The organism is Bradyrhizobium sp. USDA 4473 (genome assembly GCF_054063335.1).
Genome location: NZ_JBSSGE010000001.1, coordinates 3,997,595 through 4,112,312, shown reverse-complemented (window position 1 = coordinate 4,112,312; position 114,718 = coordinate 3,997,595). Strand labels below are relative to the sequence as shown.

Here is a 114,718-nt window from a genome sequence, read left to right as displayed (position 1 = left end):
GAGCCCGTAAGTCTGGCCGTGGAAGGTCAGGACGCCCTTGCCGGCGGAGCCGCCGAACACCCAGCCGCCCTTGAAGATGACGAGCGTCACCGCGCCCTCGTCGGCCAGCGCAGCGGACGATCCGGTGAGCAGCGCCAGCGCGAACAGCACGGCGCGGGCAGCGGATGACAATCTCATGGGGAGTTCTCCAGATCGAATCGCGGCAATCCGACCGGGCGGCGGCACGTCGAAATGCCTGCAAAACACGCGGGATTGCGCTTGTTCATGTTCGCGCGGAGTCTATCATCGCCCTTATAGTCGCGCGACCATTGGCGCATATGCGGCCACCGCTTTGCGCCATCGCTGAGGAGTTTGCGCAACAGGGACCCGCACCGATGCACAATTTTACCCCAGTTTCCGGCCTTGCCGGCGGCGCGCTGATCGGGCTTGCCGCGGCGCTCCTGATGCTGCTGACCGGACGAATCGCGGGGGTTACCGGCATCGCCGGCGGCCTGCTCCAGCCCGATACCAGCGATCGGGGCTGGCGCATCGCATTCATCGCCGGGCTGATCGCGGCACCGCTGGTCGCGGCCCTGTTCGGCGCGCCGCTGCCGCGGCCGGCGATGAACGGAAGCCTCGCAGTGATCGCGATCGCGGGCCTCCTGGTCGGGTTCGGCACCCGCATGGGCAACGGCTGCACCTCGGGCCACGGCGTCTGCGGCTTCGCGCGGCTGTCCGGCCGCTCGATCGCGGCGACGTTCATCTTCATGACGGCGGCGATCGCAACCGTTGCGATCACAAGACATGTGATAGGAGGCTAGCCATGCCGGTTCTCGCAAGCTTCGCGTGCGGCCTGATCTTCGGCGCGGGCCTTCTGATCTCCGGCATGACCGATCCGCAGAAGGTGCTCGGCTTCCTCGACCTGTTCGGCGCCTGGGATGCGACGCTCGTCTTCGTGATGGCGGGCGCGGTTGCGGTGGCCGCCACAGGCTTTGCGATCGCGCGGCAGCGCACCGCGCCCGCCTTGTCAGCGCGCTTCGTCTGGCCCGACCGCAACGACATCGATGCGCCGCTGGTCGGCGGTGCCGTGCTGTTCGGCATCGGCTGGGGCCTCGCCGGCATCTGCCCCGGGCCGGCACTTGTCAATCTCGCCGGGCTGTCGCTGCCGATCGTGGTGTTCGTCGTCGCGATGCTGGCCGGCATGTTCGGCAACGAGGTCTGGCGCCGGCGGGCGGCCGCGCCGCACATCATCGAAACCTCTCCCCTTCCATCTCGCGCAGACGGGTGACCTCATGACAGAGATCAAGCACTTCCCTCCTCCGCCCGGCGTCCAGGCGCCGCCGCTCTCGTTCGGCGCCCGCGTCGGCGATTTGCTGTTCATATCCGGCATTCCCGGCTTCGACGCCAACCGCGAGCTGCCCGACAGCTTCGAGGCGCAGTTCGCCAATGTCGTCACCAATTTCAAGCGCGTGCTGACCGAGGCGGGCGCGACGACGCGCGATCTCGTCAAGGTCAACGTGCTGCTGACCCGCGCCAGCGACGTCGCCGCGATGAACGCACTCTATGCCGGCGCATTCGGCCCCGCGCCGTATCCCGCGCGCACCACCTGCGTGGTGGTGGCGCTACCCAATCCGAAGATGCTGATCGAGATCGAGGGCGTGGCGCACGTGAAGGGGTAGCCACCTCACCCGTCATTCCGTCGCTCGCGAAGCGAGAACCCGGAATCCATCATGCCGCAGGGCCTGTGGAGCAATGGATTCCGGGCTCTCGCTTCGCGCGCCCCGGAATGACGACGGAGAGTATCGGGCGCCTGCGTTCGCCAGGACGACGATGTGGAGAAAACGTGCGTGAAACTCCAAATCGCACGGCGCTGCCTCAGCCAGCCGCTAGAACAACGACCCCTGCCCGTCATCCTCACGCACAGCCGCCTTCCTTGGCGCGGCCTTCTTCGCTGCCGGTGCGTCCTCCGCCGCGATCTCTTCCGCGGTCATCGGCAGCAGCAATTGCGCGTCGTCGTTGGCAACCGCGTTGACCCGCATCGTGACCTGGTGCCAAGCGAATTCGCCGACGTCAGGTCCCTTCAGCATCGGCATCACGTCGTCGACATCGTTGGGCAGGCAGTCGAGCCAGCGCGCGAACTGCTCGGGGCGGATCGTGACCGGGACGCGGTGATGCAGCTGCGCGAGGTCGGCGCTCGCCGGCGCGGTGACGATCGCGACCGTGTCCTGCTCCTCTCCGTTCGGCCCCATCCAGATCTCGGCAAGGGCTGCGAAGGCCGTCGGATGGCCGTCGCGGCGATGGATGAAGAACGGCCGCTTGCGGCCGCCGGCATCGTGCCACTCGTAATAGCCATCGGCCGGGATCAGCGCGCGGCGCCGCTTGATCGCATTCTTGAAGGCGGGCTTCTCCCGCACGGTCTCGGAGCGGGCGTTGATCAACAGCGAGAAGGTTCTGGGGTCCTTGACCCAGGACGGGATCAGGCCCCAGCGCATCAATTGAAAATGCCGGCCGCCATTCTGCAGCAGCACCACCGGGATCGGCTGGGTCGGCGCAATATTATACCGTGGCGGAAAATTCGGCTGCTCGATATAGCCGAACATCTCCCGCAAGGCCGCCGGCGGCGAGGTTATGACAAAGCGTCCGCACATATTCCGTCCAGAGTGGTATCCGTTTATTCTGCCTTAACTTGGAGCGTTAAAGACTGCGATCAATGACCTCAACGGCCGCCATAGCGGGCTCTTCCCCGCGACCGACGTACCCCGACGAGGCGCGGGCGGCGCAATTGCGCGCTGCCAACATCAATCCCCGCACCGGGCTTGCGACCGACTACCTCAATCACTTCAACGAAGCCATCATGCTTCTGGAGATGGTGCCGGACCTGCCGGAATGCGCCGACGATTTCCTGGAATGGCAGCCGCTGTCCTATGCCGAGCATTTCACCGCGTCCAATTTCAAGGCGCGTGACCTCGCGATCGAGGCCTATGAGATGGCGAACGCCGGTATCCGGGCGGAATTCGACCAGCTCACCGACAGCATGACCAGGATCCTGACCGAGGTCGGTGCCGCGATGCGGCAGTTGCAGCAGGACAAGAGCCGGGTCGCGCTCGCCGAGCAGGCCATCGTCTGGGTCAAGCCGCTGGTGATGCAGACCGCCGGCGTCATCAACGGCGCCGCAGAGGCCGATGTCGATCGGATCATGGCGGGCGCCTGAGATATCGGGCTATATGCCTCCACGTTTCCGGATCATGCTCAAAACCGGTTGTTGCCTTGACCTCTTCCGAACCTCCGATCCGCCCGCAGCTCGCCGTATCCGGCGTGATCTTCCGTGACGGCAAGGTGCTGCTGGTGCGCCGCGCCCGCTCGCCCGGCAAGGGCTTCTATTCGCTGCCCGGCGGCCGGGTCGAGTTCGGCGAGACGCTGCACACCGCGCTGCACCGGGAGATCGACGAGGAGACCGGTCTTAGGGTCGAGATCCTGGGGCTTGCCGGCTGGCGCGAGGTGCTGCCGACCGGCCCCGGCACCGGGCATTATTTGATCATGACCTTCGCAGCGCGCTGGGCCTCCCGCGAGCCCGTACTGAACGACGAGCATGACGATTTCAAATGGCTGGCCCCGGAGCAGATCGGCGACCTCAAGGTGACCGGCAGCCTCCACGAGGTCATTGCGACCGCCCGGCGGCTGGTTTGATGGCCTTTTCGGGCGCTTTGGAGCGCCCTGCCGCCTTGCCTCGGGCGCATTGAGGGGGCATACCACGGCCATTCCGGAACCCCTGATGATCAGAGCCTTTCTCGCCGTTGTGATCCTGATGTCGGCATGCCTTGCGACGCCCGCCCGGGCGCAGGACGCGGCTGCGCCGTTCGACGGCGACCTGCAGCGGCTGGCCGAGATCCTCGGCGCCCTGCACTATCTGCGCAGCATCTGCAACGCCAATGAGGGCGCCAAATGGCGCAACGAGATGCAGGCGCTGATCGACGCGGAGACCCCGTCCGGCGACCGCCGCGCCCGGATGATCGCCGGCTTCAACCGCGGCTATAACGGCTTCCAGCAGACCTACCGGACCTGCACGCCCGCCGCCACGGTAGCGATCCGCCGCTACATCGAGGAAGGCTCGAAGATCTCGCGCGACCTGACGGCCCGTTATGCCAACTGACCGCGCGATCTTCTTCGACCTCGACGGCACCCTGACCGACCCGAAGCCCGGCATCACCGGTTCGATCCAGTATGCGCTGGAAAAGCTCGGCCGCCCGGTTCCGTCGCAGGATGAATTGACCTGGTGCATCGGGCCGCCGCTCCGTGCGAGCTTTGTGATGCTGCTCGGCGGCGAAGAGCTCGCCGACCGCGCGGTCGAGCTCTACCGCGAGCGGTTCGGCGATGTCGGGCTGTTCGAGAACGCGGTCTATCCTGACATCGCCGAGGTGCTGGCGGAGTTGCGCGGACGGCCCGGCCGCATGTTCGTGGCAACCTCGAAGCCGCACGTGTTCGCGACCCGGATCGTCGCCCATTTCGGGCTCAACCTCTATTTCGACCACGTGTTCGGTTCGGAGTTCGATGGAACCCGGGTCAACAAGGTCGACCTGCTCGCCTACGCGCTGAAACAGACCGGGGCCGATCCGGCCAAGGCCGTGATGATCGGCGACCGCAGCCACGACGTGATCGGGGCGAATCGCAACGGCATCCGCGCCGTCGGCGTCACCTATGGCTACGGCACGGCCGAGGAGCTGACCGCGGCCGGCGCCAGCCACCTCTGCGCCTCGCCACGCGCGCTGCTGGACCATATCCACAGCTCATTCGGCTGAGGGCGGCGGGAATGGCCGGAATTCCCCTTTAAATGCCGTAACGCCCGTTAACCTTTTCGAAAGAAGTGGCCTTGGCGGTACCCGCATGCGTGATACACCTCACGGGTCGCAGTGGTTCGGTCCTCGGACCGCGCGCATTCATTTTGCAGAGTTTCATGCGCCATCCAGCGTCCTTCCCCCATCATCAAGACGACCCGCGTCCCGACCACGAGCAGAAGCAGGCAGCACTGGGCTATTTGAACGAGGCCTGGGCGGAAGCGCGTCACGATGGCGTCGATGGCGACTGCCTCGCGCAGGCGAGCCTGTTTGCGGCGCTGGCCGAGCTCGTCACGACCTATGGCGAGGACGCGGTGGCAAAATTCGCCGAAGGCCTCCCCGCACGGGTGCGCAACGGCGAATTCTCGCTGGCATTGGCCCGGCAGTAAAACCCGCTACGGTTTGAGCGTCTCCAGGAACCGGACCGGCTCGCCGGTGGACGGCGTGGTCACCTCGCCCTGCCACATCACCCGCTTGCCGCGCACGAAGGTGCCGACCGGCCAGCCCTGCACCCGCACGCCGTCATAGGGCGTCCAGGCCGCGCGCGAGGCGATCCATTTGTTGGTGATGGTCTCGCTACGCTTGAGATCGACGATGGTGAAGTCGGCATCGTAGCCCGCCGCGATGCGGCCCTTGCAGGCGATGTTGTAGAGGCGCGCCGGACCCGCGCTGGTGAGGTCGACGAACCGGGCCAGCGACAGCCGCCCGGCGTTGACGTGATCGAGCATCAGCGGCACCAGCGTCTGCACGCCGGTCATGCCCGACGGGGAGGCCGGATAGGTCTTCTGCTTCTCCTCCAGCGTATGCGGCGCGTGATCCGAGCCGAGCACGTCGATGATGCCCTGCTCGATGCCGTACCAGATGCCGGCGCGATGGTCGGCCGAGCGCACCGGCGGGTTCATCTGGGCCAGCGTGCCCAGCCGCTCATAGCACTCGGGCGCGGCCATGGTGAGATGATGCGGCGTCGCCTCGCAGGAGGCGACATCCTTGTGGTCGCGCAGATACAGGATCTCTTCCTTGGTCGAGATATGCAGCACATGAATGCGCTTGCCGGTCTCGCGCGCAAGATTGACCAGCCGCTCGGTCGCCATCAGCGCTGCGGTCTCGTCGCGCCACACCGGATGCGAGCGCGGATCGCCCTCGATCCGCAGCGGCTTGCGCTCGTTGAGGCGGTATTCGTCCTCGGCGTGGAACGCGGCGCGGCGCTTGATCACCTGGAAGATCCGCCGCAGGCTCTCGTCGTCCTCGACCAGAAGCGCGCCGGTGGAGGAGCCGATGAACACCTTGACGCCGGCGCAGCCCAGCGCGCGCTCGAACTCCGGCAGGTCCTGCACGTTCTCGCGGGTGCCGCCGATGAAGAACGCGAAATCGCAATGCATGCGATGATGCGCGCGCTTGATCTTGTCGGTGAACGCCGCCTCGGTGACGGTCAGCGGATTGGTGTTCGGCATCTCGAACACGGCGGTGACCCCACCCATCACGGCGCTGCGCGAGCCGGTCTCGAGATCTTCCTTCTGCGTCAGCCCGGGCTCGCGGAAATGCACCTGGGTGTCCATCACGCCGGGCAGGATGTGCAGGCCTTTGCAGTCGATCACCTCGCCGGCCGAGGCCTGGCCGAGCGAGCCGATCGCGGCGATACGGCCACCCGCGATACCGACATCGCGGACGCCCTCGCCGTCCTGATTGACCACGGTGCCGGATTTTAGAATGGTGTCAAAATGCTGATTCATCGGTCCTCGGCGCCCGCTTTCGGATGTCGCGCGGGCCTTGTTCGGCGCACTCTAGCGCCTTAGCTTGGCAGGGGATATCCGCAGCCTGCGCGTTTCCCAAGGAACTTGGAAAAAGAGCCAATTTTGCGAATGAAAGCAGCGTTTCTTCCAGATCGGGGCGTGATCAAGGTCTCTGGCGAGGACGCCCGCAACTTCCTCAACGGCCTCATTACGACCGACGTCGAACAGTTGCGGCCGGGTCAGGCCCGGTTCGGCGCGCTGCTGACGCCGCAGGGCAAGATCATCGTCGATTTCCTGATCACCGAGATACCCGCAGGCCATGGCGGAGGCTTCCTGATCGACGCACCGCGTGCGCTCGCCAAGGGGCTCGCCGACAAGCTCGGCTTCTACAAGCTGCGCGCCAAGGTCGTGGTCGAGAACCTCTCCGACAGCCTCGGCGTGCTGGCCGCCTGGGATGGCGAGCCGGCGGCGGCCCCCGATCTTGCCTTCGCCGATCCGCGCAACCCAGCGCTCGGCTGGCGCATCCTGATCCCGGAAGAGTTGAAGCAGAAACTCGCCGATCTGATCGGCGCCGAGCTCGTCGATTCAAGCCTCTATGAGGCGCATCGGATCGCGAGCGGCGTGCCGCGCGGCGGGCTCGACTTCATGTATGGCGACGCCTTCCCGCACGAGACCAACATGGACCGACTCAACGGCGTCGATTTCGACAAGGGCTGCTATGTCGGCCAGGAGGTGGTGTCGCGCATGCAGCACCGCGGCACGGCGCGCACCCGCACGGTGAAGATCATTCTCGATGGCCCCTCGCCCGAAGCCGGCGCAACGATCCTGGCCGGCGACAAGCAGGTCGGCACCATCGGCTCGACCGCGGGCGATAAAGGCCTCGCGCTGGTGCGCATCGATCGCGTCGCCGATGCGCTCGACGCCGGCCTGGCGCTGACCGCGGGCGGCCTGTCGCTCCACCTCGCCGACCCCAGCGTTGTCCGCATCACACCCAAGCAGACCGTCGCATGAGCCGTACCGCGCAACTGCATCCCGACGGCAAGACGCGATGTCCGTGGCCGGGCGACGATGCGTTCTACGTCGCCTATCACGACAATGAATGGGGCGTGCCGGAATATGACGACCGCGCGCTCTATGAAAAGCTGATCCTCGACGGTTTCCAGGCCGGCCTGTCCTGGATCACGATCCTGCGCAAGCGCGACAATTTCCGCAAAGCCTTCGACGATTTCCAGCCCGAGAAGATCGCGCGCTACACCGACAAGAAGGTGCATGCGCTGATGAACGACGCCGGCATCGTCCGCAACCGCGCCAAGATCGAAGGCACGATCGCGAGCGCCAAGTCGTATCTCGAGATCATGGAGAAGGGCCCCGGCTTCTCGAAATTTCTGTGGGACTTCGTCGACGGCAAGCCGAAGGTCAACCAGTTCAAGACCACCGCGAGCGTGCCGGCCTCGACGCCGATCTCGGTCAAGGTCTCCAAGGAGCTCGGCGCGCGCGGCTTCAAATTCGTCGGCCCGACCATCGTCTACGCCTTCATGCAGGCGACCGGCATGGTCAACGATCATCTCGTCACCTGCTTCTGCCACGCGGCTTGCAGCGGCAAGCTCCGCAGCCCGCGGCTCAAGAAGACATGACGGCACGCAGATCGACGGAGGCCAGCCGCGCCTGGCAACGGATGTTGTCCGGACGCCGGCTCGACCTGCTCGATCCGTCGCCACTCGATATCGAGATCGTCGACATCGCGCACGGACTGGCGCGGGTCGCGCGCTGGAATGGGCAGACCTCGGGCGCCCACATCTTCTCGGTGGCGCAGCACACGCTGCTGGTCGAAGCCGTGATGCGCCAGCAGATGCCGCGCGTCGACGTCAGCCATCGTCTCGCCGCACTGCTGCATGACGCACCGGAATATGTCATCGGCGACATGATCTCGCCGTTCAAGGCGGTGCTCGCCGGCGAATACAAGGCGGTCGAAAAGCGGCTGCTGTCGGCGATCCATATCCGCTTCGGCCTGCCTGCGGTGCTGGCGGACGAGATCACCCAGCAGATCAAGGCCGCCGACCGCGGCGCGGCCTATCTCGAGGCGACGCATCTAGCGGGATTTTCGCAAGCCGAGGCCAAGCGGTTGTTCGGCCGCGATCCGGAGTTGCCCGAAGCGACCGAGCGGGACTATCTGACGCCATGGACAGCAGCGCGGGCCGAAAAGCAGTTCCTCGAACGCTTCAAGGCCTTACACGCGCCTTAGGCAGCACAGCAAGACCTGCCGCGGTTGCGCCGCAAAACGAACAATCCGGCATCACGCCGTCTGCCTTTGCCCGTCCGCAAGCAGTCGTTATAATCACGGCACCCGACGCCTAAGGACCAACATGCTTCACGTCTGCTCGCTTGCCGCGCTCTCCGACACGGTTCGTGCCACCGGCGCCAGCCATGTGCTGACCGTGATGGCCAATGTCGATCAGGTACAGCGGCCGCCCTCCGTGCTTCCGGCCAATCACCTGAAGGTGTCGATGGACGACATCGTCGAACAGATGGACGGCTTCGTCGCGCCGAACGAGACGCATATCGAACGGGTGCTGAGCTTCGTGCGCGGCTGGGATCGCCGTGCGCCGCTGGTTGTGCATTGCTACGCCGGCATCAGCCGCTCGACCGCAAGCGCATTCGCCACCGTCTGCGCGCTCAATCCGCACCGCGACGAAATGTCGATCGCCCGGCTGATCCGCGAGGCTTCGCCGATCGCAGCGCCCAATCGCCTGATCGTCGGCCTCGCCGACAAGGCGTTGGGCCGCGAGGGCCGCATGCTGCGCGCGCTCGATGCGATGGGTCCCGGCAGCATGAGTGTGGAAGGTCGGCCCTTCCATATCGACCTGGACTAGCGCGGCCTGTCACGCAGGGTCGCTTGAACTTCCGGTCCTCCCAAGTGCACTACTAGGTTGCGACGGGCCGCTGGCTGGCCAAAAGTCCGGCGCGTCCTGCCGGAGGCCCGATGTTCGATTCGCCGTTCGATTTCCTCACGCTCGTCATTGCCATCGTGGCGATCATCTTCGCGCGCAAGGCGCTGGGCCAGATCGCGGTCATGCAGCGCCGGCTGGATGCACTCGAGGCCGCGGGCGGTGCTGCCGCGCGAACCGCGATGCCGCCGCCGCTGGCGCCGCTCGAGGCGTTCGAGCAGACGCTTCCCGCAGCGCCTCCGATCGTACCGCCGCCGCTTCCCGAGGCTGCTGCGAGCGAGCCGGAAGCACAGCCGGCCGTGGGCGCAGCGCCGCCGCCGCTATTAGAACCGCCGTCCCCGCCATCGCCTGCGCCCGGCTTCGAGGAGACGCTCGGCACCCGCTGGGTGGTGTGGATCGGCGGCCTGACGCTCGCGCTCGGCGGCTTCTTCATGGTGCGCTATTCGATCGAGGCCGGGCTGCTCGGCCCCGGCGTGCGCACGATGCTCGGCGGATTGTTCGCGCTGGTGCTGCTCGGCGCCGGTGAATGGACCCGGCGCCAGGAGAGCATCTCCAGCATCGAAGCGCTGCCGATCGCCAACATTCCGGCGATCCTCACCGCGGCCGGCACCGCCGTGGCCTTCGCCACGGTCTACGCCGCCTACGCGCTCTATGATTTCCTCGCACCGGCCACCGCCTTCATCCTGCTCGGCATGGTCGCGCTCGGCACGCTCGCGGCGGCGCTGCTGCATGGGCCTGCGCTGGCCGGACTCGGAATCGTCGGCGCGTTCGTGACCCCGATCCTGGTCTCCTCCGACAAGCCGGACTTCTGGTCGCTCTATGTCTACCTCGCCATCGTCACCGCGGCATCGTTCGGCCTCGCCCGCATCAGGCTGTGGCGCTGGCTTGCGGTGACGACGATCGCCTTTGCGCTGCTGTGGACCTTGCCGTGCCTGCAATGCGGGCCGGAGATGATCGGACCGCATGTTTTCCACGTCATCGCGGGCTTCGTGCTGGCGGCGCTGCTGGTGGTCTGCGGCTTCATGTTCGGCCCCGATGGCGACGGCGAGGAGATAGAGCCGATCTCGTCCGGCTCGCTCGCGGCCTATCTGTTCGGCGCTGTTCTGATCGTGCTCAACAGCGCCCACGCCGACACCGCGATGATCGGCTTTGCGCTGCTGACGGCAGGCAGCCTGTGCGTCGCCTGGCGCGCGCCTGCGGCTGCCGGTACGATCGCTGCCGCATCGGCCTTCGTCTTCATCGTGTTCGGCGAATGGGCCGTCCGCCGCAATGTCGACATGCTGGTGCTGCCGGGCGGCGCGATCCCGGGCATCGGCCCATCTGCGACCGACGGCTCGGTCTCGCTGCACCTCGTCACGGCGGCGCTGTTCGCAGCTGCCTTTGGCATCGCGGGCTTCCTCGCACAGTTCCGTTTTGCCACCACGAAGATCGCCGTGACCTGGGCCGCGGCGGCGGTGTTCACGCCGATCGCGCTCTTGGTCGCGCTCTATGCGCGGATCGCGCATCTCGACCGTTCGATCCCGTTCGCGGTCCTCGCCGTGCTGCTGGCTGCGGCCTACGCCGCCGCGACCGAGGCGCTGACCCGGCGCGGCGAGCGGCCGGAACAGTCGCCATCGATCGCATTGTCGGCGACCGGCGCCCTCGCGGCGCTGGCGCTGGCGCTGACCTTTGCGCTCGACAAGGGCTGGCTCACCATCGCACTCGCGCTGGTGTCGATGGGCACGGCCTGGCTGTCGGTGCAACGCCCGATCCCGTTCCTGCGCTGGCTGGCTGCAATCCTGGCCGGCATCGTCGTGCTGCGCATCGGCTATGAGCCGCGGATCGCGGGCGACGCCGTCGGCACCACGCCGATCTTCAACTGGCTGTTGTGGGGCTATGGCGTGCCGGCGCTGTCGTTTTGGGTGGGAGGCCATTTCCTGCGCCGCAACGGCGACGACGTCCCGCTGCGCATGGTCGAGTCCGCCGCGATCCTGTTCACGGTGCTGCTCGCCTTCATGGAGATCCGCCACGCGGTCAATCGCGGCGATGTCTATTACGCGAGCGCCGGGTTGACCGAGGTCGCACTGCAAGTGGGCGTGACGCTCGCGATGGCGATCGGACTGGAGCGGCTGCGGCTGCGCAGCGGCAGCATCGTGCACAATGTCGCCGCGGTCCTGCTCACCGCCTTCGCCGGGCTCGCCAGCCTGTTCGGCTTGCTCGGGCTGGAGAACCCGATGCTGTGGTGGCAGGACGTCGGCGGCAGCTTCATCAATCTGCTGCTGCTCGGCTATGCGCTGCCGGCCGTGCTGGCGTTGCTGTTGTCCTACGCGGTGGCGGGACATCGTCCCGCGGCCTATGCCAACACGATCGCTGCCGGCGCGCTGGTGCTTGCGCTCGCTTACGTCACGTTCGAAATCCGCAGGCTCTATCACGGACCGGTGCTGACGCGCGGCGAGACCACGGGTGCAGAGCAATACACCTATTCGATCGCCTGGCTGATGTTCGGCGTCGCGCTGCTCGGCATCGGCATCGTCGTCAACTCGCAGCGCGCGCGGCTCGCATCCGCTGCGGTGATCGGGCTGACGATCCTGAAAGCCTTCCTGGTCGACATGTCGACACTCACCGGTGTCTACCGGGCGCTGTCGTTCATGTGCCTCGGCGTCGTACTGGTGGCGATCGGCTGGCTGTATCAGCGGATCCTGTTCCGCAGGCGCGCGGCGCCGCCTGCGCCGCAGACCGGAGGATCGAACTCGCTATCCTGATCGGCAAACGCCTCAGTCGACTGACTCGGCGACCAGGCGAATCCTGAATACCGGCTTGCGGCTCTCGTCGAGCAGCTCCATGTGCCATTCGCTGTCTTGCTTCATGTTGCGCGAAATGCTGCCAAGGAAATTGCCGCAGACCTTGGTCATCTCGGCCCAGGCCACGTCACGGCTTTCGAACTCCGTCGCGTGGTCGGACGCACCAGCGTAATCGCCATCACTGATACGGAAAAAATATTGCGCCATATGACTGCTCAAATCGGTGTCCCCACCATCCCGCGTCTCGACGGACGCTAGGTATTGAGTAGCGATCAACGCGTGGAGGCCGCCATCCGTATGACTACGGCTCGGCAGCTATTCCCGCTAGCGCGCAGATGAGAAATTAGTCGGTGGAGCGGCGCAATTCCGGCGCGCTCTCGGCCTTGGCCGGCTCGGCCTTGATCGGCTCAAGCTTCGCGCTGCCGACCTGCGGCGTCTCAACGCGCGACACTTCGGTCTGCGAGGCATCCGCGGATCGGGTGCGCGGGTGCAGCGAGCGCGGACGCGCCGCCGCGCGCGCCATCAGCATCTGCTGGCCGCCCTGATGGTGGAAATCGCAATAGGCGAAGCCCATGCCGGAGACCGAGCCGCGGAAGGTGCGGTCATCCTGCTTGTCGAGATTGAAGCACGGTTCGAACGGGATGCCCTTGAGCGACGCGCAAACGCTCTGACCGCGGATTTGCAGCGTATTGCCGGGCAGGCGCACGTGGCGGATCGGACCGGAGCCGGAGAACTGGATCGAGCCTGCCGCGCCGAGATCATCGAGGATACGGCCGGCGCCGCGGGTGCCATCGAAACAGGTGAAGGCGAACACCTTGCCCGCGACGAACTTGCGGGCCTCATCTGCGTTCATCATGCCCGCGAATGCCGGCACGACCATCGCTCCGGCCGTGACGGCCCCCAACACCAAACGCGCAAGCATGAGCTACTCCACTAACGAGCGCGGGCACCCGCTCCTTGTGAGCATGATCCCCGCACCCGACGCTTCTCGACGTCTGCGCGAGGAATCCCGGCCCCCCGGGATCATGCTGCAAGCCTCTTTACCCGCTGCTTACCATACCAACCGTGGCAACATTGGAGCAGCTTGGTTGGTAAAGTCTGAACGTCCTCAGACTATTTTTACCACGATGCGGCCGCGGACCTCGCCGCCGAGGATTTTCGCGCCGTAGGGCACGACTTCGTCCAAAACGATTTCGTGAGTGATATCAGCCAGTTTTGCCTTGTCCAGATCGCTGGCGAGGCGACGCCAGGCGGTCCGGCGAAGCTCGATCGGGCACATCACGGAATCGATGCCGAGAAGGCACACGCCGCGCAAAATGAACGGCGCGACCGACGACGGCAGGTCCATACCGGCCGCCAGGCCACAGGCCGCGATGGCGCCACCGTATTTCGTCATCGACAGCAGGTTGGCGAGCGTGGTCGAGCCAACGCTGTCGACGCCACCGGCCCAGCGCTCCTTGGCGAGCGCCTTCGGGGCACCCGACAGTTCGGCGCGGTCGATCACTTCAGTGGCGCCGAGCCCCTTGAGGTAGTCCGCCTCCGACATCCGCCCGGTCGACGCGATTACGTGATAGCCGAGCTTCGACAGCACGGCGATTGCGACCGAGCCGACGCCGCCGGCGGCACCAGTGACCACCACCGGGCCGCTCCTCGGGGTCAGGCCGTGCTTCTCCAGCGCCAGCACCGAGAGCATCGCGGTATAGCCCGCGGTGCCGACCGCCATCGCGTCCCGCGCCGAGATGCCGTCGGGCAGCCGCACCAGCCAGTCGCCCTTGACGCGGGCCTTCTCGGCATAGGCGCCGAGATGGGTCTCGCCCATGCCCCAGCCATTGCAGACGACCTTATCGCCCGCATTCCAGTCGGGATGGCTGGACTGCTCGACCGTGCCGGCGAAATCGATGCCGGCGATCATCGGAAACCAGCGCACCACCGGCGCCTTGCCGGTCAGCGCCAGGCCGTCCTTGTAGTTCAGCGTCGACCATTCGACGCGGACGGTGACGTCGCCGTCCATCAATTCCGCGTCGTCGAATTGGGTGAGCGTGGCGGTGGTACCCTTGTCCGCCTTGTCGATCCTGATTGCCTTGAACGTTGCCACGATGCGCACTCCCCGTAATCTTGGTTTCGTAGGAGTGTTTAACCCATCAGGCAGGCTGCGCAACCGGGCGGGCGACCGGCGCCTCGACGATCGGCAGGTTGATCAGCGCCGAGAGCACGCCGAACAGCACCGACAGCCACCAGATCGGCGTGTAGGAACCGAACTGCTCGAACACCACGCCGCCGAGCCAGACCCCGAGGAAACCTCCGACCTGATGGCTGACAAAGGCGAAGCCATAGAGGGTGGAGAACCAGCGGGTGCCGAACATCAGCGCGACTAGCGCCGAGGTCGGCGGCACGCTCGACAGCCACAGCAGCCCCGACACCGCGCCGAAGGCAATCGCCGAGAACGGCGTGACCGGGAACGTGATGAAGGCAACCGTCGCCAGCGCGCGCGTGAAGTAGATCACCGACAGCAGATAGCGCTTCGGAAAGTAGTTCTGCAGCCAGCCGACGCTGAGCGAGCCGATGATGTTGAACAGGCCGATCGCCGCGACCACCCAGCCGCCTGTCGTCGCCGCAATGCCGCGGTCGGCCAGATAGGCCGGCAGGTGAATGGTGATGAAGGCAAGCTGGAAGCCGCAGGTGAAGAAGCCGAGCACCAGGAGCACGTAGGAGCGATGGCCGAACGCCTCCGCGAGCGCGGTCTTGAACGATTGCTGATCGGCCGGCGCGGCCTCTTTCGTCTCCGCCGGCGGCGTCGCGAGCGCCAGCGAGAGCGGCAGGATCAACAGCATCAGCGTGCTGAACACGACGAGCGCAGTCTGCCAGCCGAAATTGTCGATCAGGGCAACGCCGAACGGCGCGAACAGGAACTGGCCGAACGAGCCCGCCGCGGTGCCGGCGCCAAGCGCGAAGCCGCGCTTCTCGGGCGGCAGCAGCTTGCTGAACGCCGCCAGCACGAGGTTGAACGACGAGCCCGACAGGCCGAAACCGATCAGCACGCCGGCGCTGATGTCGAGCGACAACGAGGTGGTGGAGTAACGCATCAGCAAGAGGCCGGCGGCGTACAGCAAGGCGCCGACGATCATGACGCGCAGCAGGCCGAAGCGGTCGGCAATCGCGCCCGCGATCGGCTGGCCGAGCCCCCACAGCAGGTTCTGCAGCGCGATGGCGAGGCCGAACACGTCGCGGCCCCAGGCGAATTCGCGGCCCATCGGCTGTACGAAGAAGCCGAGGCTGGAGCGCGGGCCGAAACTCAGCAGGGCGATCGCACAGCCGCAGACGATGATCACGAGCGGCGTGCGCCAGCTGCCGGACGTCGGTCGGATATCCCCGGTGGTCACGGCCATGTTGTCTTCCCCCGCGGCTGGCGGGGGAACCGCCCCCGCGAAACGTTACGGGGAGTTAATGCAGCTGCATGAAAACCCCAAGAGGGGCAGGACAAAAACAGGAGAAAAATATTCGCTCGCAGGGCTGCATTGCAGAATCCGAGAGGATGACGGGCGTCATTCCGGGGCACATCGCCCCCGGAGTTGGCGCCCTATCGCTTGGCGCTGGCCTGCTCGGCCGAGCTCTGGGCAGCCTCGGCGAGTTGCGCCGAGATCTTGGCGGTCTCGGCTGCGCTGCCCCAGCTCGGGGCGTCGCTGCCGTCGCCCCAGGCGCGCGGGCGATAGAAGGTGTGGACGCCGAACTTGTACATCTTTTTCATCTCGCTGACCCACGACGGCCGCACCCAATAGGCGTGGTAGTGGGTCGAGCGATCGACTTCCGGCAGCCACAATTTGCCGTCGAGCATCGCCTTCGCGATCTTCCTGGCGCGGTCCCACATGTCGGGCTCGCGGACGACGTCGGGGATGTTGTCGCAGGCGAAGGTGAACTGGCAGGCGTAGTGCCGGTTCTTGTTCTGGTAGACCACGCCGCACACCGTCTCCGGGTATTTGCCGGAGAAAGCGCGGTTCAGCACCACCTGGGCGACCGCGATCTGGCCGCGCACCGCCTCGCCGCGCGCTTCGAAATAGACCGCCTCGGCGAGACACTTCTCCGACTTGGCGCGCGACTTGTCGTCGAACAGGCCGAGCCGTTCCGCCGGCGTCTTGCTGTGCTGGTCGTCGGCGTTGACCTCGCCCTTCGGCGCGATGCTCTCGCCCATTTCGCCGGCCCTCACCGGACCGTCGGCATCGACAGGCAGCGAGGCCATCACCTTCATGTCGGGGTCGGGCTGCACTGCGGGCGCGACGACGACCGGCGCCTCGCCGGGCTGCCAGCGTTCGAGATTTTCGGGCGTGCCGAGCGACGAGCCGAAGAACAGGCTCGCGGTCTTGAAGGCGAACGGATCGCGCTCGTGCGCTGCATCGGCGGGCGCCGGTGCGGGCGTTGCCGGCGCAGGCTTCAGATCGTCGAGCGGGTTGGCCTCGAGCGACATCGACACGTCGTATTGCTGCGGCGACGGCTTGGCATATTGCGGCAGCGGCGGCGCACGCAGCGCCTCCTGCAATTCCGGATCGAGCGGCGCGTTGTCGGCAGATCCGCTGCCACCGATTGCGGTTGCGGTCTTCATGCCCTTGACCGACGCATTCGAGGTCGCGGGATCCTCGTTCGCCGGCGCGGTGTTCGCGGGCTGCGCGGGATCAAGCTGGTCGGGGCGCCTGACGACGAGACGATCGCCCTTCAGGGTGCGGTCGACCTTGGGAAAATCCGATGCCGCGTAGCGCGGCGGCGGTGATGCGATCGGATTGCGCGTCACCGCGCCGGTGATGTCGCTGTTTGAACTGTCGAGCCTTGCGAGCAGGATCTGCGGATCCTGCGGCGCCGAGGTTCCGATCGGACGGCCGATACTGTAGGTCGCGACCTGGATCGAGCCGACGGCGGAGGCGAAGACGCGCTTCTGCCAGCGCTCGGCGACGCCGGGCTGCCGGGCCAGGAGCGAGGCAATATCCTGATATCCGATCTCGGTCGGCATCAGTGCGAAGATGCCAAGACCGAGACCGAAGAGCGCGAGACGTGCGCCCCTCGGCTGGTTACGCGACACAAACATCGTACGCTCACGCAACGCTTACTGAGTGCAATCGAACGCGGTCCATCCGCGCAATTCGACCTTTCCCGTTGCTAACTTGTTTAGGTTGCCGCGGAGTTAATCGGCGTTGCCCGGGCGCTACACTCAAGCGATCGCAGCGTCTTCGCGCGCCGCATCGCGCGCCTTGGTAAATGCGCGGCGCATGAAAGTCGTAAATGTCAGGTCAACGGAGATGGTGAAGAGATCCTTACCTAGCCAGGTCCATCGTCATTGCGAGGAAGCGACGAAGCAATCCATGCTTCGACGCATGTGGCGAGATGGATTGCTTCGCTCCGCTCGCAACGACGATGTCTTCCGGCAGCGCTCAAACGAAAAATGCCCGGGACGAGCCCGGGCATCACGTCGCTTCTGACTATGCCGGCCTCAGCGCTTACGCCTGGCTCGAGATCTCCTTGCCGAGCGCGGCCTGCGCTGCGGCGAGACGCGCGATCGGCACGCGATAGGGCGAGCACGAGACGTAGTCGAGCCCGACCTCGTGGCAGAACGCGACCGAGGCGGGATCGCCGCCATGCTCGCCGCAGATGCCGACCTTGAGGCTCGGCCGCGTCTTGCGGCCGCGCGTCACGCCGATCTTGACGAGCTCGCCGACGCCGTCGCGATCGACCGAGATGAACGGATCGATCTCCAGGATGCCCTTGGCGACATAAGTGCCGAGGAAGCTCGCGGCGTCGTCGCGGCTGATGCCGTAGGTGGTCTGCGTCAGGTCGTTGGTGCCGAACGAGAAGAACTCGGCGGTCTCCGCCACCTCGCCGGCCATCAGGCAGGCGCGCGGCAGCTCGATCATGGTGCCGACCTGATAGGTCAGCTTGGCGCCGGTTTCCTTGATCACCGCGTTGGCGGTCGCATCGATCCGCGCCTTGACCAGATCGAACTCGGCCTTGGTCGCGATCAGCGGCACCATCACCTCGAGCCCGACCGGCTTGCCGGTGCGCTTGCCGGCTTCGACGGCGGCCTCGAAGATCGCGCGCGCCTGCATCTCGGCGATCTCCGGATAGGCGATCGCGAGACGGCAGCCGCGGAAGCCGAGCATCGGGTTGAACTCGGACAGTTCGCGGGCACGGTCGGCGAGGCGGCGCGGATCGGTGTTCATGGCGCGCGCCACTTCCTCGATCTCGGCCTGGGTGTGCGGCAGGAATTCATGGAGGGGAGGATCCAAAAGCCGGATCGTGACGGGCAAGCCCTTCATGATCTCGAACAGCTCGACGAAGTCGGCGCGCTGCATCGGCAAGAGCTTCGACAGCGCGGCACGGCGCGACTGCTCGTCCTCGGAGAGGATCATCTCGCGCACGGTGCGGATGCGGGTCTCCTCGAAGAACATGTGCTCGGTGCGGCAGAGGCCGATGCCCTCGGCGCCGAACTTCACCGCGGTGCGCGCGTCATCGGGCGTGTCGCCGTTGACGCGGACGCCGAGCTTGCGGACCTCGTCGGCCCAGCCCATCAGCGTGCCGAACTCGCCGGACAGTTCCGGCTCGATCATCGGCATGCGGCCGGCCAGCACCTGCCCGACCGAGCCGTCGATGGTGATGACGTCGCCGGTCTTGAAGGTGCGCGAACCGACGCTCATGGTGCCGCGGCCGTAATCGACGCGGATGGTGCCGCAGCCGGAGACGCAGGGCTTGCCCATGCCGCGCGCGACCACCGCGGCGTGCGAGGTCATGCCGCCGCGGGTGGTGAGGATGCCTTCCGCGGCGTGCATGCCGTGGATGTCTTCCGGGCTGGTCTCGATGCGGACCAGGATCACCTTGCGTCCGTCGGCCTGCAGCTTGGCCGCTTCGTCCGAGGAGAACACGATCTCGCCCGAGGCCGCACCGGGCGATGCCGGCAGGCCGGTCGCGATCACGTCGCGCTTGGCGGCGGGATCGATGGTCGGGTGCAGCAGCTGGTCGAGCGAGGCCGGATCGATCCGCGTCACGGCGTCGTTGCGCGAGATCAGCCCCTCATTGGCGAGCTCGACGGCGATCCGCAGCGCCGCCTTGGCGGTGCGCTTGCCGCCGCGGGTCTGCAGCATCCACAGCTTGCCCTGTTCGACCGTGAACTCCATGTCCTGCATGTCGCGGTAGTGCTTCTCGAGCAGCGTGTAGATCCGAGTCAGCTCCTTGAAGGCAGCCGGCATCGCGGCTTCCATCGACAGCTTGTCGGAGCCGCTCTCCTGGCGCGCCTCCTCGGTGATGTCCTGCGGCGTGCGGATGCCGGCAACGACGTCCTCGCCCTGCGCGTTGATCAGGAACTCGCCATACAGTTTGCTCTCGCCGGTCGAGGGGTTGCGGGTGAACGCAACGCCGGTCGCCGAGGTCTCGCCCATGTTGCCGAACACCATCGCCTGCACGTTGACGGCGGTGCCCCAGGATTCCGGGATGTCGTGCAGCTTGCGATAGGTCACCGCGCGCGCGTTCATCCAGGATGAGAACACCGCGCCGATCGCACCCCACAGCTGGTCGTGCGGATCCTGCGGGAACTCGTGCCCGGTCTCCTTGGCGACGGCTTCCTTGTACTTGCCGACCAGCTCCACCCAGTCGTCGCCGGTCAGGTCGGTGTCGAGCGAGTAGCCCTGGCCGTCCTTGAAGGTGTCGAGGATGTCCTCGAAATGATGATGCTCGAAGCCGAGCACCACGTCCGAATACATCGTGATGAAGCGGCGATAGCTGTCATAGGCGAAGCGGCGGTCGCCGGAGAGCTCGGCGAGCGCTTCGACCGTGCGGTCGTTGAGGCCGAGATTGAGCACGGTGTCCATCATGCCCGGCATCGAGGCGCGCGCGCCCGAGCGCACCGACACCAGCAGCGGGTTCTTGGCGTCGCCGAAGGTCTTGCCGGTCAGCTTGCCGACATAGTCGAGCGCCTTCTCAACCTGCGCCTTCAATTCCTTCGGATACGTCTTGTCGTGCTCGTAGAAATAGGTGCAGACCGAGGTCGGAATCGTGAAGCCGGGAGGCACCGGAAGGCCGAGATTGGCCATTTCCGCGAGGTTGGCGCCCTTGCCGCCGAGCAGATCGCGCAGCGTCGCCTGGCCCTCGGCCTTGCCGTCGCCGAACGTATAGACCCACTTGCCGGCCTTGATCGCAACCGGGGCCGCCTTCTTCGGAGCGGCTGCCGCCTTCGCCGGCGCCTTGCTGGTGGGTTTTGCAGCCGGTTTGGCGGCGGCTTTCGGCGCCGCCTTCGGGACGCTCGTCGTCAGCGCCTTGCGCGCCGGAGCAGCCTTGCGCGCGGCGGCGGAGGGCTTTGATTTCGCTGCTGTTTTGCCAGCAGCTTTTGCAGCAGGTTTCTTGGACTTCGCGACGGCTTTGGCCATGTCAGACAACAATCCGGAAGGAGGGGTCGAAGATGCGCGCCTTACACCATTTTGGGGGGTTCCGCGCAAGCCGCGAAACCCCGCTTTCCCGCTACAGGTGGAGCCAGCGCAGCAGGCCCATTCCGACGAGCCCGACGAAGATCAGATAGATCGCGACGATGTAGTTGAGGAGCCGCGGCATGATCAGGATCAGGACGCCTGCAACCAGAGCCACGATGGCAGGCAGATGCCCAGCGGTGATGGTCATTGAAGTTTTCTCCGGCGGTTTTTGGAGGAGCGAATCGAGCGGCAGTTTATCCGCTGAGGGGGTTCCCACATCAAGACGCCTGCACGGCCCGGGAGTTCCCGCACCTCACGAAAATTGCTCCAAATTGCCGCGTATATGACAGCAGTTTTTCCGGAACATCACCGTCGCCGATGCATTGGCCCGCTGTGCGCATCGGCGAAGGCCGGCGCGCGCTATAAAGAATGGAGCGAGCCATGCGAAACAGAATACTTGCCGTTGCAGCGGTTGCTGCTGCGATCACGGTGCCGGCTGTTGCCGCACAGGCCCAGACCGTTGGCGTCGTCCGCGGTGGCCCGCCGGTTGCAGTCGAGGATGACGAGGGCATTGCGGTCGAGCAGCGTCCGGCATTCCGCGAATACATCGTGCGCGAGCGCGTGCCGAACTACACCATTCCGGATCGCGTCGTGGTCGGCACCATCCTGCCGGATGCCGGCGTGACCACGTATGACGTGCCGCAGCGGTTCGGCGCGACGCCCTTCCGCTACACCGTCGTGAACGGTGAGACCGTGCTGGTCGAGCCGCGTTCGCGACGGATCGTTCAGGTGGTCGACTAGGGCAAATCCAGTACGATCGCCTGAACGAACAGTCCGGGCGCCGCGCAAGCGGATCTGCGCGCAGATCGACCGGACCAGAAAGCCCCGCCTGGCCTCCCCTCCAGGCGGGGCTCTTCTGTTTTGTCGGCACGAATTGTGCTGGCCTATGACTTCAGAATCGAGAGCAGCGTCGAGGTCGACTTGTAGCTCTTGATCGCGGCGTCCTGGAAATCCTGCGTCCAGTTGGTGGCCTGGCGCTCCTCCGCGCTCATCGAGGAATATTGCTTGAGGATGCCGAGTGAGAACTGGCGCGGATCGCCGGCGGTCTGGCTCTGCTTCAGCGCATCGAGCACCGCAAGCCGCGTCCGCGTGTTGAGCTCCTGCTTGGCCGCGAAAATTTCCTCGCCTGAGAACTTCTTGTCCTGGTTCAGCGAGATTGCCGACAGCGAGCGGTTGTCGAGCGAAGACAGATCGGCGAGCTGTCCCGTCTTGCGCCTGGAATCGTACACCAGTTCCTTGCCGCTCTTCGCCGCCTCGCTCTTCTGCCGATCGAGGAAGGCGCGCACGTCGCTTGCCACGCTGGAGAAGTCGCGCGTGCTCCCCGTCGCGGGAGTCGTGGCTCCCGCCAACGCAGCCGCGATCGGATCGCCGGTCATTCCCGTCGGCGCCGTGTTTGGATCCTGCTGCGTCGCCTGAACACCTTTCAGCACCGCGGCGCGTTGGCTGGCCCAGGTCGCGGTGGCCTTTTCCTCGTCGCTGGCGCCGTCGAGATAGTCGAGCGCCGCCTTGTAGCTGACGCTATAGTCGCCGGTCAGCCGCGTGGTCGCGAGCGACGGCGCCAAGGCCTTGTCGAAGCGCTGCTTCAGCTCGGCTGCGGCAACCGCCTGCTCGTCCGGCGTGAACTTGCCGCCATTGTTGGTCGAGATCGCGAACAGCGCGCGACGATCCAGTGTCGAGAGATCGATCGTGGTCTTGCCATCGACGATCGGCGCCTTGACGCCGGCCACCGTGTAGAGTCGGTCGAGCGTCGTGCGCGCATCGTTCGTCACCGTCGCGAAGTCGGGCAGCGACGTCTTGGCGAGCTGCGCACGGGCGGCGTCAGACAGCGTGAGGTTGGTTGCGGCGTTCGACGCCGGAGACGCCGACAGATCGCCGGCGGTGCCGTCGCCCGACAAGGTCGCCGCCAGCGAGGGCGTCGCGGCCGCCCGCGCATAGGCCGAACCATATTGGGCGTAGGGATTGGGCGTGGTGCCGATCGAGGTCATCGGGGCGATCCCTGCATTGGCGCGAGGGCGATTTCTTAAGAAATCGTTGATCCGGCAGGACCTTCGCAGGGCATGGTTAACAAATTGCAAATTGTGTCCAAGTATTTCCAACGTCGCGCATCGCTGCGGCGGAGGCCTATCTGTCGACGACCCAGGCGTGGCGGCGCTGCGTGAAGACCGACTGCGACGGCGCGGGAAAATCCGGGTCCGCGAAGGCGCCGACCGCAACGCCGATCAGGTCCGGCGCACGGCCGGGCTCCCAATAGACCGACGATCCGCAATTCGGGCAGAAATGAAACACTGGAGACCCGCTGCCGCCGATGCGGCTGTATTCCCGCGCCTCGCCCTGCGGCGCGACGTCCGCGCGAGGAAAGAACGCGGCGACACCATAGGTGCTGCCGGTTCGCTTCTGACACTCCAGACAATGGCACAGCGATACCCTGGTCGGCTCGCCATGACAGATGACGCGAAGCCGCCCGCAAGCGCATGTCGCGAGCCGCGCCATCATCGCCTCCCCTTGCTGGCGACCAGCCGGTGAATGACCTTGCCGGACGAGGCGCTGACGACCTCCGCATCGAGCAGCAATTCGGCGCTCGTCAGCTCCGTCCGCACCAGCGCGGTATCGAACGCCGCGTACAGCCGGCCATGCGCATCGCGCGCATCGTCGCCGCTGGTGACGCGCCAGCTCAGATAAAACACGCCGCCGGGCTTCACGAGTTCGAACATGCGCCGGACCGACGGCGCGATCAGCGCGGGATCGAGATGCATGATCACGGTCTCGCACAGCACATTGTCGAAGCTGTTGGAGGCTATGCCGGATAGCGCGGGCAGTTCGGCGCTAGTAAAGCGCAGCGCCTGATAGCGGGCGCGAGCCTCCGCGAGCAGCCCCTCGGAGGCATCAAAACCTTCGGCCGGGAAGCCATTGGCGTTGAGCCAGGCGACCTCGCGGCCGCTGCCGCAGCCGATATCGGCGGTCGCGCCGCCCTTGATGAAGAAACGCGCGACGATCTCTTGCAGATCGCGAGGGGCCGGCTGCTCGTGCCAGTCCTGCGCAAACACCGCCGCTTCCTTGTCGTAAGCGGCGAGCGTTGCGTGGTCCATCGGTCAGCCTTCGATCCTGGAGAAATCCGCCACCGCACGGGTTGCGGCGCGAATCTCGTTGAGCAGCTTCAGGCGGTTTTCACGCACTTTCGTGTCCTCGTCGTTGACCTTGACCTTGTCGAAGAACGCATCGACCGCGGGACGCAACTTCGCCATAGCGCTCATCGCGGCGGCAAAGTCTTCCTTCGCGACAGCGGCGGAGGCCTCGGCCTTCACCTGATCGATCGCCGCAGCCAGAGCCTTCTCTTCGTCGAGCTTGTAGAGCGCGGCGTCAGGCGCGCCGTCAAACGCACGCTTGTCCTTCTTCTCCTCGATGCTGAGGATATTGCTGGCGCGTTTTGTGCCCGCGAGCAGGTTCTTGCCGTCGTCGCTGTCGAGGAATTTGCCGAGCGCCTCGACGCGGCGAACGACGAGCAAGAGATCGTCCTGGCCGCCGAGCGAGAACACGGCGTCGACGAGATCGTGACGCGCGCCCTGATCGCGAAGCTGAACCTTCAGGCGATCGGCGAAGAAGGCGAGCAGATCGTTCGGCAACGTTTCGGCATCGGCCTTGGCCGACAGTCCGAGCAACGCGGATTTGGCCGCCTTCAGGATCGGCAGGCGCAACGTGTTCTCGACGATCAGCCTGATCGCGCCCAGTGCCGCTCGGCGCAGCGCGAACGGGTCCTTCGATCCCGTCGGCTTCTCATTGATCAACCAGAATCCCGCGAGCGTATCGAGCTTGTCAGCCAGCGCCACCGCGACACTGACCGGATCGGTCGGCACGCGATCGGTCGGCCCCTGCGGCTTCCAATGTTCCTCGCTGGCCGCGGCGACGGATGCATCCTCGCCCTGCGCCAGCGCGTAGTATTTCCCCATAAGGCCCTGCAACTCGGGGAATTCGCCGACCACTTCGGTCAGCAAATCCGCCTTGGCGAGGCGCGCGGCGCGTTTGGTCTTCTCGACATCGGCGCCGACCAGCGACGCGATCTCGGCGGCGAGCTTCTCGATGCGCTTGACGCGCGCAGCCTGGGTGCCAAGCTTCTCGTGGAACACGATCTGCTCGAACTTCGGCAGCCGGTCTTCCAGCTTGGTCTTGAGATCGGTCTCGTAGAAGAATTTCGCGTCGCTCAGCCGCGGACGGATCACGCGCTCATTGCCGGCGACGATGGTCTTGCCGCCGTCGGGCGCCTCGATGTTCGCGGTCAACACGAACTTGTTGGTCAATTTCCCCGTCTTGGGATCCCGGACGACGAAGCACTTCTGGTTGTTGCGGATGGTGGCGCGGATCACTTCATCCGGGATCGACAAGAATTCCTTCTCGAACGATCCCATCATCACGACAGGCCATTCGACGAGGCCCGAGACCTCGTCGACCAGGACCTGGTCCTCGACCAGTTCGAGGCCCTGCGCGAACGCCAGCTCCTTGGCGTCCGCGACGATGATGTCCTTGCGCGCCTGCGGATCGAGGATGACTTTCGCGGCCTTCAGCTTGGCCTCGTAATCCTCGAAGCGGCGAACGGAAATCGCGCCCGGCGCCATGAAGCGGTGGCCATAGGTGGTCTGCCCGGCTTCGATGCCGTCGATCGAGAATTTCACGACATCGGGCTCCTCGGTCTCAAGACCAAAGGTCGCGATGATCGAGTGCAGCGGCCGGACCCAGGACAGCGAGCCTGATTTCGCCGAGCGTTCGCCCCAGCGCATCGACTTCGGCCACGGGAAGGTGCGGATGATCACCGGCAGGATTTCGGCGATGACGTCGATCGCGGCGCGGCCGGGCTTTTCGATCAGCGCGATGTAAAAATCGCCCTTTGCATCCTTCTGGACCTTCGCTTCATCCAGCGAGGCGAGACCGGTCGCCTTCAGGAAGCCCTGCACCGCCGCATCGGGGGCGCCGATCTTCGGGCCGCGACGTTCGGTCTTCAGGTCGGGCTGGCGCGCCGGAATGCCGTGCACGGTCAGTGCAAGGCGGCGCGGCGTCGCGAAGGCTTTTGCACCCTCATAGACGAGGCCCTCGGCGACGAGCCTGTCGGTCACCATGCGGCGCAGATCGTCCGCCGCCTTCGCCTGCATGCGCGCGGGGATTTCTTCGGAGAACAGTTCGAGGAGAAGATCGGGCATCAGACCGCCCTGCCCGTTTCAGTGTGGATCCAAGCCTCGCCGCAGGCTTTCGCCAGATCGCGCACGCGCCCGATATAGCTCTGCCGCTCCGTCACCGAGATGACGCCGCGAGCGTCGAGCAGGTTGAAGACGTGGCTCGCCTTGATGCACTGGTCGTAGGCCGGCAAGGCCATCAGATGTTCTTTCATGTTGCTGCCGTCGCGCCAGCCGGCGGCGAGATATTTGCGGCAGGCCTCTTCCGCCATTTTGAACTGCTCGAACAGCATCGCGGTGTCGGCAACTTCGAAATTGTGCCGCGAATATTCCTGCTCGGCCTGCAGGAAGACGTCGCCATAGGTCACCTTCTCGGCGCCCTCGCGCCCGTTGAAGTTGAGGTCGTAGACGCGGTCGACGCCCTGCACATACATCGCGAGCCGCTCGAGCCCGTAGGTGAGCTCGCCCGCGACCGGCGCGCATTCAACGCCGGCGACCTGCTGGAAGTAGGTGAACTGCGAGACCTCCATGCCGTCGCACCAGCATTCCCAGCCCAGGCCCCAGGCGCCCAGCGTCGGGCTCTCCCAATCGTCCTCGACGAAGCGGATGTCGTGGATGGCCGAATCGATCCCGATCGCGGCCAGCGACTTCAGGTACAATTCCTGAAGGTTCGGCGGCGACGGCTTCATGATCACCTGGAACTGGTAGTAGTGCTGGAGCCGGTTGGGGTTTTCGCCATAGCGGCCGTCCTTCGGCCGCCGCGAGGGCTGCACATAGGCCGCGTTCCACGGCTTGGGCCCCAGCGCGCGCAGCGTAGTCGCGGGATGGAAGGTGCCGGCGCCCATTTCCATGTCGTAGGGCTGCAGGATGACGCAACCCTGCTCGGCCCAGAACCGCTGGAGAGCCAGGATGAAGCCCTGGAACGAACGTTCCGGGCGCATGTGGTCAGGCAGGGCATCCATCGTTGGAATCGATCTCGCGAGGGGGTGTGAAAACGCGCGGGACCGTATCGGCGGCGGCCAATGGAATCAAGGCGATGGGGGTGACGTTTGTCATTCCGGGGCGCCTCGAAGAGGCGAACCCGGAATGATAGGAGTGGCTAGCCCGGGCGATAGGCCCCGGTCACGGGGTCACGGCGCAGGGTCTTGATTTCGCTGGCACGGGTGGCCTCGGACACGCGGGACAATCGCGCCTCTTCCAGTTCCTGGTTGATCCGGACGGCCGTCTTGTATGCCCAGCGGACCACGGCCAGGCCACCCAGGACGCCTGCGAATGCAATCAGCGGCGGCATCGGTCGATCCTTGTCGTTCACGTCGGTCAGGCCCCCAATGGCAGGCATTCTCGCCCAACCGAGGCTGCGCCGCAATCGCGGTTCTGGGGCTAAATGGCGCGCTCACATCCCCGTGTTCAGAGCCCGAATCTGGCCCAAATCGCCCGTGTTTCCAGCGCCGAGATCAGATCGTCCGGCAAGCCGGCCAAGCCGTCGAGCGCGGCCAGCGATCCCGCCCCCGGCGCTCTGCGGCCGAGCAGGCCGGACAGCACGCCGCTGGCGGGCGCGATCACCGGGGTCAGCACCTTCTCGCCATAGCGGGCCCGCAAGACGGAGCGGAGATCGCCGATGCTGTCTGCAAGCCCGAGACCGATCGCGGTCTCGCCCGCCCAGTATTCACCGGTGAACAACACGTCGTCGGCGGCCTTCAGGCGGCTGCCGCGGCTCTGCTTCACCAGGTTGATGAAGGTCGCATGGATCTCGCGCTGGATCGTCTTCAGCCGGGCGACGTCGTCGGGGTTTTCGGGAAGGAACGGATCGAGCATCGCCTTGTGGCTGCCGGCCGTGTACAGCCGCCGCTCGACGCCGATCTTCTTGATCGCCTCCTGGAAGCCGAAGCTGCCGCCGACCACGCCGATCGAGCCGAGGATCGAGGACGGGTCGCAATAAATCTCATCGCCCGCGCAGGCGATCATGTAGCCGCCGGAGGCTGCAACATCCTCGGCGAACACCAGCACCGGCAGCTTCTTCTCGGCCGCCAGTTGCCGGATGCGCAGATAGATCTGGCGCGACTGCACCGGCGAGCCGCCCGGCGAATTGATCACCAGCGCCACCGCCTTGGCATTACGCGTGCCAAAGGCGCGCTCCAGCATCTTGGCAACGCCCGAGAGCGTCATGCCGGGCCGCAGCGGCGTCACCGCGCCGATCACACCCGACAGCCGCACGACGGGCACCACCGCCGTGCCGCGCCGGAAACGTGCCGGCAACATTCCCTGCACGCGTTCGAGCAGTCCCGAGCGTCCTCCGGAATGTGCTCCAGAATGGCCTTGGCGATCACTTATTTGTTCACTCATGCCGTTACCTCGAATTAACCACTTTTTATCACGCCACTGTCATTGGATTCCGTGGAACGCGTTTTGCATTTTGCCATTGGGGAAGCAACGCGCGGGCGGAGAGGAAATCATGAAGATCTATCTGCTGATTATGCTGATCGGTACGTTGCTGATGGCGATTCGCTTCACCTCGACGCCGGAACGCCAGTCGGAAACGGCTTCGCAGTGATTTAGTGCCAGTCACGCGGGCAGCTCGCCTGTCCGCTAGCGCCGCGCCAGCGGCAATTCTCCCTTTCCAGCCAAGATCTCCTGCACCCATTTATTGGGCACCCCTGACTCTTCATTGAGCAGCAGCGCGGCATGCAGTCGCGTCGGCGCCCGGCCGCCTTTGGTCGCCCGCACCAGGATTCGGATCGCAGGCCGCGCCGCCTCGCCGTGAACGGGCAGGATCTCGAGACTGCCGAAGCCGCGCTCCAGCGCAGCCAGCACTTCGGCGATCCCGTCGGCACGCCAGATCAGCGCAAGCTGCCCGTTCGACTTGAGGATCCGCCGCGCCGCGTGGACCCAGCTGGCCAGCGTGGTCGCGGTCGCGACATGGGCGCGCTGGCGTACACCGTCGGGCGAGGCGCGGTGCCTGTCGGCATCATTGAACGGCGGGTTCATCAGCACAACGTCGGCACTGTCGGGCGCAAGGCCCGCCGCATCGAAGGCTGCGGCACCGGCCTCGACATCGAGCACGATCACGTCGGCCTTGATCGCGTTGGCGGCGGCGTTATTCCGCGCCAGCTCGGCCAATCCAGGATCGATCTCGACCAGGACCAGATCGATCCCCCTCACCCGCCGCGCCACCGCGAGCCCGGCCGCACCGACCCCGGCGCCGAGATCGACGACGCGCTCACCCGAGCGCGCCGGTGTCGCCGCGGCCAGCAGGATCGCGTCATGGCCGGCGCGGTGGCCGCTGCGGGGCTGGCGCAGCCGCAATTGCCCGCCGAGAAAACCGTCCTCGGTGACATCTGCGGTCGAATTACTCATCGGCCCGCAATTCATGACCAAGGCCGGCGTCGGTCAGGAGCTGGCGGGCCTCGTGGTTGTCGTCCTCATGCACCAGGATCCGCCGCGGCAGCACGCCGAGCGAGCCCTCGATGATGCTCATGTTCTGGTCCAGAACCAAATGATGGATGTTAGCGCTGTCGAGCAGCGCTCCGATGGCGGAGACCAGCACCACGTCATTGGTCCGTACCAATTCCCGCAAAATACGCTCTCCTGTCGCCCCGGCAGTGCAGCGAATGCCTCACATGTCAACAACTTCGTGGCCTTGCCGCAAACCTTCGCAGTTTCTATTGTTATCACTGAGCATAATGCGTATTCGGCAAAATTGGAGACCAGCGTGGCGGTTATTGTACCCTTCGAAAGCCCGTCCAATGCTTCGATCGACGGGCTGGTGGGACTTGTCGCCGCCGACATGGAGCGCGTCAACGCGACGATCATTTCGCGGACCGGCTCCGAAGTCACCATGATCCCCGAGGTCGCCAACCATCTGATCTCCTCCGGGGGAAAACGGCTGCGCCCGATCCTGACGCTGGCGATGGCCCAGCTCGCCGACTACAGCGGCGACGGCCATATCAAGCTCGCCGCCGCGGTCGAGTTCATGCACACCGCGACCCTGCTGCACGACGACGTGGTCGACGAGAGCGAGCTGCGCCGCGGCAAATTGTCCGCGCGGATGCTGTGGGGCAACGAGGCCAGCGTGCTGGTCGGCGACTTCCTGCTCGGCCAGGCCTTCCGGATGATGGTCGAGGTCGGCTCGCTGCGCGCGCTCGACATCCTCTCCGCGGCCGCCGCCACCATCGCCGAGGGCGAGGTGATGCAGCTCGCCGCCGCCAAGAACACCGCGACCACCGAGGACGAATATCTCGCCGTGATCCGCGGCAAGACCGCGGAGCTGTTCGCCGCCGCCTGCGAGGTCGGTCCCGTGATCGCCAACCGGCCGAAGGCCGAGCAGACCGCCTGCCGCTCGGTCGGCATGAATCTCGGCATCGCCTTCCAGCTCGTCGACGACGTGCTCGACTATGGCGGCAAATCCGCCAAGCTCGGCAAGAATGTCGGCGACGATTTCCGCGAAGGCAAGATCACGCTGCCGGTGGTGCTCGCCTTCCGCAGGGGCAACGACACCGAGCGCCAATTCTGGATCCGCGCGCTCGAGCGCGGCGAGATCGGATCGGCCGACCTCGACCACGCGATCGGACTGATGACCAAGCACCGCGCGCTGGAAGACACCATCAGCCGCGCCCAGCATTACGGCGCGATGGCCGTCGACGCGCTGGCGCTGTTCCCGTCGTCACCGATGAAGACGGCGCTGGAACAGGTGGTCGCGTTCTGCCTGGCAAGATCGCACTAAACTCGCCACACCAACTGTGTCGTCCCTGCGAAAGCAGGGACCCATACTCCGCAGCGGGTGTGGTGAACGCGACTCGTCGTTCCAGCATCGCGCAACAACCACGCTTGGTGGTTATGGGTCCCCTGAGTTCACAAACGAAGTGCAACACTTCCTTGAGGAGGTGTTGCGATGGGGCGGAGTTACGAGCAGCTATCCCTGGACGAGCGATGCGAGATTGCCCGGCTTTCAGCCAATGGCAGCTCGGTGCGGCAAATCGCGGCAGCTCTGGATCGCTCGCCATCAACGATCTCTCGGGAGCTGAACCGCAATTCTGGCGCCCAGGTCGGCTACAAACCCAGCTATGCCCAGCAACAGATGCGAGCGCGGCGCTGGACGGGCGTACGCCTCGAACGGGAGCCCGGCCTGCGCCGCGCGGTCTTGGAGCGCCTTGGTCGGGGCTGGTCGCCCGAGCAGGTCGCGGGCCGGCTGGCCCGCGAACACGGCCGCAAGGTGATCTCCCACGAGACCATCTACCGCTTCATATACGCCCAGATCCGACGCACCTCGGACTTCAGCTGGCGGCGTTATCTGCCACGCGGCAAGAGCAAACGCGGCTACCGCGGCAAGAAGGGCGGCAGTCCCGCAAGCTTCATAGAAGGCCGTGTTTCCTTGAACAAACGGCCTATCGAGGCCGCCGATCGCAATGCCCCCGGTCATTGGGAAGCCGACCTGATGATGTTCTCCAAATACGGTCAGGCGATCCTGACCGTGCACGAGCGCACCTCGCGCCTGCTGCTCGGCATCCGCATCGCCAGCAAGCTCGCGCGCGGTATCGCCCGTCATCTCGTCCGCTTGTTTGCTGCCTTGCCGGAAGGCCTGTGCCAGACCGTTACCTTCGACAATGGGACCGAGTTCGCCTGTCACCTGGAGCTGCACCGCCTCGCGATCGAGACCTTCTTCTGCGATCCGCACGCGCCCTGGCAGAAGGGCGGCATCGAGAATGCGATCGGTCGGATGCGCCGCTTCATTCCACGCAAAACCGATCTCGCGACCTTCCCGACGCGCCGCCTCCGCCAGTCGATCAACGCCTACAACAACACCCCGCGCAAATGCCTTGACTTCCAAACCCCTCTCGAGGCCTTCTCTCAAGTGTTGCACTTCGAGTGTGAATCCACCTCCCTGCTTTCGCAGGGACGACACTGAGTATGTCGTACGGCATCGGGCGACTCTGAGCTGACGTCTCCCGCCCCCGCTCAAGCCGCGTCGCCCTGCGCCCGCGAGGCGGGCACGGATCAGCGCGCCACGCTCGCCAGCACGCGGTCGACCATCTCGGGCGCAAGGCCGAGATAGTTTCGCGGCGAGGTCAGGTGCTCGATCGTCGCGCGGTCGATGCGCGAGGAAATCCGCGGATCGGCCGCGAGCGCGTCCGCAAGCGAGATGTGCTGCTCGTTGGCGCGACGGCAGGCGTCGTAGACGACGTCGTGCGCGTCCTGGCGCCCGAGCTGCGGCGCGAGACCCATCATCACCGCTTCCGCCACGATCAGGCCGCGGCTGATGTCGAGATTGGTCGCCATCCGCGCCTCGTCGACGATCAGGCCGCCGAGCGCGAACTTGGCCTGATGCAGGGCGCCGGCGGTCAGCACGAAGCTCTCCGGGATCGCCATCCATTCGGCGTGCCAGGGTCCGGTCGCCCGCTCGAAATCCTGGATCGTCGCGTCGAGCATCAGGCCGGCGTGCTGGCGCACGCCCTTGGCGGCCGCCAGCATCAGCTCCGACGAGATCGGATTGCGTTTCTGCGGCATGGTGGAGGACGCGCCGCGGCCCTTCACGAACGGCTCATAGAGTTCGGCGAATTCGGTCGAGGCCATGATCATGATGTCGAGCGCGATCTTGCCGAGCGAGCCGGTCACCAGCGCAAAGAAGTTCACGACTTCGGCGAGCCCGTCGCGCGCCACATGCCAGGTAGACACCGGCACGCCGAGGCCGAGCTCTTCGCAGAGCGCCTGCTGAACCTCGAGACCTTTGTCGCCCAGCGACGCCAGCGTGCCGGCGGCACCGGCGAACTGGCCGACCAGCACGCGTGGCTTCAATTGCGCGAGCCGTTCGGCGTGGCGATCGAACATCGCAAGCCAGATCGCGCATTTGTAGCCGAAGGTGACCGGCAGCGCTTGTTGCAGATGGGTGCGGCCGGCCATCGGCGTATCGCGATGCCGCTTCGAGAGATCCGCGAGGATCTTGCGCAGCTCCGAGATGTCCTGCTCGATGATCTCAAGGCCGGCGCGGACCTGCAGGATCACGGCGCTGTCCATGATGTCCTGCGTGGTCGCGCCCCAATGCACATAGCGGCCGGCTTCGCCGCATTGCTTTGCCATCTGATGCACCAGTGGCAGGATCGGGTAGCCGACGATGTCGGTTTCCTGGCGCAGCAGATCGAAATCGAGCGCCGCGACGTCGGTCCGCCTTGCGATCTCATCGGCTGCATCCGAAGGAATGACGCCGCAGCGCGCCTCCGCCCTGGCGAGCGCGATCTCGACCTCGGCGTAGCGGGAGATCAGCGAATAGTCCGAGAAGATCTCGCGCATGACCGGCGTGCCGAAGGCGTCACGAAACAGAATCGAGTCGAGAACCGTCGTGGCGGTCGGAACGGTGGCGCGCATGGAAACCTCCCAAGATGACGGCCGGCATTTTTTATGTCCGGACATAATCCTTTTATTTCATGTCAGGCGCTATCTGGATCAGACGGGCAACATCGTCGAAATATCCGCGACCGTGCACCCGGCCGACCGCTTCACCTTTTCGATGCGGCTGCGCCGCGACCGCTCTGCGTGAGCGCGGCGGCCCCTCCTCCACAGGCACCCAGCCGTAGGATGGATAGAGCGAAGCGAAACCCATCAACCCGTATCCGCGGCACGATGATGGGTATCGCTGCGCTCCACCCATCCGATTCGCCTCTCCCCCGTCATTCCGGGGCGCCGCAAAGCGGCGAACCCGGAATCCATTGCTCCACTTGCTCCGCGGCCTAATGGATTCCGGTCTCTCGCTTCGCGAGCCCCGGAATGACGAGCAAGGGGGACGCGCATCAAACGAGGTAGGAAACGCCTACTCCTCCACCGGCACCCAGATCTCCAGCCCGCCATTGCCGGTGTTCTTGTCGAATTTCTCGTCGTAGCGCTCGAAGTTCGGCGCGTCTGCGACCTTCATGCCGGATTGCGGCAGCCACCTGTTCCAGATCGTGTTGACGGTGCGGCGGATGGTCGAGATGTGGTCCGCATGGGTGAACACCACATATTTCTGCGCCGGAATCCGGACGCACGCGAACTCGCGCGGCAGGTCGGAGAAATCGGCGACCTCGACACCGGCGATGTAGTCGAAATTGCCGGCGTCATCGCCATTGCAGCAGACCCCGTAGACGACCCGGCCGACCTGACGCGGAATATGCGCGCATTGCTGGTGGAAACCATGCCACTGGTTCGGAATGCCGGCCGTGCTGTCATTGGCGTGGTTGTAGCGCTCGCCGACACCGGCAACGAGAAACGCCTTACCGGTCGCGATGCGTGGCGGATCGATGTGGTCGAGAGCGGTCGAGATCATGGTGATCGGCTCCTGCAGCTTGAGCTTGGTCAGGCACGTGGTCGCGCGCACGGCTTCGGGCGTGACGCCGAAATGGTCGCGGAACGCGCGGGTGAACGCTTCGTGGGAGCCGTAATCCGCATCCAGCGCCAGCGTGAGGATATCGGGCGCACCGGCCGCGAGCTCGCGCGCGGCCTCGCTGAGACGGCGCGCCCGCACGTAGCGCATCACCGAGAACCCGGTCGCCTCCGCGAACGCCCGCACCAGATGGAAGCGCGAGACGCCGGCAACGGCCGCGATGTCGTCGAGCGTCAGCGACCTGCGGAGGTGACTTTCGATGTACCAGAGCGCCTTCTGGGCTGGATTCATGGACGACAGCTTTCCTGCAAAGCGCGGGCATCATGCATGGTTGCGGCCTGCGGCGCTTGACAATCCTTGCTGCACAGCCGCGAAACCCTGGTTCCGCTCAGCGAAATTTTAGCCCAAAGCCGTCGCTGGCAACAATGATGCAATCGTGCATACTCGCAGTTGCATCGATCCGACGGCTCATCAAGCAGCCCAAAATCAAGACTGCACGAGCCGCGGCCAGCATGTCAGGGAGGACAATGATGCACCACCAACGCTTGAGCTATGCCAACCGCGTCAAGTCGGCGGCGCTTGCGGGGCTGTTGACGATCGCCGTCGCAACCGCCGCCAGCGCGCAGAAGAAATACGATCCGGGCGCTACCGACACCGAGATCAAGGTCGGCAACATCATGCCCTATTCCGGCCCGGCGTCCGCCTACGCCACGATCGGCAAGACGGAAGCGGCCTATTTCAACAAGCTCAACAGCGAAGGCGGCATCAACGGCCGCAAGGTCAATTTCATCTCCTATGACGACGCCTACTCGCCGCCGAAGATGGTCGAGCAGGCCCGCAAGCTGGTCGAGAGCGACGAGGTGCTGTTGATCTTCAATCCGCTGGGCACGCCGGGCAACACGGCGATCCAGAAATACATGAATGCCAAGAAGGTGCCGCAGCTGTTCGTCTCCACCGGCGCCGCCAAGTGGAACGATGCGAAGAATTTTCCGTGGACCATGGGCTGGCAGCCGAGCTACCAGGTCGAGGCGCGCATCTATGCCAAATACATCCTGGACAAATATCCCGGCAAGACCATCGGCGTGCTCTACCAGAACGACGATTTCGGCAAGGACTATCTGATCGGCCTGCATGAGGGGCTCGGCGACGCGGCGAAGAAACTGATCGTCGTCGAATCCTCCTACGAGACCTCGTCGCCGACGGTGGATTCGCAGATCGTGCAGATCAAGGGCGCCAACCCCGACATCTTCGTCAACATCGCGACGCCGAAATTCGCGGCGCAGGCGATCAAGAAGGCCGCCGAGCTGGACTGGCATCCGGTGCAGTTCCTGACCAACGTCTCGGTCTCGATCGGCGGCGTGATGAAGCCGGCCGGCTACGAGGCGAGTCAGGGCATCCTGTCCACGCAGTATCTCAAGGATCCCAAGGACCCCGAGTGGAAGAACGATCCCGCCATGGTCGAGTGGCGCAGCTTCATGACCAAATGGTATCCCGAAGGCGATCAGGACGACGCCTCGACCGTGTTCGGCTACGGTGTCGCCAAGGGGCTCGAGCAGGTGCTGCGGCAATGCGGCGACAATCTCACCCGCGAGAACCTGATGAAGCAGGCAGCCAGCCTCAATTTCGAGATCGGCATCTATCTGCCCGGCACCAAGATCAAGACCGGGCCGGACGACTATGCGCCGATCGAGCAGTTGCAGATGATGCGCTTCAAGGGCGAGAGCTGGGAGCGGTTCGGCCCCGTGATGAGCGGCGAGAAGAGCTCTTAGAGCATGATCCGGAAAAGTGGAAACCGGTTTTCCGAAAAGATCATGCTCAAACAAAGAGTTGAGATCATGATGCGATTCCGTGGAAGCGCATCATGATCTGAAGGCCCACCGCCACAACTTTGGGCTTCATGATGCCCGGCACCGCGCCGGGCATCCACGTCTTCGACACGATTCACGCGCAAGATTTTCGCAAGGAAGATTTGCGATGGCCGGAACCCGGCCGATCAGACCCGGCGCCGCACTGAGGCCGGAGTGTCCGGCCATCGCGACCCAAAGGCACATCCTGCGATCGGAAGGACAACAACAATGAAAATCACCGACGTCCGCGCCCACCATATCCGTATTCCCTATGACGCAGGCCCCGCAAGCTTCCGCCAGGGCGCGTCCGCGATCTCCGCGCTCGACATGGTGCTGGTCGAGGTGTCGACCGATGCCGGCCTGACCGGCTGGGGCGATGCCTTCGCCTATGTCTGTCCGAAGACCAGCTGCACGGCGGTCGCCGAGATGATCGCGCCGCAGGCCCGCGGCCTCGAGGTGCCCGATGCCGCCCAGATTCCTGCCGCGATGGAGCAGATCCAGCGCAATCTGCATCTGTTCGGCCGCTACGGCATCACGATGTTTGCGATCTCTGCGCTCGACATCGCGCTGTGGGATCTCGCCGGCAAGGTGAAGGGCGTGCCGCTGCATCAATTGATCGGCGGCGCCAAGCGCAGCACGATCCCGGCCTATGCGAGCCTGATGCGGATCGGCAATCCGACCCATATCGCCGCCGAATGCAAGAAGGCGATCAAGCTCGGTTACTCCGCGATCAAGCTGCACGAGAGCACCGTGCCCGCGGTGTCAGCCGCGCGCGAGGCGATCGGCCCCGGCGTGCCGCTGATGGTCGACATGAACTGCCCGCTGGATGGGCCGGCGGCGATCCAGTTCGCGCGCGACTGCAAACAGGCCGCGCCGCTGTTTCTGGAGGAGCCGGTCTGGCCGCCGGAAGATTTTGCCACGCTCGCCGAGGTGCGCAGAGAAGGCCGGCTCGATATCGCGGCCGGCGAGAACGCCTGCACCGTGCATCAATTCCGCCAGATGATGACCGCGGGCGCGGTCAGTCATGCGCAGCCGTCGGTGATCAAGGTCGGCGGCGTCACCGAATTCCTGCGCGTCGCCGTGCTCGCCGACGAGTTCGGCGTCCAGGTGATTCCGCACTCGCCCTATTTCGGGCCGGGCTTCCTCGCCACGCTGCATCTGATGGCGATCCGTGACTCGGGCCTGATCGAGGTGTTCTTCATGAAGCGCCCCGCCTGCCTGTGGGGCGACCGCATCGCTGTCGACGCCAGCGGCCATGTCGCCGTGCCGCAGGGCTCCGGGCTCGGCTATGAGCCGGATCGCCACGTGATGGAGACATATCGGGTGGCGTGACGAGTGCACGGCTCTTTCCGCCGTCATTGCGAGGAGCGAAGCGACGAAGCAATCCACGGCTCGGCAAGCTGAGCGATGGATTGCTTCGCGGAGCCTGTCATCCGGCGGCGCTTCGCGCCGAGCGGGTGGCTCGCAATGACGGTGTACTATTTCGTCCCGTCCTTTGCCGCAGGCGCGGCCTCCTTTGCCGGCGGCGCGTCGGCTTTCTTCTTCAGATCCTCGGCCAGCTTGGCCTGCGCCGCCTGCAAATCGGTGGCGAGCTTTTGTAAGCTTGCCACCATGCTCTGCAAGCTCGCGATCTGCCGGTTGGCCGCGTCGAGCTTCTGTTGGTGATCCGTGGTGAGCTTGCCGATCGTCTTTTGCAGGAAATCGACATTGCTCTGCAGGCAGCTGGTGCGCCGCTCCATGGTTTTCTCGACGGTGCAGATCTCGATGCCGGGTATGTCCTGCGCGTGCGCGGTTCCGACCAGCGCGAGTGCGAGCGGCACGAGCAAGGCAAAGACAAATCGCGCGATCATCGGCATCCCCCCATCACATGCGTCATTCACAGTTTTGTGCTCGCGACGCAGAAAGCCGGGCAGACATACCACACTGAAACCGCATTCGAGCGGTGTGCTGCACTCATTACGGGGACTACTCGTGGGGACGGGGGCCTTCGGAACTTTGTTTGGTTCGACCCCTTTTGGCTCGACCTTGGGCAGTGGAGACAGATCGCATGGCAACGCGCGAAAAACGGTTGGCGCAATTCGACGGCAATGGCGAACCTTCGCCGGAACAACGCGTGGAAGTGCTTTGTGAGGATCACAGCGGGACGTATCAGCTACCGTTCGCCTGCCGCTTCGTCGACGGCCAATGGCGCAATGACACGACAGGTGGCGCGCTGGAGGCCAACGTCATCGCCTGGCGGAAGCCGCGCGAGAAGCAACCGCTGGCCTGATCCCGTGAGGCGCCGTTGTTGCGCATGGTCCTTCGGGACCATGCATGCTGTTTCAAAACGCGACGCGCACGCGCTGCGCTTTAAGATTTGGAACGCGGATGGAACGAACCGCGTCCGAATCACTGATCGAGAGCCGTACTCCGTTGTTCACGGCTAGATGTGGTCATCAGCCCGACGCGGCGCACCACATACAGAAGCATGACGATCGGCCGCAGCCAGCGGCCGACAACAAGGGTTAATTCCTCCGCAGACGACATCGCGATCCCTTTCTCCGTCCTCCTTGACGATCATTTCCACGGCGTGGTCGGCGGCACGGTCTCGGTCGCCGGCGGCACATCCACGGTCTTGAAGTCGGCGGGGCTGACGATCTCGAGGTATTCCATGTCCTTCGAGTAATCGAACAGATAGTGGGTGATGCCGGGACGCTGATGGATGACGTCGCCGGCCTCGACCAGCGTCTCCTTGTCCTCGTACATGAAGCGGGCCCAGCCCTTGGTCATGATGACGATCTGAAAATCGCACAGATGCTTGTGCCAGCCGGTGCCCTCTTCCGGCGGCATGTCGGGATTGGCCTTGACCAGGTGGCAGATCACCTGCCCGCCGGTGGCATCGGCGATCCCGAGATCGCGATACAGGAAGAAGTCGCGCAGACCTCCGCCCTTGAACTCGGTGTCACCGGGTTTGACGTGGGAGAATTTGCTGACGACGGCGTGCTGGTTCATTTCAAGCCTCCACGGTTCTCGTGTTCGCGAGATCGCGGCGCGGCTCAGCGTCCAAATTTTCGGCAGCGTCGCATCGTCGCGGTCACAGCTCGGTTGTTGCTATGCGAAATCCTTGCCAGCCCGGTCGGGCCGCGGCGATCGGTCCCGCGATGTGCCGATGTCGCGGCGGAAGCATCTGGGGCAAGGCCCGAATTTGCGCTCGGCCGCTGCCTGGCACGCCCGCCGCGCGGCGCCGATGCCTGGCGCCGATGGCATGTCGATTGAGCAAGGCTTGCCTGGAGCTTGAGCCGCCGGCCCAGGCAGGCCGGAGGCGCACTGCCTAATATTCGACCTCGAGCTCCTCGACGTCGGCCGGCTCGGCCTTCGCCGCCTCGACCCATTCCTGCATCTCGGGCATCGCCATGATGGTCCTGGCATAGGCCGCGAGGACGGGATCGAGCTTGACGTCATAGGTCATGAAGCGGGTCACCACCGGCGCATACATCGCATCCGCCATGGTGCGGCGTTCGCCGAACAGGAATGGCCCGCCGGACTTGTCGAGGCAATCCCGCCAGATCGCGCAGACGCGCTCGATATCGGCCTGCGCCCGCGACCAGATCTTGAAGCCGGGGAAGTGGCCCTTGAGATTGACGGGGAGCGAGGACCGCAGCGTGGTGAAGCCGGAATGGATTTCGCCCGAGATCGAGCGGCAATGCGCGCGCTGGATCCGGTCTTCCGGCAACAGCCCGGCATGTGGCATGATCTCGTTGAGGTACTCGCCGATCGCCAGCGTGTCCCAGACGGTTGCGCCCTCATGGCGCAGGCAGGGCACCAGGATCGACGACGACAGCAGCAGCAGTTCGGCCCGCGCCGAGGGGTCATCGGGCGCGGTCACCACCTCGTCGAACTCCAGCCCGGCGAATTTGGCCAGCAACCAGCCGCGCAGCGACCAGGACGAGTAATTCTTGCTGCTGATGGTGAGCGTCGCCTTCGCCATTTCGGTGTCCTCACGCCTGAACGCATGCTTGGCTCCCGGACCCTGCGAGCGGTCCAACCGCCGCGCCCCTCGGGAGCCGTTCGTTTTTGCAGCAAGCGACGTGCCAATTTGCCGGGCAGTCGGCCCACCTCTGGCCTCGATATTGCTTGGCAGACCAGGCCACCGGGTGGATGCGTATGATGTCAATGCTGTACCAGGCCTACCAGAACCATATGGACCTCACTGCGCCGTGGCGGACCGGCGCCGCGGCGGCATTGCGCTACCTCAATCTGGTGCCGCGGGGCACCTCGCAGCGGACGTTCGGCCGACTCGCCGCCGCGCTCGAGCTGATCTCCCGCTCCACCCTGACCTATGCCCGCCCCGACTACGCCATCGGTAGCGTGACCTCCGGCAACAGGGAGTACCAGGTGACCGAGGAGGTCGCCTATGCGACGCCGTTCGGCTCGCTGCTGCACTTCAAGAAGGTGGACGGACCGGAGCAGCCGCGGCTGCTGCTGGTGGCGCCGATGTCCGGCCATTTTGCCACCCTGCTGCGCGGCACCGTGAAGACGCTGCTGCAGGACCACGACGTCTACATCACCGACTGGCACAATCCGCGCGACATCCCGCGCAGCGATGGCCGCTTCGGGCTCGAGGATTATACCGACCACCTGATCGACTTCCTCGGCCAGCTCGGCCCGCGTGCGCATATGGTGGCGATCTGCCAGCCTTCAGTGTCGGCGCTGGCGGCGGCCGCGATCATGTCGGAAGACAACCATCCGGCGCGGCCGGCATCGCTGACCCTGATGGCCGGGCCGATCGACACACGGATCCAGCCGACCAAGGTCAACGAGTTCGCTAAGAGCAAGCCGATCAAATGGTTCGAGGACAATCTGATCAATTACGTCCCCGTACAGTGCAAGGGCGCGCTGCGTCAGGTCTATCCCGGCTTCGTGCAGCTCACGGCGTTCGTGTCGATGAATCTGGAGCGCCACATCAAGCAGCACATCGATCTCGCCGATCATCTCGCCAAGGGCGAGACCGACAAGGCCGAGGTGATCAAGACCTTCTACGACGAGTATTTTGCCGTCATGGACCTGCCGGCGGAGTTCTACATCGAGACCGTGCGCGACGTGTTCCAGGAGCACCTGCTGCCGCAGGGCATGCTGATGCATCGCGGCCGCCCGGTGAACCCGGCGGCGATCCGGCGCATGGGCCTGATGACGGTGGAAGGCGAGAAGGACGACATCTGCTCGATCGGGCAGACGCTCGCCGCGCAGGACCTCTGCACCGGCGTGCGCACCTATCGCAAGGTGCACCACATGCAGGCCGGCGTCGGCCATTACGGCGTGTTCTCCGGCAAGCGCTGGAACAACGAAATCTATCCGCTGCTGCGCGATTTCGTGCATGTGAATTCGTGAGGGCTAGGCGACACCCTTTCCCCGTCATTGCGAGCGGAGCGAAGCAATCCATCGGTCCCGCAGCGGAAGCGTGGATTGCTTCGTCGCTACGCTCCTCGCAATGACGAGTGGCGGCTAGCCACGTCTCCGCCCGCGCTATAGTCTTCCCGCCACGACGACCCCGCTTGCCAAGAATCGTCCAGGGAGAAACTCCATGCGCGCCTCGACCGCCTTCCGTGCCCTCACGCTCGCTTTTGTCGGCGCCCTCGCCTTCGCCTCAGCCGCATCGGCCGCCGAAGTCCATGTCATGATCTCGGGCGGGCTGACGGCGGCCTACAAGGCGCTGGTGCCGGAGTTCGAGCGCAAGACCGGGCACAAGGTGGCGACCGCCTTCGGGCCGTCGATGGGCACCACGACCAACGCCATTCCGGTGCGGCTGGAGCGCGGCGAGCCGGCCGACGTGCTGATCATGGTCGGCTATGCGCTCGGTGACCTGATCAAGCAGGGCAAGGTGGTGGCCGACAGCCGCGTCGACCTCGTGAAGTCGCCGATCGGCATCGCGGTGAAGTCAGGCGCGCCGAAGCCGGACATCGGTTCGGCCGACAGCGTCAAGCAGGCGCTGCTTTCGGCGAAATCGGTCGCCTATTCCGACAGCGCCAGCGGCGTCTACGTCTCGACCGAGATGTTCGCAAAGCTCGGCATCGCCGACCAGATGAAGGACAAGGCGCGGATGATCCCGGCGACCCCGGTCGGCGAGATCGTCGCCAAGGGCGAGGCCGAGATCGGCTTGCAGCAGATTTCCGAGCTGAAACCGGTCGCCGGCATCGACATCGTCGGCCCCTTGCCGGAGCCGTTGCAGAAGATCACGGTGTTCTCCGCCGGGATCGCGACGGTTTCAAAAGAGCCTGAGGCCGGCAAGGCGCTGATCAGCTTCCTCGCCTCACCAGACGCCCGCGACGCGCTGGTCAAGAGCGGGCTGGATCCGATCGCAGGCGGTGCGACGTATTAGGTGCGCGCACGTTCTCTCGCCGTCATCCTGAGGTGCGAGCAAAGCGAGCCTCGAAGGATGCACGGCCACTAGCCGGGCCGTCGATCCTTCGAGACGCCGCTTCGCGGCTCCTCAGGATGACGGGGATAGATTGGCGCGGTTGTCGCCCTACCGCCAATGGTGCGCACCATACGCCAGCAGCAGCACCACGACGAGCGCCAGCAGCAGCGTGGTCGACTTCCAGAACAGCACCGGGTTGCGTTCGATCAGCGGGGTCGACGACGTCGTCAGATATTTGGCGTTGGGATTGCGCAGGTCGAACACGAACTCGGAGAAGCTCTCGTAGCGCTTGAGCGGGTTGACGTGCACGGCGCGCTCCAGCGCGCCGTCAACCCAGGTGGGGACATCGCGGCCGCGATGCGCGGCCGGACGGTAGACCAGCCGGTTGAAATCGGATCGCGTCCGCGCACGGGCGATCCGTGCGCCATAGGGCAAGCGGCTGGTCAGCATCTGATAGGTGACGACGCCGAGCGAAAACAGGTCGGAGCGCGCGGTGCCGCCCTCGCCCAGGAAATACTCCGGCGCGGTGTATTGCTGGGTGCCCAGAATGTCCTCGACGCCCGCCGGCACAGCCTCGGCAACGCCGGCAATCCGGGTCGAGCCGAAATCGATGATCTTCACCGTGCCGGTGCTGTCGATCATGATGTTGTCGGGCCTGACGTCCTGGTGCAGCATCTCCTTGCGATGGAAGGCGCGCAATCCCTTCGCGATCTGCTCGGTGATGTCGCGCACCGTCTCCAACGCCGGCGCCGGATTGTCAGTCATCCACTGCGTCAGGGTCTGACCGTCGATATATTCCATCGCAACGTAGAGGAAGTTGCGCTTGCGCTGCGGCAGAAACGGCTTCAGCACATGCGGGCTGTCGATCCGCCGGGCGACCCACTCCTCCATCACGAAGCGCTTGAGATAGGCCGCATCGTCGCGCAGGTCGATCGAGGGGATCTTGATCGTCACCGTGGTGCCGCTGTCCTCGTCAACAGCGAGATAGATGTGGCTGCGGTGCGAGGCATGCAGCTCGCGCACGATGCGATAGCCGTCGAACAGCATCCGTGCATCGAGCAGCGGCGGCAATGGCAGCTCGGTCGGCTGGCCGAACACCTCGCTGGCATCGCCGTCGGGCAACTCGTCGATCCGGACGATCTGGGCGGTGAGATTGTCCGGACTGCCGTTGTCGTAGGCCTGCGCGACGATCGACTTCGCGGCCGCATCGAGATCGGCGGCGCCATCCCTGATCGTCTTCGCCAGCTGGCGCGCCGGGACATGCTCGTAGATGCCGTCGGTCACCAGCAGGAAGATGTCGCCGCGCGCCAGCGGAAGGTTCTGGTAGTCGATCTCGAGCTGCGGGTTCACGCCGAGCGCGCGGCCGAGATAGCTCTGCTGCGAGGAGATCACGACACGGTGGTCGTTGGTCAATTGCTCCAGGCTGTTGCCGGCGACGCGGTAGATCCTGCTGTCGCCGACATGGAACAGATGCGCCGTGGTCGAGCGGATCACGAGCGCGCTCAGCGTGCAGACGTAGCCCTTGTCCTTGTCGTAGGGGTTCTGGCTGCGCCGCGTCTGCGCGTGCAGCCAGGAGTTGGTCGCCTCCAGCACCCGCCGCGCCGAGGTCTTCACCGACCAGGATTCCGAGGTGCAGTAGTAGTCGGTCAGGAAGCTCTTGACCGCGGACTCGGCGGCGACACGGCTGACGCTGCTCGAGGAGATGCCGTCGGCCAGCACCACGGCGATGCCCTTCAGGCCGAGCAGCGGCTCCTCGGGGATCAAGACGCCGTGGAAATCCTGATTGGTGTCCTTGCGGCCCTGATCCGAGAATTGCCCGACCGATATTTTCAGTGCGCGCGGCATCGTCCGTCCAAAAAGCGAATGGGGCCCTCCGTGACAGGAGAGCCCCATCAGCGGGCCTGGATCAAGCCGCGAGACGCTGGCGCTTCGGCGCCGTCTTCACATGCGTGGTGTAGAGCGTCAGCCCGGTGAAGGCGAGGCCGCCGGCGAGGTTGCCGAGCACGGTCGGGATCTCGTTCCAGATCAGGTAGTCCATGATCGAGAACTTGGCATGCAGCATCAGTCCCGACGGGAACAGGAACATGTTCACCACCGAATGCTCGAACACCATGTAGAAGAACACCAGGATCGGCATCCACATCGCGATGACCTTGCCGGGCACTGTGGTCGAGATCATGGCGCCGACCACGCCCGTGGAGACCATCCAGTTGCAGAGCATGCCGCGGATAAACAGCGTCGCCATGCCCGCCGCGCCGTGCGCCGCGTAGCCCAGCGTTCGCGCCTCACCGACATTGCCGATGGTCATGCCGACCTTGTCGGGCTCCTGCGTGAAGCCGAAGGTGGTCACGAACGCCATCATGAACGCCACCGTGAGCGCGCCGGCGAAATTGCCGATGAAGACGAGGCCCCAGTTGCGCAGCACGCCGCCGAGCGTGACGCCGGGGCGCTTGTCGAGCAGCGCGAGCGGCGAGAGCACGAACACGCCGGTCAGGAGATCGAAGCCCAGCAAATAGAGCATCACGAAGCCGACCGGAAACAGCAACGCGCCGACCAGCGGCTGCCCGGTGTTGACGTTGATCGTCACGGCGAACCAGGCGGCCAGCGCGAGGATCGCACCGGCCATGTAGGCGCGGATCACGGTGTCGCGCGTCGACATGAAGATCTTGGATTCACCGGCGTCCACCATCTTGGTGACGAATTCGGACGGTGCGAGATAGGCCATTCGTAAAGTCCCCTTGCGCAATTCGGCCGCGCCGGTTGCCTGCCGGAAGCGACGCGGGTGGGTTGAAATGCTCGTCCGTCCGGGGAGATGGGGCTTGAACGATTGCTCGCGGCGCCCGGGCCGGGCGCCTTGGTCCCCTCGCCGCGGCCAGCGCTGGCTTCGGCAATCCGGAGAACGGCAGTCGTCGTTGACTGCTAGAACCAAAAGCAATGGATATGCCAACCGCAGGGAGCGCCGGCCGGTCATAAAACTTACGTTAATCCAATGACTTAGATAGACCGAACGGGAACCGGCCGGCGCAATGGCGCAGAATTATGCAGCATGCCCAGATGTCGCCCAAGCCGAATGCGCCACTCTCTCCCCGTCATCCTGAGGAGCGCCAACGGGTCCGCGCAAAGCGCGGCCCGATGACAGGCTCCGCGCGTCTCGAAGGATGCACGGCCCGGCTGGTGGCCGTCGATCCTTCGAGGCTCGCTGCGCTCGCACCTCAGAGGGTGTGATTTTTTTGGGGTTTCAGCGAGCATTATAGCCGAAAGCCGGCGCGGTGTGATTCTCTGGCGATGATGGATTCGCGGGAGGTGATGTTGGCTGCCGATGAGTTGTTTGGGGACCTGCCGGAGCAGGCGAAGCCATCAGTCGAAGCGGGCTTGCCCGGCGCTCCGCGGCTGCGTGAGCCCCAGCGCGACCAGATTGCGCTGCGAGCGGTTGATATTGAGAGCCTGATCGGGGAAGACCATCCGGTGCGGCTGATCTGGTCTTATGTCGAAGAGCTTGATCTGAGTGAGTTGGAGGACCGGATCAAGGCTCGCGGCGATCGTCCCGGTCACCCCGCGACCTCGCCCCGGCTTTTGCTGGCGCTGTGGCTCTATGCCGCCAGCGAAGGCGTTGGCAGCGCGCGGGCGTTGGAGCGGCTGTGCGAGAGCCACGATGCCTATCGCTGGCTGTGCGGCGGGGTGTCGGTGAACTATCACCTGCTGGCGGACTTCCGGGTCGGCAACGCCGATCTGCTTGACCGACTGCTCAGTGAGCATCTGGCAGCGTTGGCAAAGGCCGGTCTCGTCGATCTGGAGACCTTGGCGCAGGATGGCATGCGGGTCCGGGCCAGCGCCGGGGCGGCCTCGTTCCGGCGCGAGGCGACGCTGGATAAGCATTTGGCGCAGGCTGAGGCCGTGGTGGAAGACCTCAAGCGCGAGGTCGACACACGCTCGGACGCCAGCAATAAGCGTGCCCGGGCAGCCAAGGAGCGGGCCGCGCGGGAACGCAGCGCGCGGGTGAAGGCGGCGCAGACGGCGCTCGCCGAGATCAAGCAGCAGCGCAAGGAGCGCGAAGAAAGTCGCGGCAACGGCAAGACGCCGAAGGAGCCGCGGGCCTCCACGACGGACGCCTATGCACGGGTCATGAAGATGGCGAACGGCGGCTTCCGCCCCGCCTACAACGTGCAGGTGACGAGCGTGGCCGGCGAGCAGATCGTCGTCGACACCAGAATTTGCAACATCGGATCCGATCGCGGCCTGATGCGTCCCATGCTGGAGCGGCAGCGTGCGCGGCCCGGAGGGTTGCCCAAGGACCATCTCGTCGATGGCGGCTTTGGCAGTGCCGAGGACATCGAATGGGCCTATGCCGAGGGCATCGATATCTTTTGTCCGCCCACTCAATCCAAGCACGGTACCGATCCCTATCTACCGCGGCGCGGCGACGGTCCGGGGGTGTTGGCCTGGCGTGCGCGAATGGCGAGCAAAGAGGGCAAGGCCCGATACAGGTCCCGGTCGATCTGCGAGTGCATCCATGCCCGCTGGCGCAATTGGGACCTGCGGCAATTGACCGTGCGCGGCATCGAAAAGGTCCGTGCCGTCGTGCTCTGGTACGCCCTCGTCAACAACATCCTGCAAGGCAACCGCCTCTCCAGAGCCTAAACAACGGGTCATCGCCGAACTCGAACTCAAACCTGCCAATTGCTGCGACGAACAGCCGCCAAAAACTCCGCAGGAGCCGAATCCGTCACAAGCTCTCAGGATGACGGGGAGGGAGGTCAGGCAGGGTCGATACGCGCCGGCCTACTTCACCTCGGTGCGAACCGGCGTGTCCTTCAGGCCGTTGTTGTCGTAGGCCCTGCGCAGCGTGCCGTTGGCGATCGCTTCCGTCATGAATTTGCTGACGAACGCCGCCGCGAGCGGATGGTCGAGCGGGACGGCGACCGCGGTGACGGTCTGCTTGAAGGTCTCGTCGAGAACGCAGGAGCCCGGAATCTTCTTCGCCATCGCAAGGAGCTGATCGCGCGACAGCGCGAAGGCGTCCACCTCGCCATTCTCCAACAGATGGAAGATCTCGTCATAGGTCTGATAGCCCGTGACCTTGGCATGTTTGAGATGGGCGATCGCGCCGCGCATCGTCGTGGTGTTGTTGACGGCAGCGACCTTGACGCCGTCCTGGTCGAGGCTTGCAAAATTGGTGATCTTCGAGCCCGGCCTGACGATGTAGGTGGCGTCGGCGACCTCGTAGATCGGCCCGAACGTCATCCTGGTTTCGCGCTCGGGATCCCTCGGCAGGAAGGTGACGTCCCAAGTGTTCTTCGCCGCGGCGTCGGTGATTTGGCCGGAGTTCTGGTGCACGACATATTCGACGGGAACGCCGAGCTGCGCCGCCATCTCGCGGCCGAGATCGACGGGAACGCCGGCATAGCCGTTGTCGGTTTTGGTCGACCAGAAGGCGCCGCCCGCCGGACTGATCGCGATCGCGACCCGGAGCTTGCCGGTCGGTGCGATCTGATCCTTCAGGGCGTCGGCATTTGCGGATGTGGCCATCACAATCACTCCCAGAACGAGACCGGCCAGACGCAGCAGTCGAGACAACATCGGACGTCCTCCACGCCGGTCTTGCCGTCCGGCCGGCGCGCACCAAACCGCACGGCGCCGCCCTGTGCAAGCGCCGGTCTCGCAACGGAGCTATCCGTATCGGCCTATTTGACCCGGATCGTGATCTTCTCGGAGACGACCGGCGGGTTGAAGGGATAATGCTTGGCATCACCCAGCACCAGCTGGAGCGTGTGCTTGCCGGGCGCGAGATCGAGCTGCGTCTCGGTCTGGCCCGCGCCGAAGTGCTGATGCGACTTGTCCGACGGGATCGGCTCGTTCGGATTGAGCGGCTCATCGACATCGATCAGCAGATGGTGATGGCCGCTGTTCGGATAGTCGTCGCCGGCATGGGTGACACCCATGTTGTGCAGCCCGAAGCGGCACACGAACGAGCCCTTGAGAACAGCGCCGTTGCGCGGCCAGATGAAGTACAGTTTGGCGTCCTTGCCCGCCGGCTTGTTTTGCGCGACGGCGGGAGCAGCGAGCAACGCCAGTGCCGCAGCGAGCATGATCAGGCCTGCACGTCTCATAGCCCCTCCATGAAGCCCGGCGATCGCGGATGACCGCTCAGGGCGACAGCGCAACCCGGAAACCGTGGGTCGGGTAGCGCACATTGGTGTCGTAATTGTCGCGATTGGCCGGGCGCACATAGCGCGCGTCATTCTTCCAGGAGCCGGAGCGGATGACATGGGAGCCGCAATCGCCGCCGGTCCAGACCGCGCCGTCGTCCGGCGCGCCCTGGTAATTCCTGTGCCAGCAATCCTCGACCCATTGATCGACCCCGCCGCCCATGTCGTAGAGACCGAACGGATTCGGCTTGAAGCTGCCGACCTTGACCGGCTGTTCGGCGGCAGCATCACCGCCGCAATCCTTGCAGCCGGCATGGCCCGGCTGCATCTGGTCGCCCCACCAGTATTTCGACTGGGTTCCGCCGCGCGCCGCGTACTCCCATTCGGCTTCGCTCGGAAGCCGATACGGCTTCTTGGTTCGCTCGGCGAGCCAGGCGACATATTGCTTCGCATCGCTCCAGCTCACATTGGTGACCGGAACATCGTCCTTGCCGCCGGCCGTGACGCCGCAAGCCTTGGCCGCCGCGCAGGCATTCCACTCCCGCACGGTGACCGGATATTTGCCCATCGCGAACGGCTTCACCGCCACCTTGCGGATCGGCCGCTCCGACGGGTCGTCATTGCTGCCCATCGAGAAGCTGCCGCCCTTGAGCGACACCATCTCGGGTTCCGGCAACTCTGGGGTGGGGCTCGCGGATGGCGCAGGTTGCGGCGAGGCCTGCTGCACCGGTGCTGCCGGAACCGGGCTTGAACTCTGGCTCGGTGCCGGTGCCGGCTGCTGCACGGCAGGCGATGCCGCCGATGACGGCGGCGCCTTCGCCAGGTCGACCAGCTTGCTGCGCGGTTGCGCGAGCAGGTACCACAGCGCGCCGCCGGCGATGATCGCGATCGCCAGCCCGAGCAGCGTCAGCAGGATGGACTCGCGGCGCCGCCGTGTCCTCTGGTAGGCGGCGGCGTCCGGCAGCACGCGGTAGACCCGGATCGGATCGGTGATGTTCTTCACCTTCTTGTCGCCGAGCGATTCGTAGCCGCAGACCATCTTGTGCTTGATCTGCTCGTAGATGCCGCCGGAGATGAAGACGTCGCCTGGCGCGGCGATCCCTTCCAGCCGCGAGGCCACGTTGACGCCGTCGCCATAGATATCGTCGGACTCGATGATAATGTCGCCGAGGTTGACGCCGATCCGGTACTCGATCCACTGATCCCGCGCGATCGCCGCGTTGCGGCCGATCATGTTCTGCTGGATCACGATGCTGCACCGGACCGCCTCGACCGGGCTGTCGAACATCGCGATGAAGCCGTCGCCGGTGGTCTTGATCAGCTTGCCATGGTGCTCGGCAATGGTGGGCTCGATCAGATCGCGCTCGGTCCGCTTGACGCGGGTGTGGGTGCCCTCTTCATCGAGTTGCATCAGCCGGCTGTAGCCGGCGATGTCGCCGACGACGATCGCGGCGAGCCGCCGCGGCACGGCATCGCGGGGAGGCTGTGGACGGCCTGACTTGAAGTCGCGAATCTCTCCCATGGCGCTCCGGCTGCTCCACACATGCGTGCTCGCGGCGCAACCGGCGCCTTGTGCCCGAGGCACGGCCAAACCTACCACATCTGCGGTTCGGGACAAAGTTCGTGAAGCGTGACCAGGTCACGGATTGCCGTGCCTCCGCGGCCGGGCAGGCGCGGATCGTCTCGGCGGTAACCGCCGCAAAACGCCCGGTATCAGCCCCCTGGCGTGGCGGGCGTGCGGATCTCGCGCGGCAGGATGATCGCAGCCGCAATCGCCAGCAGGCACAGCGCGGCGAAGGCTCGCAGCATCATCGAAAAGCCGCCCTGGTCGTAGAGCCAGGCCACCAGGCCGACCGACGCGCCCGCCGCTGTGAAGCCGACGAAATAGCGCACCGCATAGGCGCGCGAGCGCCATTCCTCGGTCGTGTACTTGCCGACCATCGCGTCGTTCACCGTCACCTGGCCGAACGCGCCCATCACGATGCCGATCGAAACCACGATCAGCGGCAGGTTGGACAGGCTCGCGGCGAGATAGAGGAACGGTGCCAGCATGAACGACAGCGGCAGCGCCACCGTCTTCAGCGAATGCCGGTCGAGCAGCTTGCCGATCGTGTACTGCGTCATCGCGCCGAACACATAGACCCCGGCCGCGATCACCCCGAGCAGCGCCGGGCTCTTGGTCAGGTCCGCGAGCCGTTCGGCGAACAGCTTTGGCAGCGCCACCGTCACCGCGTTGAACGTGGTCGAGATCGCGATCACCACGATCAAGAGCGACAGCACCACCCGCCACATGTCCTCCTTGGCGACGCGCACCTGCGCGGCCGCCTGCCTGGAGCCCTTGCGATCCTCATGCACCACCGTCATCGCAAAGGCGATGCCGATCAGCACGGTGACCGTGCCCGGCACGATGAAGGCCCAGCGCCAGCCGAGATACTGGCCGATCACGCCGGTGACCAGCGCCGACGAGGCAACCCCGAGATTGCCCCAGACGCCGTTGATCCCCATCTGGGCGCCGAGCTTCTCGGCATAGGACACGATCATCGCGGTGCCGACCGGATGGTAGATCGAGGCGAAGATGCCGATCGAAAGCAACGCGGCGCCGAGTTGCAGCGGCGCCTGCACGAAGCCGACCGAGATCATCGACAGGCCGATGCCGACGAAGAAGATCACCATCATGTGGCGGCGGCTCCAGCGATCGCCGAGCCAGCCGGTAATGAGCGAGCCGGCGCCGAAGGCGACGAAGCCGGGCGTCGCGTAGGGCAGCAGTTCCGAATAGGCCATGCCGAGCGCCGGTCCCATGATGATGACGGCGGCGGCGAAAATCAGCATCGCGTAGTGGTCGATGAAATGGCCGGCGTTGACGAAGCTGATCACCCGGCTCGGACTGTTGCTCGGGCTATTCCTTGGGCTATTCCCTGGACCACTCATGGACACGTCTCTCACGCGATTCTTCAATTGCTCGGAAATAGGTTATAGGTGCTTGTCCTGACGGGATGTCGCCAATGACTATCGCCGAACCGCCAATCAGAGCCCTCCACGACGACCGGCGCGTCACCGGTGATGGCGTCCACATGGTCGCGCGCAACTACCGCAAGGGCGTCCGGCTCGATCCGCACATGCATCGCGAGGCGCAGCTGGTCTATGCCGCCTCCGGCACCATGCAGGTGACCACGCCTAAGGGCCGCTGGCTGGTACCGCCGGACCGCGCGGTGTGGGTCCCTGCCCTGCTGCCGCACGCAATCGACGTGCTCGCCGACATCGAGATGCGGACGCTGTATTTCGACCAGGCCTGGCTCGCGCGCGAGCGGCGCAGCGACAGTCTCGGCCATGAATTCGTGGTGCGGGTGTCGCCGCTGGTGCACCAGGCGATCCTCGCGCTGTTCGATACATCCTGCGGACGCGAGCGCACCGAGCTGTTGATCAGGCTGGTGATGCTGGAGCTGCACCAGGCCGAGGATTCCGCAACCTTCATCCCGCTGCCGCAGGAGCCGCGCTGCCGCCGCGCCGCCGACATCGTGCTGGCCGATCCGACGGGGGATCACGAGATCGATGCGCTGGCACGCGCCGTCGGCACCTCGGCGCGGACGTTGTCGCGGCTGTTCTCGCTGGAGACGCAACTGTCCTTCAAGAGCTGGTGCCAGCGCGCGCGCATCGCGGCCGCGATCGAACGGCTATCGACCGACGCCAATGTCTCGGTCAAGCAGGTCGCCTCCGACCTCGGTTATGCCAGCGTGCCGGCATTTTCCCATGCATTCCGCCAGGTCACCGGCAAGACGCCGACCGCATTCGCGGAGAAATCGTGCGAGAAAGCGTGAACCGAAGTTGTCACCGGGCGCAGCGATGACGAATTATACCGCTGTCGCGCTGCGACATATTTCCGTACGATCCATGCGCTTGATTGCAGTCTTCCCGACCTTAAATCCCGTGTAAGGTCCGGCTTCACTGAATACGACCTGCTGGATGCGACCCGCAAATGGCCAATGCCTTCTTCTCCGACCTGCTCTCGACCATCTCCGAACGCGGCCGCGTCCTGCTCGGCCGCGCCAGCCCGGCCAATGACAAGCAGGATGCGTCCGAGCTGCTGGAATTGTGCGAGGCGCTGCTGTCCGGCCGCGGCGAAGCCTCCGGCACCGCGATGGCACGCGAAGTGCTCGACCGCTACCACCATCTCGATGCCGCCGGCCGGCTGTCATTCTTCCAGACGCTGGCGCGCGATTTCGGACCCGATCACGCCCGGCTGGCGCAGGCGATCGACGCCTGGCGCGCCAACGCCAATGGCGACGATGCCAGCGACCTCCATTTCGCCTCCGAGCCGCGCCGTCAGGAACTGATCCGTCGGCTCAACCGCGCGCCCGGCGGCACCGGCGATCTGGTGTCGATCCGCTCGGATCTGCTTTCACTGATGAAGGGCAACAAGGACCTCGCCGCGCTCGATCGCGACGTCGTGCATCTGCTCTCGTCCTGGTTCAACAGGGGATTTCTCGTGCTGCGCAGGATAGACTGGTCGTCGCCGGCCAATATTCTGGAGAAGATCATCCGCTACGAGGCCGTGCATGAGATTCGCGATTGGGACGATCTGCGCCGCCGCATCGATCCGGTGGATCGCCGCTGCTACGCGTTCTTCCATCCGGCGCTGGCCGACGAGCCGCTGATCTTCGTCGAGGTCGCATTGACCGAAGCCATTCCGGGCGCGATCGCGCCGCTGCTTGCCGAAGAGCGCGAGCCGGTGCCGGTCGAGAAGGCCCGCACTGCGGTGTTCTACTCGATCTCCAACACCCAGCGTGGGCTCGGCGGCATCTCGTTCGGCAGCTTCCTGATCAAGCAGGTGGTTGAAGAGCTGCGGCGCGAATTGCCCAAGCTCGAAAATTTCGTCACGCTGTCGCCGGTGCCGGGCTTCATGCAGTGGGTCAAGCAGGCCGACGACGTGCCGCTCACCGACGAGGATCGCCAGTTGCTGGAGAGCCTCGGCAAGCCGGACTGGTTCGAGAACGCCGAGCTCGCCGCGCAGCTGCGCGGGGTGCTGGAGCCGCTCGCCGCCTACTACTTCCTGAAGGCGCGCACGCCGAAGGGCCGGCAGATCGATTCGGTCGCCCGCTTCCATCTCGGCAATGGCGCGCGGCTGGAGCGGATCAATTGGCTCGGCGATCTCTCGCCCAAAGGACTGCGCGAATCCGCCGGCGTGATGGTCAACTACCTCTACCGTCTCGACGACATCGAGAAGAACCACGAGGCCTACGCCAACAACGGCGAGGTGATCGCCTCGAGCGCGGTGAAGAAGCTGTTGAAGGGCGATGGCCGGCGGCTGCTGGACAGGCGGCTGGGGTAAGACGCTCCCTTCCCGTCATTGCAACGACGACTGGGAGCTTTCCAACCCCGTCATCCTGAGGAGCGGCCTCTTGGCCGCGTCTCGAAGGATGCACGGCCCGGCCGGTGGCCGTCGATCCTTCGAGACGCCGCTTCGCGGCTCCTCAGGATGACGGGCAGTGTTCGGCGCCTTGGCTTCGGATTGATGTCCTACTTCATGCCGAGCTCGATATTCTCGAAGCGTTGTGGGAATTCCGATTGTAGCGGTTCTAATGAGTGACCGGCATCACGCAGTCGCGGATCGCGGCCGCAGCCCGGCCGGCAGATGCGCGTCGATCCAGGCCGTGATCGTACGCTCGTTGCGATGGTAGAGCAGGCCTGCGGCGATCACGGCAATTCCGATCAGCGACAGCGAGAACGGGAACCACAGCGAGTCCTTGAACACGACGTCGGCGAGATGGCCGAGATAGAGACAGATGCCGAACGCGCCGAACACCGCATAGGCACGCCGCATCAGGATCACGGCGATCATGACGAGACCGACATTGAGCAGGCAATAGACCGCCTTGCTGAGTTCGGTCGAGCCTTCGGAGGCGCTGATGCCGCCCCAGAACGCCATCAGGCCGAACAGATGCAGCCAGAACGCAAAGTCGCCGTTGCGGCTGCGATAGTCGACGATCCACGCCACCGCGAGCACGGCAAGACCGAACCAGACCGACACCCGGCGCCGCATTTCGAAATCGGCATAGGCGGTGCCGCTGAACCACGGCGCCAGATCCATCGACATGAACCACAGCGCAACCGAGATGATCGCGACGATGAAAGCGAAGCGATAGGAGCGCAGCGCAACGATGCCGGCGGCGACGGTGGCGGTCTCCATGAAGATCCAGCTGCCCTTCACCCAGACGTAGAAGTCCTGCACGGTTCCGGGCTTGCCGAACTTGCCCCACCAGCCGAGTTCGTCCTGAATGCCATACACCGCGAGCGGCGCCATCGAGACCGCGATCGCGATCAGCAGGCCGCCGGGAACCCGCAGATTCCTGTCGTGCCAGAGGTGGTGCCCTGCCACGGCGAAACCGACCGCGTAGGCGATCGCGCAGGCCGTGAGCGCCCGGCCGCCCATCTGGGTGAAGGCCAACGTCGAGAACAGGCCCATGGCGCCGATCACGATCAGCGCACCGGCGTACCAGAGCACGTGGGCGGCATCGAATTTGGCGGCCGGGCTGGCCTCGCTGGCCGAGCTGCTGCACGCCAGGAAGGCCAGCAGGCGGTCCAAGTCGGCGGCGCTGATCACCCCGGCATCGGCGGGCGTCCCGGAGATCCTTGGCTGAGTATGGCATGCGGCTATCCTTGCGGCCGGTTTCTGCGCCCTCCCCGGATGATCCGGAAGGCGCCTTCCCAAATGAGTATACGTAAATATGAGCAACGTTCAATAATTAATTGAGCGACGCTCAAAATTTTTGGCGAGCGGGACATGTTCCGGGACCCGCCGCCGCCGGGTGCCCGGGCCGCCCGCGCCAACCGGATCAGCATGAATGGCCGCTATCGCCTCGACGACATTGGGAGAGATGCACGACGAGCGTCTCGACAATGCCGGCATGATCATCGCGCGTGCGGTGAACAAGATGTGCGAGAGCGAAGACGGTCGATGCTCGACCTGCGACCGGGGTCAACGCGAACGTGCTTCGCTGGCCCCCACATGTCCGAAGCTTGTCTCGAACATTGCGCTTTGCTGCTGGCGACAACGATCAGATTGACTGATCTCAACGCAGCCGACGACGTGCGCAGAATTCACGACAGCAATCGCAAGCCTCGAAGTCGATTCCTGACACCGCGCTGACATCGCAAGCACGCGCGACGCGAAACAGTTTCACAATCCGACATTCATCGAGCTTGCGACAATTTCACGATACATCGACAGCGCTTTTCGTATGCTCGCCTGCGGGGTTGGTCGTGTAACCGCAGGGGACTTCATCATGAAAAAAATTCTGCTCGGCATTGCCGGCCTCGCAGCAATCGGCACGCCGGCCTTTGCAGCCGATCTCGCTCCGCGCACCTATATGCCGACCAAGGCGCCAGCGCTGGTCTCGCCCGCCTACGATTGGAGCGGCTTCTACATCGGCCTCAACGGCGGCGGTGGATGGGACAGGAATTGCTGGAACAACACGGCTCTGTTCGGCACGCCGGTGAGCCCAAGCGTCGGCGAAGGTTGCGCGAGCAATTCGGGCGGCACGGTCGGCGGTCAGATCGGCTATCGCTGGCAGGCTGCATCGTGGGTGTACGGCGTCGAAGCGCAGGGCAACTGGGCCGACATCTCCGGATCGAGCCAGAGCCTGCTGTTTCCCAACATCACCAACCAGACCAAGACCGATGCATTCGGCTTGTTCACCGGTCAGATCGGCTATGCCTGGAACAACGCGCTGCTCTATGTGAAGGGCGGCGCTGCCGTCACCGACAACCAATATTCCGGCTGGTCGAACGCAACCGGCATCGAACTCGGCACGGCCAATGACACGCGCTGGGGCGGCGCCATCGGCGTCGGCTTCGAATACGGCTTCGCACCGAACTGGTCGCTGGCGCTCGAATACGATCATCTCTTCATGGGGACCGGCAATGTCGCCTTCACCGGCGTCGCTCCCGCCAATCTCGGCGTCAATACGCGCAACGAGGACATCAGCCAGGACATCGACCTCGTCACTGCGCGCATCAACTACCGCTTCGGCGCGCCCGGCATCGGGTACTAGCGCGTGAATCCGCAACCGAGATTGCAAGAGACACTGCACGGGAGACGACAAGGAATGCTGAAACTGAAAATGCTGCGCCAAGCGATCCTCGTGGTTGCCGTGGCCTCGATCGCAATGCTTGCCGCCAACGCGGCCTCGGCGCGCGGCTTCCATGGCGGCGGAGGCTTCCATGGCGGCTTCTATCGCGGCGGATTTTATCGCGGCTATGGCTGGGGCTTCGGTCCCGGCTTCTACGGACCCGGCTATTACGGCTATCCGTATTACGGCTATCCCTACGATGGCGGCGGCTGCTACCTCGTCCGGCGCCGCGTGCACACGCGTTACGGCTGGCGCATCCGCACCTTGCGGGTCTGCGACTGACGCGGTCGGCTCAGCGAGGATCGCAAACCTCGCTTGGTGAACAAAGGGAGCGTCGTCGCAGTGACCGCGCTCCCTACTCCGCCAGCGCCTTCATCTCCTTGTAGAGATCCGACTTCCCCTCGAAGCCGATGCCGGGAAGCTCGGGCATCGTGATGTGGCCATTCTCGACGCGCACGCCATCCGGGAAGCCGCCATAGGGCTGGAACAGATCGGGATAGCTCTCATTGCCGCCGAGGCCGAGGCCGGCTGCGATGTTGAGCGACATCTGGTGGCCGCCATGCGGGATGCAGCGGCTCGGCGACCAGCCGTGGGTCTTCAGCACCGCGAGCGTGCGCTGATACTCGCAGAGCCCGTAGGACAGCGCGCAATCGAATTGCAGCCAGTCGCGATCCGGCCGCATGCCGCCGTAGCGGATCAAATTGCGCGCGTCCTGATGGCTGAACAGGTTCTCGCCGGTCGCCATCGGGCCGGGATAGAATTCGGCGAGCGCGGCCTGCAACGCGTAGTCCAAGGGATCGCCGGCCTCCTCGTACCAGAACAGCGGATACTCCCGCAGCATCTTGGCGTAGGCGATCGCGGTCTCCAGATCGAAGCGGCCATTGGCGTCGACGGCGAGCTGCGCGGCGCTGCCGATCTCCTTCAGCACCGCCTCGATGCGCGCACGATCCTCGGCGAGCGGCGCGCCGCCGATCTTCATCTTGACGACATTGTAGCCGCGGTCGAGATAACCGCGCATCTCCTTGCGCAAGCTCCCGAGGTCCTTGCCCGGATAGTAGTAGCCGCCGGCGGCGTAGACGAACACGCGCGGATCGGCGCTGACGCCATGGCGCTCGGCGAGCAATCGGAACAGCGGCTTGCCGGCGATCTTCGCGACTGCGTCCCACACCGCCATGTCGATGGTGCCGACCGCGACCGAGCGCTCGCCATGGCCGCCCGGCTTCTCGTTCGACATCAGCGTCGACCAGATCTTGTCCGGATCGAGATTGTCGCCCGTAGCGTCAAGCAGCGATGTCGGATCGGCTTCCTTGAGGCGCGGCGCAAAGCGCTCGCGGATCAGACCGCCCTGCCCGTAACGGCCGTTGGAATTGAAGCCGTAGCCGACCACGCGCCTGCCGTCGCGCACCACATCGGTGACCACGGCAACCAGGCTCGAGGTCATCTTGGTGAAGTCGATATAGGCGTTGCGGATCGGCGAGGAGATCGGCTTTGTCACCTCGCGGACGTCGACGATACGGACGGACATGCTTGTGCTCTCAAAGTTAGGCTTGCCGCCTCATCGTCATTGCGAGGAGCGAAGCGACGAAGCAATCCATATTTCAACTTGCGGCGCGATGGATTGCTTCGCTTCGCTCGCAATAACGCGGAGGAAGCGCCTCAGGACTTCGCCTTATCCCTAAAATACGGCTCGACCGGGCCGTGCACCTTGATCGTCAGCGGATTGCCGTAACGGTCCTTGGCATTGCCGGCGGTGACCCGCACCCAGCCTTCGCTGATGCAGTACTCCTCGACATTGGTCTTCTCGGCGCCCTTGAAGCGGATGCCGACGTCGCGCGCGAGGATCTCCGCGTTGTAATACGGGCTGTTCGGGTCGACCGAGAGGCGGTCGGGGAATTGGTCGTTGGTGTTGTCGTCGCTCATAGCAGCGCCTCGATGTCCTTCTTCAATCCTTCGGGCCGGGCGGTCGGCGCATGCCGCGCCACGACCTTGCCGGCGCGATCGACCAGGAACTTGGTGAAGTTCCATTTGATCGCCGGCCCGAGCAGGCCCGACTTCTCACGTTTCAGGTGTTCGTACAATGGATGCGCAGCACTGCCATTGACGTCGATCTTGGCGAACATCGGAAACGTCACCGCGTAATTGGTCTCGCAGAAGGTGGCGATCTGCTTCGCATCGCCCGGCTCCTGCGCGCCGAACTGGTTGCAGGGGAAGCCGAGCACGGCAAAGCCGCGCGGCGACAATCCGGCGTACAGTTCCTGGAGGCCCTTGTATTGCGGCGTGAACCCGCAGGCGCTTGCCGTGTTGACGATCAGCAGCACCTGCCCCTCGAATCGCCGCAGCGGCATGTCCTCGCCGGCGAGCGACTTTGCGGTGAAATCGTAGACTGTCGTCACGTTAGGCCACCGGATCAATGGCGGCGGACGGCGTGCCGCCGGCCTCGACCGCCTCGCCCGCGGCAAGGCAGAGGTCCTCGCGGTAGCGGGCGGCGACCAGCTGCACGCCGACCGGAATCCGTCCCACCAAGCCCGTGGAGACGACAAGCCCCGGCAGTCCCATGAAGGGGATCGCGATCTGCGGCAGCTGCGCGTGCCACACCCGCGCGAATGACGCCTCGTCCTTGCGGTCGAGATGATCGGGGAACGGCAGCTCGCCGGAGACCGGCATCAGCAGCACCGGGTATTTGTCGAGGAAGGTAAACCATTCGCGGGTCAGCGTGGCGCGGCGGGTCAGCGCCTGCGACAGGTCGAACGGATGCACCCGGGCGCGCACGCCGCGCAGGCAGGCCAGCGCGCCGGGATCGCCCTCGCGCTCGGCGAAGGCGAGCTGGGCCTCAAAGCCGTCACCGAGCCAGAGCCGGGTCTGGATCTCGGCCGCCTCGCGTAGCGATGGTGTGTCGGCGATCTCCTCGACGATCCAGCCGGCATCGCGCAGGCGCTTGCCGGCATCGGCCACCGCGGCGACCACTTCCGGCACCGGGTTGAGCCCGTCGGGATTGAGACACATCGCAACCCGCTTCTCGCGCGCTGGTCCTTCGAGCGGCACCGGCGCATACCAGGGGTCGCGATAATCCGGCGCCGACATCGCCGCCAGCGAGATGCGCAGGTCGTTGACGGTGCGCGCCAGCGGGCCCGACACCGCGCTGATCTGCGGACCGATCGGACGCTCCGGCAATGCCGCGTTAAAGGCCGGGATACGGCCCAGGCTCGGCCGCAGGCCGTGCACGCCGCAGGCATAGGCCGGATAGCGGATCGAGCCGGCGATGTCGGTGCCGTGCGCGATGTGGCCGATGCCGGCCGCGACCGCGGAGCCCGCGCCGCCCGACGAGCCGCCCGGGGTGATGCCGGGATCGCGCGGGTTCTTGGTGTCGCCGTGAATGAGGTTGGTGGTGAACCAGCGATAGGACACCGCCGGACAATTGGTGCGGCCGAGCAGCACCGCGCCGGCCTTGCGCAGATTGGCGACCACGGGGTTGTCGACCTTGGCGATCAGGTCGCGCTGCGCCTTCAGCCCGTTGGTGGTGGCAAAACCCTCCTGGTCGACATTGACCTTGATGGTGACGGGAACGCCGGCAAGCGGCCCGACCGCCTCGCCGCGCGCAATGGCCGCATCGATCTTGGCCGCCTGCGCCAGCACGTCGTCCGGCCGGTGATCGACCACCGCGTTGAGCTTCGGATTGACCGCGTCGAGCCGGGCCAGCCCGGCCTCGGCGGCTTCCTTCGCCGAGACCTTCTTCGATTTGATGAGGGAGGCGAGCTCGGCCGCCGACAGACGCCAAATATCCTGCATGAGACACTCCGTATGACGCAGGCGTTTTAGCCCCACACGAAGAGCAAGGCCAGCGGGCCGCCGCCTGATGTTTCAGCGGACATGTGCGATGTAATAGGCAAGGTCGCCGATCTGCTCCTTGCTCACCGTCTGCATCACGTCGGCCATGGTGGCGTCGTAGCCGTGGCGGCTGTTGTCCTTGTATTCGGCCAGCGTCTTGGCGAGGTAGTCCTCGCGCTGGTTGGCGATGCGGGGGACGTTGTCCTTGCCGGAAAAATCGGTGTTGTGGCAGCTGTTGCAGCGGTTCTGCTGCGCCAGCGCCTGGCCGCGCGCGATTCTAGCGGGATCGCCGGCATCCGCGGGGGGCGTCGGTTTCGGCAGCGTGGCGATGAAATCGGAGAAGGCGCGCAAATCGTCGTCGGTCATCGGCTTCGCCATCTCGTTCATCGGGTCGAACACCCTGAGCTTCTCGCGAAACATGAAGAGCTGGATCAGCGCATAGGGCGCCTGCTGGCCGCCGAGCGAGGGCGTGTTCTCGGTCTCCGACGTGCCGTGCTCGCCATGGCAGGCAAAGCACGCCGCAGCGCGCTCCTGGATGGTCTCGGCGCCGACAGGAAACGCGATTGAGGCCAATGCCAGCGCTACGGTGATGGTTTTGTACATTGGCTGCTCCCGGCATATTCCGTCATTGCGAGGAGCGAAGCGACGAAGCAATCCATCTCTCCGCACGTGGAAAAATGGATTGCTTCGCTTCGCTCGCAATGACGATGACGACTTTCAATTACTGGTTAGCGACCTTCGGCTTGCCGTAGCTGACGCGATAGACCGCGCCGTTCCAGTCGTCGGAGACCAAAAGCGAGCCGTCCTTCAGCAGCATCACGTCGACCGGGCGGCCGACATATTTGTTGTCCTCGAGGAAGCCGGTCAGGAACGGCTCGACCGACTTCACGGTGCCGTCCTTGTTCAGCCTGACGACGACGACGTCGCCGCCCTGCTTCTGCGACTTGTTCCAGGAGCCGTGGCGCGCGACGAAGATCACGTTCTTGTAGGCCTTCGGGAACATGCTCCCGGTATAGAAGCGCATGCCGAGCGAAGCGGTATGCGGGCCCATCAGGCCGACCGGCGCGGTATAGTCCTTGCAGGACTTACCCCAGCCGAGCTCCTGGTCGATGATGTTGCCCTGCCAGCAATACGGCGCGCCGAAATCCTCGCCCGCCTTGGTGACGCGGTTGAGCTCGTCTTCCGGCACCGTCTCCGACAGCCAGTCGCGGCCGTTATCGGTGAAGTACATCTGCTTGGTCTCGGGATTCCAGTCGAAGCCGACCGAGTTGCGCACGCCGAGCGCGTAGATCTCGGCGCCGGAGCCGTCGAGATTCATGCGGCGGATCTGGCCGTGATCGGCATCATGCAGCACGTTGTTGCCGGGCTGGCCGACCGGGACATAGAGCTTGTTGTCGGGGCCGACGGCGATGAACTTCCAGCCATGCGCCTCGTCCTTCGGCAGCTTGTCGTAGATCACGGTCGGCTTCGGCGGGTTGTCCAGATTGTCCTCGATCTTGTCGATCTTGGAGACCTTCGAGAGTTCGGCGATGTAGAGCGTGCCGTCCTTGAAGGCGACGCCGTTCGGGCGATAGAGGCCGGAGGCGATCACCTTGACCGAGCGTTTGCCGTCCTTGTTGACGATCGCATAGACCTTGTCGACGAGCCGGCTGCCGACGAACACCGTGCCCTTGTCGCCGAGCGCCAGCGAGCGCGCATTGGCCATCCCTGCGGCATAGACCTCGACATTGAAACCGGCCGGCACCTTGAGCTTGGCGAGCGGCAGCTTGTCGGGCGCGGCCGGCAGCGGCGGCGGCGCCACCGGCGCAAGCTTGGCGGCGGCCTCATTGTCCGGACGGCCGATCATGGGCGAGCCCGGCGGCAGCGGCTGCGCGGCAGGCGCGGCACCGGCGGCGGGCGCGGCCGCGGGCTGTTGCGCCGCAGCAGAGAGCGTGAACGCCCCCAGCATGGCCCCCGCCAGCATCAGGCTGCGTGGTGCGAACGAGCGTTTTTTCATGATGATCTCCCCTGGGTGGAAGCCGTTGTTGATTGCGCCATTAATGTGGACCGGCGCGGTTCGGCTTTCCGTTCATAGTCTTGCGAATTTGTCCGGACAATTGCAATCGGAAACATCACTGACATCGGCCAACGCATGGTTGTAGGCGGCGGCCGGGTCAGCGTGCGTCAGTGCCTCGTCATCGAGCGGTCCGGGCGATCCAGCATCGCCTCGGTGAAGGGAAACTCCAGCACGATCTCGCCCTCGTCGTCGGTCACCTCGATGACCGCGCTGAGCAGCGCACCATCGGCCCCCTCGGTCTTGAGCAGCTCGCGAATCATCGCCCGCGCCATCTCCCACGCACGATCAGGATCCCGCAGGATCTCGCCGTCGGGATCGGAAATCAGCTCGTCGCCGATACGGGTATTGAAGAAATAGCGTGGCATCGGCTGAACTCGGCTCGGTTAGTCGCTTCCCGTCGCGGGGAAGCACAATTTAGTCACCAGGACCTTGGGAGGACCGCGGGCCCCTGTTTCTTAATCCAACATCACCATTCACCGTGTGGCGAACAACAGGAAAAAGGTCTGATGGCACCGGGTTTTGACGGGAACGGCGCGCACAAATTTGTGAGTGGGCCGGAATTGCCTTCCGCAGTGCAGCATGCCGCTCCGCAGGGCTCCTTGCGAAAAATTTAAGTGGCGAACTTTTCGAACCGCAGTAGTTTACCCGTTAGGGCGGAAAGTTCGTCCGGTTGCAACAAGGAGAGCCAAATGGCCTGGAAAGCACCGAAGATCGTCGAAGTGTCGGTCGGCATGGAAATCAACATGTATATGTGCGCCACCCGCAAGTAAGCGGCAGCGCCCACTACACGTTTAGCGTTTTAGCGCAGGTGGACATCCGGGCGTAACGCGCTCCCGAACAAGGGAGTGTGTTTCAAAACCGGGGTCCACCTCGTAACGTTTCTGGGTTCGAGAAAAACTCTCCAGGGGACGGATCATGCTTCGTGTCGTCGTCCTGGGTGCCGCGGCGGGTGGCGGCGTTCCGCAGTGGAACTGCGGCTGTGCCGTGTGCAGGACGGCGCGAAGCGACCATCCGGAATTGCAAAGCACGCAAGCCTCGATCGCCGTCAGCGGCGACGGTACGCACTGGTTTCTGGTCAACGCCTCCCCCGATCTGCGCCAGCAATTCACCGCGACGCCGCAACTGCATCCCAAGCCCGGCGCGCTGCGCCACAGCCCGATCGCCGGCGTCATCCTCACCAATGGCGAGATCGATGCGGTCGCCGGGCTGCTGTCGATGCGCGAGGGCTCGCCATTTGCGATCTACGCCCATGAGCGGGTGCTGGCGATCTTGCGCTCCAACAGCATCTTCAACGTGCTGAGCGACAAGAACGTCGCCCGCCTGCCGATCGCGGTCGACCAGGCCTTCGAGCCCACTTTGCCCGACGGATCGCCGTCCGGACTCGAGGTGCTGCCGTTCGAGGTTCCCGGCAAGGGCGCCTGGTATCTCGAGGGCAAGGCGCACCCAGCCGGCGCCGACGGCGTCGGCGATACGCTCGGTCTGCGTATTGCGGACAAGCGCAGCGGCAAATACTTCTACTTCCTGGCCGCCTGCGCCCGGGTGACCGACGACCTGAAAGAACGGCTCAAGGGCGCGCCCCTGGTGTTCTTCGACGGCACGGTGTGGCGCGACGACGAGCTGATCGCGGGGGGGCTTGGCAACAAGACCGGCCAGGGCATGGGACATATCGCGATGTCCGGCGATCAGGGCGCGATCTCAAGCCTCGCCGGGCTCGACATCGGACGAAAAGTGTTTTTGCATATCAACAACTCCAACCCGGTACTGCTTGGGACCTCGGCCGAACGCAAGGCGGCCGAACAGGCGGGCTGGCAGATTCCCTCCGACGGAACGGAGATCGTGCTGTGAATGTGGTGCCCACCAACGGAATGACCGCGCTCTCGATCGGCAAGGGCGTTACGCTCGACAGTGCCGAGGAGATGGAAGCCACGCTGCGCACGATCGGTGCGACGCGCTATCACAGCCTGCATCCGTTCCACCGCCTGCTGCACGGCGGCAAGCTCAACAAGGGCCAGGTCCAGGCCTGGGCGCTGAACCGCTACTACTATCAGAGCACGATCCCGCTGAAGGACGCGATGGTGATCTCGCGCTTCCGCGACCGCAACACGCGGATCGAATGGCGCCACCGCATCGAGGATCATGACGGCGACCTCGGCAACGAAGGCGGCATCGAGCGCTGGCTGAAGCTGACTGAAGGCCTCGGCCTCGACACCGCCTATGTGGAATCCACCGAAGGCATCCTGCCGGCGACGCGCTTCGCCGTGGAGGCCTATGTGCATTTCTGCCGCGATCGCACGCCGCTGGAGGCGATCGCCTCCTCGCTCACCGAATTGTTCGCGCCGAACCTGCATGAGGAGCGCATCTCGGGGATGCTGAAGCACTACGACTTCGTCAACCCCGACATCATGAGCTATTTCAGCCGCCGCCTGACCCAGGCGCCGCGCGACGCCGGCTTCGCGCTGGACTACGTCAAGCAGCATGCGAAAACGCCGGCCGAGCGCGAGGCGGTCTGCAACGCGCTGATCTTCAAGACCAACGTGCTCTGGGTGCAGCTCGACGCACTCTACCATGCGTATGTCGACGGCCAGATTCCGCCCGGCGCCTTCGTGCCGAAGGCGGGCTAAGGACACGATCATGGCCAGCCGCAACATCAGCGTCAGCGAGACCAGCCGGCCGAAACTGCCGCGGCATACCAGGCTGAAATTCGACGAGACACGTCAGGTCTGGGTAATCCTGGCGCCGGAGCGCGTGCTGGCGCCGGACGAGATCGCGGTCGAGGTGCTGCAGCTCTGCGACGGCGTGCGCAGCGTCGCCCAAATGGTCGACCAGCTCGCGGAGAAATACGCCGCTCCACGCGAGGCGATCGCGACCGACGTGATCGCGATGCTGCAGGATCTGGCCGACAAGGGTTTTCTCACCGAAGCGCGCGAGAGCACGGCATGAGTGACACGCTCGCCGACAACAAGATCACGACGGGCCCGAGCGACGGGCTTGCGGTGCTGGAAGGCGCTCGCTCGGCGGCCGAGACCTACGGCATCCCGCTCGCGGTGCTCCTCGAGGTCACCCACCGCTGCCCGCTGCAATGCCCGTACTGCTCCAACCCGGTCGAGCTCGACCGCGGCTCGACCGAGCTCACGACTGAGGAATGGAAGAAGGTGCTGAGCGAGCTCGCCGAGCTCGGCGTGCTCCAGGTCCATTTCTCCGGCGGCGAGCCGACCGCGCGCAAGGACATCGTCGAGCTGGTGCAGCACGCATCCGATGTCGGGCTCTATTCCAACCTGATCACCTCGGCGGTGCTGCTGACCAAGGACAAGCTGTCGGCGCTGGCCGATGCCGGCCTCAGCCATGTGCAGATCAGCTTCCAGGGCAACGAGCCCACCGTGGCCGATCGCGTCGCAGGGCTGAAGGGCGCGCACAAGAAGAAGCTCGAGGTCGCGAAGTGGACCCGCGAGTTGGAGTTGCCGCTCACGGTGAATGCGGTGATGCACCGGCAGAACCTGCATCAGCTGCCCGACATCATCCAGATGGCGGTCGATCTCGACGCCGACCGGCTCGAGGTCGCCAATGTGCAGTATTACGGCTGGGCGCTGAAGAACCGCGCCGCGCTGATGCCGACGGTCGAGCAGATCGAGGAGACCAGCCGGATCGTCGAGGAAGCGCAGGCGCGCCTGAAGGGCACGCTCGCGATCGATTATGTGGTGCCGGACTATTACGCGCTGCGGCCGAAGAAATGCATGGGCGGTTGGGGCCGCCAGTTCTTCAACATCTCGCCGGCCGGCAAGGTGCTGCCGTGCCACGCCGCCGAGAGCATCACCGGGCTCGAATTCGAGTCGGTGCGCTCGAACCATTCGATCGCCTGGATCTGGCAGAACTCGGAGGCCTTCAACCGTTATCGCGGCACCGGCTGGATGCCGGAGCCGTGCAAGTCCTGCGAATTCCGCGAGGTCGATTACGGCGGCTGCCGCTGCCAGGCCTTTGCGCTGACCGGTGACGCCGGCAATACCGACCCGGCCTGCGCATTGTCGCCGCGGCACGAGGAAATCTTCAAGCAGGCCGAGCGGGAATCCGCCGGCACGCAGAACCGCTTCCTCTATCGCAACTTCGCCGGCGGCACGCTGGAGACGGACGAACACCAGGATAAATCTCAGGACAACCCCCATGGCGCCTGACGCCGACGCCGGCAAGGCTGCGAGGCGCGGCGATCCGTTTGCGCCGCTGACGTCGGAATGGCTTGATGTCGGCTGTGGCCACAGCCTGCACGTCGAGAGCGTCGGGCGCGAGGGCGGCATCCCGGCGGTCTATCTGCATGGCGGCCCGGGCAGCGGCTGCCAGCCGGACCACCGCCGGCTGTTCGATCCCGAGCGCTTTCACGCCGTGCTGTTCGATCAGCGCGGTTGCGGCCGCAGCCGGCCGAAGGGCAGCCGCGACCACAACACGACGCAGCATTTGATCGCCGACATGGAGAAGATCCGCGAACATTTCGGCTTCGCGCGCTGGATGGTGGTCGGCGGCTCCTGGGGCGCAACGCTGGCGCTGGCCTATGCAGAGGCTCATCCGGAACGGGTCAGTGGCCTGGTGCTGCGCGCGACCTTCCTCGGCACCAGCGAAGAGCTGGACGACGTCTTTCTGCGCGCTCTGCCACGCTTCTATCCCGCCCTCTTCGAAGACTTCCTCAACGTCCTGCCCGCGGACGAGCGCGCGGCGCCGCTTGCGGCCTATTATCGCCGCATCCTCGATCCCGATGCCGCCGTGCACGCACCGGCCGCGCGCGCCTGGCACGACACCGAACGCGTGCTGTCGGAGCACACGCCGAAGCAGACGCGGCTCGATCTCAAGGCAGCGGGCGCCCTGCCTTCGACGCCGTTCATGGAAGCGCACTATTTCGCCAATGACTGCTTCATGCGGCCGAACCAGCTGATGGAGGAAGCCGGCCAGCTCGCCGGCATTCCCGGCATCCTGGTGCAGGGCCGCTACGATTTGCTGTGCCCGCCCGCGACCTCGCACGCGCTCGCCGCGCGCTGGCCGGGCAGCGAAGTCCGCATCATCGATGGCGCCGGCCACATCCTCTACGATCCCGGCATCCGCAACGCCGTGATGAAGGCGATCGCGGATTTGGCGGCGCGACAATGACTACGCGCGCACTCATAAACTGATCGCCCGCGCAGCCCATTGCTTGGACTTTGATGGCGACCTGAGCTCGTCCGGGTCCGTTGGGTTTGTGGTGCAAGGTCGTTTGCGGCGTTCTCTGTCCAATCAGGATTGTGACAAGCCAGGCGGCGCAATCGACAAGATCGGGCCGTGCGATTTCATGTGCTGCCCCACATTCCGGCTGCCCCTCTCCCACCTGCCGAATGGGTGGCCCCACGAAAAATGTTCCGCTGTTATCCGACCGAATGGCCGAAATAGAGTTCCTTGTCTGAGGGAGCCAATCGCCGTCGCGCGCGTTCTGTTCCAGGAACAATGAAGGACAGGAGCATGGGTTTGAACAGCATCGTCTTCTCTGACGTACCCTTCAGAGGCGGTGGTTGTGTTCACTAGTGAACATTTTGATCGGCGGCGGGCGGCGTATCTGGCAACAGCCCTTTGCCTCTGCCGTCTCGTGCAGAACGACAAATACTGAGCCATTTACCAAACGCGCCATGGATCACACACGCAATCGCATTTCGACCGGCAACGCCGGTTTGGACTATGTCCTTCGTGGCGGCTTGCCCCGCAACCGCTTGTATCTTGTCGAGGGAACGCCCGGTTCGGGCAAAACAACGCTCGCCCTCGAATTTCTCCAGGACGGGCAATCCAAGAACGAGCGGGTGCTCTACATCACGTTGTCGGAAACCAAGGAAGAGCTCGAAATCGTCGCGGCCTCCCATGGTTGGAATCTCGGCGGAATCGATATTTTTGAACTGAGCGCTGCGGACGAAGTCCTCGGCCCGGGCAGAGATCAGTCGATACTCCATAGCTGGGAAATCGAGCTTGGAGAAACGATCAAGCTCATCAAGGCGCAGGTCGAGAAGATCAAGCCGACCAGGGTCGTGTTCGACAGTCTCTCCGAAATGCGGCTGCTCGCCCAGGATCCGCTCCGGTATCGGCGGCAGCTTCTGGTTCTGAAGCAATTTTTCTCCGGTCTCAGTACGACCGTCCTGCTGGTGGACGACTTCACCGGATCAGGCGGCAATTCGGACAATCACTTACATAGCCTTTGCCATGGCGTCATTACCCTGTCGCGGCTGACGCTGGACTTTGGCGCGGCACGGCGGCGGCTTCAGGTTCAAAAGCTTCGAGGCGTGGATTTCATCGCCGGATTTCATGACTTCGTCATTCGGCGTGGCGGCCTGGATATTTTTCCTCGACTGGTCGCGGCCGAGCATGAAATCGAATACTCGAACGAACGCGTTCGTAGCGGCATACCGGAACTTGACGCCTTGCTGAATGGCGGCCCTGCGCGCGGCACAGGAATTCTGATCACCGGCCCCTCCGGCGCGGGTAAAACCACTCTCGGGCTGCAATACCTCGCTGCTGCTTGCGCGAGAGGAGAGAAGGTGACGGTCTATCAATTCGACGAGCGCATCGACACCCTTTTGGCGCGCGCGGAAGCCATGGGCCTCAATCTTCGAGCGTGCATCGATAAGGAGCAGCTTGTCGTTCGGCAGATCGATCCTGCGGAGATTTCGCCGGGCGAGTTTGCCGCCAACGTTATCAAGGAAGTCCAACAACGCTCCATCAAGATCCTCATGATCGACAGCCTCAGCGGCTACGTCGCCGCCATGCCGCAGGAGCAGCAACTTATTCTGCAGCTTCACGAACTGCTGTCCTACCTGAGCCAGTCCGGCGTCCTGACGCTGATGATCAACCCCCAAAGCGGCTTCTTCGGAAACCTGCAGACGAATGGCTTGGATGTTTCTTATCTGGCCGACACGGTCATCCTTCTGCGGTTTTTCGAGGCTGCAGGACGTATCAGGAAGGCCATCTCCGTGGTCAAAAGCAGGTCCGGAAGGCACGAAGATACGATCCGCGAGATGCGCATCGACGACCGGGGCGTGAGGGTCGGCGAGCCTCTGTCGGAGTTCAGGGGCATCTTGACCGGAAAACCGGAATACACCGGCGCAACCAATCCTCTCATGGAAGATCGCGGTTCAGGTGCATAGGACAGCAGCTGAGGGCCATCGCGTCCTGATCATCGCCCCTTACGGCAGCGATGCGGAGAGCGTATCGGGACTACTGCTGTCCCAGGGGTACGATACGAAGATCTGCGAAAGCTTCGTCGAGCTCGCGCCACTCGTCGATGCGCACGCGGGCGTCATTCTGATGACCGAGGAAGCACTCGGCGTTGACACGTCGGCGCTGCAATCCGCCCTGACGGCACAACCGGCATGGTCGGACATTCCGTTCATTCTACTATTCGGCCGACGAGCGGGACGCGAGCGTCCGAATGAGGCCGTCCGCCGAAAACTGCCGCCAAGCGCGACGAATGTGGTCTTGCTCGAGAGGCCACTCAGCAGCGAATCCCTGCTGAGTACGATCACGTCGGCGATGCGGGCGCGACAGCGACAGTTTCTGATGCGCGACCAGCTCGCGGAGCTAGACACGCAGCGGGCGAGGTTGACAACGCTGCTCGACAATCTTCCGGTCGGGGTCATGTTCCTTGACAAGACCGGAACCGGTCTGCTCTCCAATCCGGCATTCAGACGTTTTTCCAAGTCCGGCAAAAGCCCCGCTTTCGACCCTGGGGCAGAACATGAATGGCTTGCGCAGGACATCGACGGGTCTCCGCTCTCGCGAAGCCGTTTCCCGAGCGCGCGTGCGCTGCAGGGCGAACATGTGACCGGGGTCGAATTTCTCTACACGGGCTTGGCAGAGGGACCGGTCTGGACCCGGATCAGCAGCGTGCCAATCTTGAGAGACGGCGCGATCATGGGGGCGATAAGCGTCGTCGTCGACATCAACGAGCAAAAGCTCGCGCAGCAACGGCTGGCAAAGGCCGCCGAGACGCTCGAACTGCAGGTAGCCGAACGTACCGCGGAGCTCGAGAAGGCCTTGGCCGATCTCCGCAAGGAGACGGCAGAGCGGTCGCGGGCAGAATCCGCGCTGATCCAAGCTCAGAAGATGGAAGCTGTCGGCCAGCTCACCGGAGGCATTGCGCACGACTTTAACAACATGCTGACGGGCGTCATCGGCGCCATCGATTTGATGAAACGGCGCATTGCATCAAATCGGTTTGACGACTTGAATCGCTTCATGGACGCGGCGAGTACATCGGCGCATCGGGCTGCCAATCTGACGTCACGGCTTCTTGCCTTCTCGCGCCGGCAATCTCTAGACAGCAAACCGACCGATATCAATGCCCTCGTCCGGTCGCTCTCGGACCTGCTACATCACACGGTGGACGAGAACATCTCGATCGCCATCGAAACCAACGAGGACGTGCCCGCCGCCATCGTGGATGCAAATCAACTCGAGAACGCCATCCTAAACCTCGCCATCAACGCGCGAGACGCGATGCCTGACGGAGGCAAGCTTACCGTCGAGACGTCCGTAGTTGACCTCGACGCGACAAATACAAGGTCTCGACCAGGCATTTCGCCCGGCCGCTACGTGGTCGTGGCAGTTTCGGACACCGGTGTCGGAATGACGCCGGACCTGATTGAAAAGGTCTTTGATCCTTTCTTCACGACAAAGCCTGTGGGGCAAGGCACCGGTCTCGGCCTATCGATGGTCTACGGGTTTGCACGGCAGTCAAACGGCCAGGTCCGGATCCATTCGACGCCGGGCCAGGGCACCTCCGCGAAGATCTACCTGCCGGCTGCGGATCAAAGCGCGGTCGAGACCACCGTTCATCATGAAGCGTCTCCGCAGGGAGCCGGTCAGCCCGTTCTGCTTGTCGAAGACGACCCTTCGGTTCGTCTTCTCATCGGCGAACTGCTCTCGGAGCTGGGTTACGGAACGATCGAAGCCCCTGATTCTGACACCGCAATCAAGCTGCTGGAAAGCGGCCGCCCGATAGACATGATGATTTCCGATGTTGGACTGCCCGGCATGAACGGCCGGCAGCTCGCTGAAGTCGCTCGCAAGCATCATCCGAAGGTGCCGATCCTGTTCGTCACCGGCTATGCCGCAAACGCCGCCATTCGAGCTGGTTTCCTTGGAACGAATATGGCGATGATAAGCAAGCCCTTTCAAATTGAAGAACTGGCGGCAAAGATAGGTGAGATGCTGTCCTAGGTCGTGTACCCATAAACGACGGCTTGCGGCGACGGCTTTTGACTCCGAGCGGCCTGCTGGCGGCGATTTCCGCTACAAGTTCTTGGGGGACTCACGGCCGCTTTCGGGTCGCTAACAATTGACGGATATGGTCCAGCACGGGTCGATAGTTCAGCTTCTTTGCCGCCTGCGGGCCCTCCTCGCAAAGATCGCCAGCTAACGCGAGGACTTTGCCGACTGTAGCTCCCAGCATCGTCTTCACAGTCGGGTGGTTGCCCCTTATCCAGGCAGAAAGAGCAAACCCGGAACCGGTGGGACTACCCGCGTCGATCAAGGCAACATCGATATTGTGCTTGCCACCTTCGAGGCATTCACGCGCCTCATCGTGGTCCGTTGCCTCCACCACGCGATAGCCGCACTCGCGAAGGTACTCCGCCAGCGGATGCCGCACGAGAACGTCATGTTCGACGATCAATACAGTTGCTGCTTGCATACGTACTACAGCGCAGGACCGAGCATCTCCGCGATCAGCATTGCGATCTGCTTGGGATCGTATGGCTTGCTGATGAACCTACCTACGCGGCTCGCTGCGCCCTCCAGTTCTGTGCTTCCGGAGGCAACGAGGATGAGCAGCATCGGTTGCATGACGCGCAATTTCCTAGCTAAATCAAGACCATCAAGAGTGCCTGGCATTCGAATGTCGGTTATGAGCGCGTCGATCCGTTCGCCTGATGAGATGTAATCCATCGCATCATCTGCGGTGGCTGCCTCAACAACCCCGAACCCAGCGCTTCGAAGCTGCTCAGCTGCATCAGATCGGATTAACCATTCGTCCTCCACGAGCAAAATCCTGACCCTATCGCTCTTTAGCTGCTCTTGGGGGACCATCGTTGGCGCCTCGGATGTTGTCAGACAAACCGCAGGAGGGGTACAACGTTCCAAACCATTGAGCCCTCTGCCATTTGCGCCACGTCGACGATAACAATCACCGGCGATTCCGAGCGCACGGTAATGTCGAGAACGACTTGGAAGCTTTTGCATTGGTTAAAGGCGGATTATGGGGCCTCGGTCGAGGACCTCGTCCGTTCTAAGCTCACGTCGACTTCCGCTGCTGCCCCAACAGAGATCCTTAGGGCTTTTTGGTGCTATGATTAGCTGCTAACGGCAGTGCAGCACCTACATTTTGGGACTTCCCATTGACATCCAAAGACCAGCCGGGACTTCAACGCAGGCCTCTCGTCAACGAGCCGGCTAAGGAACGTGCCGAGCGCTTGGCCAATCTGCTGGCCTCTATAGTTGAGTCCAGCGACGACGTGATCGTCAGCAAGAATCTGGACGGCATCATTACGAGCTGGAACAAGGGGGCCGAGCGCATCTTTGGCTATGCGGCCTCCGAGGCGATCGGTCGGCCGATTACGCTTGTGATCCCGGAGGATCGACTAAGCGAAGAACGCGACATTTTAACGCGCATCCGACGTGGTGAACGGATAGACCACTTTGAGACTGTTCGCCGACGGAAGGATGGTAGCTCAATCGTCGTTTCGCTCACTGTCTCTCCCGTCAAAGATGCCCATGGCAACATCGTTGGCGCATCGAAGATTGCGAGGGATATTACCGAGCAGAAGCGGGCTCAGGAGCAGATCGGGATTCTCGCTCGCGAGGCGGAGCACCGAAGCAAGAACATCCTCTCAAACGTGCAGGCAATCATCAATCTTTCCCAGTCCGACACTTCCGAAGGCCTCAAGGATGTGATCAGCGGGCGCATCCAAGCGATGGCAAATGTTCACTCGCTGTTTGTTGAATCGCGGTGGATAGGCGCTGAAGTCTCGGCGATCGCCAGGCAGGAACTCGCCCCTTATCTCGATGAACACGGCACGCGGGTTCGGATGGACGGTCTTCAAACCATGTTAGAACCTACCGCTGCGCAGGCGATTGCTGTGGTCTTGCATGAGTTGGCAACCAATGCTTCCAAGTATGGAGCGCTATCTAACGCGAAAGGCCATGTTAGGTTGACGTGGTCGCGCAGCAAAGATGGAGTACTGGCGCTCCGTTGGACCGAATTGGGTGGTCCGAGCGTAAGTGCGCCAAAACGCAAGGGCTTTGGTAGTCGCCTCATCGAAGGAACCATCAAACCACTTGGCGGTATGGTGCGCTTTGACTGGCGTTCGGAAGGCCTTGATTGCGAAGTCGCCGTTCCGACGTGAAATCCCATACGAACTGGCTTCGCTGCTCTTCCACCGCGGCAACTTCCGTTCATGACACGAGGCCGCGGTTACGTCGGCTTCAACGTTAGCTTCTGGCACAAGAGCGGACGCGACGAGTTTATGAGTACGCGCCCCAGAGACCGCGTGAGCTCCTTTGTCGTGTCGTTCCGGGCGCGCTGTCCTGGCAATGATTTCGGAATAGTGGAAAAATAGCGTTGATTTGCCCGACGTGTCAAGTAGGTATTTTAATACTGGCTGCTCCTTTGCATGGGGTTGTTTCGCTGTTTTGGTCAGTGCCCCCTCAAACCAGGTTCAAATCCTTCGGCTTGATGCCGGGGAAGATGCGCTCGAGGCTTGCCTGCTGCAGGCCGTAAACGCGCTGGATCAGCCCGGCGAAGAACGCCTTGTAGTCGGTCAGAACCGGAAAATCGCGGTTCTGGAACAGCGTCGCTTCCGCGACCTTGACCTGCTCGCCGGCCATGCGCCCGCCATTGATGCCGCCGCCCATCACCCAATAGATGCTGCCATGGCCGTGATCGGTGCCGTGGTTGCCGTTCTCGCGGAAGGTACGGCCGAATTCGGAGATCACGACCACGACGGTGTCGCGCCACATCGCAGGCCCGATCTCCTCGGCGAAGCCGGCAAGGCCGCGGCCCAGTTCGCCGAGCCGGTTGGCGAGATAGCCGGTTGCCGCGCCTTGCGCGACATGGGTGTCCCAGCCGCCGACATCGACGAAGCCGAGGTTGAACTGCTCGCGCATCAAGTGCCCGATCCGCCGCGCCGACAGCTCGAAGCCATGCGGCGACACCGCGCCGCGGTTCGCCGCCGCCATCTCCTCGGAGACGGATTTGTAGACGTCGTCGCGGACACGAAAGCCTTCCGACACCGAGTTGGCGAGACTGCCCTGCGTGTACATCCCCTTGATCAGCTGCGCCTGGCGGTCGTCGACGCCGGGCTTGCTGACGCTTGCGATCGAGGTGTTCGGCACCTGGGTCTGGCCGCGGAAGATCAGCGGCAGCTGATCGGTGAAGGCGATCGGCTTCACCCGCGCCAGTTCATGCGCCAGCCTGCTCATGAAGCCGGAGCGGTAGTCGCGGCCACCGCCAACGGCCTGGCCGAGCTCAATCGTGTCCTGGGTCTCGAAATGACTGCGCGAGAGGTCGTCGCTGGTGCCGACGAACGGCACGAACGCGATCTCGCGCTTGGCCCACAACGGATGGATCGAATCGCGCAAGCTTGGATGCAGGCCCCATTCGGCGTCGAGCGTCAGAGCCGCATTCGGATTGCCGGCATCGGGCCGCGCGACCGCAAGCGTCGGGCGCGCGGCGTAATAGAACTCGCTGCCGACCGGCGCGATCACGTTGGCGGCGTCATAGGCGCCGCGCAGGAACACCACGAGCAGGCGCGCATCGGTCGCGGGCGCCGCCCAGACCCGGCCGGCCACGGTGAGCGAAGCGGACGCAGCGAAGGCCTTGATCAGTTCACGGCGGTTCATTGGCGAACCTCCCTTTCAGTGCATGAACTCGGGTGACGACAGGAAGAGCGTGTTCCAGTCCTGCGGCGAGACCGCCTGATCGAGCGCGGCGAGCGTGGTCGGACTCAGCGTCTGCTTGAGATTGCTGAAATAGAGCCCGTTCATGACCTGCGGAAACGCCGGCTGGTCGACCGCGTTGGGCTCGTTCGGCTTGAACAGCCCGGCCGATCCCGAGCCGATCGCGCGCGCGATCTCGAACCGCAGCATCATCTGCCCCGGGCCGTTCCAGGCCGTCGACAGCATCGAGTAGCCGTCTGGCGTCTCGTGGTTGAACAGACCTTCCGACAGGCGGTTGAGCCAGCCCTGGATCGGCATCGTATTGAGGATGACCTTGGTGTCGTAAGCGAGCCGCACGGCCGAGATCACGTAGAGCACGGGATCCTTGAACTTGGCGCCATCCTTCAGCGTCGCGGTGAACTCCGGCGCATGCACCAGCGTCGACATCACGGCCGCGATATCCCCGTCGGTCTGCTGGAAGGTCTGTGCCATGCGCTGCACCAGCGCCTCGGGCGGGTTGTCGGATACGAAGTAGGTGGCGAGCTGCCTCGAGATGTGCGCCGCGGTTGCCGGGTGATGACAGAGGATGTCGAGGGCTTCGTCGACCTCCGCGAGGCCCCGGCCCTTGATCTGATGGCCGAGGAAGGTCTTGTCGCCATAGTCATGGCGCGCCGGATTGAACTCGAAGCCGCCTTCCCGAACGAGCTGGGACTGCAGCTCCGGCTTCAGCTTGGGATCCTGCGATGCGAAGTCGACGCCGACACCCGTGAGGATCCGCGCCAGCGCCTCGACGTCGGCCTGGCTGTATCCGGATCCGACGCCCATCGTATGCAGCTCCATGATCTCGCGGGCGTAGTTCTCGTTGAGGTGGCCGGCCGCGTTGTCGGCATTGTCGAGATAGCGCAGCATCACCGGGTGATGCAGCGTCGCCGACAGCAGGGTGCGGAATTTGCCGAGTGCGTTGGCGCGGATCGCGTGATCCTCATAGTCGCCGATCAGCACGCGGATCATGGCCTTGTACTGAAACGCGTTGAAGTGGTTGTACCAGAACCAGGTCATCCGCTCGCGGAACTGATCCGGCGCATAGAGCGCGCGCAGGATGGTGCGGGCGGCGGCCTGCTTGACGCGATCGTTCATCCCCTGCTGAAACACCGTTTGCGCCGCCCGGCGCTGCTCCGGGTCGGCGACCTGGTTGGCCGACTTGGCCTGCAGGTCGAAGGTCACCGCGATATCGAACGGGAAGCGATGCACGTCCGGCATCGCCTCGATCTGCGCATGCACGGCAGCCGGCAATACGGAGGCGGCCGGATGCAACTGCTCCTGCAACCAGCGCTCGGTGCCGATCTCGCGCAGATGCGCCGCGCTGGAGGCGCTGACGCCCCAGGTCAGGCGATCGAGCAGCGCGATGTCCTGCGCCGTGAGTTCGGCCGCCCGCGCCGGCTGGTGCAACGCCACCAGCCCCGCGATCGCACCGATCACCAGTTTCGCGACTGCCCGCGATCCGAGTATGGCCGTGATGCTCATGAAGGCTGACCTGCTCGGCTCATGGTGTCATGCCCTCAGGGTTTGCACTTGCCGGGAGGACAGGCCGGCGCGGCGCGTGCCGCGGGCCTTGGCGGCGCCGCCGGCCGCGGTGGCGGAGCCGCGCGTTGCGCCTGCATCGCCGGCCGCGGTGGGGGCGGCGCGGCGCGCGGCGCCGGTGCGGGTGCCGGACGTGGCGCAACGGCTGCCGCGCGGGGCGGCGGAGGTGCGGGGCGCGGCGGCGGGGCGGCCCGCTGTGGCGCAGGCCGGGAGACCGGCGGCGGCGACACCGCGGCACGCGCGGGCGCCGGACGCGCCGCCGGCGTCGGCCGCACCGATGTCGCGCGGTTCGTCGGCGGCGGGGCCGTGGCAGGCTTCACATTGCCGGTCGGCGCGGTCGCGGCCCGGTTGAGCTGTTGCCTTTCCGGCTTGCCGGCGGTCGCGGGCGAAGCCGGCGCGTTTGTCGCCGGGCCAGCGGTGGGCTTGGTCGGGGCAGCAGGTTGCGCGTTGGCAGGCGCCATCGCCGTCGCAGGCTTGGCGGGCGTCAGCGCGTTCGGCTTTGCGCCGGATTGCGCAGTGCCAGGCTGCGTCGTACCGGGTTGCGTGGTGCCCGGCTGCACGGCGCCATGCTGTTGCGCGGGATTGGCCGGCGCGGTCGCCGACTGCGGCAGCGGCGGTCCATTCTTCGCGCCCGGCAGCGTATGCGCAGTCGGTGCGCCCATCGCGTTCGGCGCGGCCGCTGCGTTCGGCGCGGCGGGTGCGTTCGGTGCAGCGCCCGGCGCTCCCATCGCCGCGCCCTGCGCAGGCGTGACGCCTTGCCGACCGGCCGGCGGTGCGAGGTTGGCGCGCTGCGCCGCCGCCGCCGGCAGTTGCGGTGCCGCGGTGACCGGTGCACCGCCCATCGCCGCCGTCACGCCGGCGGCACGGAGCTGCGCCGGCGTCGGGTTCGGGTTGTTGATGACCGTGTTGATCACCGTCGTGTTGTGGATGTTGTTGAACACGATGTTGTTCTGCGGCGGCACCACATAGGCCGGCGCGGCGACATAGGCCGGCATCGCCACGAAGAACGGCGTCGGCAGCACGAACAGGCCGATCGGCGGCGGCGGCGGCGGCAGCACCACGAAGTCCGGCGGCGGCGGCGGCAGGAAGAACACCGGCGGCGGTGGCGGCGGCGCGAAGGCGAACACCGGATCGCTGTAGTACAGCACCGGACGGTCGACATAGACGATCTCGTCGGGCGGCGGCGGCGGCACGTCGTAGTCGAGCGCCGTGAACTGCGGCGGCGGCTCCAGCGCGGCCGAGAGATAGGAGAGCCGGCGCCTGGCGTCATAGGCGTGCGGCCCGCGCGGATAGCGCCGCAGATACGACCAGTACGCATCGGGAGTATCGGCATTGTAGGTGCGCCGCCAGGTGATCGCCTCGCGCCGCGCCGCCACGATCGCGCGCACCCGCTTGGCCAGCGGATCGGTCGGATAGGCCTGCAGATAATCCTCGTAGCCTTGCAGCGTGTCGCGCTCGAGCGCCGCCGCATAGGCGTCCTGCGCCGGGAAATCGCGGATCGGCTTGCTGCGCAGTCCGGCATCGACCTGCTGCGGCGGGGCATCCGGCTTGCGTTCGAAGAACATGAAGGGCGCATCGACCTTCTGCGCGTTCCACGGGGATCTCGGCGCCCTTGGTCATTTCGTTGACGCGCAGGCGAACGCGGTCGAACACCTCGGGCAAGGTCAGGCCGCCGGCGCGGATCATTTCCGCCAGCGCCTGCGCGTACGGCCCGTAAGGCGGCGCACCGTCAGGCGCGACGGTGCCGGGCGCCGAATTGAAGGCGATCAGCATCTTCGGATCGGGATCGACCAGCGCAAGACCGCCGGCCAGCGGCTGGCCGTCCTTGGCGAAGGGATTGCTGCGCGCTGCATCGAGCACGATCACGCCGGCCTTGATCGGCAGCGCCGAGAGCTGATGGCTGTAATCCGAGATGCGGATCGCCTCGACCGGCACGTCGGTGTCGCGGGCGATCTTGGCGTCGACCGGCACGAAGTAGTTCTCGCCGGTGAGCTGCACGCCGTAACCGGAGAGATAGACGAAGGCCACCGCATTGGGTCCCGCGTCCTGCACCTTCTGGATGAAATCGCGGAACGACTTGCGCAGCGTCTCGGCATCGAGATCGCGCGCCCCGACCACGTCGAAACCGGCGGCCTGCAAGGTCTGCGCGATCAACCCGGCATCGTTCGCGGCGGTTTGCAGCGCGCCGGCCTGATAGGCGCCGTTGCCAACCACGAGCGCGAGGCGCTTCTCCTGATCCTCCGCATGGGCGGGAAGTGACGCGAGCGACACCAGGCCGACAATCAATGCCCACAAAATTCGCGCCATGGCGGCTGTCCTTTTTTCTTCCCGGAAACGGGCGTGTCGGATGAAAATGCTACTTCCGTGAATGCGCGCTGAACAGGATTGCGGCAATTGTGGCAATCCTTGGTCTGCACGCTGCCGGGCAGCAGGAACCGGCTTCCCTGGCCCGCGCGGGTCAGCGATATTGTGCAGATAAAACAGGCAAAAAAGGAGCACTCGATGCCAATCGCCGGACAGGGCATGCTGCTGACCTCGATGGATATCGACAGCTTACACGAAGCTGAATTCAACCGCTGGTACGACCGCGAGCATCTTGAAGAACGGGTCGCGATCGACGGATTCCTCGAAGCCCGTCGCTACGTCGCCGATGACGGCAAGCCGAAATATCTGAGCCTGTATTCGACCGCGACCTTCGATGTGCTCGAGAGCCCGGCCTACCGCAAAGCGCTCGCCAACCAGACCGACTGGTCGAAGGCCAACATCGCACGCTTTCAGAACATGATCCGCGGCGTGGCCCGCATCACGATCAGCCGCGGCGTCGGCCGGGGCGCGGCGCTTGGCATCATCCGCCTGCGCCCGCCGGCCGATGGCGCCGACAAACTCCGCACTGCATTGCGGGAACACCTCGATCCGGCCGCGCGCGACGGCATCATCTCGATGCACCTGCTGGAAAACGATCCCGTGCTGTCGAAGCCGCTGACACCGGATGCCGACAAGGCCGATCCCGGCGCCGGCGACTGGTTCGTGCTGATCGACGCCACTGACGTCAGCGCGGTGCCTGCTGCCTTGTCAGCGATCACCGGCAACGCAGCCTTGAAGCCGCTGGTGGTCACCAGCGGCGTCTACAGGCTGTTGTGGGACATCGCGAAGAGCGACCTGCCGCGGAGCTGACAAACGACTTGGCGGTGCAGTCATGCTGCACCGCCGCATAACGCGATCGAGATTAACGCTGAGCGCACATCAGCCGCGCGAAAGCAGATGATCGGACAATTTAGCCTTTGCCTTCTCTGGAACGGCTCTAATAAGATAAGCCTATGATCCAATTCAAAAACCAGAACAACGCCAACATGAGCGTTCGTCGTCAACGATAAGGCCGCGCGGTCAGGCATTTTCGCGCGGGTCAAAGGTAGGAATGAAACCGACTGATATCTCGGCGCCGGATTACTTTCATAAAGTAGTCGATTGCCAATGGGCCTGCCCCGCACACACCCCCGTTCCCGAGTACATCCGGTTGATTGCTGAGGGGCGTTACAGCGACGCCTACATGATCAATTGGAAGTCCAACGTGTTCCCCGGCATTCTCGGGCGCACCTGCGACCGTCCGTGCGAACCCGCGTGCCGCCGCGGCCGGGTCGAGGACAATCCGGTCGCGATCTGCCGCCTGAAGCGCGTCGCCGCCGACTTCAAGGACGACATCAAGCATCGCCTGCCGAAGCCTGCGCCGAAGAACGGCAAGCGCGTCGCGCTGATCGGCGGCGGCCCCGCCTCGCTCGCCGTCGCGCGCGATCTCGCGCCGCTCGGCTATCACTGCACCGTGTTCGACGGCGATCCCAAGGCCGGCGGCATGATGCGCAGCCAGATTCCAAAATTCCGCCTGCCCGACAGCGTGATCGACGAGGAGACCGGCTACATCCTGGGCCTCGGCGTCGAGTTCAAGGGCGGCCAACGCGTCGACAGCCTGAAGCAGCTGCTCGCCGAGAACTACGACGCGATCTTCGTCGGCAGCGGCGCGCCGCGCGGCCGCGAGCTCGACATTCCCGGCCGCAAGGAGGCCGCCGCCAACATCCATATCGGCATCGAATGGCTGGCCAACGTGTCGTTCGGCCATGTCGACAAGATCGGCCGCCGCGTCATCGTGCTCGGCGGCGGCAACACCGCGATGGATTGCTGCCGCACCGCGCGCCGCCTCGGCGGCGAGGCCGTCAAGGTGGTGGTCCGCTCCGGCTTCGAGGAGATGAAGGCCTCGCCGTGGGAGAAGGAAGACGCCATCCATGAGGACATCCCGATCCTCAACTACATGGTGCCGGTGGCGTTCAAGCACGTCGCCGGCAAGCTGATCGGCGTCACCTTCCAGAAGGTGCGGGCCGAGTACGACACCAAGGGCCGGCGCAATCTGGTGCCCTCGGGCGAGCCGGACGAGACAATCCCCTGCGACGACGTGCTCGTTGCGGTCGGCCAGGAGAATGCGTTCCCCTGGATCGAAGCCGATTGCGGCATCGAATTCGACAAGTGGCACATGCCCAAGGTCGATCCCAAGACGTTCGTCTCGACCAATCCGAAGGTGTTCTTCGGCGGCGACGCGGCGTTCGGCCCGAAGAACATCATCTGGGCGGTGGCGCACGGCCATGATGCCGCGCTGTCGATTCACAAGATGCTGTCCGGCGAGGACATCAACGAGCGTCCGCTGCCCGAGGTGCACGTCTCCTCCCAGAAGATGGGCATCCATGAGTGGAGCTACGACAACGACATCTCCGCCGACAAGCGGTTCAAGGTGCCGCATCGCGACAAGGTGGTCGCGCTGAAGGACATCCGCACCGAGGTCGAGCTCGGCTACGACCTCAAGCTCGCGCTCGGCGAAGCGCAGCGCTGCCTGAATTGCGACGTGCAGACGGTGTTTGCCGCGCCGCTCTGCATCGAATGCGACGCCTGCGTCGACATCTGTCCGATGGACTGCATCAGCTTCACCCAGAACGGCGAAGAGGATGATTTGCGGCAGCGCCTGAAGGCGCCCTCGCCGCATCACGACCAGGCGCTGTACGTTTCCGGCGACCTGAAGACCGGCCGGGTCATGGTCAAGGACGAAGACGTCTGCCTGCATTGCGGACTGTGTGCCGAGCGCTGCCCGACCGGCGCCTGGGACATGCAGAAGTACCTTATCGATATGGTTCAAGCGGGATCAACATGTCAGTCCAAAGCCCGATCAGCAGCGTAAACGACTTCGTCGTCCGCTTCGCCAACGTCAACGGTTCGGGCTCGGCTTCCGCCAACGAGCTGTTCGCGCGTTCGATCCTGCGCCACGGCGTGCCGGTCAGCCCACGCAACATCTTCCCCTCCAACATCCAGGGCCTGCCGACCTGGTACGAGGTGCGCGTCACCGAGGACGGCCATCTCGGCGCCCGTGGTGGCGTCGACATGATGGTGGCGATGAACCCGCAGACCTGGGACAAGGACATCGCCTCGATCGAGCCCGGCGGCTATCTGTTCTACGATTCGACCAAGCCGATGCCGTCGTCGAAATTTCGCGAGGACATCACCGTCATCGGCGTGCCGCTGACCGCGATCACCAACTCGACCTACACCGATCCCAGGCAGCGCCAGCTGTTCAAGAACATCATCTATCTCGGCGCGCTGTGCGCGCTGCTCGACCTTGATCCCAAGCTGGTCGAACAGTTGATCGGCGAGCAGTACAAGGGCAAGGAGAAGCTGCTGTCCTCCAACGTCCATGCGCTGCATCTCGGCCGCGACTGGGCATTGCAGAACCTGAAAAGCCCGCTCGGGCTGCGGGTGAAGAAGTCCGACAAGGTCGGCGACCGCATCTTCATCGAAGGCAACAGCGCCGCCGCGCTCGGCGCCGTCTATGGCGGCGCCACCGTGTGCGCCTGGTATCCGATCACGCCGTCGTCGTCGGTGGCGGAAGCCTTCACCAGCCACTGCAAGAAGTACCGCCACGACCCCGAGACCGGCAAGGCGAAATACGCCATCGTGCAGGGCGAGGACGAGCTCGCCTCGATCGGCATCGTGATCGGCGCCTCCTGGAACGGCGCGCGCGCCTTCACCGCGACATCGGGTCCCGGCATCTCGCTGATGACCGAGTTCATCGGCCTGTCCTATTTCGCCGAGATCCCGGCCGTGATCATGAACATCCAGCGCGCCGGCCCCTCCACGGGCATGCCGACCCGCACCCAGCAATGCGACGTGATCGCCTGTGCCTATGCTTCGCACGGCGACACCAAGCACGTGCTGCTGTTCCCGGAAGATCCGGCCGAGGCGTTCGAGTTCGCCGCCGCTGCCTTCGATCTCGCCGAGCGGTTGCAGACCACGATCTTCCTGATGCTCGATCTCGACATCGGCATGAACCACCGGCTGTGCCGCCCGCTGAAATGGGACGACGCCAAGCAATACGACCGCGGCAAGGTGATGACGGCGGAGATGCTCGAAGAAGGCCGCGATTTCGGCCGCTATCTCGACGTCGACGGCGACGGCATCCCCTATCGCACCTATCCCGGCACGCATCCGACCAAGGGCTCCTACTTCACCCGCGGCACCTCGCGCGACCGCTACGCGCGCTATTCCGAGGAAGGCGCCGTCTACGCCGATAACATGCAGCGCCTGGTGCGCAAGTTCGAGACCGCGCAGGACATGGTGCCACGGCCGCTGCAAGCCAATGCGGCCAAGCCGACCAAATACGGCGTGCTGTATTTCGGCTCGACCTCGCCGGCGATGGACGAGGCGATCGGGATTTTGGAGGCGCGCGGCCACCAGCTCGACCGCATGCGGATCCGCGCCTTCCCGTTCCACTCCAGCGTCGCGAGCTTCATCGCCGACCACGACTTCGTCTACGTGGTCGAGCAGAACCGCGACGGCCAGCTCCGCCAGCTGATCGTCAACGAGAACGGCATCGATCCCGTCAGGCTGGTGCCGATCCTGCACTATGACGGCACGCCGATCACCGCTCGCTTCATCGCGGGCGCAATCGGCGACCACCAGGATCATCTCAAGGTGACCCCTCTCCGCAAGGCCGTGACATGACGTACATTGCAAAGCCGAAGTTTCATCATCCCGGCCTGAAGAAGAACGAGCTGGGCTATACCCATCGCGACTACGAGGGGAAGATCTCGACCCTGTGCGCCGGCTGCGGCCACGATTCGATCACCGCCTCGATCATCGAGGCCTGCTACGAGCTCTCGATCGAGCCGCACCGGGTGGCGAAGATTTCCGGCATCGGCTGCTCGTCGAAGACCCCGGACTATTTCCTCGGCAATTCGCACGGCTTCAACTCGGTACACGGCCGCATGCCGTCGGTCTTGACCGGCGCCAACCTCGCCAACCGCGACCTGATCTATCTCGGCGTCTCCGGCGACGGCGACTCAGCCTCGATCGGCTTCGGCCAGTTCGCGCATTCGATCCGGCGCGCCGTCAACATGACCTACATCGTCGAGAACAACGGCGTTTACGGCCTGACCAAGGGCCAGTTCTCGGCGACCGCCGACCGCGGCTCGAAGTCCAAGAAGGGCGTCACCAACACCGACAACGCGATCGACCTGGTCGCGATCGCGCTGCAACTCGGCGCCACCTTCGTGGCGCGCAGCTTCTCCGGCGACAAGACGCAACTGGTTCCGTTGATCGCGGCTGCGATCCGGCACAAGGGCGCGTCCTTCATCGACGTGATCAGCCCCTGCATCGCCTTCAACAATCACGCCGGTTCGACCAAGAGCTTCGACTATGTTCGCGAGCACAATGACGCGGTGAACCGGCTCGACGTGCTGGTCGGCCGCGATCCGATCAGCGTCGACTATGCGCCGGGCACCGTGCAGGTGGTCGAGCAGCATGACGGTTCCAGGCTCGCGCTGCGCAAGCTCGATGCCGACTACGATCCGCACGATCGGCTCGGCGCCCAGACCTTCCTGCAGAAGCACGCGGCCAAGGGCCAGATCGTCACCGGTCTGCTCTACGTCGATCCGGACGCCGAAGACCTGCATACCCATCTCGACACCGTCGAGACGCCGCTCAACACGCTGGATGAACAGGCGCTCTGCCCCGGCTCGGCCGTGCTGGACAAGATCAACGCCAGCCTGCGGTAAGTTCGAATTCTCGCCGTCACAATACGCGGCAGGGATGTGCAACAAGCTCTATGTCGTCCCTGCGAAAGCAGGGACCCATAACCACCGATGCAGATTGTCGAGCTGCGCTGGAACAACGAATCCCGTTTACAACTGAGGGCACGGCGTATGGGTCCCCTGAGTTCACAAACGAAGTGCAACACTTCCTTGAGGAGGTGTTGCGATGGGGCGGAGTTACGAGCAGCTATCCCTGGACGAGCGATGCGAGATTGCCCGGCTTTCAGCCAATGGCAGCTCGGTGCGGCAAATCGCGGCAGCTCTGGATCGCTCGCCATCAACGATCTCTCGGGAGCTGAACCGCAATTCTGGCGCCCAGGTCGGCTACAAACCCAGCTATGCCCAGCAACAGATGCGAGCGCGGCGCTGGACGGGCGTACGCCTCGAACGGGAGCCCGGCCTGCGCCGCGCGGTCTTGGAGCGCCTTGGTCGGGGCTGGTCGCCCGAGCAGGTCGCGGGCCGGCTGGCCCGCGAACACGGCCGCAAGGTGATCTCCCACGAGACCATCTACCGCTTCATATACGCCCAGATCCGACGCACCTCGGACTTCAGCTGGCGGCGTTATCTGCCACGCGGCAAGAGCAAACGCGGCTACCGCGGCAAGAAGGGCGGCAGTCCCGCAAGCTTCATAGAAGGCCGTGTTTCCTTGAACAAACGGCCTATCGAGGCCGCCGATCGCAATGCCCCCGGTCATTGGGAAGCCGACCTGATGATGTTCTCCAAATACGGTCAGGCGATCCTGACCGTGCACGAGCGCACCTCGCGCCTGCTGCTCGGCATCCGCATCGCCAGCAAGCTCGCGCGCGGTATCGCCCGTCATCTCGTCCGCTTGTTTGCTGCCTTGCCGGAAGGCCTGTGCCAGACCGTTACCTTCGACAATGGGACCGAGTTCGCCTGTCACCTGGAGCTGCACCGCCTCGCGATCGAGACCTTCTTCTGCGATCCGCACGCGCCCTGGCAGAAGGGCGGCATCGAGAATGCGATCGGTCGGATGCGCCGCTTCATTCCACGCAAAACCGATCTCGCGACCTTCCCGACGCGCCGCCTCCGCCAGTCGATCAACGCCTACAACAACACCCCGCGCAAATGCCTTGACTTCCAAACCCCTCTCGAGGCCTTCTCTCAAGTGTTGCACTTCGAGTGTGAATCCACCTCCCTGCTTTCGCAGGGACGACAGCGGAGTTCGTGACGGCTACCTGTCGCTCAGCACCTCGCCGAACAGCGCCCAGGACTTGCCGTCGAATCGCGCCATCTGGATCTGGCGGATCGGCGTCACATTGTCGGGCTCGGTCTGCACCTTGATGCCCGGCAGCAGCATCGGCAGTGCCAGCGGCTTCAGATTGGTCGCCTGCTTGATGATGTTGTCGCGACTGTAATCGCCGTTGCAGTTCTTCAGCACCGCCGCCATGACCTGCGCGACCGTGTAGCCCTGCACGTTGAACAGATCGCCCGCGCTCGCATTCGGCTGATACTTCTTCATCCAGGCGGAAAACTCCTGCTGCGCGGGATCGTCGGCCCAGCGCGGATCGGTCGGGTCCTTCAGATAGAGCCCGGTCACGACACCGATGACGTTCTCGAGCCCGGCCGGCTCGAGCACCGCCGAGACGGAGTTGGAGACGGTCGGCAGGATGGTGAGCGGCTTCCAGCCCATGCTCGCCGCCTTGCGCAGCGCTTGCGCCGCGAATTTCGGCGTCGCCTCGGCGAAGAACACGTCGGCGCCGGACTCCCGCATCGTCACCATCTGGGAGTCGATGGTTGGATCGGTCGTGAGATACGTGGTCTCCGCGACGATCTGGCCGACATGCTCGCCGAGCCCGTCCTTGAAGCCCCTGAGATAGTCCTTGCCGGCGTCCTCGTTCGGCGTGATGACGGCGATCTTGGCATCCGGCTTGGTCTTCAGGATGTACTTCGCGTAGAGCTTGCCTTCGAGCTCGTAGGTCGGATTGAAGCCGACCGTCCACGGAAATTGCTTCGGATCGTTCCACCGCGTCGCGCCGGACGACACGAACAGCTGCGGCACGTGCTTGATGTTGAGATACTTCTGCACCGAGATATTGGGTGCGGTGCCGACCGCGCTGAAGATCGCGAGCACCTCGTCCTGCTCGATCAGCTTGCGGGTCTGCTCGACCGTCTTCGACGGCGAATAGGCGTCGTCGAGACTCTCGAACTCGATCTTGTGGCCGTTGATGCCGCCCTGATCGTTGAGCATCTGGAAATACGCGGCTTCGGCCCGCGCGATGGTGCCGTAGGCCGATGCCGGGCCGCTATAGGGCGCGGTGTTTCCGATTTTGATCGCGTCTTCGGCTGCGATGGATGGCGAGATCGACGAGGCCGTGAGGGCGGTGACGGCGAGCAGGCCCGCCAGGCGGGAGCGAGTTGACAAGAGCGTATCCTTTTCTTGGTTTTCTTGACGCGGCGCACATTATCCATCGCGCCCGCGCAGACAATCACCAAGAACGTCTCCGTGCCATGTCCGCATGCCTGCATCACGTTTTCGCGGAACGTGATGCAGCTTCAAAATTCGCAGATGTGCCGAGAGGTTCGCCGAGCGAGACTTGCATTCCGCGCGGCGGCCTGTGCCGCGCTCATCTCCGCGAACGCGACATCCTCACGCCGCAACCGCCGCCGCGCGCGGGCTGACGACGTATTCCTTCAGCACCTTGTCGGTGCCGTCGACTTCGGTCAGCGCGACGTCGTAGGTCCATAGATCGGCGAGATGCTGCAGCACGCGCCGCGTGTCGGTCTCGTTGAGCTGGGCGCCCTTCACGGTGGTGTGACGCAGCAACAGCCGGCGATCGCCGTCGAGATCGACGTCGACGACCTCGATATTGGCGTCGACGAAGCCGACGTCGTATTGCCGCGCCAGCTCGCGGCGCACCCGGCGGTAACCGCGTTCGTCATGGATCGCATCGACCTTGATCCCCTGGCTTTCGGCCGGATCGTCGTGCAGGTGGAACATGCGGAAGCGCCGGATCAGCGCCGGGCTGAGAAACTGGTTGATGAAGCTCTCGTCGCGGTAATTGCTCCAGATCTCGCGCAATACGCCCTCGACGTCGCCCTTGCCGGCAATATCGGGGAACCAGTCGCGGTCCTCGTCTTCCGGGTCCTTCACGATCCGCTCGATGTCCTGCATCATGGCAAAGCCGAGCGCGTAGGGGTTGAAGCCGGAATAGCGTCGGTCGTCGAATTCCGGCTGGAACACCACATTGGTGTGCGACTGCAGGAATTCGAGGAAATTGCCGTCGGTGATCTGGCCCTGCTGATGCAGCCGATTCAAGATGCGGTAATGGACGTAGGTCGCGGTGCCCTCGTTCATCACCTTGGTCTGGCCCTGCGGATAGAAGTATTGTGCGATGTGGCGCACGATGCGGATGAGCTCGCGTTGCCAACCCTGCAGGCGCGGCGCGGTCTTCTCGAGGAAATAGAGGATGTTCTCCTGCGGCAGACCGAGCAGCGCGCGGCGCCGCTCGGCGGTGAGGGTAGCCTTGCTCTTGGCCTTGGTGTTCGGCACCGTCCGCCACAGATCGTTGAACACGGCTTCCTCGTGCTGCCGCCGCTCGCCGGCCCGCTTCTCCTCGGCACGCAAATCGAGCGTCTTCTTGCCGGGATAGCGGTCGACGCCATGCGACATCAGCGCATGCGCGGCATCGAGCGTCCGCTCCACCGTCTCGCGGCCATGGCGGTCCTCGCAGGCCGCGATGTAGCCCTTGGCGAATTCGAGATAGTCGAGGATGCCGTCGGCATCGGTCCACTGCTTGAACAAATAGTTGTTCTTGAAGAAGTGATTGTGCCCGAACGCCGCGTGCGCGATCACCAGCGTCTGCATCGTCGCCGTGTTCTCCTCCATCAGATAGGAGATGCAAGGCGAGGAATTGATCACGATCTCATAGGCGAGACCCATCAGGCCCTTGCGGTAGGACGCTTCCTGGAAGGCGAACTGCTTGCCGAATGACCAGTGCTTGTAGAACAGCGGCATGCCGACCGAGGAGTAGGCGTCGAGCATCTGCTCGGCCGTGATCACCTCGATCTGGTTCGGATAGACGTCGAGCCCGAGCTCGGTGCGCGCGATCTTCTCGCAGGCATCGTGAATCCGCTGCAACGTCTGGAAATCCCAGTCGGCGCCCTCGAACAACCGTTCGCCGGAAGACCCCATCAACTATACCCTTTCCTGACTGGTGGTGCGGCGCTTGAACAGGTCCTGGAACACCGGGAAGATCTCGCCGCGCTCGCTCACCTTGCGCATCGATAGCGGCGCGCCTTCGTTGCGCAGACGCTCATAGAGCGTCCAGAGCGAGGAATCCGGCATGTCGAAGGTGTAGTTGGCGGCCTCGCCGACCTCGAGATAGGCAAAGAACTGGCAGACCGGCAGGATCTTGTCGGTCAGGAGAAGCCCAGTCATCCCGCTGTCGGAGGTCATGTTGTCGCCGTCCGAGGCCTGGGCCGCGTAGATGTTCCAGTCGGCGGGCCGGAAGCGGGTGCGGACGATGTCGTTCATCGCGACCAGTGCGCTCGACACCAGCGTGCCGCCGGAGGCCGGCCCGTGGAAGAACGTATCCTCGTCCACTTCCTCGGCGCGATCGGTGTGCCGGATGAACACGATCTCGACATGCTTGTAGCGCCGCTTCAGGAACACGTAGAGCAGCATGTAGAACCGCTTCGCCAGGTCCTTCATGTGCTCGGACATCGAGCCCGAGACGTCCATCAGGCAGAACATCACGGCCTGCGCCACCGGCTTCGGCACCGTCTCGAAGCGGCGGTAGCGGATGTCGATCGGATCGATGAACGGGATCCGCTTGGCCTTGGCCTTCAACGCCTCGAGCAGCGCCAGCAGTTCGCGGCGGCGCGTCTCGTCATCGCATTCCGCAAGCTCCGCCTCGAGGGCCTCGATGTCGTCCTTGCGCGGCCGGCGCAGCGCCACGCGTCGTGCCAGCGCCCGGCTCACCGTACGGCTGATCGAGATGTTGGCGGGCGAGCCCGAGGTCGCATACCCGGCGCGCTGGATACCCTCGCTCTCGGTTTCCGCAAGCTTGCGCTTGGCGAGGTCGGGCAGCTCGAGATCGTCGAGGAAAAGGTCGACGAATTCCTCGCGGCTGAGCACGAAGCGGAAAGCGTCCTCGCTGTCGCCCTCGCCCGCACCGGAGCCCTTGGCGCCGCTCTGGTTCGGGCGCTGCAACCAGTCGCCCTCGACGAATTTCTTGTTGCCGGGCAGCACCATGTCACGGGTGCCGCCTTCGCGCCGGAACCGCGGCTCATCCATGCCGTCCAGCGGGATAGTCACCTCGCCGCCTTCAAGGACATCCTTGATGTCCCGATCCTGCGACGACTTCTTGACGGCCCCCTGCACCAGCGCCTTGGCGCGCCGCAGGAAGCGCTGGCGGTTCTCCAGGCTCTTGCTACCCGGATTCAACCGCCGATCGACGATGTGCATGACCACTTTGCATCTGCCTCGCGCCGGATGCGATCAGAGTCGCATCGCATTCTTGCTTGGACGGAACGGAAGGCCGGTTGTTGCCGGCTTTCCGGATCGTGCATCAGCCGGCCTGCTTCACCCGCATGTACCACTCGACGAGCCGGCGGACCTGGCGCTCGGTATAGCCGCGCTCCACCATCCGCTCGACGAACTCGCCATGCTTCTTCTCGGTCTCGCCGTCCTTCTTGGAACCGAACGAGATCACCGGCAGCAGATCCTCGACCTGCGAGAATATCCGCTTCTCGATCACGTCGCGAACCTTTTCGTAGGAGGTCCAGCTCGGGTTCTTGCCGCCATTGTGCGCCCGCGAACGCAGCGAGAACTTGACGACCTCGTTGCGGAAATCCTTCGGGTTGGCGATGCCGGCCGGTTTCTCGATCTTGGTCAACTCCTGGTTCAGGAGTTCCCGGTTCATCAGCTGGCCGGTGTCGGGATCCTTGAAGTCCTGATCCTCGATCCAGGCGTCGGCGTAGTCGACATAGCGGTCGAACAGGTTCTGGCCGTAGTCGGCGTAGGATTCCAGATATGCCTTCTGGATCTCGTTGCCGATGAACTCGGCATAACGGGGCGCGAGATCGGCCTTGATGAATTCGAGATAGCGCTTCTCGGTCTCGTCGGGCAGCTGCTCGCGGCGGATCGCCATCTCCAGCACATACATCAGATGCACCGCGTCGGCGCCGACCTCCGTGGTGTCGTGGTTGAAGGTCGAGGCCAGCACCTTGAAGGCAAAGCGGGTGGAGACGCCGTCCATGCCCTCGTCGACGCCGGCCGCGTCCTTGTACTCCTGCACGCTGCGCGCCTTCGGATCGGATTCCTTCAGGCTCTCGCCGTCATAGACCCGCATCTTGCCGAACAGCGTCGAGTTCTCGTGCTTGCGCAGCCGCGACATCACCGAGAAGCGGGCCAGCGTTTCCAGCGTGGCCGGCGCGCAGGGCGCGGCGGCGAGCTCGGAGCCCTGGATCAGCTTCTCGTAGATCTTCTGCTCCTCGGTGACCCGCAGGCAGTACGGGACCTTGATGACGCAGATGCGGTCGATGAAGGCCTCGTTGTTCTTGTTGGTCTTGAAGCTCTGCCACTCAGCCTCGTTGGAGTGCGCAAGGATGATGCCGGTGAACGGAATCGCACCGATGTTCTCGGTGCCGATGTAATTGCCCTCCTGCGTCGCGGTCAGCAGCGGGTGCAGCATCTTGATCGGCGCCTTGAACATCTCGACGAACTCGAGCACGCCCTGGTTGGCGCGGTTGAGGCCGCCGGAATAGCTGTAGGCGTCCGGATCGTTCTGGGCATAGGTCTCGAGCTTGCGGATGTCGACCTTGCCGACCAGCGAGGAGATGTCCTGATTGTTCTCGTCACCGGGCTCGGTCTTGGCAACCGCGATCTGGCGCAGCCGAGAGGGCTGGATGCGCGCGACGCGGAATTGCGAGATGTCGCCGCCGAACGCCTCGAGCCGCTTGTAGGCCCAGGGCGACATCAGCCCGCTCAGCCGGCGGCGCGGAATGCCGTACTTCTCCTCGATCATCGGCCCGAGCTGCTCGGGGTCGAACAGCCCGAGCGGGCTCTCGAACACCGGCGACAGCTCGTCGCCCGCCTTCAGCACGTAGATCGGATGGATTTCCATCAACGCCTTGATGCGCTCGGCGAGCGACGACTTGCCGCCGCCGACCGGCCCGAGCAGATAGAGGATCTGCTTGCGCTCTTCGAGGCCCTGCGCGGCGTGGCGGAAGAAGCCGACCAGGCGCTCGATCGTGTCTTCCATGCCGTAGAAGCCGGCGAAGGCCGGATACGACCGTATCGTACGGTTCAAAAAGATACGGCCAAGGCGTGGGTCCTTGGCCGTGTCGATCATCTGGGGCTCACCGATTGCCGCTAGTAACCGCTCGGCCGCATTGGCGTATCGCATCGGATCACTTCGACACGACTCCAGATACTCGGCCATCGACATGTCGGTCTGGCTTCGCGCTTCAAACGACCTTGCGAAGGCGTTGAACAAAGAATCGTTGTACATGATCCCTCTCTCCACGATATGTATCGCCGCACGACTGACACGAGTCGTAACAAGAGCGTCCTAGGATCGAATCAGCGTCGGCACGCTGGGTCTATTGGACACTCGACCGACTCACTTCGGCAATGCACGGCGCGTGCAGCCTCTGCCTTATCAACAGGCAGGAAGCTTAATGGTTCATCAATATCCCCCGTTGGCGGCCTGTTTTTGACGTTTGTAACCCCTCCGCCACATCCGTGGTTTAACGGGGCCCAAGCCTCCGAACAGGCTTCCGAAGCGGGCATCCGACCGAGGCGACTTCCCCGTCCGAAATGAACGTTGGGCTTCCCTGAAAACGTGTGACCGTCCAGCCTTGGCGTCAAGATGCGCGCGTCACAGATTCGGATGAACAAACATTCAGAAGCCGTTGAACGCGCCTTCTTCTCGCCGCGACTAAGGCAACGAGCCCGTGCAGTTCCGCGCGGCACCATTGCCGCGCTGTAGAGATGACACCTTCACAGCGCGGCATATTCCCAAGGCCGATCATGCAACGAACGTTCCTAGTTGTCGCACTCGCAGCCGCCGCCTGTGCCGGCGCGTCGTCAGCCGTCCAGGCGCAGGAGGAGGTCGACAAGGCGGTCGACCAGGGCCTGGCAGCCGCCTTCGACAACAGGATGTTCGCCGGCCCGCCCGGCTCGAAAGCCTACGCCTGCTTCGTGCGGCGCTACGATGCAAATCATCTCGCGCAGCACCCGAAGCAGAAGGTCAACACGATGAAGCTTCTGGTCGAGGCCGAAGACGCGCCGGAGGACAAGACCACCAACTACTCGTTCCGCCTTGGTGTCACCTACCGTCACCGCTCCGGCAATTTCGACTCCAGCGGCTACTGCAACCACGCGATCGCGACCGAATCCGGACAGGACATCCGCTTCGAATGCGGCGTCGATTGTGAAGGCGGCGGTATCAGCGTGGCGTTGTCGAAGGACGATAAATCCGCGATCGCACGCCTCGCCAGCATCCGGATGTGGAATCGCAACAAGCCCGACGATGACGCGGAAGAAGAACTGGTCGCCGGCGCCGACGACAAGATGTTTCGTCTCGATCGCGCCGGCTTGAACGAATGCGCCGAACTTGTGACCGACCGCAAGGAACTCGCAGCGCTTCGCCACAAGTGATAGGCTTGATCAGATCAGCAACGATCGCGCGAGGGACGCCATGCATCGACGCAGCATCCTGTGGGGCACGCTCTCCGCGCTCGGTGCCGCCTTCGCGGCGCCACAGGCGCAGGCTGCCACCGAGACAGCGCCGCAAAGGCTGAAGGTGGTCTACCACCTCGACGACCTCGACAAGGTCAGTTTCGTGATCGGCAATATCCAGAACCATCTCGAGGGCGTCGGCGGTCCCGGCAATGTGACGATCGCGCTGGTGGTCCACGGCCAGGCGCTGAAGGCGTTTCATGCGTCCGGAGCCAACCCCGACCTGTCCAAGCATGTCGGACAGTTCAGCCGGGATGGCATCGAGCTCGCCGCCTGCGGCAACACCATGAAATCGCAGAACATCGGCCTTGCCGACCTGCTTCCCGGCTTCGTCGCCGCCGAGCGCGGCGGCGTCGTGCGGCTCGCCGAGCTGCAATCCCAGGGCTATCTCTACCTGCGTCCCTGAGGTTCGGGCGCGCAGCGCAACGCGTCATAAAAATGTGCTGAGATCGGGGTCTGCTCGGGGTGCATCCGAGGGGATCGAACTGTTGTGAATGGCGTTATCCCTTGGGAATGCTGATATTCCGCCCGGGCCCCCAGTCATGTTGACAATCCCGCTCCGCCCCCGAAAGCTGCCCGGGAACCCAAAAATCGACCCTCGATCGAACGAGAACAGGCACCCATGAACCCCGTCAAAGCACTCGAAAATCACCGCCAGGCCGTCTGGCTGGACTTCCTGGCCCGCGGCTTCGTCGCCAAGGGCGACCTGAAGCGGCTGATCGAGACCGACGGCGTCAAAGGCGTGACGTCCAACCCCTCGATCTTCGAGAAGGCGATCGGCTCTTCGGACGAATATGACGGCGCGATCGGCCAGGCGCTGAAGAAGGGCGACCGCTCGGTTGCCGACCTGTTCGAGCATCTTGCCGTCGTCGATATTCAGCACGCCGCCGACGTGCTGCGCCCGGTCTACGACCAGAGCCATGGCGGCGACGGCTTCGTCAGCCTCGAAGTGTCGCCCTATCTGGCGATGGACACCAAGGGCACGATCGCCGAGGCCGAGCGGCTCTGGAAAGACGTCCACCGCAAGAACCTGATGGTCAAGGTGCCGGCGACGCCAGAGGGATTGCCGGCGATCGAGTATCTGATCGGCGAAGGCATCAGCATCAACATCACGCTCCTGTTCTCGCAGGAGGTCTATCGCCAGGTCGCCGAGGCCTACCTCAAGGGCCTGGAAAAATACGTCGCCAAGGGCGGCGATCCCTCCCATGTCGCAAGCGTCGCGAGCTTCTTCGTCAGCCGCATCGACTCTGCCGTCGACAAACAGCTCGACGAGAAGATCGCAAAGGCCAACGATCCGCATGAAAAGGAGCGCCTCGCCGCGCTCAAGGGCAAGGTGGCGATCGCCAATGCAAAACTCGTCTATCAGGACTACAAGCGCCTGTTCTCGGGCCCGCGCTGGGACAAGCTCACCGCCAAGGGCGCCAAGCCGCAGCGGCTGTTGTGGGCGTCGACCGGCACCAAGAACAAGGATTACAGCGACGTGCTCTATGTCGAGGAGCTGATCGGCCCCGACACCGTCAACACCATGCCGCCGGCCACCCTCGACGCCTTCCGCGACCATGGCAAGCTCCGCGACAGCCTCGAGGAGAACGTCGCGGACGCCCGCCAGGTGCTGGAGCAGCTGGAGAAGTCCGGCATCTCGCTCGACGCGATCACCGAGGAGCTGGTCAAGGACGGCGTCAAGCTGTTCGCAGACGCCGCCGACAAGCTGTACGGCGCGGTTGCCTTCAAGCGTGCCACCTCGCTCGGCGGCGGCATCGACCACCAGAAGCTGGCGCTCGGCGCCACCATCGCGAAGGCGGTCGAGAACAGCACCGAGGAATGGCGTACCTCCGCCAAGATCCGCAGGCTCTGGCACAAGGACAAGTCGGTCTGGACCGGCGACGACGAGGACAAATGGCTGGGCTGGCTGACCAGCGCCGCCTCCGCCGACGTCGCCGACTACGAGGATTTCGCCAAGCGCGTGAAGGGCCAGAACTTCACCGACGCCGTTGTGCTCGGCATGGGCGGCTCGAGCCTCGGACCGGAGGTCTTGGCCCAGACCTTCCCGCACAAGTCCGGCTTCCCGCGGCTGCACGTGCTCGACTCCACCGATCCGGCGCAGGTCCGCGCGATGGAGGAGTATGTCGACATCGCCAAGACGCTGTTCATCGTCTCCTCCAAATCCGGCGGTACCACCGAGCCGAACGTCATGAAGGACTATTTCTTCGACCGGGTCGCCAAGGCGATCGGCAAGGACAAGGCCGGCCACCGCTTCATCGCGGTCACCGATCCGGGCTCGTCGTTGCAGAAGATCGCGATCAAGCAGGGCTTTGCCCGCATCTTCTATGGCGACCCTGCGATCGGCGGCCGCTACTCCGTGCTGTCGCCGTTCGGCCTGGTGCCGGCGGCTGCCGCGGGCATCGATGTCCGCAGCCTGCTCGGCCATACGCTCGCCATGGTGCGCTCCTGCGGCGCCGACGTGCCGCCGCAGGAAAACCCGGGCGTCCAGCTCGGGCTTGCGATGGGCATTGCGGGCCTCGAGGGCCGCGACAAGGTGACGATCTTCGCCTCGCCCGACGTCGCCGATTTCGGCGCCTGGGCCGAGCAGCTGATCGCGGAATCGACCGGCAAGGACGGCAAGGGCCTGATCCCGATCGAGGGCGAGACGCTCGGCGATCCCGGCGTCTATGGCAACGACCGCTTCTTCATCGATCTGCGCACCGAAAGCGAGACCGACGCCGCGCATGAGGCGAAGCTTGCCGCGCTCGAAGCCGCCGGCCATCCGGTGGTCCGGATCGTCATGAAGTCGATCGACCATATCGGCCAGGAGTTTTTCCGTTTCGAGATCGCGACCGCGGTGGCGGGCTCGATCCTCGGCATCAACCCGTTCAACCAGCCCGACGTCGAGGCGGCCAAGATCAAGACCCGCGAGCTGACGGCGGCATTCGAGAAGACCGGATCACTGCCGGCCGAAGAGCCGGTGGTATCGGCCGACGGGGTCGATCTCTACACCGATGCGCAGAACGCCGAGGAGCTGCGCAAGGCCGGCGCCAATGGCGATCTCGGTTCCTGGGTCAAGGCCCACCTCTCGCGCTCCGGCCGCGGCGACTATGTCGCTTTGCTCGCCTATATCGAGCGCGACGGTGACACCATGGACGCCATGCAGGCGATGCGTCTCAAGGTCCGCGATGCAAAACATCTTGCGACCTGCGCCGAATTCGGCCCGCGCTTCCTGCACTCGACAGGACAGGCCTACAAGGGCGGCCCCGACAGCGGCGTGTTCCTCCAGCTCACGACCGACGACCCAAAGGACCTGGCGGTGCCTGGCCAGAAGGCGAGCTTCGGCGTGATCAAGGCGGCGCAGGCTCGCGGCGATTTCGACGTGCTCACCGAGCGCGGTCGCCGGGCGCTGCGCGTGCACCTCAAGGGTGACCTTACCTCCGGGCTGGCGGCGCTCGATGCCGCGATCTCGGCTGCACTGAACTGACGGAGGCCACGATGCAACTCGGCATGATCGGCCTCGGGCGGATGGGCGGCAACATCGTCCGCCGCCTGATGAGCAACGGCCACACCGCCGTGGTCTACGACAAGGACCCCAAGGCGGTCGCGGCGCTGGTCGCCGACAACGCCACCGGCGCCTCGTCGCTGGAGGATTTCGTGCTCAAGCTGGAAGCGCCGCGTACCGCCTGGGTGATGCTGCCGGCCGGCAAGATCACCGAATCCACCATCGAGGCGCTCGCAAAGCTGATGCAGCCCGGCGACGTGATCATCGACGGCGGCAACACCTTCTGGCAGGACGACGTCCGCCGCGGCAAGGCGCTCAGGGAGCGCGGGCTGCACTACGTCGATGTCGGCACCAGCGGCGGCATCTGGGGCATCGAGCGCGGCTATTGCATGATGATCGGCGGCGAGAAGGGCGTGGTCGACCGGCTCGACCCGATCTTCAAGACGCTGGCGCCCGGGATCGGCGACATCCCGCGCACCCACGGCCGCGACGGCCGCGATCACCGCATCGAGCAGGGCTACATCCACGCCGGTCCCGTTGGCGCCGGGCATTTCGTCAAGATGATCCACAACGGCATCGAATATGGCCTGATGCAGGCCTATGCCGAAGGCTTCGACATCCTGAAGAACGCCAATATCGAGGCGCTGCCGCCGGACCATCGGTTCGATCTCGACATCGCCGACATCGCCGAAGTCTGGCGCCGCGGCAGCGTGATCCCGTCCTGGCTGCTCGACCTTACCGCGTCCGCACTGGCGCAGAACCACACGCTCGACAATTACTCCGGCTTTGTCGAGGATTCCGGCGAAGGCCGCTGGACCGTCAATGCCGCGGTCGACGAGGCGGTGCCGGCCGAGGTGCTGACGGCCGCGCTCTACACCCGATTCCGCTCGCGCAAGGATCACACCTTCGCCGAGAAGATCCTCTCGGCGATGCGCGCAGGTTTCGGCGGCCACAAGGAGCCCCCGAAGAAGGCTTGACTTGAAGCATTGTCGAGCGAAGTGGGCACCGGTTCGCGTAAAGAAAACACGTCTAGAGCATGATCCGGAAAAGTGGAAGCCGGCTTTCATGCTCAAACAAGGAGATGAGATCATGATGCGATTCTGTGGAAACGCATCATGATCTAGAAGATAACCGCGGAAGGTCACGTGCAGAAGAAACCCGATCCCTGCTCCTTCATCATCTTCGGCGCCACCGGTGATCTGACGCACCGGCTGGTCGTCCCGGCGCTCTACAATCTCGCCGCCGGCAACCTGCTGCCGGACAAATTCTGCGTCGTCGGCATCGCCCGCAAGGGCATGTCGAGCGACCAGATGAAAGACAGCCTGCTACAAGGACTGCGAAAGTTCGCCACCCGCCCGGTGGACGAGGCGGTCGTCACGCGCCTGTTCGAATGCGTCACCGCGATCGAGGCCGATCCGAGCGATCCCCCTTCCTTCGATGCCATGAACGAACGGCTCGACAAGCTCGAGAAGGCCCGCGGTACCGGCGGCAACCGTCTGTTCTATCTTGCGACCCCGCCGAAGGCCTTCCTGCCGATCAGCGAGCAGCTCGGCCGCACCGGCATGCTGAAGGAGAACGGCGCCTGGCGGCGGCTGATCATCGAAAAGCCGTTCGGCACCGATCTGCCTTCGGCCAGAGCGCTCAACGCCGCGCTGCTGAAGCTGATGGACGAGCATCAGATCTACCGGATCGACCATTACCTCGGCAAGGAAACGGTGCAGAACATCCTGGTGCTGCGCTTTGCCAACGGCATGTTTGAGCCGATCTGGAATCGCAACCACATCGACCACGTCCAGATCACCGTCGACGAGAAGCTCGGCGTCGGTCATCGCGGCAGCTTCTATGACGCCACCGGCGCGCTGCGTGACATGGTGCCGAACCATCTGTTCCAGCTGCTGTCGCTGGTGACGATGGAGCCGCCGGCGCGGTTCGACGCCCATGCGGTGCGCTCCGAAAAGGCCGAGGTGCTGAGCGCGATCCAGCTCCAGAGCGAGCAGGAGGCGTTGTCCAACTCGGTGCGCGGCCAGTATCGCGCCGGCCGGATCGGCGACACCGAGATCGAGGACTATCTGAAGACGCCGGATGTCAGGCCCGACAGCTCGACCGAGACCTATGCCGCGCTGAAGCTGACCATCGACAATTGGCGCTGGGCCAGCGTGCCGTTCTATCTGCGCACCGGCAAGGCGCTGGCTACCAAGCGCACCGAGATCGCGATCAAGTTCAAGCAGGCGCCGTTCGCGATGTTCCGCGATACGGCGGTCGACCGCCTGTCGCAGAACTACATGGTCATCTCAACCGAGCCGACCGAAGGCATCGAGCTGCAGTTCAACACCAAGGTGCCGGGCCCGACCATCAACATCGATGGCGTCGAGATGAAGTTCCGCTACAAGGACTACTTCAAGGCCGAGCCATCGACCGGTTACGAGACGCTGATCTATGACTGCATGATCGGCGACAATCTGCTGTTCCAGCGCGCCGACAGCGTCGAGGCCGGATGGCAAGCGGTGCAGCCCTTCCTCGACGCCTGGAAGAGCGCTGGCGGACGCGGTCTGCAACCCTACAAGGCCGGCACCGAAGGCCCGGAGGCCGCCAACGCGCTGCTGACCCGCGACGGCCGCAGCTGGCGGAAGCTCGGCTGACATGACCACGAGCGGCGAGCGCAGGATCATCACGGTCGCCGATCCGGCGGCCCTGGCGAAGACCGCCGCCGAGCGGGTGATCGCCCGGATCGACCAGAATCCCGGGCGGATCGCGATCTGCCTCACCGGCGGCTCCAGCCCCAAGGCGCTCTACGAGCTGCTGGCGACGCCGGACTATCGCAGGCGGATTCCGTGGGATCGCATCGACTGGTTCATCGGCGACGAGCGGCTGGTGCCGCGCAAGGACAGACTGCACAATATGAGCATGGCGCGCCAGGCATTCCTCGACCGCTGCGCGCCGGCGGCGAATGTGCACCCGATCGCAACCGACACCGCCGATCTCAGGGATCCCGACGTCAGCGCGGCGCTGTACGAGAACGAGCTGATGGCGTTCTACGGCGCCGAGCACCTCGATCCGACGCGGCCGCTGTTCGACCTGGTGCTGATGGGAATGGGGCCGGACGGCCACACCGCCTCGCTGTTTCCAGGTTATCCCGCAGTCGAGGAAACCCTGCGCTGGGTGGTCGGGGTGCCCAAGGCCAATGTCGAGCCGTTCGTGCCGCGGGTCTCATTGACCCTGCCTGCCCTCGCCTCCTGCCGCGAGATGCTGTTCGAAGTGTCAGGCGAAAACAAGCGCGCGATCTTGACGCGCCTGTTCGCAGGCGAGAACCTGCCGGCAAACCGCGCACGATCGCTGGGCGAGACCGTCTGGCTGATCGATCAGGCCGCGCTGCCGGAGGATTTTCGTGGATGATTTCGCTGGGTGACTTTCTTGGGTGACGGGCAGAACCCCTGCGCCCTGGTCGTGATGGGCGTCTCCGGCTCGGGCAAGAGCACCATCGCCGACCGCCTCGCGATCCGGATCGGCTGGCGCTTCGAGGATGGCGACAGCTTTCATCCGCCGAGCAATGTCGCGAAGATGCATTCCGGCCGGCCGCTCACCGACGAGGATCGCTGGCCCTGGCTGCGCGCGATCGCCGCCGAGATCGACCGCACTTGCGGCGTCCGCGAGCGCGCCGTGATCGCCTGCTCGGCGCTGAAGCGCAGCTATCGCGACATCCTGGTGCATGGCCGCCGCGATATCCGCATCATCTTCCTCGACGGCACGCAGGAGCTGATCGCCACGCGGCTGGCCGCGCGCAAGGACCATTTCATGCCGCCGGGCCTGCTCGCCAGCCAGTTCAAGACGCTGGAACCGCCGACGCCGGACGAACGCCCGATCACGGTCGCGATCGACCGTTCGATCGACAGCATCGTCGAAGACATCGTCAGTCAACTGAAACTGGATCGCTCATGACCCGCATCGCACTTGTCGTATCCGATGTCGACGGCACGCTGCTCACCAAGGACAAGACCTTGACCGATGGCGCCCTCACGGCGGTGCGCAGGCTGCATGAGGCCGGCGTCGGCTTCACCATCGTCTCCAGCCGGCCGACTATCGGTATGGGCTTTCTGGTTGCACCGCTCGCGATCAAGTTGCCGATCGGCGCCTTCAACGGCTCGTCGATCGTCGATCCGCAATTGAGGCCGCTCGAGCAGCATGTGATCCCGCCGGCCGTGGCCAAGCGCAGCATCGATCTGCTTCGCGCGCGCGACGTCGACATCTGGCTGTTCACCAACGACCGCTGGCTGACCCGCAATCCGGACGGCGAGTACAACGCGCACGAAAAGCGCGCGATCAAGCATGATCCGACCATCGTCGACGATTTCACCCCCTATCTCGACCAGGCCTGCAAGATCGTCGGTGCGAGTTCCGATGCGCCCCTGCTACAACGCTGCGAGGCTGAGATGCAGCAGATGGTCGGCCCTGATGCGACCGCGGTCCGCTCGCAGACCTATTATCTCGACGTCACCCCGCCCGGCCACGACAAGGGCACTTTCGTCGAGGGCATCGCGAAACGCCTCGGCGTGTCGCTGGAGAATGTCGCCACCATCGGCGACATGCAGAACGACCTGCCGATGTTCGCCCGAAGCGGGATCTCGTTCGCGATGGGCAATGCCAGCGATGACGTCAAGGCGCGCGCCACGCATGTCACCGAGACCAACGAGCGTGACGGTTTCGCGCGCGCGATGGACGTGGTGCTGACGACAGGTCGCTAAGGCACCATCAGCTCGACCGCTGCACCGCGGGCTTCTCGGCGTGGGTCCTGGCGGCGCTGAGATTGTGCACGGTATTGATCAGCGCGATATGGGTCAGCGCCTGCGGGAAGTTGCCGGTCTGGCGGCCGGCACCGGAATCGAACTCCTCCGCCAGCAGTCCGAGATCGTTTGCGACCGCCACCACGCGGTCGAACATGGTCTGCGCCTTGTCGAGATCTCCCGCCAGTACATGGGCGTCGGCAAGCCACAGGCTGCAGGCCAGGAATGCGCCCTCGATCGGCTGGATTTCATCCGACACCTCGCGCGGATCGTGCCGCAGCACAAAGCCGTCGCGCATCATGTGGCGCTCGACCGCCGCGATCGTGGCGCGGATGCGCGGATCGTCCGGCGGCAGGAAGCCGACCGACGGCAGCAGCAGGAGGCTGGCGTCGAGCAGCTTCGAGCCATAGCTCTCGACGAAGCTGTTGAGGTCGGGATCGAAGCCGCGTCGGCAGACGTCGCGATGGATGGCCTCGCGCAGCACCCGCCATTTGACCAGTGGCGCCTTGAAGCCGAACCGCTCCGCGCTCTTGATGGCGCGATCGAAAGCGACCCAGCACATCACCTTGGAGAACACGTAGTGCCTGGGAACGCCGCGCCGCTCCCAGATGCCGTGATCCGGCCGGTCCCAGACATCTGCGAGATGATTGACGACGGTGCATTCCAGCGACCAGTTCTCCTCGTCGAGCTTGAGTTTGACCATGCGAGACTGGTGGAAGGCGTCGATCAGCTCGCCATAGACGTCGAGCTGAAGCTGTGCATGGGCGGCGTTGCCGACGCGGACCGGCGTTGCTCCCTCATAGCCGGGCAGCCATCCGGCCTCCCATTCGAGCAAGCGGCGCTGCCCCAGGATACCGTACATGATCTGCATGTTGGCCGGCGCGCCGGCCACCGCCCGCAGCAGCCAGTTGTGCCAGGCCGCCGCTTCCTCGGTATAGCCCGAATTCATCAGCGCCAGCAGCGTGAAGGTGGCGTCGCGCAGCCAGCAGAAGCGGTAGTCCCAGTTGCGCGCGCCGCCGAGCTTTTCCGGCAGTGACGTGGTCGGTGCCGCGACGATGCCGCCGGTCGGCCTGAAGGTCAGCGCCTTCAGCGTGATCAGCGAACGCATCACGAGGCCGCGCTGATAGCTGCTGTCGTAGGTCGAACGGCTGCACCATTCCTTCCAGTAATCCTCGGTATCCTTCAGCGCCGCTTCGGGATCGATCGGCTCCGGCAGCGGCTGGTAGGACGCCCCGTAGGTCAGGATGAACGGCACGGTGTCGCCCTCGCCGACCTCGAAATCGGCGATCGTGGTCAGGTCCTTGCCTGTGGTTTCGACCGGCGTGCGCAGCACGGTCATGTCCTGCCCGCAGATCGCCAACAGCCCCTCGCCGTCCGGATTCTTCTTCACCCAGGGGACATCGACGCCGTAGCCGAAGCGGATCACCAGCTCCATGTGCATCCTGACGCGGCCGCTGATCCCGCGCACGAGGCGCACCACGTCGGAGGCGTTGCCGCGCGGCGGCATGAAGTCGGTCAGCACAACCACGCCGCTTGCGGTCTCGAACCGCGTCTCCAGGATCAGCGTGTCGTCCCGATAGCGGCGCGAGGTCTGCTTGATCTCATCGGCCGGCGCCAGCAGCCAGCGGCCATTCCGCGACGTGCCGAGCAGCGCCGCGAAGCACGCCTCGGAATCGAACGCCGGCCAGCACAGCCAGTCGATCGAGCCGTCGCGGCCGACCAGCGCGGCGGTCTCGCAATCGCCGATCAATCCATAGTCTTCGATCCGGGAAGCCACACACCATGCTCCGCATTAGCCCGCGTGCAACCGCTCGCGGGTTGCGCGCTTCAGCGCCTCGATATCGATCGCCGACGCGAGCTGCTCGAGCGGGATCGGGAGCCGGCGTTTCCAGTTCGGATGCTCGTAGACGGTGCCTGGGATGTTGGGCTGCTCGACAATGCCGAGCAGATCCTCCATCGACACCGCCAGCATCCGCGACCGCGTCCGCGCCATGAAACTCACGACCGAATCAAAATCATTGCTGTGGATGTCGTGCCGGCGCAGCACGTCGTCGAGCTGGCCGAGCGCGTCCCAGCGCCCCTGGTCGGTCTCGCCGGGATCGATCCCGAGTCCGCGCTTGGTCTTGAGGTCGCTGAACGAGCGCCAGCCGGCATAGGTCGAGAGGTCGTGGGTGTTGAAGGTGACCAGCGCGTTCGGCAGATAATAGTCGGCGTTGCGGAACACGCCCTGGTCGTCGGTCTCGAACATCATCACGAGGTAGGACCAGATGCCCCAGCCGTTCATCTGCTCGCGGAACCCCGGCGGCACGGTGCCAAGGTCCTCGCCGATCACGACGCAGCGGCTGGCCGTGCTTTCCTGCGCGGTCGCCGCCAGCAGCGCCTCGAACGGCATCAGCACATAGGCGCCATTGGCCGGCCCGAAGCCGCGCGGCACCAGATAAAGCCGCTTCAGCCCGAAAGCGTGGTCCAGCCTGATCGCGCCGGCATGGTGCATCGAGGCGCGCAGCATCTGCCGGAACGGCTCGAACGAGCGCTGTTCGAGGCCCGCGGCGTTGAAGCCGGCCAGCCCCCAGTCCTGGCCCGCCGTGTTGAGCGGGTCCGGCGGCGCGCCGACACCGAGATGACGCGAGATCGCAGTCTGCTCATTCCAAGCGTCGAAACCATCCGACTGCACGCCGACGGCGACGTCGAGATAGAGCCCGACCCCCATGCCGAGCTTGTGCGCCAGCGCCTGGCAGGCGCCGAGCTGGCGCTCCGCCGTCCATTGCACGAATTCGACGAACTCGACCTCGGCGGCGCTGTCGCGCGCCTCCCGCAATTTGGCGCAAGCCGCGTCGCTGGGTTGCCGCCATTCGTCCGGCCACTCCCACCACGGCTTGTTGAACTTGTGCCGCATCGTTTCGAAGCAGGCGAAGCGCGACAGCAGTGCGCCCTGCTCGTTGCGAAAAGCCTCGAAATCCTGCCGGCGGCCGGGACCGGGATTGGCCTTGAAGGCAGCGAAGGCCGCGCGCAGCGCGGGCCATTTCAACGCCGCAACGCCGACATAGTCGACCAGGTCTTGGCCACGGAGCTGCGCCAGCGCGGCCTGCGTCGCGGCATCGATGCGGTATTCGGGAATCTTCTCGACATCGACATAGAGCGCGTTGAGGAACAGCCGGCTGCTCGGGGAATATGGACTGCAGTCGCCCGGCCGATCGTCGAATAGCGCATGCAGCGGATTGAGCCCGATGCCGTCGGCGCCGAGCTGCCGGGCGAATGTGAGCAGCCACTGCAGATCGGTGAAGTCGCCGATGCCCCAGTTGCGTGCGGAGCGCACGCCGTAGAGCTGCACCGCGATCACCCAGCAGCGATCGAACGTGCCGCCGAACGCGCCCTCCGGCGCCACCAGGAACGGCAGCTGCTCGCTGCCCGATGCGTCCGACAGCAGCAAGCGGTGCACGCCCTCCGGGAGGCCGGACGGCCACGCAACGTTCCGCCCATGCGCCTCGCCTTGCGCGAGCACCGCATCGCCGCTCATGACCTTCCATTGCACCGGAAGCTGCGCCGCCTCGGCAAGCTGCGTTTGCGCAGCCTGGCCGCCTCTGACGACCACGGGATCGGTGACGATCCGCCGCGGCGTCTGGGGCGGCAGCGCCGCCAGGATCGCCGTCAGCGCCTCCGGGGTTGTCACACGACGGTGACCGCTCCCATCGATATACTCGGTCTGGATTCCCAGGGTCTGGGCTTCGGCGTAAAGGTCCATTCGGCACGCTGTCTGCTCGCAACGGTATTGGGATCGTTGCTAAATTGTATAGATACGGGAAAGGGATAGTTGATGTTCAACGCTCTACCCTATCAAGCGTTCCCACCGGGAACCAATGCCCGGCGAGCGGCTTTCTATATGGGTCTGGCGCGCCTCCTTCCCGGCGTCGGGACGTCATTTGCTTATTCAATGGCGGCATCACCGTGAACAAAACTCTCCGGCCTGTCGAGAGTGCCCATGGCACTTTTCATATCACCGATGTCTACCCGTCGGTCGACGGCGGCCGCTTTCCGGTCAAGCGCATCGCAGGCGAACCTGTCGAGGTGTGGGCCGACATCTACCGTGACGGACATGACGTGATTTCAGCGGCATTGGTGTGGCGGCACGACGGCGACAACGCGTGGCAGGTCGCGCCGATGTCGCAGCATAGCGACGACCGCTGGGGCGGTGCCTTCGTGCCCGACCGGCCCGGCCGCTACACCTACGCGATCGAGGCCTGGACCGACGACTTCGCCAGCTGGCGGCATCGCTTCGAGCAGAAGCAGCGCGACGGCGGCGACCACACGCTGGACGCGGTCGAAGGCGCGGGGATGCTGACCCGGGCGCAGGCCGGGGGACCCGCCGCAGCCGCCGTGATCATCCGGCAGTGTGAAATCTATCTGCAGAGCGGCGAACCGGGCGCGCTGCTGGCACCGGAATTGCGCGAGGCGATGGCCGGCAGCCAGTTCCGGCGCGATTTGATGCGCTCGCCGCTCTATCCCCTCACCGCCGACCGGCCGCGGGCGCGCAGCGGGGCGTGGTACCAGATGTTTCCGCGCAGCCAGGGCAAGCGACCGGGCGTGCATGCGACCTTCAGCGATTGCATCGCGCGGCTGCCCGACATTGCCGCGATGGGGTTTGACGTCGTGCTGCTGGCGCCGATCCACCCGATCGGGCGGACGCATCGCAAGGGCCGCAACAATGCCGCGATCGCGCAGGCCGGCGATCCCGGCAGCCCCTACGCGATCGGCTCGGCCGAGGGCGGCCACGACGGGGTGCATCCGGAGCTCGGCACGCTCGACGATTTCCGCGCTTTCGTTGCGGCCTGCCAGTCGCACGGCCTCGAGGTCGCGCTCGATTTCGCCGTGCAATGCTCGCCCGATCACCCCTGGCTGACCGAGCATCCCCAGTGGTTCAAGCGGCGACCGGACGGATCGGTGCGTACGGCCGAACATCCGCCCCAGCGCTGGGACGATGTCGTCAATCCGGATTTCAGCTGCGACGATGCCGCCGCGCTGTGGCGCGCGCTGCGCGATGTGGTGCTGTTCTGGGTCGAGCAGGGCGTCAAGATTTTCCGGGTCGACAATCCGCACACCAAGCCGCTGGCATTCTGGGAATGGCTGATCCGCGAGGTGCAGGACCGCGACGCGGATGTACTGTTCCTTGCGGAAACCTTCGCGCGGCCGAAACTGATGAAGGGCCTGGCCAAGCTCGGCTTCACACAATCCTACAGCTACTTCACCTGGCGCACCCAGCGCATCGAGCTCGAACAGTATCTCGGCGAGTTGATCTCCTATCCCGAGCGTGACTTCTTTCGGCCGAATTTCTTCGTCAACACACCTGATATCCTGCCCTTCCATTTGCAAAGCGGCGAATCCTGGATGTTCAAGTCGCGTCTCGCGCTGGCCGCGACGCTGTCAAGCAGCTACGGCATTTACAGCGGTTTCGAGCTGCGCGAGCACACGCCGGTCCCCGGTCGCGAGGAATATCTCAACTCGGAGAAGTATGAGATCAGGGTGCGCGACTGGGACGAGCCAGGGAACATCAAGCCTTACATTGCGGCGCTCAACCGGATCAGGCGCGGCAATCCGGCCCTGCAACAATTCGCCAATCTGCGCTTTATCAACGTCGATGACGGCGGCGTGATCGGCTTCGTCAAGGAGGCGGTCGATCAGGGCAATGTGATCGCGACTGCGATTGCCTTGTCGGCCGAGCCGCGTGAGGTCTGGCTTCCGCTCGGCGACGTCATGGTCGGCCAAGGGGACGCCCGCCGCCCCGTCACGGAACTGGAAGACCTTGTCACCGGCGAGCGTCATGCGCTCGAATGGGGAGGCATCCGCCTGCGTCTCGATCCTGCGCGCGATCCCGCGTTGCTGCTGCGCTGTGTCGCCTGAAGGAGCCCTCATGAACGTTTTCTCCTCCGTCAACACCGAGGTGAAGATCGCGACCGAGACCGCGGACCAGCTCTGGTACAAGGACGCGATCATCTACCAGCTGCACGTCAAGGCGTTCGCGGACAGCAACAATGACGGTATCGGCGACTTCGCGGGGCTGACGGAGAAGCTCGGCTATTTGCAGGAGCTCGGCGTCACGGCGCTGTGGCTGTTGCCGTTCTATCCCTCGCCCGGCCGCGATGACGGCTACGACATCGGCGACTATGGCGACATCAATCCCGATTTCGGGACCATGAAGGACTTCAAGCGCTTCATCCAGGAGGCCAAGAAGCGCGGCCTGCGCGTCATCACCGAGCTCGTGGTCAACCACACCTCGGACCAGCACGCCTGGTTCAAGCGCGCGCGCCGCAGCCCGCCGAATTCCAGCGCGCGCAGCTGGTATGTCTGGAGCGACACCGACCAGAAGTACCTCGATACGCGGATCATCTTCACCGATACGGAAAAGTCGAACTGGACCTGGGATCCGGAGGCCGGCCAGTTCTACTGGCACCGCTTCTTCTCACACCAGCCGGACCTGAACTTCGACAATCCGCGCGTGGTGCGCGCCATCGTGCAGGTGATGAAGCGCTGGCTCGACACCGGCGTCGACGGCTTCCGGCTCGACGCCATCCCCTATCTGTGCGAGCGCGACGGCACCAACAACGAGAACCTGCCGGAGACGCATGCCATCATCAAGCGGCTGCGCCAGGAGCTCGACGCCTATGCCAAGGGCAAGATCCTGCTGGCCGAAGCCAATCAATGGCCGGAGGACGTGCAGGAATATTTCGGCCATGGCGACGAATGCCACATGGCCTATCATTTCCCGTTGATGCCCCGCATCTACATGGCGATCGCCCAGGAAGACCGCTTCCCGATCACCGACATCCTCAGGCAGACGCCGGACATCCCGTCGGCGTGCCAATGGGCGCTGTTCCTGCGCAATCACGACGAGCTGACGCTCGAAATGGTCACCGATGTCGAGCGCGACTATCTGTGGTCGACCTATGCCAACGACCCGCGCGCCCGCATCAATGTCGGCATCCGCCGCCGGCTTGCGCCGCTGATGGACAACGACCGCCGCAAGATCGAGCTGATGAACTCGCTGCTGCTGTCGTTCCCCGGCACGCCGATCATCTATTACGGTGACGAGATCGGCATGGGCGACAACATCTATCTCGGCGACCGCAACGGCGTGCGCACGCCGATGCAATGGTCGCCGGACCGCAATGGCGGCTTCTCGCGCGCCGACCCGGCGCGGCTCTACGCGCCGATGATCATGGACCCGGTCTACGGCTACGAGTCGGTCAATGTCGAGGCGCAGTCGCGCAGCCTGTCCTCGCTGCTGTCGGCGACCAAGCGGCTCATCGCGGTGCGCAAGTCGACGCTGGCGTTCGGGCGCGGCACCATGACCTTCATCCGTCCCGAGAACCGCTCGGTGCTGGCCTATGTCAGGCAGTACCAGGGCGAGGTGATCCTGTGCGTCGCCAATCTGTCGCGCTCGGCGCAGGCGACCGAGCTCGATCTCTCCGCCTTCAAGGACCGCATTCCGCTCGAGATGCTCGGGCGCACGCGCTTCCCGGCGATCGGCGAGCTGCCCTACATGATCACGCTCGCGCCCTACGGCTTCTACTGGTTCGAGTTGCAGGAACGCGACAAGTCCGAGCCGGTGACGCCGCGCGCGGTACCGGAATTCGAGACGCTGGTGGTGCCGCTCAACTCGACCTGGACCTCGCTGGCGCGGGAGCGCGGCGTGTTCGAACACGACGTGCTGCCCGGCCATCTCGCTCGTACTCGCTGGTATCCCGAGCATTCCGCCAAGGCGATCCAGCCGACGTTGGTTTCGGCGATCCCGTTCTGCGATGTCGGCGACAACCGGCCCTGGCTGATCTTCTTCGAGACCACGCAGCGCGGCACCACCAGCCGCTACGTACTGCCGATGCAGATCGAGTGGGTTCGCTTCGACCGCGAGCGCTACAATCCGCGCGCGTTCGCCGCCGTGCGCCAGGGCGCGCGCGAAGGCACGCTGCTCGACGTCGCCACCGACCAGATCTTCACCGGCCTGTTCCTGCGGAACTTGCGGGAAAACCTCACGGTCGACGAAGGCGAGCAGGGCCTGAAGCTCGAATTCCGGCCGACCAGCCGGTTCTCCGATCGGCCGGTGCGGCAGCCGGAGCGGATTCGCGTGTTCGAGAACGATCAGCCGCATTCGACCGCGCTGGTCGACAATGAATACGTCACCAAGATCTACCGCAAGCTCGAAGTCGGCATCAATCCGGAGATCGAGATGGGCCGCTTCCTCACCGAAGTGGTCGCATTTCCGAATACGCCGGCTTTGCTCGGCACCTCCGAATTGGTCGAAGGCGACAAGCGCAGCGCCGTCGCCGTGCTGCATGCGATGGTGGTCAACCAGGGCGACCTCTGGAACGTCGCGGCCTCGCATCTCGACCGCCTCATCGAGCGACAGCGCCTGCTGGCGGCGAGCGAACATCCGGAGGAGAACGGCGATCAGGCCACCTGGCTGCGCCACATGGCGCATGCGGGAAAGCGCCTCGCCGAGCTGCACATCGCGCTCGCCAGCAATCGCGACCTGCCCGACTTCGCGCCCGAGCCGACCAAGCCCGAGGATCTGCAGCGCTGGACCGATGAGATCATGGCACGCGCCGAGCGCGTGTTCGACACGCTGAAGCAGCGCCGCAGCTCGCTGAAGGAGGCAGACCGGCTGCTGGCCGATCAATTGCAGGCCCAGCACGACACGCTGCCGGAGCGGCTCAAGGCGCTGCTGCCGCGCGAGACCGACGGGCTCAACATCCGTCACCACGGCGACCTGCATCTCGGCCAGCTGCTGGTGGTCAAGGACGACGTTTTCATCATCGATTTCGACGGCGGGCCGGGCCGCACCATCGCCGAGCGGCGCCGCAAGGCACCACCCGCACGCGACGTCGCCGGCCTGATCCGTTCGATCGACTATGCGGCGACGGCGGCACTGGAACGGGCCCTCAAGGTCTCCCCCGACGAGAGCGGCAGGCTGAGTCTCGCTCTGGCCGAATGGCGCGACCAGGCGGCCGACGCCTTCCTGGCCGCCTATCGCGAGACCATGGCCGGCCAACGCCTGTGGCCCGCCGACGCCAAGGCGGCCGACCGCCTGCTCAACTTTTTCCTGCTTGAGAAAGCCTTCTACGAGATCGAGTATGAACTGGCCAACCGGCCGGATTGGCTGCGGGTGCCGCTGACCGGCCTGTTAAGGATTCTGGCGCAACAGCCGCATGAGGGTGCATGAACAAACTGCCCGCCGAGGCCTATGCCATCATCGAGGGCCGTCACTCCGATCCCTTTCACTATCTCGGCCTCCATGCCGAGGGGGATCGCAATGTCGTGCGCGCCTTCCTGCCTGATGCCACCAATGTCGAGGCGATCGGCGAGCATGGCGAGACGGCACCGCTGGCCCAGATCCATGATGCCGGCCTGTTCGCGGGCCCCCTGCCGAACGGCTCGACCCGCTACCAACTCCGCGCCCGCTTCGGTGACAACGTCGTCGAGCTGGAGGACGCCTACCGCTTTCCGCCGATCCTGAGCGATTTCGATCTCTATCTGCTCGGCGAAGGTACCCATCAGCGCGTCTACGACACGCTCGGCGCACATCCGATGACGCTCGACGGCGTCGACGGCATCGGCTTCGTGGTGCTGGCGCCGAATGCGCGGCGGGTCAGCGTGGTCGGCGACTTCAATTTCTGGGATGGCCGGCGTCACCCGATGCGGGTGCGCGGTCCCGGCTACTGGGAGCTGTTCATTCCGCGCGCCCGCGTCGGCGATCACTACAAGTTCGAGATCATCGGACGCAACGGCCAGCATCTGCCCCTGAAGTCCGATCCTCTCGCGTTCGCCGCCGAGGTGCGGCCGAAGACCGCGTCGATCGTGATCGACGAGCGCAAAATCCCGCATCCGCGCCCGGCGCCCGATCGCGTCAACGCGCTGAGCTCGCCGATGTCGATTTACGAGGTGCACCTCGGCTCGTGGCGCCGCAAGGGCCGCAACGAGTGGCTGACCTATCGCGAGATGGCCGAGCAGCTGCCGGCCTATGCCAGCGACATGGGCTTTACCCATGTCGAATTCCTGCCCATCACCGAGCACCCGTTCGACGGCTCATGGGGCTACCAGCCGACCGGCATGTTCGCGCCGACCAGCCGCTTCGGCTCGCCGGACGATTTCGCCGCGCTGATCGACGCCTGCCACGGTGCCGGCCTTGCCGTGCTGCTCGACTGGGTGCCCGGGCATTTCCCCGACGACCCGCATGGTCTTGGCAATTTCGACGGCACCGCGCTGTACGAGCACGCCAATCCGCTGCAGGGCCGCCACCTCGACTGGGGCACGCTGATCTACAATTACGGGCGCACCGAGGTCACCAACTTCCTGGTGTCGAACGCACTGTTCTGGCTCGATCGCTACGGCATCGATGGGCTCCGCGTCGATGCCGTAGCCTCCATGCTCTATCTCGACTACAGTCGTCCCGCCGGCGGCTGGATTCCGAACAAGTATGGCGGCCGCGAGAACATCGAGGCGATCGACTTCCTGCGCCGCTTCAACACCGAGCTGTTTGCGCATTTCCCGCAGGCGACCACCGCTGCGGAGGAATCCACCGCATGGCCGCAGGTGTCGCGCCCGGTCGAATATGGCGGGCTCGGCTTCGGCTACAAGTGGAACATGGGCTGGATGCACGACACGCTGAAATACATCGGCAAGGATCCGATCCACCGCAAATTCCATCACGGCGATATCCTGTTCGGCCTGCACTACGCCTTCTCGGAGAACTTCATCCTGCCGCTGTCCCACGACGAGGTCGTGCACGGCAAGCGCTCGATCCTCGGCCGCATGCCGGGCGACGACTGGCAGCGCTTCGCAAACCTGCGCGTCTATTACAGCTTCATGTTCGGCCACCCCGGCAAGAAGCTGATGTTCATGGGCTGCGAGTTCGGCCAGGAACGCGAGTGGAACCACGACTACTCGATCGATTGGCATCTGCTGCAACAGCCGCGGCACAGCGGCGTCCAGAACCTGGTCCGCGATCTCAACCGGCTCTACCGCGCGCTGCCGGCGCTGCACGAGCTCGACTGCGACCAAGCCGGCTTCGAGTGGGTCACCACCGACGACGCCAACAACAATGTGTTCGCCTGGGTCCGCAAGGGCAATGATGCGCGCGCCCGCTGCCTGGTGGTCGCAAACTTCTCACCCAACGTCTATCGCAACTACCGCGTCCGCGTGCCGTTCGCCGGCAAGTGGCATGAGGTGCTCAACTCGGATTCCTCCCACTACGGCGGCAGCAATGTCGGCAATATCGGCGAGGTCCGCGCTTCGGACGGCGCCACGCCCGAGCTGACTCTCACCATTCCGCCGCTGGCCGCGATCTTCCTCGTACCGGAAAGCTGATTGATGCGACTGACCGGAGGAACGTCCGCGCGGCTCGGTGCAAGCTGGGACGGCCGAGGCACCAATTTCGCGCTGTTCTCGGCCAATGCGGAGAAGGTGGAGCTGTGCCTGTTCGACGGCCAGGGCCGCCGCGAGCTCGAGCGGATCGCGATGCCGGAGCGCACCGAGGACGTCTGGCACTGCTATCTCAACGACGTCTCGCCGGGCCAGCTCTACGGCTATCGCGTCTCGGGGCCGTATGCGCCGGAGCGCGGCCACCGCTTCAACGCCAACAAGCTGCTGCTCGATCCCTACGCCAGGCGGCTCGCCGGCCGGCTGGTGTGGAGCGACGCGCATTTCGCCTACCGCACCGGCAGCGCGCGCGAGGACCTCTCGTTCGACCGGCGCGACAACGCGCGCGGTATGCCGAAGGCGGTCGTGGTCGACGAGACCTTCAACTGGGGACGGCGTGAGATCCGGCCGCAGATTCCCTGGTCCGACACCATCATCTACGAGGCCCATGTCAAGGGCCTGACGCAGAAGCGCGAGGACGTGCCGCCGAACCTGCGCGGCACCTATGGCGGCCTGTCGTCGCCGGCGATGATCGACCACCTCAAGCGGCTCGGCGTCACGACCATCGAGTTGCTGCCGATCCACGGCCTGATCGACGACCGCGTCCTGGTCGAGAAGAAGCTTTCGAACTACTGGGGCTACAACACCATTGCCTTCTTCGCGCCGGAGGCGCGCTACGCCCAGGACAATGCGCTGGACTCGTTTCGTACAACAGTCGCGCGACTGCACGATGCCGGCATCGAGGTGCTGCTCGACGTCGTCTACAACCACACCGCCGAGGGCAACCATATGGGCCCGACGCTGTGCTTTCGCGGGATCGACAACGCCTCCTATTACTGGCTGAACCGCGAGAACCCGCGCTTCTACGACGACTTCACCGGCTGCGGCAGCTCGGTCAACCTCACCCATCCGCGCGTGTTGCAGATGGTGATGGATTCGCTGCGCTACTGGGTCGAGGTCTGCCATGTCGACGGCTTCCGCTTCGATCTCGCCACCACCCTGGCGCGCGGGCCGAACGGGTTCGAGCGCAACCATCCCTTCCTCGCCGCAA

The 114,718-nt window shown here is 64.6% G+C and carries 101 protein-coding genes and 2 pseudogenes (2 of these 103 cut by a window edge); 54 read left to right on the top strand and 49 right to left on the bottom strand.

Annotated features, from left to right (window positions below):
* Positions 1-177 carry the 5' portion of a hypothetical protein gene (locus ACVW17_RS19075; RefSeq protein WP_456753301.1) on the bottom strand. It extends 258 nt beyond the left edge of the window, so the window shows 177 of its 435 coding nt (coding positions 1-177); it begins with the start codon at positions 175-177; its stop codon lies beyond the left edge, outside the window.
* A 197-nt stretch (positions 178-374) separates the two neighbouring features.
* Between ACVW17_RS19075 and ACVW17_RS19070 the strand changes: the two genes are divergently transcribed.
* From ACVW17_RS19070 to ACVW17_RS19060, 3 genes are read left to right on the top strand one after another with little or no spacing between them, the layout of a single operon-like run.
* Positions 375-800 (top strand): YeeE/YedE family protein, encoded by a 426-nt coding sequence (locus tag ACVW17_RS19070; protein WP_456753300.1) that lies wholly within the window; start codon positions 375-377, stop codon positions 798-800.
* Positions 801-802: 2 nt separating this feature from the next.
* Entirely contained in the window at positions 803-1,267 is a 465-nt protein-coding gene (locus ACVW17_RS19065; protein ID WP_456753299.1) for a DUF6691 family protein, read from the top strand.
* A 4-nt stretch (positions 1,268-1,271) separates the two neighbouring features.
* Positions 1,272-1,658, top strand: a complete 387-nt coding sequence (locus tag ACVW17_RS19060; RefSeq protein ID WP_456753298.1) for a RidA family protein — start codon at positions 1,272-1,274, stop codon at positions 1,656-1,658.
* Between the two features lie 207 nt (positions 1,659-1,865).
* Here ACVW17_RS19060 and ACVW17_RS19055 read toward each other — a convergent pair whose 3' ends face one another.
* On the bottom strand, positions 1,866-2,627 hold the full coding sequence (locus ACVW17_RS19055; protein ID WP_456797793.1) for an SOS response-associated peptidase: 762 nt from the start codon (positions 2,625-2,627) through the stop codon (positions 1,866-1,868).
* Between the two features lie 62 nt (positions 2,628-2,689).
* Between ACVW17_RS19055 and ACVW17_RS19050 the strand changes: the two genes are divergently transcribed.
* The 5 genes from ACVW17_RS19050 to ACVW17_RS19030 all read left to right on the top strand — a co-directional run bounded on the left by ACVW17_RS19050 (position 2,690) and on the right by ACVW17_RS19030 (position 5,200).
* Entirely contained in the window at positions 2,690-3,190 is a 501-nt protein-coding gene (locus ACVW17_RS19050; RefSeq protein ID WP_456753296.1) for a hypothetical protein, read from the top strand.
* 56 nt (positions 3,191-3,246) lie between these two features.
* Complete coding sequence (locus tag ACVW17_RS19045) at positions 3,247-3,666, top strand: NUDIX hydrolase (RefSeq protein ID WP_456753295.1); 420 nt, start codon at positions 3,247-3,249, stop codon at positions 3,664-3,666.
* Between the two features lie 85 nt (positions 3,667-3,751).
* Positions 3,752-4,129 carry a TIGR02301 family protein gene (locus tag ACVW17_RS19040; protein WP_456753294.1) on the top strand — a complete coding sequence of 126 codons (378 nt, stop codon included), beginning with the start codon at positions 3,752-3,754 and terminating at the stop codon, positions 4,127-4,129.
* Positions 4,119-4,775, top strand: a complete 657-nt coding sequence (locus ACVW17_RS19035) for an HAD family hydrolase (RefSeq protein WP_456797792.1) — start codon at positions 4,119-4,121, stop codon at positions 4,773-4,775. Before ACVW17_RS19040 ends, ACVW17_RS19035 begins: the two co-directional genes overlap by 11 nt.
* Before the next feature lie 155 nt (positions 4,776-4,930).
* On the top strand, positions 4,931-5,200 hold the full coding sequence (locus tag ACVW17_RS19030; RefSeq protein WP_456753292.1) for a hypothetical protein: 270 nt from the start codon (positions 4,931-4,933) through the stop codon (positions 5,198-5,200).
* A 6-nt stretch (positions 5,201-5,206) separates the two neighbouring features.
* Here ACVW17_RS19030 and ACVW17_RS19025 read toward each other — a convergent pair whose 3' ends face one another.
* Complete coding sequence (locus ACVW17_RS19025; protein WP_456797791.1) at positions 5,207-6,541, bottom strand: dihydroorotase; 1,335 nt, start codon at positions 6,539-6,541, stop codon at positions 5,207-5,209.
* A gap of 129 nt (positions 6,542-6,670) precedes the next feature.
* On the opposite strand from ACVW17_RS19025, the gene ygfZ reads away from it, so the two are divergent.
* The 5 genes from ygfZ (at position 6,671) to ACVW17_RS19000 (ending at position 12,227) form a co-directional block, all read left to right on the top strand.
* On the top strand, positions 6,671-7,552 hold the full coding sequence (gene ygfZ / locus ACVW17_RS19020; RefSeq protein WP_456797790.1) for a CAF17-like 4Fe-4S cluster assembly/insertion protein YgfZ: 882 nt from the start codon (positions 6,671-6,673) through the stop codon (positions 7,550-7,552).
* Positions 7,549-8,175 carry a DNA-3-methyladenine glycosylase I gene (locus ACVW17_RS19015; RefSeq protein WP_456797789.1) on the top strand — a complete coding sequence of 209 codons (627 nt, stop codon included), beginning with the start codon at positions 7,549-7,551 and terminating at the stop codon, positions 8,173-8,175. Before ygfZ ends, ACVW17_RS19015 begins: the two co-directional genes overlap by 4 nt.
* Positions 8,172-8,783, top strand: coding sequence for a YfbR-like 5'-deoxynucleotidase (locus ACVW17_RS19010; RefSeq protein WP_456797788.1), 612 nt, complete (start codon positions 8,172-8,174; stop codon positions 8,781-8,783). Before ACVW17_RS19015 ends, ACVW17_RS19010 begins: the two co-directional genes overlap by 4 nt.
* 121 nt (positions 8,784-8,904) lie before the next feature.
* A complete protein-coding gene (locus ACVW17_RS19005; RefSeq protein ID WP_456797787.1) occupies positions 8,905-9,411 on the top strand; it encodes a tyrosine phosphatase family protein in 507 nt (168 codons plus the stop codon).
* Positions 9,412-9,521: 110 nt separating this feature from the next.
* Complete coding sequence (locus ACVW17_RS19000; protein ID WP_456797786.1) at positions 9,522-12,227, top strand: DUF2339 domain-containing protein; 2,706 nt, start codon at positions 9,522-9,524, stop codon at positions 12,225-12,227.
* A gap of 12 nt (positions 12,228-12,239) precedes the next feature.
* Here ACVW17_RS19000 and ACVW17_RS18995 read toward each other — a convergent pair whose 3' ends face one another.
* From ACVW17_RS18995 to ACVW17_RS18965, 7 genes are all read right to left on the bottom strand, one after another.
* The gene (locus ACVW17_RS18995) at positions 12,240-12,473 is read right to left on the bottom strand and encodes a DUF6894 family protein (protein ID WP_050403167.1); all 234 of its coding nucleotides are present in this window, start codon (positions 12,471-12,473) and stop codon (positions 12,240-12,242) included.
* A 136-nt stretch (positions 12,474-12,609) separates the two neighbouring features.
* On the bottom strand, positions 12,610-13,188 hold the full coding sequence (locus tag ACVW17_RS18990; RefSeq protein ID WP_456753286.1) for a hypothetical protein: 579 nt from the start codon (positions 13,186-13,188) through the stop codon (positions 12,610-12,612).
* Positions 13,189-13,374: 186 nt separating this feature from the next.
* Positions 13,375-14,361 carry an acrylyl-CoA reductase (NADPH) gene (acuI, locus tag ACVW17_RS18985; protein ID WP_456753285.1) on the bottom strand — a complete coding sequence of 329 codons (987 nt, stop codon included), beginning with the start codon at positions 14,359-14,361 and terminating at the stop codon, positions 13,375-13,377.
* A gap of 46 nt (positions 14,362-14,407) precedes the next feature.
* Positions 14,408-15,652: an MFS transporter gene (locus ACVW17_RS18980; RefSeq protein ID WP_456797785.1), complete on the bottom strand. Its 1,245-nt coding sequence runs from the start codon at positions 15,650-15,652 to the stop codon at positions 14,408-14,410.
* A gap of 191 nt (positions 15,653-15,843) precedes the next feature.
* On the bottom strand, positions 15,844-17,337 hold the full coding sequence (locus tag ACVW17_RS18975) for a cell wall hydrolase (protein ID WP_456797784.1): 1,494 nt from the start codon (positions 17,335-17,337) through the stop codon (positions 15,844-15,846).
* 409 nt (positions 17,338-17,746) lie between these two features.
* A complete protein-coding gene (gene ppdK / locus ACVW17_RS18970) occupies positions 17,747-20,662 on the bottom strand; it encodes a pyruvate, phosphate dikinase (protein WP_456797783.1) in 2,916 nt (971 codons plus the stop codon).
* 91 nt (positions 20,663-20,753) lie between these two features.
* Entirely contained in the window at positions 20,754-20,909 is a 156-nt protein-coding gene (locus ACVW17_RS18965) for a DUF3096 domain-containing protein (RefSeq protein WP_076865695.1), read from the bottom strand.
* 233 nt (positions 20,910-21,142) lie between these two features.
* On the opposite strand from ACVW17_RS18965, the gene ACVW17_RS18960 reads away from it, so the two are divergent.
* Positions 21,143-21,502 carry a DUF1236 domain-containing protein gene (locus tag ACVW17_RS18960; RefSeq protein ID WP_456753281.1) on the top strand — a complete coding sequence of 120 codons (360 nt, stop codon included), beginning with the start codon at positions 21,143-21,145 and terminating at the stop codon, positions 21,500-21,502.
* 143 nt (positions 21,503-21,645) lie between these two features.
* Here the strand turns inward: ACVW17_RS18960 and ACVW17_RS18955 are convergent, their stop codons facing one another.
* The 9 genes from ACVW17_RS18955 to ACVW17_RS18915 form a co-directional block, all read right to left on the bottom strand.
* Positions 21,646-22,746 carry a hypothetical protein gene (locus tag ACVW17_RS18955; RefSeq protein WP_456753280.1) on the bottom strand — a complete coding sequence of 367 codons (1,101 nt, stop codon included), beginning with the start codon at positions 22,744-22,746 and terminating at the stop codon, positions 21,646-21,648.
* Positions 22,747-22,882: 136 nt separating this feature from the next.
* Positions 22,883-23,251 carry a GFA family protein gene (locus ACVW17_RS18950; protein WP_456753279.1) on the bottom strand — a complete coding sequence of 123 codons (369 nt, stop codon included), beginning with the start codon at positions 23,249-23,251 and terminating at the stop codon, positions 22,883-22,885.
* A complete protein-coding gene (locus ACVW17_RS18945) occupies positions 23,251-23,847 on the bottom strand; it encodes a class I SAM-dependent methyltransferase (RefSeq protein ID WP_456753278.1) in 597 nt (198 codons plus the stop codon). Before ACVW17_RS18945 ends, ACVW17_RS18950 begins: the two co-directional genes overlap by 1 nt.
* 3 nt (positions 23,848-23,850) lie before the next feature.
* Complete coding sequence (glyS, locus tag ACVW17_RS18940; RefSeq protein WP_456753277.1) at positions 23,851-25,947, bottom strand: glycine--tRNA ligase subunit beta; 2,097 nt, start codon at positions 25,945-25,947, stop codon at positions 23,851-23,853.
* A complete protein-coding gene (locus ACVW17_RS18935; protein WP_456753276.1) occupies positions 25,947-26,882 on the bottom strand; it encodes a glycine--tRNA ligase subunit alpha in 936 nt (311 codons plus the stop codon). Before ACVW17_RS18935 ends, glyS begins: the two co-directional genes overlap by 1 nt.
* Before the next feature lie 137 nt (positions 26,883-27,019).
* Positions 27,020-27,211: a hypothetical protein gene (locus ACVW17_RS18930; protein WP_456756472.1), complete on the bottom strand. Its 192-nt coding sequence runs from the start codon at positions 27,209-27,211 to the stop codon at positions 27,020-27,022.
* A 116-nt stretch (positions 27,212-27,327) separates the two neighbouring features.
* Positions 27,328-28,263 carry a S49 family peptidase gene (locus ACVW17_RS18925; RefSeq protein ID WP_456753275.1) on the bottom strand — a complete coding sequence of 312 codons (936 nt, stop codon included), beginning with the start codon at positions 28,261-28,263 and terminating at the stop codon, positions 27,328-27,330.
* Between the two features lie 243 nt (positions 28,264-28,506).
* Complete coding sequence (locus tag ACVW17_RS18920) at positions 28,507-29,274, bottom strand: tRNA1(Val) (adenine(37)-N6)-methyltransferase (protein WP_456753274.1); 768 nt, start codon at positions 29,272-29,274, stop codon at positions 28,507-28,509.
* Positions 29,267-29,494 carry a putative signal transducing protein gene (locus tag ACVW17_RS18915; RefSeq protein WP_456753273.1) on the bottom strand — a complete coding sequence of 76 codons (228 nt, stop codon included), beginning with the start codon at positions 29,492-29,494 and terminating at the stop codon, positions 29,267-29,269. Before ACVW17_RS18915 ends, ACVW17_RS18920 begins: the two co-directional genes overlap by 8 nt.
* A 135-nt stretch (positions 29,495-29,629) precedes the next feature.
* On the opposite strand from ACVW17_RS18915, the gene ACVW17_RS18910 reads away from it, so the two are divergent.
* Together ACVW17_RS18910 and ACVW17_RS18905 are read left to right on the top strand one after the other, a co-directional pair.
* Positions 29,630-30,640, top strand: a complete 1,011-nt coding sequence (locus ACVW17_RS18910; RefSeq protein ID WP_456753272.1) for a polyprenyl synthetase family protein — start codon at positions 29,630-29,632, stop codon at positions 30,638-30,640.
* Between the two features lie 168 nt (positions 30,641-30,808).
* Positions 30,809-31,822, top strand: a complete 1,014-nt coding sequence (locus tag ACVW17_RS18905; RefSeq protein ID WP_456797782.1) for an IS30 family transposase — start codon at positions 30,809-30,811, stop codon at positions 31,820-31,822.
* An 89-nt stretch (positions 31,823-31,911) separates the two neighbouring features.
* Here the strand turns inward: ACVW17_RS18905 and ACVW17_RS18900 are convergent, their stop codons facing one another.
* Positions 31,912-33,276: a class-II fumarase/aspartase family protein gene (locus ACVW17_RS18900; RefSeq protein ID WP_456753271.1), complete on the bottom strand. Its 1,365-nt coding sequence runs from the start codon at positions 33,274-33,276 to the stop codon at positions 31,912-31,914.
* Here ACVW17_RS18900 and ACVW17_RS18895 point away from each other — a divergent pair.
* Positions 33,275-33,448: a hypothetical protein gene (locus ACVW17_RS18895; RefSeq protein WP_456753270.1), complete on the top strand. Its 174-nt coding sequence runs from the start codon at positions 33,275-33,277 to the stop codon at positions 33,446-33,448. The genes ACVW17_RS18900 and ACVW17_RS18895 overlap by 2 nt on opposite strands.
* A 270-nt stretch (positions 33,449-33,718) precedes the next feature.
* Here the strand turns inward: ACVW17_RS18895 and ACVW17_RS18890 are convergent, their stop codons facing one another.
* The gene (locus ACVW17_RS18890; protein WP_456753269.1) at positions 33,719-34,558 is read right to left on the bottom strand and encodes an AraC family transcriptional regulator; all 840 of its coding nucleotides are present in this window, start codon (positions 34,556-34,558) and stop codon (positions 33,719-33,721) included.
* Positions 34,559-34,794: 236 nt separating this feature from the next.
* On the opposite strand from ACVW17_RS18890, the gene ACVW17_RS18885 reads away from it, so the two are divergent.
* Positions 34,795-36,036, top strand: a complete 1,242-nt coding sequence (locus tag ACVW17_RS18885; protein ID WP_456753268.1) for an ABC transporter substrate-binding protein — start codon at positions 34,795-34,797, stop codon at positions 36,034-36,036.
* A 306-nt stretch (positions 36,037-36,342) separates the two neighbouring features.
* A complete protein-coding gene (locus ACVW17_RS18880; protein WP_456753267.1) occupies positions 36,343-37,446 on the top strand; it encodes a mandelate racemase/muconate lactonizing enzyme family protein in 1,104 nt (367 codons plus the stop codon).
* A 146-nt stretch (positions 37,447-37,592) separates the two neighbouring features.
* On the opposite strand, the gene ACVW17_RS18875 is transcribed toward ACVW17_RS18880, so the two are convergent.
* Entirely contained in the window at positions 37,593-37,964 is a 372-nt protein-coding gene (locus tag ACVW17_RS18875; RefSeq protein ID WP_456756471.1) for a hypothetical protein, read from the bottom strand.
* A gap of 197 nt (positions 37,965-38,161) precedes the next feature.
* Between ACVW17_RS18875 and ACVW17_RS18870 the strand changes: the two genes are divergently transcribed.
* The gene (locus tag ACVW17_RS18870; RefSeq protein WP_456753266.1) at positions 38,162-38,383 is read left to right on the top strand and encodes a hypothetical protein; all 222 of its coding nucleotides are present in this window, start codon (positions 38,162-38,164) and stop codon (positions 38,381-38,383) included.
* Between the two features lie 287 nt (positions 38,384-38,670).
* Here the strand turns inward: ACVW17_RS18870 and ACVW17_RS18865 are convergent, their stop codons facing one another.
* The gene (locus ACVW17_RS18865; protein ID WP_456753265.1) at positions 38,671-39,105 is read right to left on the bottom strand and encodes a cupin domain-containing protein; all 435 of its coding nucleotides are present in this window, start codon (positions 39,103-39,105) and stop codon (positions 38,671-38,673) included.
* Between the two features lie 319 nt (positions 39,106-39,424).
* Positions 39,425-40,081: a glutathione S-transferase gene (locus ACVW17_RS18860; protein WP_456753264.1), complete on the bottom strand. Its 657-nt coding sequence runs from the start codon at positions 40,079-40,081 to the stop codon at positions 39,425-39,427.
* Positions 40,082-40,257: 176 nt separating this feature from the next.
* Here ACVW17_RS18860 and ACVW17_RS18855 point away from each other — a divergent pair, with 176 nt between their 5' ends.
* Entirely contained in the window at positions 40,258-41,481 is a 1,224-nt protein-coding gene (locus ACVW17_RS18855; RefSeq protein ID WP_456753263.1) for a polyhydroxyalkanoate depolymerase, read from the top strand.
* Positions 41,482-41,674: 193 nt separating this feature from the next.
* Positions 41,675-42,469 (top strand): substrate-binding domain-containing protein, encoded by a 795-nt coding sequence (locus ACVW17_RS18850; RefSeq protein WP_456753262.1) that lies wholly within the window; start codon positions 41,675-41,677, stop codon positions 42,467-42,469.
* Positions 42,470-42,616: 147 nt separating this feature from the next.
* On the opposite strand, the gene ACVW17_RS18845 is transcribed toward ACVW17_RS18850, so the two are convergent.
* On the bottom strand, positions 42,617-44,353 hold the full coding sequence (locus tag ACVW17_RS18845; RefSeq protein ID WP_456753261.1) for a protein kinase domain-containing protein: 1,737 nt from the start codon (positions 44,351-44,353) through the stop codon (positions 42,617-42,619).
* Between the two features lie 61 nt (positions 44,354-44,414).
* Positions 44,415-45,233, bottom strand: a complete 819-nt coding sequence (locus ACVW17_RS18840) for a formate/nitrite transporter family protein (RefSeq protein ID WP_050403146.1) — start codon at positions 45,231-45,233, stop codon at positions 44,415-44,417.
* 581 nt (positions 45,234-45,814) lie between these two features.
* Here ACVW17_RS18840 and ACVW17_RS18835 point away from each other — a divergent pair.
* Positions 45,815-47,146, top strand: a complete 1,332-nt coding sequence (locus ACVW17_RS18835; protein ID WP_456756347.1) for an IS1182 family transposase — start codon at positions 45,815-45,817, stop codon at positions 47,144-47,146.
* 141 nt (positions 47,147-47,287) lie between these two features.
* On the opposite strand, the gene ACVW17_RS18830 is transcribed toward ACVW17_RS18835, so the two are convergent.
* From ACVW17_RS18830 to ACVW17_RS18815, 4 genes are all read right to left on the bottom strand, one after another.
* A complete protein-coding gene (locus ACVW17_RS18830) occupies positions 47,288-48,034 on the bottom strand; it encodes a transporter substrate-binding domain-containing protein (protein WP_456753260.1) in 747 nt (248 codons plus the stop codon).
* Positions 48,035-48,189: 155 nt separating this feature from the next.
* Entirely contained in the window at positions 48,190-48,615 is a 426-nt protein-coding gene (locus ACVW17_RS18825) for a DUF4399 domain-containing protein (protein ID WP_456753259.1), read from the bottom strand.
* 37 nt (positions 48,616-48,652) lie between these two features.
* Positions 48,653-50,176, bottom strand: coding sequence for an SUMF1/EgtB/PvdO family nonheme iron enzyme (locus tag ACVW17_RS18820; RefSeq protein ID WP_456753258.1), 1,524 nt, complete (start codon positions 50,174-50,176; stop codon positions 48,653-48,655).
* A 191-nt stretch (positions 50,177-50,367) separates the two neighbouring features.
* Positions 50,368-51,582 (bottom strand): MFS transporter, encoded by a 1,215-nt coding sequence (locus ACVW17_RS18815; RefSeq protein WP_456753257.1) that lies wholly within the window; start codon positions 51,580-51,582, stop codon positions 50,368-50,370.
* 74 nt (positions 51,583-51,656) lie between these two features.
* Here ACVW17_RS18815 and ACVW17_RS18810 point away from each other — a divergent pair, with 74 nt between their 5' ends.
* Together ACVW17_RS18810 and ACVW17_RS18805 are read left to right on the top strand one after the other, a co-directional pair.
* Positions 51,657-52,469, top strand: coding sequence for an AraC family transcriptional regulator (locus ACVW17_RS18810; RefSeq protein ID WP_456753256.1), 813 nt, complete (start codon positions 51,657-51,659; stop codon positions 52,467-52,469).
* A gap of 158 nt (positions 52,470-52,627) precedes the next feature.
* Positions 52,628-53,980, top strand: coding sequence for a malonyl-CoA decarboxylase (locus ACVW17_RS18805; protein WP_456753255.1), 1,353 nt, complete (start codon positions 52,628-52,630; stop codon positions 53,978-53,980).
* Between the two features lie 264 nt (positions 53,981-54,244).
* Here the strand turns inward: ACVW17_RS18805 and ACVW17_RS18800 are convergent.
* Positions 54,245-55,298, bottom strand: a pseudogene (locus tag ACVW17_RS18800) (hypothetical protein).
* A 195-nt stretch (positions 55,299-55,493) separates the two neighbouring features.
* Here ACVW17_RS18800 and ACVW17_RS18795 point away from each other — a divergent pair.
* From ACVW17_RS18795 to ACVW17_RS18785, 3 genes are all read left to right on the top strand, one after another.
* On the top strand, positions 55,494-55,715 hold the full coding sequence (locus ACVW17_RS18795) for a hypothetical protein (protein ID WP_456753253.1): 222 nt from the start codon (positions 55,494-55,496) through the stop codon (positions 55,713-55,715).
* 219 nt (positions 55,716-55,934) lie between these two features.
* A complete protein-coding gene (locus ACVW17_RS18790; RefSeq protein WP_456753252.1) occupies positions 55,935-56,702 on the top strand; it encodes an outer membrane protein in 768 nt (255 codons plus the stop codon).
* Positions 56,703-56,756: 54 nt separating this feature from the next.
* Positions 56,757-57,062, top strand: coding sequence for a hypothetical protein (locus ACVW17_RS18785; protein WP_456753251.1), 306 nt, complete (start codon positions 56,757-56,759; stop codon positions 57,060-57,062).
* A 73-nt stretch (positions 57,063-57,135) separates the two neighbouring features.
* On the opposite strand, the gene ACVW17_RS18780 is transcribed toward ACVW17_RS18785, so the two are convergent.
* The 7 genes from ACVW17_RS18780 to ACVW17_RS18750 all read right to left on the bottom strand — a co-directional run bounded on the left by ACVW17_RS18780 (position 57,136) and on the right by ACVW17_RS18750 (position 63,026).
* Complete coding sequence (locus ACVW17_RS18780) at positions 57,136-58,305, bottom strand: mandelate racemase/muconate lactonizing enzyme family protein (protein WP_456753250.1); 1,170 nt, start codon at positions 58,303-58,305, stop codon at positions 57,136-57,138.
* Positions 58,306-58,436: 131 nt separating this feature from the next.
* Positions 58,437-58,700 (bottom strand): DUF3297 family protein, encoded by a 264-nt coding sequence (locus ACVW17_RS18775; RefSeq protein ID WP_456753249.1) that lies wholly within the window; start codon positions 58,698-58,700, stop codon positions 58,437-58,439.
* Positions 58,697-59,173, bottom strand: coding sequence for a glutathione peroxidase (locus tag ACVW17_RS18770; protein ID WP_456753248.1), 477 nt, complete (start codon positions 59,171-59,173; stop codon positions 58,697-58,699). The genes ACVW17_RS18775 and ACVW17_RS18770 overlap by 4 nt, the downstream gene beginning before the upstream one ends.
* Before the next feature lies 1 nt (position 59,174).
* On the bottom strand, positions 59,175-60,566 hold the full coding sequence (locus tag ACVW17_RS18765) for an amidase family protein (RefSeq protein WP_456753247.1): 1,392 nt from the start codon (positions 60,564-60,566) through the stop codon (positions 59,175-59,177).
* A 72-nt stretch (positions 60,567-60,638) separates the two neighbouring features.
* Entirely contained in the window at positions 60,639-61,208 is a 570-nt protein-coding gene (locus ACVW17_RS18760) for a c-type cytochrome (RefSeq protein WP_456753246.1), read from the bottom strand.
* A 118-nt stretch (positions 61,209-61,326) separates the two neighbouring features.
* On the bottom strand, positions 61,327-62,601 hold the full coding sequence (locus ACVW17_RS18755; protein ID WP_456753245.1) for a PQQ-dependent sugar dehydrogenase: 1,275 nt from the start codon (positions 62,599-62,601) through the stop codon (positions 61,327-61,329).
* A 167-nt stretch (positions 62,602-62,768) separates the two neighbouring features.
* Positions 62,769-63,026: a DUF6894 family protein gene (locus ACVW17_RS18750; protein WP_212021861.1), complete on the bottom strand. Its 258-nt coding sequence runs from the start codon at positions 63,024-63,026 to the stop codon at positions 62,769-62,771.
* Between the two features lie 324 nt (positions 63,027-63,350).
* On the opposite strand from ACVW17_RS18750, the gene pqqA reads away from it, so the two are divergent.
* From pqqA to ACVW17_RS18710, 8 genes are all read left to right on the top strand, one after another.
* Complete coding sequence (pqqA, locus tag ACVW17_RS18745; protein WP_035635412.1) at positions 63,351-63,431, top strand: pyrroloquinoline quinone precursor peptide PqqA; 81 nt, start codon at positions 63,351-63,353, stop codon at positions 63,429-63,431.
* Between the two features lie 145 nt (positions 63,432-63,576).
* The gene (gene pqqB / locus ACVW17_RS18740; RefSeq protein WP_456753244.1) at positions 63,577-64,506 is read left to right on the top strand and encodes a pyrroloquinoline quinone biosynthesis protein PqqB; all 930 of its coding nucleotides are present in this window, start codon (positions 63,577-63,579) and stop codon (positions 64,504-64,506) included.
* A gap of 20 nt (positions 64,507-64,526) precedes the next feature.
* Positions 64,527-65,282 (top strand): pyrroloquinoline-quinone synthase PqqC, encoded by a 756-nt coding sequence (gene pqqC, locus ACVW17_RS18735; RefSeq protein ID WP_456756470.1) that lies wholly within the window; start codon positions 64,527-64,529, stop codon positions 65,280-65,282.
* Between the two features lie 10 nt (positions 65,283-65,292).
* Entirely contained in the window at positions 65,293-65,601 is a 309-nt protein-coding gene (gene pqqD, locus ACVW17_RS18730) for a pyrroloquinoline quinone biosynthesis peptide chaperone PqqD (protein ID WP_173638120.1), read from the top strand.
* Positions 65,598-66,827 carry a pyrroloquinoline quinone biosynthesis protein PqqE gene (pqqE, locus tag ACVW17_RS18725; protein ID WP_456797781.1) on the top strand — a complete coding sequence of 410 codons (1,230 nt, stop codon included), beginning with the start codon at positions 65,598-65,600 and terminating at the stop codon, positions 66,825-66,827. Before pqqD ends, pqqE begins: the two co-directional genes overlap by 4 nt.
* A complete protein-coding gene (pip, locus tag ACVW17_RS18720; RefSeq protein ID WP_456753243.1) occupies positions 66,817-67,788 on the top strand; it encodes a prolyl aminopeptidase in 972 nt (323 codons plus the stop codon). Before pqqE ends, pip begins: the two co-directional genes overlap by 11 nt.
* Positions 67,789-68,297: 509 nt before the next feature.
* Positions 68,298-69,800, top strand: a complete 1,503-nt coding sequence (locus ACVW17_RS18715; RefSeq protein ID WP_456756469.1) for an ATPase domain-containing protein — start codon at positions 68,298-68,300, stop codon at positions 69,798-69,800.
* Positions 69,793-71,874 (top strand): ATP-binding protein, encoded by a 2,082-nt coding sequence (locus ACVW17_RS18710; RefSeq protein ID WP_456753242.1) that lies wholly within the window; start codon positions 69,793-69,795, stop codon positions 71,872-71,874. The genes ACVW17_RS18715 and ACVW17_RS18710 overlap by 8 nt, the downstream gene beginning before the upstream one ends.
* Positions 71,875-71,965: 91 nt before the next feature.
* Here ACVW17_RS18710 and ACVW17_RS18705 read toward each other — a convergent pair whose 3' ends face one another.
* Positions 71,966-72,346 (bottom strand): response regulator, encoded by a 381-nt coding sequence (locus ACVW17_RS18705; protein WP_456753241.1) that lies wholly within the window; start codon positions 72,344-72,346, stop codon positions 71,966-71,968.
* 5 nt (positions 72,347-72,351) lie between these two features.
* Positions 72,352-72,693 (bottom strand): response regulator, encoded by a 342-nt coding sequence (locus ACVW17_RS18700; protein WP_456753240.1) that lies wholly within the window; start codon positions 72,691-72,693, stop codon positions 72,352-72,354.
* Between the two features lie 356 nt (positions 72,694-73,049).
* Here ACVW17_RS18700 and ACVW17_RS18695 point away from each other — a divergent pair, with 356 nt between their 5' ends.
* Positions 73,050-74,057 carry a PAS domain S-box protein gene (locus ACVW17_RS18695; RefSeq protein WP_456753239.1) on the top strand — a complete coding sequence of 336 codons (1,008 nt, stop codon included), beginning with the start codon at positions 73,050-73,052 and terminating at the stop codon, positions 74,055-74,057.
* A gap of 301 nt (positions 74,058-74,358) precedes the next feature.
* On the opposite strand, the gene ACVW17_RS18690 is transcribed toward ACVW17_RS18695, so the two are convergent.
* From ACVW17_RS18690 to ACVW17_RS18680, 3 genes and pseudogenes are all read right to left on the bottom strand, one after another.
* Positions 74,359-75,552: a DUF1501 domain-containing protein gene (locus ACVW17_RS18690; RefSeq protein WP_456753238.1), complete on the bottom strand. Its 1,194-nt coding sequence runs from the start codon at positions 75,550-75,552 to the stop codon at positions 74,359-74,361.
* Positions 75,553-75,567: 15 nt separating this feature from the next.
* A complete protein-coding gene (locus ACVW17_RS18685) occupies positions 75,568-77,112 on the bottom strand; it encodes a DUF1800 domain-containing protein (protein ID WP_456797780.1) in 1,545 nt (514 codons plus the stop codon).
* A gap of 35 nt (positions 77,113-77,147) precedes the next feature.
* Positions 77,148-79,476: pseudogene (locus ACVW17_RS18680) on the bottom strand (caspase family protein).
* 195 nt (positions 79,477-79,671) lie between these two features.
* Between ACVW17_RS18680 and ACVW17_RS18675 the strand changes: the two are divergent.
* The 5 genes from ACVW17_RS18675 to ACVW17_RS18655 all read left to right on the top strand — a co-directional run bounded on the left by ACVW17_RS18675 (position 79,672) and on the right by ACVW17_RS18655 (position 86,478).
* Complete coding sequence (locus tag ACVW17_RS18675) at positions 79,672-80,343, top strand: hypothetical protein (protein ID WP_456753235.1); 672 nt, start codon at positions 79,672-79,674, stop codon at positions 80,341-80,343.
* 241 nt (positions 80,344-80,584) lie between these two features.
* The gene (locus ACVW17_RS18670) at positions 80,585-82,384 is read left to right on the top strand and encodes an FAD-dependent oxidoreductase (protein ID WP_456753234.1); all 1,800 of its coding nucleotides are present in this window, start codon (positions 80,585-80,587) and stop codon (positions 82,382-82,384) included.
* Complete coding sequence (locus tag ACVW17_RS18665; protein WP_456753233.1) at positions 82,354-84,201, top strand: 2-oxoacid:acceptor oxidoreductase subunit alpha; 1,848 nt, start codon at positions 82,354-82,356, stop codon at positions 84,199-84,201. The genes ACVW17_RS18670 and ACVW17_RS18665 overlap by 31 nt, the downstream gene beginning before the upstream one ends.
* Positions 84,198-85,253, top strand: coding sequence for a 2-oxoacid:ferredoxin oxidoreductase subunit beta (locus ACVW17_RS18660; protein WP_176529699.1), 1,056 nt, complete (start codon positions 84,198-84,200; stop codon positions 85,251-85,253). The genes ACVW17_RS18665 and ACVW17_RS18660 overlap by 4 nt, the downstream gene beginning before the upstream one ends.
* 202 nt (positions 85,254-85,455) lie before the next feature.
* Positions 85,456-86,478, top strand: a complete 1,023-nt coding sequence (locus tag ACVW17_RS18655) for an IS30 family transposase (protein WP_456753231.1) — start codon at positions 85,456-85,458, stop codon at positions 86,476-86,478.
* Between the two features lie 3 nt (positions 86,479-86,481).
* Here the strand turns inward: ACVW17_RS18655 and ACVW17_RS18650 are convergent, their stop codons facing one another.
* The 4 genes from ACVW17_RS18650 to ACVW17_RS18635 all read right to left on the bottom strand — a co-directional run bounded on the left by ACVW17_RS18650 (position 86,482) and on the right by ACVW17_RS18635 (position 92,764).
* Positions 86,482-87,672, bottom strand: coding sequence for an ABC transporter substrate-binding protein (locus ACVW17_RS18650; RefSeq protein ID WP_456797779.1), 1,191 nt, complete (start codon positions 87,670-87,672; stop codon positions 86,482-86,484).
* A gap of 225 nt (positions 87,673-87,897) precedes the next feature.
* A complete protein-coding gene (locus ACVW17_RS18645; RefSeq protein WP_456756468.1) occupies positions 87,898-89,442 on the bottom strand; it encodes a SpoVR family protein in 1,545 nt (514 codons plus the stop codon).
* A gap of 3 nt (positions 89,443-89,445) precedes the next feature.
* On the bottom strand, positions 89,446-90,717 hold the full coding sequence (locus ACVW17_RS18640; protein WP_456753229.1) for a YeaH/YhbH family protein: 1,272 nt from the start codon (positions 90,715-90,717) through the stop codon (positions 89,446-89,448).
* Between the two features lie 103 nt (positions 90,718-90,820).
* Positions 90,821-92,764 (bottom strand): PrkA family serine protein kinase, encoded by a 1,944-nt coding sequence (locus ACVW17_RS18635; protein WP_021080883.1) that lies wholly within the window; start codon positions 92,762-92,764, stop codon positions 90,821-90,823.
* Positions 92,765-93,285: 521 nt separating this feature from the next.
* Here ACVW17_RS18635 and ACVW17_RS18630 point away from each other — a divergent pair.
* From ACVW17_RS18630 to ACVW17_RS18595, 8 genes are all read left to right on the top strand, one after another.
* Positions 93,286-93,915 carry a hypothetical protein gene (locus tag ACVW17_RS18630; RefSeq protein WP_456753228.1) on the top strand — a complete coding sequence of 210 codons (630 nt, stop codon included), beginning with the start codon at positions 93,286-93,288 and terminating at the stop codon, positions 93,913-93,915.
* Between the two features lie 40 nt (positions 93,916-93,955).
* Positions 93,956-94,402, top strand: coding sequence for a DsrE family protein (locus ACVW17_RS18625; RefSeq protein WP_456753227.1), 447 nt, complete (start codon positions 93,956-93,958; stop codon positions 94,400-94,402).
* A 216-nt stretch (positions 94,403-94,618) separates the two neighbouring features.
* Entirely contained in the window at positions 94,619-97,465 is a 2,847-nt protein-coding gene (locus ACVW17_RS18620; protein ID WP_456753226.1) for a bifunctional transaldolase/phosoglucose isomerase, read from the top strand.
* Positions 97,466-97,476: 11 nt separating this feature from the next.
* Entirely contained in the window at positions 97,477-98,460 is a 984-nt protein-coding gene (gene gnd / locus ACVW17_RS18615; RefSeq protein WP_456753225.1) for a phosphogluconate dehydrogenase (NAD(+)-dependent, decarboxylating), read from the top strand.
* Between the two features lie 168 nt (positions 98,461-98,628).
* Positions 98,629-100,122 (top strand): glucose-6-phosphate dehydrogenase, encoded by a 1,494-nt coding sequence (zwf, locus tag ACVW17_RS18610; protein ID WP_456753224.1) that lies wholly within the window; start codon positions 98,629-98,631, stop codon positions 100,120-100,122.
* 1 nt (position 100,123) lies between these two features.
* Entirely contained in the window at positions 100,124-100,876 is a 753-nt protein-coding gene (gene pgl, locus ACVW17_RS18605; RefSeq protein ID WP_456753223.1) for a 6-phosphogluconolactonase, read from the top strand.
* 54 nt (positions 100,877-100,930) lie between these two features.
* A complete protein-coding gene (locus tag ACVW17_RS18600; protein ID WP_456756467.1) occupies positions 100,931-101,419 on the top strand; it encodes a gluconokinase in 489 nt (162 codons plus the stop codon).
* Entirely contained in the window at positions 101,416-102,222 is an 807-nt protein-coding gene (locus ACVW17_RS18595) for an HAD family hydrolase (RefSeq protein ID WP_456753222.1), read from the top strand. Before ACVW17_RS18600 ends, ACVW17_RS18595 begins: the two co-directional genes overlap by 4 nt.
* A 7-nt stretch (positions 102,223-102,229) precedes the next feature.
* On the opposite strand, the gene ACVW17_RS18590 is transcribed toward ACVW17_RS18595, so the two are convergent.
* Together ACVW17_RS18590 and malQ are read right to left on the bottom strand one after the other, a co-directional pair.
* The gene (locus ACVW17_RS18590) at positions 102,230-104,038 is read right to left on the bottom strand and encodes a glycoside hydrolase family 15 protein (RefSeq protein WP_456753221.1); all 1,809 of its coding nucleotides are present in this window, start codon (positions 104,036-104,038) and stop codon (positions 102,230-102,232) included.
* A gap of 15 nt (positions 104,039-104,053) precedes the next feature.
* On the bottom strand, positions 104,054-106,003 hold the full coding sequence (gene malQ, locus ACVW17_RS18585; protein WP_456753220.1) for a 4-alpha-glucanotransferase: 1,950 nt from the start codon (positions 106,001-106,003) through the stop codon (positions 104,054-104,056).
* 203 nt (positions 106,004-106,206) lie between these two features.
* Between malQ and ACVW17_RS18580 the strand changes: the two genes are divergently transcribed.
* The 4 genes in view from ACVW17_RS18580 to glgX are tightly spaced (at most 10 nt apart) and all read left to right on the top strand, a layout consistent with a single transcriptional unit that may run on beyond the window.
* Positions 106,207-108,156, top strand: coding sequence for an alpha-1,4-glucan--maltose-1-phosphate maltosyltransferase (locus tag ACVW17_RS18580; RefSeq protein WP_456753219.1), 1,950 nt, complete (start codon positions 106,207-106,209; stop codon positions 108,154-108,156).
* 10 nt (positions 108,157-108,166) lie between these two features.
* Positions 108,167-111,472, top strand: coding sequence for a maltose alpha-D-glucosyltransferase (gene treS / locus ACVW17_RS18575; protein ID WP_456753218.1), 3,306 nt, complete (start codon positions 108,167-108,169; stop codon positions 111,470-111,472).
* The gene (glgB, locus tag ACVW17_RS18570) at positions 111,469-113,616 is read left to right on the top strand and encodes a 1,4-alpha-glucan branching protein GlgB (RefSeq protein WP_456753217.1); all 2,148 of its coding nucleotides are present in this window, start codon (positions 111,469-111,471) and stop codon (positions 113,614-113,616) included. The genes treS and glgB overlap by 4 nt, the downstream gene beginning before the upstream one ends.
* Before the next feature lie 3 nt (positions 113,617-113,619).
* Positions 113,620-114,718: the 5' portion of a glycogen debranching protein GlgX gene (gene glgX, locus ACVW17_RS18565; RefSeq protein ID WP_456753216.1), read on the top strand. The gene runs 974 nt beyond the window's last position; only the first 1,099 of its 2,073 coding nucleotides appear in the window; its start codon is at positions 113,620-113,622; the stop codon falls past the right edge of the window.

Excerpts from the sequence above, each read along its gene's own strand:
- ACVW17_RS19070 (WP_456753300.1), top strand. The coding sequence starts at position 375 with ATGCACAATTTTACCCCAGTTTCCGGCCTTGCCGGCGGCGCGCTGATC.
- ACVW17_RS19065 (WP_456753299.1), top strand. The coding sequence starts at position 803 with ATGCCGGTTCTCGCAAGCTTCGCGTGCGGCCTGATCTTCGGCGCGGGC.
- ACVW17_RS19060 (WP_456753298.1), top strand. The coding sequence starts at position 1,272 with ATGACAGAGATCAAGCACTTCCCTCCTCCGCCCGGCGTCCAGGCGCCG.
- ACVW17_RS19055 (WP_456797793.1), bottom strand. The coding sequence starts at position 2,627 with ATGTGCGGACGCTTTGTCATAACCTCGCCGCCGGCGGCCTTGCGGGAG.
- ACVW17_RS19050 (WP_456753296.1), top strand. The coding sequence starts at position 2,690 with ATGACCTCAACGGCCGCCATAGCGGGCTCTTCCCCGCGACCGACGTAC.
- ACVW17_RS19040 (WP_456753294.1), top strand. The coding sequence starts at position 3,752 with ATGATCAGAGCCTTTCTCGCCGTTGTGATCCTGATGTCGGCATGCCTT.
- ACVW17_RS19035 (WP_456797792.1), top strand. The coding sequence starts at position 4,119 with ATGCCAACTGACCGCGCGATCTTCTTCGACCTCGACGGCACCCTGACC.
- ACVW17_RS19030 (WP_456753292.1), top strand. The coding sequence starts at position 4,931 with ATGCGCCATCCAGCGTCCTTCCCCCATCATCAAGACGACCCGCGTCCC.
- ACVW17_RS19025 (WP_456797791.1), bottom strand. The coding sequence starts at position 6,541 with ATGAATCAGCATTTTGACACCATTCTAAAATCCGGCACCGTGGTCAAT.
- ygfZ (WP_456797790.1), top strand. The coding sequence starts at position 6,671 with ATGAAAGCAGCGTTTCTTCCAGATCGGGGCGTGATCAAGGTCTCTGGC.
- ACVW17_RS19015 (WP_456797789.1), top strand. The coding sequence starts at position 7,549 with ATGAGCCGTACCGCGCAACTGCATCCCGACGGCAAGACGCGATGTCCG.
- ACVW17_RS19010 (WP_456797788.1), top strand. The coding sequence starts at position 8,172 with ATGACGGCACGCAGATCGACGGAGGCCAGCCGCGCCTGGCAACGGATG.
- ACVW17_RS19005 (WP_456797787.1), top strand. The coding sequence starts at position 8,905 with ATGCTTCACGTCTGCTCGCTTGCCGCGCTCTCCGACACGGTTCGTGCC.
- ACVW17_RS19000 (WP_456797786.1), top strand. The coding sequence starts at position 9,522 with ATGTTCGATTCGCCGTTCGATTTCCTCACGCTCGTCATTGCCATCGTG.
- ACVW17_RS18995 (WP_050403167.1), bottom strand. The coding sequence starts at position 12,473 with ATGGCGCAATATTTTTTCCGTATCAGTGATGGCGATTACGCTGGTGCG.
- ACVW17_RS18990 (WP_456753286.1), bottom strand. The coding sequence starts at position 13,188 with ATGCTTGCGCGTTTGGTGTTGGGGGCCGTCACGGCCGGAGCGATGGTC.
- ACVW17_RS18980 (WP_456797785.1), bottom strand. The coding sequence starts at position 15,652 with ATGGCCGTGACCACCGGGGATATCCGACCGACGTCCGGCAGCTGGCGC.
- ACVW17_RS18975 (WP_456797784.1), bottom strand. The coding sequence starts at position 17,337 with ATGTTTGTGTCGCGTAACCAGCCGAGGGGCGCACGTCTCGCGCTCTTC.
- ppdK (WP_456797783.1), bottom strand. The coding sequence starts at position 20,662 with ATGGCCAAAGCCGTCGCGAAGTCCAAGAAACCTGCTGCAAAAGCTGCT.
- ACVW17_RS18965 (WP_076865695.1), bottom strand. The coding sequence starts at position 20,909 with ATGACCATCACCGCTGGGCATCTGCCTGCCATCGTGGCTCTGGTTGCA.
- ACVW17_RS18960 (WP_456753281.1), top strand. The coding sequence starts at position 21,143 with ATGCGAAACAGAATACTTGCCGTTGCAGCGGTTGCTGCTGCGATCACG.
- ACVW17_RS18955 (WP_456753280.1), bottom strand. The coding sequence starts at position 22,746 with ATGACCTCGATCGGCACCACGCCCAATCCCTACGCCCAATATGGTTCG.
- ACVW17_RS18950 (WP_456753279.1), bottom strand. The coding sequence starts at position 23,251 with ATGGCGCGGCTCGCGACATGCGCTTGCGGGCGGCTTCGCGTCATCTGT.
- ACVW17_RS18945 (WP_456753278.1), bottom strand. The coding sequence starts at position 23,847 with ATGGACCACGCAACGCTCGCCGCTTACGACAAGGAAGCGGCGGTGTTT.
- glyS (WP_456753277.1), bottom strand. The coding sequence starts at position 25,947 with ATGCCCGATCTTCTCCTCGAACTGTTCTCCGAAGAAATCCCCGCGCGC.
- ACVW17_RS18935 (WP_456753276.1), bottom strand. The coding sequence starts at position 26,882 with ATGGATGCCCTGCCTGACCACATGCGCCCGGAACGTTCGTTCCAGGGC.
- ACVW17_RS18930 (WP_456756472.1), bottom strand. The coding sequence starts at position 27,211 with ATGCCGCCGCTGATTGCATTCGCAGGCGTCCTGGGTGGCCTGGCCGTG.
- ACVW17_RS18925 (WP_456753275.1), bottom strand. The coding sequence starts at position 28,263 with ATGAGTGAACAAATAAGTGATCGCCAAGGCCATTCTGGAGCACATTCC.
- ACVW17_RS18920 (WP_456753274.1), bottom strand. The coding sequence starts at position 29,274 with ATGAGTAATTCGACCGCAGATGTCACCGAGGACGGTTTTCTCGGCGGG.
- ACVW17_RS18905 (WP_456797782.1), top strand. The coding sequence starts at position 30,809 with ATGGGGCGGAGTTACGAGCAGCTATCCCTGGACGAGCGATGCGAGATT.
- ACVW17_RS18895 (WP_456753270.1), top strand. The coding sequence starts at position 33,275 with ATGGAAACCTCCCAAGATGACGGCCGGCATTTTTTATGTCCGGACATA.
- ACVW17_RS18900 (WP_456753271.1), bottom strand. The coding sequence starts at position 33,276 with ATGCGCGCCACCGTTCCGACCGCCACGACGGTTCTCGACTCGATTCTG.
- ACVW17_RS18890 (WP_456753269.1), bottom strand. The coding sequence starts at position 34,558 with ATGAATCCAGCCCAGAAGGCGCTCTGGTACATCGAAAGTCACCTCCGC.
- ACVW17_RS18885 (WP_456753268.1), top strand. The coding sequence starts at position 34,795 with ATGATGCACCACCAACGCTTGAGCTATGCCAACCGCGTCAAGTCGGCG.
- ACVW17_RS18880 (WP_456753267.1), top strand. The coding sequence starts at position 36,343 with ATGAAAATCACCGACGTCCGCGCCCACCATATCCGTATTCCCTATGAC.
- ACVW17_RS18875 (WP_456756471.1), bottom strand. The coding sequence starts at position 37,964 with ATGATCGCGCGATTTGTCTTTGCCTTGCTCGTGCCGCTCGCACTCGCG.
- ACVW17_RS18870 (WP_456753266.1), top strand. The coding sequence starts at position 38,162 with ATGGCAACGCGCGAAAAACGGTTGGCGCAATTCGACGGCAATGGCGAA.
- ACVW17_RS18865 (WP_456753265.1), bottom strand. The coding sequence starts at position 39,105 with ATGAACCAGCACGCCGTCGTCAGCAAATTCTCCCACGTCAAACCCGGT.
- ACVW17_RS18860 (WP_456753264.1), bottom strand. The coding sequence starts at position 40,081 with ATGGCGAAGGCGACGCTCACCATCAGCAGCAAGAATTACTCGTCCTGG.
- ACVW17_RS18855 (WP_456753263.1), top strand. The coding sequence starts at position 40,258 with ATGATGTCAATGCTGTACCAGGCCTACCAGAACCATATGGACCTCACT.
- ACVW17_RS18850 (WP_456753262.1), top strand. The coding sequence starts at position 41,675 with ATGCGCGCCTCGACCGCCTTCCGTGCCCTCACGCTCGCTTTTGTCGGC.
- ACVW17_RS18845 (WP_456753261.1), bottom strand. The coding sequence starts at position 44,353 with ATGCCGCGCGCACTGAAAATATCGGTCGGGCAATTCTCGGATCAGGGC.
- ACVW17_RS18840 (WP_050403146.1), bottom strand. The coding sequence starts at position 45,233 with ATGGCCTATCTCGCACCGTCCGAATTCGTCACCAAGATGGTGGACGCC.
- ACVW17_RS18835 (WP_456756347.1), top strand. The coding sequence starts at position 45,815 with ATGTTGGCTGCCGATGAGTTGTTTGGGGACCTGCCGGAGCAGGCGAAG.
- ACVW17_RS18830 (WP_456753260.1), bottom strand. The coding sequence starts at position 48,034 with ATGGCCACATCCGCAAATGCCGACGCCCTGAAGGATCAGATCGCACCG.
- ACVW17_RS18825 (WP_456753259.1), bottom strand. The coding sequence starts at position 48,615 with ATGAGACGTGCAGGCCTGATCATGCTCGCTGCGGCACTGGCGTTGCTC.
- ACVW17_RS18820 (WP_456753258.1), bottom strand. The coding sequence starts at position 50,176 with ATGGGAGAGATTCGCGACTTCAAGTCAGGCCGTCCACAGCCTCCCCGC.
- ACVW17_RS18815 (WP_456753257.1), bottom strand. The coding sequence starts at position 51,582 with ATGAGTGGTCCAGGGAATAGCCCAAGGAATAGCCCGAGCAACAGTCCG.
- ACVW17_RS18810 (WP_456753256.1), top strand. The coding sequence starts at position 51,657 with ATGACTATCGCCGAACCGCCAATCAGAGCCCTCCACGACGACCGGCGC.
- ACVW17_RS18805 (WP_456753255.1), top strand. The coding sequence starts at position 52,628 with ATGGCCAATGCCTTCTTCTCCGACCTGCTCTCGACCATCTCCGAACGC.
- ACVW17_RS18795 (WP_456753253.1), top strand. The coding sequence starts at position 55,494 with ATGGCCGCTATCGCCTCGACGACATTGGGAGAGATGCACGACGAGCGT.
- ACVW17_RS18790 (WP_456753252.1), top strand. The coding sequence starts at position 55,935 with ATGAAAAAAATTCTGCTCGGCATTGCCGGCCTCGCAGCAATCGGCACG.
- ACVW17_RS18785 (WP_456753251.1), top strand. The coding sequence starts at position 56,757 with ATGCTGAAACTGAAAATGCTGCGCCAAGCGATCCTCGTGGTTGCCGTG.
- ACVW17_RS18780 (WP_456753250.1), bottom strand. The coding sequence starts at position 58,305 with ATGTCCGTCCGTATCGTCGACGTCCGCGAGGTGACAAAGCCGATCTCC.
- ACVW17_RS18775 (WP_456753249.1), bottom strand. The coding sequence starts at position 58,700 with ATGAGCGACGACAACACCAACGACCAATTCCCCGACCGCCTCTCGGTC.
- ACVW17_RS18765 (WP_456753247.1), bottom strand. The coding sequence starts at position 60,566 with ATGCAGGATATTTGGCGTCTGTCGGCGGCCGAGCTCGCCTCCCTCATC.
- ACVW17_RS18760 (WP_456753246.1), bottom strand. The coding sequence starts at position 61,208 with ATGTACAAAACCATCACCGTAGCGCTGGCATTGGCCTCAATCGCGTTT.
- ACVW17_RS18755 (WP_456753245.1), bottom strand. The coding sequence starts at position 62,601 with ATGAAAAAACGCTCGTTCGCACCACGCAGCCTGATGCTGGCGGGGGCC.
- ACVW17_RS18750 (WP_212021861.1), bottom strand. The coding sequence starts at position 63,026 with ATGCCACGCTATTTCTTCAATACCCGTATCGGCGACGAGCTGATTTCC.
- pqqA (WP_035635412.1), top strand. The coding sequence starts at position 63,351 with ATGGCCTGGAAAGCACCGAAGATCGTCGAAGTGTCGGTCGGCATGGAA.
- pqqB (WP_456753244.1), top strand. The coding sequence starts at position 63,577 with ATGCTTCGTGTCGTCGTCCTGGGTGCCGCGGCGGGTGGCGGCGTTCCG.
- pqqC (WP_456756470.1), top strand. The coding sequence starts at position 64,527 with ATGACCGCGCTCTCGATCGGCAAGGGCGTTACGCTCGACAGTGCCGAG.
- pqqD (WP_173638120.1), top strand. The coding sequence starts at position 65,293 with ATGGCCAGCCGCAACATCAGCGTCAGCGAGACCAGCCGGCCGAAACTG.
- pqqE (WP_456797781.1), top strand. The coding sequence starts at position 65,598 with ATGAGTGACACGCTCGCCGACAACAAGATCACGACGGGCCCGAGCGAC.
- pip (WP_456753243.1), top strand. The coding sequence starts at position 66,817 with ATGGCGCCTGACGCCGACGCCGGCAAGGCTGCGAGGCGCGGCGATCCG.
- ACVW17_RS18715 (WP_456756469.1), top strand. The coding sequence starts at position 68,298 with ATGGATCACACACGCAATCGCATTTCGACCGGCAACGCCGGTTTGGAC.
- ACVW17_RS18705 (WP_456753241.1), bottom strand. The coding sequence starts at position 72,346 with ATGCAAGCAGCAACTGTATTGATCGTCGAACATGACGTTCTCGTGCGG.
- ACVW17_RS18690 (WP_456753238.1), bottom strand. The coding sequence starts at position 75,552 with ATGAACCGCCGTGAACTGATCAAGGCCTTCGCTGCGTCCGCTTCGCTC.
- ACVW17_RS18685 (WP_456797780.1), bottom strand. The coding sequence starts at position 77,112 with ATGAGCATCACGGCCATACTCGGATCGCGGGCAGTCGCGAAACTGGTG.
- ACVW17_RS18675 (WP_456753235.1), top strand. The coding sequence starts at position 79,672 with ATGCCAATCGCCGGACAGGGCATGCTGCTGACCTCGATGGATATCGAC.
- ACVW17_RS18670 (WP_456753234.1), top strand. The coding sequence starts at position 80,585 with ATGAAACCGACTGATATCTCGGCGCCGGATTACTTTCATAAAGTAGTC.
- ACVW17_RS18665 (WP_456753233.1), top strand. The coding sequence starts at position 82,354 with ATGTCAGTCCAAAGCCCGATCAGCAGCGTAAACGACTTCGTCGTCCGC.
- ACVW17_RS18660 (WP_176529699.1), top strand. The coding sequence starts at position 84,198 with ATGACGTACATTGCAAAGCCGAAGTTTCATCATCCCGGCCTGAAGAAG.
- ACVW17_RS18655 (WP_456753231.1), top strand. The coding sequence starts at position 85,456 with ATGGGGCGGAGTTACGAGCAGCTATCCCTGGACGAGCGATGCGAGATT.
- ACVW17_RS18645 (WP_456756468.1), bottom strand. The coding sequence starts at position 89,442 with ATGGGGTCTTCCGGCGAACGGTTGTTCGAGGGCGCCGACTGGGATTTC.
- ACVW17_RS18640 (WP_456753229.1), bottom strand. The coding sequence starts at position 90,717 with ATGCACATCGTCGATCGGCGGTTGAATCCGGGTAGCAAGAGCCTGGAG.
- ACVW17_RS18635 (WP_021080883.1), bottom strand. The coding sequence starts at position 92,764 with ATGTACAACGATTCTTTGTTCAACGCCTTCGCAAGGTCGTTTGAAGCG.
- ACVW17_RS18630 (WP_456753228.1), top strand. The coding sequence starts at position 93,286 with ATGCAACGAACGTTCCTAGTTGTCGCACTCGCAGCCGCCGCCTGTGCC.
- ACVW17_RS18625 (WP_456753227.1), top strand. The coding sequence starts at position 93,956 with ATGCATCGACGCAGCATCCTGTGGGGCACGCTCTCCGCGCTCGGTGCC.
- ACVW17_RS18620 (WP_456753226.1), top strand. The coding sequence starts at position 94,619 with ATGAACCCCGTCAAAGCACTCGAAAATCACCGCCAGGCCGTCTGGCTG.
- gnd (WP_456753225.1), top strand. The coding sequence starts at position 97,477 with ATGCAACTCGGCATGATCGGCCTCGGGCGGATGGGCGGCAACATCGTC.
- pgl (WP_456753223.1), top strand. The coding sequence starts at position 100,124 with ATGACCACGAGCGGCGAGCGCAGGATCATCACGGTCGCCGATCCGGCG.
- ACVW17_RS18600 (WP_456756467.1), top strand. The coding sequence starts at position 100,931 with ATGGGCGTCTCCGGCTCGGGCAAGAGCACCATCGCCGACCGCCTCGCG.
- ACVW17_RS18595 (WP_456753222.1), top strand. The coding sequence starts at position 101,416 with ATGACCCGCATCGCACTTGTCGTATCCGATGTCGACGGCACGCTGCTC.
- malQ (WP_456753220.1), bottom strand. The coding sequence starts at position 106,003 with ATGGACCTTTACGCCGAAGCCCAGACCCTGGGAATCCAGACCGAGTAT.
- treS (WP_456753218.1), top strand. The coding sequence starts at position 108,167 with ATGAACGTTTTCTCCTCCGTCAACACCGAGGTGAAGATCGCGACCGAG.
- glgB (WP_456753217.1), top strand. The coding sequence starts at position 111,469 with ATGAACAAACTGCCCGCCGAGGCCTATGCCATCATCGAGGGCCGTCAC.